84 protein-coding genes and 1 tRNA gene are annotated in these 108,100 nt (G+C 44.6%); 8 read left to right on the top strand and 77 right to left on the bottom strand.

Going from position 1 to position 108,100, the window contains the following annotated elements; translation table 11 throughout:
* Positions 1-236: 236 nt before the first annotated feature.
* From GPK60_RS00440 to GPK60_RS00410, 7 genes are all read right to left on the bottom strand, one after another.
* A complete protein-coding gene (locus tag GPK60_RS00440) occupies positions 237-1,064 on the bottom strand; it encodes a MerR family transcriptional regulator (protein ID WP_173899049.1) in 828 nt (275 codons plus the stop codon).
* 35 nt (positions 1,065-1,099) lie between these two features.
* On the bottom strand, positions 1,100-2,494 hold the full coding sequence (locus GPK60_RS00435) for an MATE family efflux transporter (protein ID WP_215658631.1): 1,395 nt from the start codon (positions 2,492-2,494) through the stop codon (positions 1,100-1,102).
* 160 nt (positions 2,495-2,654) lie between these two features.
* The gene (locus GPK60_RS00430; protein WP_215658630.1) at positions 2,655-4,079 is read right to left on the bottom strand and encodes a right-handed parallel beta-helix repeat-containing protein; all 1,425 of its coding nucleotides are present in this window, start codon (positions 4,077-4,079) and stop codon (positions 2,655-2,657) included.
* 101 nt (positions 4,080-4,180) lie between these two features.
* Complete coding sequence (gene fliB, locus GPK60_RS00425) at positions 4,181-5,329, bottom strand: flagellin lysine-N-methylase (RefSeq protein WP_252191244.1); 1,149 nt, start codon at positions 5,327-5,329, stop codon at positions 4,181-4,183.
* A gap of 99 nt (positions 5,330-5,428) precedes the next feature.
* On the bottom strand, positions 5,429-6,343 hold the full coding sequence (locus GPK60_RS00420; protein ID WP_022118487.1) for an alpha/beta hydrolase: 915 nt from the start codon (positions 6,341-6,343) through the stop codon (positions 5,429-5,431).
* A gap of 99 nt (positions 6,344-6,442) precedes the next feature.
* A complete protein-coding gene (locus tag GPK60_RS00415) occupies positions 6,443-7,423 on the bottom strand; it encodes a LacI family DNA-binding transcriptional regulator (RefSeq protein WP_215658629.1) in 981 nt (326 codons plus the stop codon).
* A 51-nt stretch (positions 7,424-7,474) separates the two neighbouring features.
* Positions 7,475-8,194 (bottom strand): YoaK family protein, encoded by a 720-nt coding sequence (locus tag GPK60_RS00410; protein WP_022118489.1) that lies wholly within the window; start codon positions 8,192-8,194, stop codon positions 7,475-7,477.
* Positions 8,195-8,423: 229 nt separating this feature from the next.
* Between GPK60_RS00410 and GPK60_RS00405 the strand changes: the two genes are divergently transcribed.
* Positions 8,424-9,134, top strand: coding sequence for a phosphatase (locus GPK60_RS00405; RefSeq protein ID WP_022118490.1), 711 nt, complete (start codon positions 8,424-8,426; stop codon positions 9,132-9,134).
* Between the two features lie 46 nt (positions 9,135-9,180).
* Here GPK60_RS00405 and GPK60_RS00400 read toward each other — a convergent pair whose 3' ends face one another.
* Both GPK60_RS00400 and GPK60_RS00395 read right to left on the bottom strand, forming a co-directional pair.
* Entirely contained in the window at positions 9,181-10,431 is a 1,251-nt protein-coding gene (locus GPK60_RS00400; protein ID WP_215658628.1) for an Ig-like domain-containing protein, read from the bottom strand.
* A 202-nt stretch (positions 10,432-10,633) separates the two neighbouring features.
* On the bottom strand, positions 10,634-11,734 hold the full coding sequence (locus GPK60_RS00395) for a glycerol dehydrogenase (RefSeq protein WP_022118492.1): 1,101 nt from the start codon (positions 11,732-11,734) through the stop codon (positions 10,634-10,636).
* A gap of 312 nt (positions 11,735-12,046) precedes the next feature.
* On the opposite strand from GPK60_RS00395, the gene GPK60_RS00390 reads away from it, so the two are divergent.
* Entirely contained in the window at positions 12,047-13,432 is a 1,386-nt protein-coding gene (locus tag GPK60_RS00390) for a sodium:alanine symporter family protein (RefSeq protein WP_022118493.1), read from the top strand.
* An 81-nt stretch (positions 13,433-13,513) separates the two neighbouring features.
* Here GPK60_RS00390 and GPK60_RS00385 read toward each other — a convergent pair whose 3' ends face one another.
* The 4 genes from GPK60_RS00385 to GPK60_RS00370 form a co-directional block, all read right to left on the bottom strand.
* Positions 13,514-13,789, bottom strand: coding sequence for a hypothetical protein (locus tag GPK60_RS00385; RefSeq protein ID WP_215658634.1), 276 nt, complete (start codon positions 13,787-13,789; stop codon positions 13,514-13,516).
* An 83-nt stretch (positions 13,790-13,872) separates the two neighbouring features.
* The gene (gene rlmD, locus GPK60_RS00380; RefSeq protein WP_173866142.1) at positions 13,873-15,261 is read right to left on the bottom strand and encodes a 23S rRNA (uracil(1939)-C(5))-methyltransferase RlmD; all 1,389 of its coding nucleotides are present in this window, start codon (positions 15,259-15,261) and stop codon (positions 13,873-13,875) included.
* A 62-nt stretch (positions 15,262-15,323) separates the two neighbouring features.
* The gene (locus GPK60_RS00375) at positions 15,324-16,268 is read right to left on the bottom strand and encodes an HD domain-containing protein (RefSeq protein ID WP_022119188.1); all 945 of its coding nucleotides are present in this window, start codon (positions 16,266-16,268) and stop codon (positions 15,324-15,326) included.
* Positions 16,269-16,357: 89 nt separating this feature from the next.
* Positions 16,358-17,644, bottom strand: a complete 1,287-nt coding sequence (locus tag GPK60_RS00370; protein ID WP_215658627.1) for a S1C family serine protease — start codon at positions 17,642-17,644, stop codon at positions 16,358-16,360.
* Between the two features lie 302 nt (positions 17,645-17,946).
* Here GPK60_RS00370 and GPK60_RS00365 point away from each other — a divergent pair, with 302 nt between their 5' ends.
* From GPK60_RS00365 to GPK60_RS00355, 3 genes are all read left to right on the top strand, one after another.
* A complete protein-coding gene (locus tag GPK60_RS00365; protein ID WP_215658626.1) occupies positions 17,947-20,331 on the top strand; it encodes an endonuclease MutS2 in 2,385 nt (794 codons plus the stop codon).
* Between the two features lie 219 nt (positions 20,332-20,550).
* Positions 20,551-21,255: a response regulator transcription factor gene (locus tag GPK60_RS00360; protein ID WP_022119185.1), complete on the top strand. Its 705-nt coding sequence runs from the start codon at positions 20,551-20,553 to the stop codon at positions 21,253-21,255.
* Positions 21,252-22,670, top strand: a complete 1,419-nt coding sequence (locus tag GPK60_RS00355; RefSeq protein WP_147632849.1) for a HAMP domain-containing sensor histidine kinase — start codon at positions 21,252-21,254, stop codon at positions 22,668-22,670. Before GPK60_RS00360 ends, GPK60_RS00355 begins: the two co-directional genes overlap by 4 nt.
* 201 nt (positions 22,671-22,871) lie before the next feature.
* On the opposite strand, the gene GPK60_RS00350 is transcribed toward GPK60_RS00355, so the two are convergent.
* From GPK60_RS00350 to GPK60_RS00320, 7 genes are all read right to left on the bottom strand, one after another.
* On the bottom strand, positions 22,872-23,375 hold the full coding sequence (locus GPK60_RS00350; protein WP_022119183.1) for a tRNA (cytidine(34)-2'-O)-methyltransferase: 504 nt from the start codon (positions 23,373-23,375) through the stop codon (positions 22,872-22,874).
* Entirely contained in the window at positions 23,375-24,547 is a 1,173-nt protein-coding gene (locus GPK60_RS00345) for an aminotransferase class I/II-fold pyridoxal phosphate-dependent enzyme (protein WP_215658625.1), read from the bottom strand. Before GPK60_RS00345 ends, GPK60_RS00350 begins: the two co-directional genes overlap by 1 nt.
* Positions 24,544-25,026: an Lrp/AsnC family transcriptional regulator gene (locus GPK60_RS00340; protein WP_022119181.1), complete on the bottom strand. Its 483-nt coding sequence runs from the start codon at positions 25,024-25,026 to the stop codon at positions 24,544-24,546. The genes GPK60_RS00345 and GPK60_RS00340 overlap by 4 nt, the downstream gene beginning before the upstream one ends.
* 14 nt (positions 25,027-25,040) lie before the next feature.
* Positions 25,041-25,565 (bottom strand): AIR synthase-related protein, encoded by a 525-nt coding sequence (locus GPK60_RS00335; RefSeq protein ID WP_173895463.1) that lies wholly within the window; start codon positions 25,563-25,565, stop codon positions 25,041-25,043.
* A gap of 24 nt (positions 25,566-25,589) precedes the next feature.
* Complete coding sequence (locus tag GPK60_RS00330; protein ID WP_215658624.1) at positions 25,590-27,233, bottom strand: VanW family protein; 1,644 nt, start codon at positions 27,231-27,233, stop codon at positions 25,590-25,592.
* Between the two features lie 151 nt (positions 27,234-27,384).
* Positions 27,385-28,104, bottom strand: a complete 720-nt coding sequence (locus GPK60_RS00325; protein WP_215658623.1) for a 3'-5' exonuclease — start codon at positions 28,102-28,104, stop codon at positions 27,385-27,387.
* Positions 28,101-29,843 (bottom strand): B12-binding domain-containing radical SAM protein, encoded by a 1,743-nt coding sequence (locus GPK60_RS00320; RefSeq protein ID WP_215658622.1) that lies wholly within the window; start codon positions 29,841-29,843, stop codon positions 28,101-28,103. Before GPK60_RS00320 ends, GPK60_RS00325 begins: the two co-directional genes overlap by 4 nt.
* Before the next feature lie 346 nt (positions 29,844-30,189).
* Between GPK60_RS00320 and GPK60_RS00315 the strand changes: the two genes are divergently transcribed.
* Positions 30,190-30,262, top strand: a tRNA-Gly gene (locus GPK60_RS00315).
* 212 nt (positions 30,263-30,474) lie between these two features.
* On the opposite strand, the gene GPK60_RS00310 is transcribed toward GPK60_RS00315, so the two are convergent.
* From GPK60_RS00310 to GPK60_RS00240, 15 genes are all read right to left on the bottom strand, one after another.
* Complete coding sequence (locus GPK60_RS00310) at positions 30,475-32,577, bottom strand: glycoside hydrolase family 13 protein (RefSeq protein ID WP_215658621.1); 2,103 nt, start codon at positions 32,575-32,577, stop codon at positions 30,475-30,477.
* A 339-nt stretch (positions 32,578-32,916) separates the two neighbouring features.
* Entirely contained in the window at positions 32,917-34,728 is a 1,812-nt protein-coding gene (gene ftsH, locus GPK60_RS00305) for an ATP-dependent zinc metalloprotease FtsH (RefSeq protein WP_215658620.1), read from the bottom strand.
* Between the two features lie 15 nt (positions 34,729-34,743).
* Positions 34,744-35,265 (bottom strand): hypoxanthine phosphoribosyltransferase, encoded by a 522-nt coding sequence (gene hpt / locus GPK60_RS00300; protein ID WP_173897590.1) that lies wholly within the window; start codon positions 35,263-35,265, stop codon positions 34,744-34,746.
* Between the two features lies 1 nt (position 35,266).
* Entirely contained in the window at positions 35,267-36,670 is a 1,404-nt protein-coding gene (gene tilS, locus GPK60_RS00295; protein ID WP_215658619.1) for a tRNA lysidine(34) synthetase TilS, read from the bottom strand.
* Between the two features lie 9 nt (positions 36,671-36,679).
* On the bottom strand, positions 36,680-38,164 hold the full coding sequence (locus GPK60_RS00290) for a SpoIIE family protein phosphatase (protein ID WP_022118006.1): 1,485 nt from the start codon (positions 38,162-38,164) through the stop codon (positions 36,680-36,682).
* A gap of 151 nt (positions 38,165-38,315) precedes the next feature.
* Entirely contained in the window at positions 38,316-38,630 is a 315-nt protein-coding gene (locus GPK60_RS00285; protein ID WP_022118005.1) for a septum formation initiator family protein, read from the bottom strand.
* Positions 38,631-38,652: 22 nt separating this feature from the next.
* Complete coding sequence (yabQ, locus tag GPK60_RS00280) at positions 38,653-39,099, bottom strand: spore cortex biosynthesis protein YabQ (protein ID WP_022118004.1); 447 nt, start codon at positions 39,097-39,099, stop codon at positions 38,653-38,655.
* On the bottom strand, positions 39,099-39,386 hold the full coding sequence (yabP, locus tag GPK60_RS00275; RefSeq protein WP_022118003.1) for a sporulation protein YabP: 288 nt from the start codon (positions 39,384-39,386) through the stop codon (positions 39,099-39,101). The genes yabQ and yabP overlap by 1 nt, the downstream gene beginning before the upstream one ends.
* A gap of 82 nt (positions 39,387-39,468) precedes the next feature.
* Positions 39,469-39,708 (bottom strand): RNA-binding S4 domain-containing protein, encoded by a 240-nt coding sequence (locus tag GPK60_RS00270; RefSeq protein ID WP_022118002.1) that lies wholly within the window; start codon positions 39,706-39,708, stop codon positions 39,469-39,471.
* Between the two features lie 79 nt (positions 39,709-39,787).
* Positions 39,788-40,117 (bottom strand): HU family DNA-binding protein, encoded by a 330-nt coding sequence (locus GPK60_RS00265; protein ID WP_173866135.1) that lies wholly within the window; start codon positions 40,115-40,117, stop codon positions 39,788-39,790.
* Between the two features lie 47 nt (positions 40,118-40,164).
* On the bottom strand, positions 40,165-40,674 hold the full coding sequence (locus GPK60_RS00260; protein ID WP_022118000.1) for a MazG nucleotide pyrophosphohydrolase domain-containing protein: 510 nt from the start codon (positions 40,672-40,674) through the stop codon (positions 40,165-40,167).
* Between the two features lies 1 nt (position 40,675).
* Positions 40,676-42,409: a phospho-sugar mutase gene (locus GPK60_RS00255; protein ID WP_022117999.1), complete on the bottom strand. Its 1,734-nt coding sequence runs from the start codon at positions 42,407-42,409 to the stop codon at positions 40,676-40,678.
* Positions 42,410-42,478: 69 nt separating this feature from the next.
* Positions 42,479-43,519: a phosphotransferase gene (locus tag GPK60_RS00250; RefSeq protein WP_022117998.1), complete on the bottom strand. Its 1,041-nt coding sequence runs from the start codon at positions 43,517-43,519 to the stop codon at positions 42,479-42,481.
* Positions 43,520-43,665: 146 nt separating this feature from the next.
* Entirely contained in the window at positions 43,666-45,006 is a 1,341-nt protein-coding gene (locus tag GPK60_RS00245) for a CCA tRNA nucleotidyltransferase (RefSeq protein ID WP_215658618.1), read from the bottom strand.
* 119 nt (positions 45,007-45,125) lie between these two features.
* Positions 45,126-45,947 (bottom strand): undecaprenyl-diphosphate phosphatase, encoded by an 822-nt coding sequence (locus GPK60_RS00240; RefSeq protein ID WP_022117996.1) that lies wholly within the window; start codon positions 45,945-45,947, stop codon positions 45,126-45,128.
* Between the two features lie 301 nt (positions 45,948-46,248).
* On the opposite strand from GPK60_RS00240, the gene GPK60_RS00235 reads away from it, so the two are divergent.
* Entirely contained in the window at positions 46,249-46,449 is a 201-nt protein-coding gene (locus tag GPK60_RS00235; RefSeq protein WP_022117995.1) for a cold-shock protein, read from the top strand.
* A 196-nt stretch (positions 46,450-46,645) separates the two neighbouring features.
* Here the strand turns inward: GPK60_RS00235 and GPK60_RS00230 are convergent, their stop codons facing one another.
* The 8 genes from GPK60_RS00230 to GPK60_RS00195 all read right to left on the bottom strand — a co-directional run bounded on the left by GPK60_RS00230 (position 46,646) and on the right by GPK60_RS00195 (position 56,553).
* Positions 46,646-49,021, bottom strand: coding sequence for a ribonucleoside triphosphate reductase (locus GPK60_RS00230; RefSeq protein ID WP_215658617.1), 2,376 nt, complete (start codon positions 49,019-49,021; stop codon positions 46,646-46,648).
* A gap of 181 nt (positions 49,022-49,202) precedes the next feature.
* A complete protein-coding gene (gene hflX / locus GPK60_RS00225; protein WP_147632836.1) occupies positions 49,203-50,450 on the bottom strand; it encodes a GTPase HflX in 1,248 nt (415 codons plus the stop codon).
* A 22-nt stretch (positions 50,451-50,472) separates the two neighbouring features.
* A complete protein-coding gene (locus GPK60_RS00220; protein ID WP_215658616.1) occupies positions 50,473-51,516 on the bottom strand; it encodes a tetratricopeptide repeat protein in 1,044 nt (347 codons plus the stop codon).
* A gap of 154 nt (positions 51,517-51,670) precedes the next feature.
* Positions 51,671-53,140 carry a trypsin-like peptidase domain-containing protein gene (locus GPK60_RS00215; RefSeq protein ID WP_215658615.1) on the bottom strand — a complete coding sequence of 490 codons (1,470 nt, stop codon included), beginning with the start codon at positions 53,138-53,140 and terminating at the stop codon, positions 51,671-51,673.
* Between the two features lie 298 nt (positions 53,141-53,438).
* The gene (locus GPK60_RS00210) at positions 53,439-53,942 is read right to left on the bottom strand and encodes a PTS glucose transporter subunit IIA (RefSeq protein WP_022117990.1); all 504 of its coding nucleotides are present in this window, start codon (positions 53,940-53,942) and stop codon (positions 53,439-53,441) included.
* A gap of 86 nt (positions 53,943-54,028) precedes the next feature.
* Positions 54,029-54,631, bottom strand: coding sequence for a cytidylate kinase-like family protein (locus tag GPK60_RS00205; RefSeq protein WP_215658614.1), 603 nt, complete (start codon positions 54,629-54,631; stop codon positions 54,029-54,031).
* Between the two features lie 64 nt (positions 54,632-54,695).
* The gene (locus tag GPK60_RS00200) at positions 54,696-56,054 is read right to left on the bottom strand and encodes an SLC13 family permease (protein WP_022117988.1); all 1,359 of its coding nucleotides are present in this window, start codon (positions 56,052-56,054) and stop codon (positions 54,696-54,698) included.
* A gap of 70 nt (positions 56,055-56,124) precedes the next feature.
* Positions 56,125-56,553 carry a hypothetical protein gene (locus GPK60_RS00195; RefSeq protein ID WP_173866127.1) on the bottom strand — a complete coding sequence of 143 codons (429 nt, stop codon included), beginning with the start codon at positions 56,551-56,553 and terminating at the stop codon, positions 56,125-56,127.
* A 489-nt stretch (positions 56,554-57,042) separates the two neighbouring features.
* Here GPK60_RS00195 and GPK60_RS00190 point away from each other — a divergent pair, with 489 nt between their 5' ends.
* A complete protein-coding gene (locus GPK60_RS00190) occupies positions 57,043-58,029 on the top strand; it encodes a DNA cytosine methyltransferase (protein ID WP_173895479.1) in 987 nt (328 codons plus the stop codon).
* A gap of 7 nt (positions 58,030-58,036) precedes the next feature.
* Here GPK60_RS00190 and GPK60_RS00185 read toward each other — a convergent pair whose 3' ends face one another.
* The 34 genes from GPK60_RS00185 to GPK60_RS00020 all read right to left on the bottom strand — a co-directional run bounded on the left by GPK60_RS00185 (position 58,037) and on the right by GPK60_RS00020 (position 107,654).
* Positions 58,037-58,828 carry a hypothetical protein gene (locus tag GPK60_RS00185; RefSeq protein WP_173895480.1) on the bottom strand — a complete coding sequence of 264 codons (792 nt, stop codon included), beginning with the start codon at positions 58,826-58,828 and terminating at the stop codon, positions 58,037-58,039.
* Positions 58,821-60,086 (bottom strand): TIGR02679 family protein, encoded by a 1,266-nt coding sequence (locus tag GPK60_RS00180; RefSeq protein ID WP_215658613.1) that lies wholly within the window; start codon positions 60,084-60,086, stop codon positions 58,821-58,823. The genes GPK60_RS00185 and GPK60_RS00180 overlap by 8 nt, the downstream gene beginning before the upstream one ends.
* Before the next feature lie 136 nt (positions 60,087-60,222).
* Positions 60,223-60,927 carry a hypothetical protein gene (locus GPK60_RS00175; protein WP_215658612.1) on the bottom strand — a complete coding sequence of 235 codons (705 nt, stop codon included), beginning with the start codon at positions 60,925-60,927 and terminating at the stop codon, positions 60,223-60,225.
* Positions 60,928-61,101: 174 nt separating this feature from the next.
* Positions 61,102-65,199, bottom strand: coding sequence for a TIGR02680 family protein (locus tag GPK60_RS00170; protein WP_215658611.1), 4,098 nt, complete (start codon positions 65,197-65,199; stop codon positions 61,102-61,104).
* Positions 65,189-66,328 carry a TIGR02678 family protein gene (locus GPK60_RS00165; protein ID WP_173866623.1) on the bottom strand — a complete coding sequence of 380 codons (1,140 nt, stop codon included), beginning with the start codon at positions 66,326-66,328 and terminating at the stop codon, positions 65,189-65,191. Before GPK60_RS00165 ends, GPK60_RS00170 begins: the two co-directional genes overlap by 11 nt.
* Entirely contained in the window at positions 66,325-67,809 is a 1,485-nt protein-coding gene (locus GPK60_RS00160) for a TIGR02677 family protein (protein WP_215658610.1), read from the bottom strand. The genes GPK60_RS00165 and GPK60_RS00160 overlap by 4 nt, the downstream gene beginning before the upstream one ends.
* A 132-nt stretch (positions 67,810-67,941) precedes the next feature.
* On the bottom strand, positions 67,942-69,279 hold the full coding sequence (locus tag GPK60_RS00155) for a Na+/H+ antiporter NhaC family protein (RefSeq protein ID WP_215658609.1): 1,338 nt from the start codon (positions 69,277-69,279) through the stop codon (positions 67,942-67,944).
* A 15-nt stretch (positions 69,280-69,294) separates the two neighbouring features.
* Positions 69,295-74,661 carry a DUF4011 domain-containing protein gene (locus GPK60_RS00150; protein ID WP_252191245.1) on the bottom strand — a complete coding sequence of 1,789 codons (5,367 nt, stop codon included), beginning with the start codon at positions 74,659-74,661 and terminating at the stop codon, positions 69,295-69,297.
* Between the two features lie 321 nt (positions 74,662-74,982).
* Positions 74,983-76,545 carry a TIGR02452 family protein gene (locus GPK60_RS00145; RefSeq protein ID WP_215658607.1) on the bottom strand — a complete coding sequence of 521 codons (1,563 nt, stop codon included), beginning with the start codon at positions 76,543-76,545 and terminating at the stop codon, positions 74,983-74,985.
* Positions 76,546-76,565: 20 nt separating this feature from the next.
* The gene (locus tag GPK60_RS00140; RefSeq protein ID WP_215658606.1) at positions 76,566-77,918 is read right to left on the bottom strand and encodes a hypothetical protein; all 1,353 of its coding nucleotides are present in this window, start codon (positions 77,916-77,918) and stop codon (positions 76,566-76,568) included.
* A complete protein-coding gene (locus GPK60_RS00135; RefSeq protein ID WP_215658605.1) occupies positions 77,918-79,831 on the bottom strand; it encodes a serine/threonine-protein kinase in 1,914 nt (637 codons plus the stop codon). Before GPK60_RS00135 ends, GPK60_RS00140 begins: the two co-directional genes overlap by 1 nt.
* Positions 79,832-79,856: 25 nt before the next feature.
* Positions 79,857-80,390: a hypothetical protein gene (locus GPK60_RS00130; RefSeq protein ID WP_215658604.1), complete on the bottom strand. Its 534-nt coding sequence runs from the start codon at positions 80,388-80,390 to the stop codon at positions 79,857-79,859.
* On the bottom strand, positions 80,368-80,649 hold the full coding sequence (locus GPK60_RS00125) for a DUF4176 domain-containing protein (protein ID WP_215658603.1): 282 nt from the start codon (positions 80,647-80,649) through the stop codon (positions 80,368-80,370). The genes GPK60_RS00130 and GPK60_RS00125 overlap by 23 nt, the downstream gene beginning before the upstream one ends.
* 62 nt (positions 80,650-80,711) lie before the next feature.
* A complete protein-coding gene (locus tag GPK60_RS00120; RefSeq protein WP_215658602.1) occupies positions 80,712-81,785 on the bottom strand; it encodes a hypothetical protein in 1,074 nt (357 codons plus the stop codon).
* 91 nt (positions 81,786-81,876) lie between these two features.
* The gene (locus GPK60_RS00115) at positions 81,877-82,191 is read right to left on the bottom strand and encodes a WXG100 family type VII secretion target (RefSeq protein WP_215658601.1); all 315 of its coding nucleotides are present in this window, start codon (positions 82,189-82,191) and stop codon (positions 81,877-81,879) included.
* 70 nt (positions 82,192-82,261) lie between these two features.
* Complete coding sequence (locus GPK60_RS00110; protein ID WP_215658600.1) at positions 82,262-82,561, bottom strand: WXG100 family type VII secretion target; 300 nt, start codon at positions 82,559-82,561, stop codon at positions 82,262-82,264.
* A 149-nt stretch (positions 82,562-82,710) separates the two neighbouring features.
* Positions 82,711-83,022 carry a WXG100 family type VII secretion target gene (locus tag GPK60_RS00105; protein WP_215658599.1) on the bottom strand — a complete coding sequence of 104 codons (312 nt, stop codon included), beginning with the start codon at positions 83,020-83,022 and terminating at the stop codon, positions 82,711-82,713.
* A gap of 12 nt (positions 83,023-83,034) precedes the next feature.
* Entirely contained in the window at positions 83,035-83,355 is a 321-nt protein-coding gene (locus tag GPK60_RS00100; RefSeq protein WP_215658598.1) for a WXG100 family type VII secretion target, read from the bottom strand.
* A gap of 19 nt (positions 83,356-83,374) precedes the next feature.
* Entirely contained in the window at positions 83,375-83,671 is a 297-nt protein-coding gene (locus GPK60_RS00095; RefSeq protein ID WP_215658597.1) for a WXG100 family type VII secretion target, read from the bottom strand.
* A gap of 25 nt (positions 83,672-83,696) precedes the next feature.
* Entirely contained in the window at positions 83,697-84,143 is a 447-nt protein-coding gene (locus GPK60_RS00090; RefSeq protein ID WP_215658596.1) for a hypothetical protein, read from the bottom strand.
* Between the two features lie 122 nt (positions 84,144-84,265).
* Entirely contained in the window at positions 84,266-84,514 is a 249-nt protein-coding gene (locus tag GPK60_RS00085) for an EsaB/YukD family protein (RefSeq protein WP_215658595.1), read from the bottom strand.
* Positions 84,511-85,128, bottom strand: coding sequence for a hypothetical protein (locus tag GPK60_RS00080; RefSeq protein ID WP_215658594.1), 618 nt, complete (start codon positions 85,126-85,128; stop codon positions 84,511-84,513). Before GPK60_RS00080 ends, GPK60_RS00085 begins: the two co-directional genes overlap by 4 nt.
* Positions 85,106-85,789 (bottom strand): LytTR family DNA-binding domain-containing protein, encoded by a 684-nt coding sequence (locus tag GPK60_RS00075; RefSeq protein ID WP_215658593.1) that lies wholly within the window; start codon positions 85,787-85,789, stop codon positions 85,106-85,108. The genes GPK60_RS00080 and GPK60_RS00075 overlap by 23 nt, the downstream gene beginning before the upstream one ends.
* A gap of 32 nt (positions 85,790-85,821) precedes the next feature.
* Complete coding sequence (essC, locus tag GPK60_RS00070; protein WP_215658592.1) at positions 85,822-90,783, bottom strand: type VII secretion protein EssC; 4,962 nt, start codon at positions 90,781-90,783, stop codon at positions 85,822-85,824.
* Positions 90,784-90,796: 13 nt separating this feature from the next.
* Positions 90,797-91,657: an FHA domain-containing protein gene (locus GPK60_RS00065; protein ID WP_215658591.1), complete on the bottom strand. Its 861-nt coding sequence runs from the start codon at positions 91,655-91,657 to the stop codon at positions 90,797-90,799.
* 26 nt (positions 91,658-91,683) lie between these two features.
* Positions 91,684-92,730: a hypothetical protein gene (locus GPK60_RS00060; protein ID WP_215658590.1), complete on the bottom strand. Its 1,047-nt coding sequence runs from the start codon at positions 92,728-92,730 to the stop codon at positions 91,684-91,686.
* 12 nt (positions 92,731-92,742) lie between these two features.
* Positions 92,743-94,281: an FHA domain-containing protein gene (locus GPK60_RS00055; protein WP_215658589.1), complete on the bottom strand. Its 1,539-nt coding sequence runs from the start codon at positions 94,279-94,281 to the stop codon at positions 92,743-92,745.
* Positions 94,282-94,427: 146 nt separating this feature from the next.
* Positions 94,428-100,943, bottom strand: coding sequence for a hypothetical protein (locus tag GPK60_RS15180; protein ID WP_252191243.1), 6,516 nt, complete (start codon positions 100,941-100,943; stop codon positions 94,428-94,430).
* Complete coding sequence (locus GPK60_RS00045) at positions 100,927-101,466, bottom strand: hypothetical protein (protein WP_215658588.1); 540 nt, start codon at positions 101,464-101,466, stop codon at positions 100,927-100,929. The genes GPK60_RS15180 and GPK60_RS00045 overlap by 17 nt, the downstream gene beginning before the upstream one ends.
* Positions 101,463-102,197 carry a hypothetical protein gene (locus GPK60_RS00040; protein ID WP_215658587.1) on the bottom strand — a complete coding sequence of 245 codons (735 nt, stop codon included), beginning with the start codon at positions 102,195-102,197 and terminating at the stop codon, positions 101,463-101,465. Before GPK60_RS00040 ends, GPK60_RS00045 begins: the two co-directional genes overlap by 4 nt.
* Positions 102,197-104,047 (bottom strand): serine/threonine-protein kinase, encoded by a 1,851-nt coding sequence (locus tag GPK60_RS00035; RefSeq protein ID WP_215658586.1) that lies wholly within the window; start codon positions 104,045-104,047, stop codon positions 102,197-102,199. Before GPK60_RS00035 ends, GPK60_RS00040 begins: the two co-directional genes overlap by 1 nt.
* Before the next feature lie 2 nt (positions 104,048-104,049).
* Positions 104,050-104,829: a protein phosphatase 2C domain-containing protein gene (locus tag GPK60_RS00030; RefSeq protein WP_215658585.1), complete on the bottom strand. Its 780-nt coding sequence runs from the start codon at positions 104,827-104,829 to the stop codon at positions 104,050-104,052.
* 30 nt (positions 104,830-104,859) lie between these two features.
* On the bottom strand, positions 104,860-106,584 hold the full coding sequence (locus GPK60_RS00025) for a trypsin-like peptidase domain-containing protein (protein ID WP_215658584.1): 1,725 nt from the start codon (positions 106,582-106,584) through the stop codon (positions 104,860-104,862).
* 50 nt (positions 106,585-106,634) lie between these two features.
* Positions 106,635-107,654, bottom strand: a complete 1,020-nt coding sequence (locus GPK60_RS00020) for a tyrosine-type recombinase/integrase (protein ID WP_276572153.1) — start codon at positions 107,652-107,654, stop codon at positions 106,635-106,637.
* Positions 107,655-108,100: the final 446 nt, after the last annotated feature.

The raw sequence follows: 108,100 nt of genomic DNA, 5'->3' as shown, positions 1-108,100 counted from the left end.
CATAATAATACCTCCATAGGTATATTTAAACACATTTAACCATATTAAGCAATATATTTAGTTACTTATAAATTCCTCCTTTCCAGCTATTTAGAAAATTTTCTAATTACTTTATATATATCACTCTGTTTTCCCGTTGTCAATCACTATTTAGATTTTTTTCTAAATAGTTTTTTAGGAACAAGCCATAAACCATGCTGCACGTTCACAGGCGTAATTTTGCGGCTTGATTTTTTCTAATTTTCACATACCGGAATCAGAATTTCGGTCACAAATTTTCCGGTGTCATTTGTGATCCCATAGTCGATGAGGGTGATCTCTCTGGAGAATCCTGCGATTTTGAGCTGATGTTCTTTGATATAGGAGAGAAGTTTCCGATAATATTTTTCTGCCTCCTGATGTCCGCCGCAGAAGCGGATCGATACGCTCAGGGTATCCGGCAGCTGCTCGACTTCACCCTGATAGTTTTCTTCGTCATCCAGCACCAGAAATACCCGGTCATAAGCATCCAGTTGACCGTTTTCCAGCTTTTCTTCGGATATGCCAACACCCACTTTTCCAAGGAAGGTCAGAGAATCCGGCTGGTCTTTTTCCAGACGGCGGATCGCATATTCCAGATCCAGATGCGAATGGATCTTCAGGCTGTCCCGGATCCAGACGATCCGGCAGGCTTTGGTCTGCTGCATGCGGATCTCATCCAGCTTCGATGAGGCCGCATCCTGGATCTGATGGATTCTGTGGTCGATTTTCCGTTCTATGACCTCCAGCTGACGCTTCTTTTCCCGAATCATCTCTTTTTGATTTTGCAGTTTTTCTTCGATCACCTGAATGTCGCGGTTGGCGAGGAAATCTGCAATCTGCTCCAGCGGCATATCGAGCACCCGCAGATAGCGGATCGTATTGAGCACCTCAAACTGGCGGATACCATAGTAACGGTAACTGCTTTTTTCCTCGATAAACTCCGGGACGACAATCCCAATCCGCTCATAATGACGAAGCGTCCCGGTGCTGATATGGAACATTTTTGCCACATCTCCAATGCGAAATAATTTTTCTTCTTCCATGCTTATCCTGCTTTCTGCCATTCATAAACAACGTGTTATCTTACATCTGATCTATGCTTTTTTGAAACTCTCACTGTGCTATCTGCTGTCTGCACATTCTGCAATCTTTTATGCTGTTTTAGCCAGACGAATGCCGCCACGCAGATCAGTGCTGAGAGCAAAGAACCGCAGGCAGTCGCGATCCCCATCGGGAAAAGGGTCTGTGGGAACCATTTTGAGGTCAGGTAAGCTCCCGGGATTCGCACGCACAGGATCGCAACGATGTTGTGGAAAAAGGAAATCCCGGACTTTCCGTAAGCACAGAAGTAACCGCTGAAGCAGAAATGGATCCCGGCAAAAAAGCAGTCAAAAATATAACCGCATATGTACTGGCTTCCAAATGCGATCACAGTCTGATCGGATGTAAACACTCCAACGACCGGTGATGCGATAAACTGGATCAGGATTGCGATAAAAATGCCGAATCCGCCGGCGATCAGCAGAGCGTAGTGAAGCGTCTCTCTGGCACGGTCGTGCTTTCCGGCACCGATATTCTGTGCCGACAGTGCTGACACGGAAGAAAGCATCGAGGATGGCACAAGAAACAGAAAACTGATGATCTTTTCCACAATACCGACGGCTGCCGCCTGGTTTAATCCTCGACGGTTGGCGATGATCGTAATAACAAGAAATGCGACCTGGATAAACCCATCCTGAAGTGCCACCGGCACGCCGATGTGCAAAATCTGTCCCATAACTTGCTTTTTCGGTCGAAAATCCGGCTTTTTCAGAGCAATCCCCATTTTCTGTCTGCGAATCATAAAGAGCGAGATCACAACACTTACCACCTGGGAAAGTGTTGTTCCAAGTGCTGCTCCGGCTGCTCCCATATGAAAAGCTCCCATAAACAGATAATCAAGTACAATATTGATCACGCAGGCGATGGCGATAAAGTACATCGGACTTTTTGAATCACCGAGCCCGCGAAAAATCGAACTGATCACATTGTAAGCGATGATAAACGGAATGCCGACAAAACAGATCGTAAGGTAGATCCTGGTACCTGCCACGGCTTCCTGTGGCGTGGACATAACCTGAAGGATCGGATTGACCAGAAGCAGAAGGATGGCAAGCATGCCTGCCGCCACCATAGCAAACAGTGTGACCGTATTTCCGATGGCATTTGCCGCCCTCCTCTTGTCGTTTGCTCCGATCGCCTGACCGATGCTGACGGTCGTTCCCATCGCAAGTCCCACGATCATAACCGTGAGCATGTGCATGACCTGGCTGCCGATCGAGACAGCGGTCGTGCCCGCCACCCCTTCAAACTGACCGATGATAAAAAGATCCGCCATTCCGTAAAGTGTCTGTAAAAAGTACGATAATAAATAAGGCAGTGAAAAGTACACGATGTTCTTTAAGACACTGCCCGAGGTAAGATTTTTTTCCATAAGGCTATCTAAAGCTCCTTCCCATTTGATGCTTTATGATAAAAAGACAGAGCCGCCGTGACAATGATAACGTCACATGCTCTGTCTTTCTTCTTTCAGCACTTTAGAAAAGTGCTGTCATTTTCTTTCTGTATGCCTGCCAAAAACCTTATTCGCTTTCTCAGGATTTTCTCTTGATTGTCTGCTGTTTCTTGGCAAATCCTTTAAATTTATTTCCAGATGCACTTCCTGCTTTCTTTCCGATCAGTTCGATTCCACGATACAGTTTCTTATTCTTGTTTTTGGAAGTGTTGATGATCGTATTTCCATTGATCCTGCTGCCCTTGCTGGAAATAACGCGGACTGCTGTTCCGCCTGATTTACCGCTTGCTTTTTTCGGCACCTGCATATTGATCACGTTATTGTTTACGCGGATTTTTCCGGTTCCATTTAACCAGATGCCGTAGGAAGCATTCTTCAGTGTGATCTCATTGCCATAAACCTGCACACCGTATACACGGTAATCACCTTTCGGAATCTTGCCTTTTTTCTTTGAACGATACTCACCAAGAAGCTGGATGCCGTAGTTTACGTTTTTATATTTCTTGTCTGTGATCTCGATCTTGTTATTTGCAATCACGGATTTGCTGGAAATCTTCGGTGTCTTACTCTTGTTTCCTTTTTCTGACGGATACAGTGTGATCGCCATGTCACGGAAAATAATACCGGAAGCACAGTCTGTGATTTCGTTATTTTTGATGCTGCTGTTGATATAGTTTGTCGCAATGATCGCATAACCCGGAATGTTGATAAATTTATTATTTTCGATCCTGATGTTGCTGTGATAACATCCTACGATCGCCGCATGGGTTCCGACGCCACGCTGTACGTTTTTAAATGTACAGTTCGTGATCGTGATATTGCGGTTTGGTGTCTCATCGTATTTGCCGTAGGATGCAAAATGGTCTCTCTGCAGTGTCTCAACCTGGATCGCTTCGTTGTTGCTGTCTGCTTTTCCATGATAATCGGAGAATACGCAGTTGTTGATCGTTACATTCTGAGCTGCCGCAAACTCGATGCTGTGAGAACTGTAGGTATTTGTCAGTGTCATGTTTTCGATCGTCACATCGCTTGCATGTGCAAATCGCAGAATAGTGGATTTATAACTGTGCTGTGCACCCTGACCATCGATAGTACCGCCATGGAAAGTGATGTTTTTAAAGCCGGTATAACCGGAAATATTTTTTACATCTTCACCACGTCCCAAACGGAACATTGCAGAATTCGAAGTACGCACCAGCGTTACGCCTTCCATATCGATGTAGGTGTTGCTGTATACATTAAAGCAGCTTCCGGCTTTGTAAGTACCTGCCGGGATTTTGATACGGTAGATCGTGTTTTTGTCTTCACTGTCGCGAGCTACATCCAGTGCCTTCTGAAATGCTTTTTCAAAGTCATATTTGCTGTCCAGTTCTACATCCTGATAGGATGCCGCATGAACTTCCAGTGCCGGAAAGAGCGGCATCTGTGGCTGTGCACCCACAAAGGTAAGAGATGCTGCAAATGCAGCTCCAAAAAGCATTGCCTTTAAATTACGTGATTTCATTTTTTCAATTCCTCCTCTGTATTTCTGCACAAAAATTCATCGATATTTCTGTACTTTTTATGTGTTTTAAATTATAAATCTTCTTGATAAAGAAATCAACCTTATTTGCCGACAATTAATGATAAATATCCCCACTCCCATACCAGTTCATCAAAACTGTTTTCCAGATATTCATAAATATCGTCTTCTTCGTATCCTGTCATTCGTGTGATCAGCACCAGATAATCCCGCAGTGTTTCGTATGCAAGATCCCGGCATCCGTCCTGCATCCATTTCAGGAAAAGACTGTGCCGGATCATAGTATATTCCATTGCGATCCACTGCATCTGAATGACCATGCTCTCCAAATCACCGTCCGGCATCAGAAGATCCGAAAACAGTTCATTTTCCATAAAAACAGCCAGGAGTTTTCGGTATTTTTCCCATTGCTTTGCAAAGTCCTGTCCTTTCTGCTCCATTTCATCGGCATCATACGTTTCGGAAAGCTGCTCTGCCAGAGGCAGGATCTGCGTCAGATAATCCTGATACAGACCTTCTTTCTGATAATTGACAGCCAGATCCTGCAAAAGCTCATTGCATTCATCCATGGTATCCAGAAACGGCAGATCAATCGCAAGGATCGCCGTTTTCAGTTCTTTCACGGCTTCTCTGGAGAAATAGTTCTCGATCCTTTCTTCTGACAGCGTATCTTCCTGCTCTGCCTGATATAATTCCAGCAGAATATAAAAATTCTCCAGCAGCGTTTCTTCGATGCTCTGTTCTTTGTTTCGGAACATTTCCATCATCTTTTCACGGATCATCGTCCGCAGATTTCTGCCGTTTTCCGGCACCTCCGGAAAAACCACGTTCTCTTCCTCTGCCCAGAGATCGATCACCGCCGGGCAGCATGGCATCAGAACTTCTTCTTCATGCGTTTCAAATCTGTGCACTTCTCTTGGGAAAACGGTACAAGTTTCCGACAGAACCGAATCCCCATAAGCCGATACCAGTCTGCAGAGTCGGTTTTCAGAAAGAAACGGACATTTATGCTCTTCATCCAGTCGGATCACTCTGCCTCCGTCCTTTTTGGTTGTATAGGCACTGAGATTTTTCCGCTGCACCTTCACTTCCTGCGGCGGATATTTCTTTTTCCATTTTCGGTTGGTCTCGTTGTCCACTGCAATCTTCCACTCCTGACAGCAGGTGAAAGTACACTTGTCTGCAATGCAGGTGAATCTATCATAATAATTCGGTTTTATGCGTTCCATCATTTCTCGCTTTCTATTATTCCACTTGGCGATTGAATCCGCCACTGATACAAGCTTGTTGCTCGCCGCCTGCAAAAGCAGGCGTCATCTCACATCTGATATTTAAATATGTTTCAAAATCCAGTTTTTTACATCCAGGTAAACATTCTCTCTGTCCAGTTCATTGAGGATCTCGTGCCGGTCATCCTCATATAACTTCAGTTCCAGATCACGGATTCCACATTTTCGGTATTCTTCAAATACTTTTTCCACACCTTTTCCGTAATTGCCCACCGGATCTTCCTCGCCGGCAATCATATAGACTGGCAGATTTTTCGGTATTTTCTCGATATTTTCCTTCTTCTGGATAAATCCAAGGACATCAAACAGCGTCTGATAGCCATTGACCGTAAACAGAAATGTGCAGTATTTATCCCGGTTATAGGCATCCACCATTTCCGTATTTTTTGTCAGCCAGTCGTTTGCTGTCCGCTTATCTGCGATGCGTTTGTTGTAACTGCCAAAGGCCAGCTTCTGCAAAAACTTCGAGCGGTGACGTTCTCCTTTTACTTTACTGATCACACCCGCACAGAGTTTTCCGGCCGTCAAAACTGCCCCCGGCGTGTAACCGGTCCCGCAGATAATTGCCCCGGTCAGTTCCTCGCCATAGGTCATCAGATAGCGTCTCGCCATAAACGATCCCATGCTGTGCCCAAACAGAAAATACGGCACATCCGCTCCATACTGTTCCTTCGCATAACGTGTGACTTCGTGAAGATCTTCGATCACCGCCGCACTTTTTTCTTCACCGAAATATCCGAGATCCTCATCCTTTTCTGCTGTCAGCCCGTGTCCCTTGTGGTCATTCCCGATCACCAGGATTCCTGCCTGATTGAGGTAATTCGCAAAATGACTGTACCTTTTGATATATTCGATCATGCCATGCGAAATCTGCATGATCGCTTTTCTCTCTCCTGATGGTTCCCAGACTGCAATGTGCAGTCTGCTGCTGCCTGATGAAATATATCGTTCCTGCATGAGATTCCTCGCTTTCCTTTTTCGTTTATTATACTGTATTTTGCCTTCTGCAAATCAAAAAAGAACGCTGCGACTGTTTTTGTCTGCTGCGTTCTTTTTTTACCGAAGCGATTCTTTTTTCACAATCTGATAACCCATTTTCAGATGTTTTTTGAGATCATCGCCGGATTCTAAAATTTCAACCAGCATCCTGGCTGCTTCCTGCCCCATCGTTTTGTGGTAGAAATGCACACTGCTGATCGCCGGTGACACCGCACTTCCTATCTCGGTGTCTCCAAACGCCACGATCTGAACCTGCTGCGGAACCTGGATATCATGCTCATGAAAATACCTCAGTGCTCCGACGGCGAGGCTGTCCGTTGCACAGAACAGAGAGTCCACTTCCAGATGTGTTTTCCATATTTTTGCAGCTTTCTCGTAACCGCCCTGCATGCACAATTCCGTTTCATACATACAGGATCTGTCCATCCTGATGCCGGCATCTGCCATTGCATCCAGAAATCCGCTCTTTCGTGCTTTTCCTGCCGCTTTGTCTTTTGCCGGCTCTCCGATATAGGCGATGTGTCTGCCTTTTTTCGTCAGCATTTTTGCAGCATCATATGCCGCATGATAATCATCTTGAAAAACGCAGGAATATTGCCGGATCTCCTGTGCCGTCACCACGATCGGCACTTCGACTTCTTCCATCAGGTACAGATGTTCTCTGGAAAGCATCGTTCCCATGAAAATGATGCCGTCAACCTGATTTTTTTCGAAAATACGGAGGTATTTCAGCTCCGCCCTGGTGTTATTCCGCGTATCTGCCAGCAAAAGCTGATAACCTTTTACCGAAAGAACCTCACTGATCCCTGACACCATTTGGCTCACCGACCCGGACTCAATCTCCGGAATGATCACACCGACCAGCTTTGTCACTTTGCTTCTTAAATTTCTCGCCTGCTGTGACGGGCGATAGCCGGTGTCTTCTATCACTTTCCGGATTGCTGCCCTTTTTTCTTCGCTTACATATCCATCATTCAGATAGCGGGATACCGTCGCCCTGGAAACACCGGCCAGTTCTGCAATTTCATTGATATTCATAATGCCTCTGCCTCACGTGCGTTCAACCTGAACCTGTCTTACGCCTTTTTCTTAATGTCCATGTGGTTTCTGTCTCATTTTCTCTTCTTCTGCATGCAGATCCTCATTCAGGAAATCAATCAGAACGATCAGAAACGGCAGCAGAGTGATCCAGATTGCCTTCCCGGAATAAATATTGCAGGCAACCGTTCCAAACACCACACCTAATAAGAAATATACCACCATCATGCAATGTTTGCCCCATTTTTCTCGATGTTTTTTATCTTTTTTCCGAAAATGCTGGATTTCTTTTGCCAGTCCCACACCGACCTGGCGGATATGGTTTGTCGCAAAAGTTGTCGCCATCGGCGTTCCCTCTGCCTGACGAAACGTATTGTACTGCATAGAAGCAATAAAGTTGACCGCAACCTGTGAAATCTGCACCGGTGCGGATTCCGGTACAAGTCCAAGCACCAGAACGGTTGCCATTTCAACTGCAATCAGAAGGGTGTCCCAGCGGATTTTCAGATGATACTTGACTGGGTTCGGCAGCAGTTCTGAGATAAATGCACCTGCCATATACGCAGAAATCGGGAACAGGTAGTAGGCTGCCGTTTCCCATTCTGCCTGACCGATCGCCAGTCCAAGCAGCACCAGATTCCCTGTCTGAGCATTACAGAATACTTTCCCGCGTAACAAAAAGGTATACGCGCCAAAAAATCCTGCGATCGCAATCAGGGTATAATACACTCGGTTTCTTTCACATTCCAGATAATTTTCTGTGTTTTCCAATGTTGCTCCTCCTTTGGGGAAGTGTTATAATAAGACGAATAGTTACATTCTATCTTATAAATCGTTTTCTTTCAACCGGAAACTGCGTTATTCTTGATTTTCACATGGTAAGCGTTATAATATCAGATGTCGGAATTGTGCAAAGTACTTCGCAGGCATCCTTTTCAGGAAGCAAAATTCTGAAATCAAAAATCTGAAACAATCTCTGTACAGAAGGGAGTCTTTCTTTATGAAAAAACTAATTGCAGATATGCACATGCACACCCTTGTCAGCGGACATGCATACGGAACAATACGCGAAATGGCTGCCACTGCAGGTGAAAAAAATCTGAAACTGATCGGGATCACAGAACACGCACCCGGCATTCCGGGAACGGTCGATCCTTTTTATTATCTGAATCTCACAGTCATCCCTCGCGTGCTTTCGAATGTACAGATCCTGCACGGATGTGAGATCAATGTTTTAAATGGCGGAAAACTGTCTCTGGAACAGAAATATATTGATTTTCTGGATTATGCAATCGTCGGAATCCACAAAGAGTGTTATACTGATGAAGGAAAAGAAAAGAACACCGACAACTTGATCGCATGTATGAAAAATGAGAAAGTACATTTTGTCTCTCACCCGGATGATGATCATACACCACTTGACTATGAACGTCTCGTTTCAGCTGCCAAACAGTACCGGGTCGCTCTGGAAGTCAACAACAGTTCGCTGGTCAAAAAAGACCGCCGTCTGAATTGCTATGAAAATTATCGGAAGATGCTGAAACTCTGTGAGCAGCAGCAAGTTCCGATTATTATAAGCTCTGATGCCCATGATCCGAGCTGGGTAGGACGTTTTGATCTCGCCGTCAAACTTCTGGAAGAACTGCAGTTTGATGAGTCTTTGATCTTAACAAATGATATAGAAAAACTGAGAGCATTTATCGGCGTATAAGCTCTGATTATTTTTTGCCCGCAACAGCGGGCATTTTTTAAGAATGTTACTTTACGGTAATTTTACACGTTTTTTTCAGGCTGCCGGCTTTTATCGTAATCGTCGCTTTTCCCTTTTTCTTTGCTTTTACAACACCTTTTCCATTTACGGATGCAACCTTTTTATCAGAGGATTTATATGTAAGTTTTGCCACATTCTTTGGCGTTGCCTTTGCTTTGATGCTCCATTTTTTGCCTTTTTTCAGGGTTTTCTTTTTCGGTACACCCTTAATCTTTTTTACCTGGACTTTGGCATCCCCGGTCACCCGGATTGTTCTGGACTCTTCGAAAACACCGCATTTTGCTGTAATTTTGGCTGTTCCTGCACTCACACCGGTAACTACACCTTTTTCATCTACAGCTGCCACTTTCGGATTGGAAGAACTCCACTCTACTGTGTCCTCAAAAGAGAGTTTGTGTGTGCGTGACTGATAGAACCCCGAGCCTCTGTAATTTGCATAAAATTTCGCCTGCACCGTTTTGGAAGAGGCCAGTTTCTCTTTAAAAGGCTCCATGTATGCCTTTACATCCTGGTTCTGAACCTGGATTTTCTGCACTTTATTCTTTACTGCTTTTGCCTGTCCTTCATCCAGTCCTGTTTCAAAACTGAACTCCCCGGATGTCGTATTTTTGAAATCTGCATCCGGGCAAATGAAGGTTGCAAGTCCAACATAAAGATTGTTCGGATTGATCATCGATGTATAATGGCCTGTCACCCCACCGGTCTGTTTTACCCAGTCCTGCTTTTCACCGTACCACTGATCGATTCCGGTGATCATATCATTGCTGTTATTCCATGCCAGAACTTCTCCCCAGCTCTCCACTCCATTTGGTGATGCCTGTGAAAAACACATCGTTCCATTTGGTCTTTGATGATCCATATACACAGATGCTTCTGCTGCCCGGACTCTTGCGATATATTCCAGATCAGAAGACCATTTGACCGGTACATAATCTGACATCGTAAGCTTTCGGTTGGGATCACGCGGATCCTGAATGCCCTGTTTACACGCCTCTTTTCGGATCTCATTGATCCGTTTCAATGCCGCATCTGCACTTGCCAGATAGCTGCCTTTCAGTCCAACCAGAACACAGTTCTCCTCCACGGAATCCGTCTCTGCAAGCGTATGATCCTGAAGTGTTTCCACTGCCGGCATCTCCGAGATCTCCTGCTGCATCTCCGAAGCAAATGCAGGAACAGCTGCCGTTCCTGCCAGTACCGACACACTGAGTACTAATGCGATCCATTTCCTTTTCATCTCTTTCGTACCTCCTTGAGCTTTTTTGTTAAATATCTTTGTGAAACAGTGTACTGAAAGCATTTGTTCTTTTTGCAATACCTGATATCTTTATTCGTTCCACAGAAAACAGAAAATTTTGTAAGAAGACCGGTAGGAACATTTTTCATATCCTGCCGGTCTTCTTGTAATATCATATTCGACTATGTGATGATCTTATATCTTATTCTTCACCCAGATAATATTTTCCATAAGCATCTGCTGCTTTAATTGCTGCAAATACAGTTTCCGGTGTCACTTCAAAAGGCATATTGTGAAGTGTATCATTTTCCGCACAGGCGGTCTTTGCAACTTCCATCAGCTGCTCATCTGTCACATTGCCGGCACCAAGTTCTGCCAGGGTAACAGGCAGTCCGACTTCGATGCACCACAAAATGATATCTTCCAGTTCTTCTTCCGGAACGTTTTCCAGTACCAGCTGAGTAAGTGTTCCAAATGCAACTTTTTCTCCATGATACATATGGTGGCATTCTTCCAGTACTGTAAATCCATTGTGGATCGCATGTGCTCCCGCAAGTCCGGCACTTTCAAATCCGATACCGGAAAGGAGCGTGTTCGCTTCGATCACTTTTTCGACTGCCGGTGTACATACACCTGCTTCCAGTGCAATTTTGGCTTTTACGCCTTCTTCCATCAGCGTATCAAAGCAAAGTTTTGCAAGTGCCATCGCTGCTTCCGTTGTCTTTCCGCCTGCACAGGAAGTTGCACCGCTGCGTTTGCATGCTCTCGCCTCGAAGTAAGTTGCAAGTGCATCTCCCATACCGGCTACTGTAAGACGTACCGGTGATTTTGTGATAATATCGGTGTCCATCAGAACCAGATTCGGATTGGCCGGAAGGAACAGATATTTTTCAAAGATACCTTCTTCTGTATAAACAACGGACAGTGCACTGCACGGTGCATCAGTTGATGCGATCGTCGGGCAGATAAATACCGGTGTGCCTGCATAATATGCAACTGCTTTCGCTGTATCAAAGATCTTGCCTCCGCCGATACCGATCACAAGATCACACTGATTTTCTTTTACAATATTTACCAGACGGTCGATTTCACTGTTGCAACATTCTCCGTTAAAATAATCAAAAACCACTTCACATGTACTTTCTGCAAAGCTGTCTTCGATCATTTTTCCGATTCTCTTATAACCGCCTTTGCTGATCAGAACCAGTGCTTTTTTTCCGCAGTTGGACGCATAAGTTCCGATTTTTTTCATTTCCCCTGCACCCTGTAAATATTTAGACGGGCTGATTAAAATTTTTGCCATTTTTAACACTCCTTTTCTTTTTGTCCTCAAAAGTCGTTATCCGCATCTGGCTTTTGCGTTTGGATTCTTTTGTAATGGAATCTGTCTCTATTATAATAATTGCATTGTACATTTTCAAGCCCAAACTTACTTGAACGCATCTGCCAGATTGCCGTCAATATATCTGCTGAATTTTTATGCTTTTTTTCAAAAAAACAGAAAAATATTTTGGAATTCTTGTTTTTAAGGCTGGTATACGAATTTTTTTCTGTACATATATTCGTAAAAGTGTTAGATTTATAATTATACATTATCTAAGAAAGGATTACTATCATGCTTCAGACAATCGAATCCATCAACAATGCCGTTAATAACTTCATCTGGGGTGTCCCGGCGATGATCTGCATTATCGGTGTCGGGCTTTATCTAAGCCTGCGGACCGGATTTATCCAGATTCGCAAATTCCCTTATGCACTGAAAACCACGCTCGGAAGAATTTTCAAAAAGAAGGAAGCTTCTGACGGCTCCATGACTCCTTTCCAGGCTGTCTGTACGGCCCTCGCCGGAACGGTCGGTACCGGAAATATCGCCGGTGTCGCCGGTGCGATCGCGATCGGCGGTCCGGGTGCCGTGTTCTGGATGTGGATCTCCGCAATCCTTGGAATGTGCACGAAATTCACTGAGGTCACACTTGCCGTTCATTTCCGCGAACGAAATAAAAAGGGTGATTATGTCGGCGGTCCGATGTACTACATCAAAAACGGACTGAGCAAGAAATGGCAGATCCTTGCAATTCTTTATTCCGCCTTCGGTGTACTGACCGTTTTCGGTACCGGAAATGCCACACAGGTAAATACAATCACTACTGCGATCGACACTGCTCTGATCAATTTCAACATCATTCCGGAATCTGCATCTAAAACGCTGAATCTGGTTCTTGGTATTGTAATCATGCTTCTTGTCGGTATGGTTCTGCTTGGCGGTATCAAACGAATCGGAAGTGTCTCCGAAAAACTGGTTCCGTTCATGGCACTGTTGTACATCGTTCTTGCGATCGGTGTGGTTGTACTGAATTTTGAGAGAGTTCCTGCTGTATTCCATGATATCGTTTACGGAGCTTTTAACCCGGCTGCCGTCACCGGCGGTGTGATCGGAAGTTTCTTCCTCAGCCTGAAAAAAGGTGTATCCCGCGGTATCTTTTCCAATGAAGCAGGTCTTGGTACCGGTTCTATCGCCCATGCCTGTGCTGATACCAGCAAACCGGTAAAACAGGGTATGTTCGGTATTTTCGAAGTATTTGCCGACACGATCGTTATCTGTACTCTGACTGCCCTTGTCATTCTGGTAAGCGGTGTTCCGGTCAACTACGGAGCTGCCGCAGGTGCCGAGCTGACAATCTCCGGATTCACTTCTACCTACGGAAACTGGATATCTGTTTTTACCGCAGTTGCCATGTGCTGTTTTGCTTTCTCCACGATCATCGGCTGGGGACTTTACGGTGCACGCTGTATTGAGTTCCTGTTTTCCGAGAAAGTAGTAAAACCGTTTATGATCGCCTATTCACTGGTAGCTATCATCGGAGCAACGGTCGATCTCGGACTTCTCTGGAGCATCGCCGAGACCTTCAACGGACTTATGGCGATCCCGAACCTGATCGGTATCTTCCTTCTTTCCGGAACTGCCATCGCTCTGACAAAAGAATATTTTGCGAAAAAATAATTTCATAAAAAAAGATCTCATGCAATCCTTATTCAAAAGAATTGTATGCGGTCTTTTTTATATGGTTCTTCTTACAGTCGCCTACAATCCTGCAAAAAACAGCTCGTAAAGGTCATCTTCCCCTTCCAGCATCGGAGAATTCTCGCCGCCCCCGTTTGTGCTTCGCCGCATGGCTGCATAAGCCTCTTCCCCTGCCGTGATCAGATCCATATCATAAATCTCATATCCTAGTTCCCTGCATTTGCTGCAAAATGCCGCAAATGGCTGTGATGCTTTCTTCGTTGCCAGAAGCTCTGCTCTCAGCTTCGGATCATGTAAAGCTTTCGTTCCTCGTTTCAGTCGTTCATCATCTATCACCCAGCCTTTGATGGTGTAGTCCTTGGTATCGCGTGTGACCTGACGAGAACCTTCGGTTTGAACAATCCGGAAATTCCGGATTGTTATTTCACCCTTGTTTCTATTCGTTGGTTTTCCCTCACAAGTTTTACTGCACTTTCTACGTGCACCGTCATCGGGAACATATCGACCGTTGCCAGGCGTTCTGCTTTGTATCCGTTCGCGGTCAGATACTTCAGATCTCTTGCCAGTGTCGCGGAATCGCAGCTGACGTAGACGACTCTTTCCGGCTGCATTTTGACAATGGTCTCAAGCAGGGCTTCATCGCAGCCTTTTCTTGGCGGATCGACTACGATCACATCGGCTTTGACGTTTTCGGTTTCGTATTTGTGAGGCAGGATTTCTTCTGCTTTGCCAACATAAAACTCTGCATTTTGGATGCCGTTTCGTCTGGCATTGTCTTTCGCATCTGCGATGGCAGGCGGCACAATCTCTACGCCGTAAACCTGTTTTGCTTTCTGTGCAAGGAACAGGGAGATGGTTCCGATGCCGCAGTAGAGATCCCATACCGTCTCTTTTCCGGTCAGTCCTGCGTATTCCAGTGCTTTTCCGTAAAGCTTTTCGGTCTGTACCGGGTTGACCTGATAGAAAGACAGCGGGGAAATGCGGTATTTGACGTTTCCGATATAATCTTCGATATAATCCTGACCCCAAATCGGCTGGATTTCTTTTCCGAGGATCACATTTGTCTGCTCAGTGTTGACATTTGCCATGATTGCGGTCATGCCCTCGATCTTCTGAAGCCTGTCCACCAGTTTTTCAACCTGTGGAATCTTTCTGCCATTGATCACGAGGCAGACCATCAGTTCTTTTGTGGTAAATCCCTTGCGGATCAGTACGTGACGCACCAGCCCTTTTCCGGTCTTTTCATCATATGGCTCTACTTTACAGACTTCCATCCACGAAATGACTTCGTTTAAGATTGCTTCATTTTCTTCTGCTCCGAGCAGACAGTCGGTGTTTGCTATGATGCTGTGCGTGCGGCCTGCATAAAATCCGGCAATGATTTTTCCGTTTTTATCGCGGCCGATCGGAAACTGTGCTTTGTTGCGGTAGTGAAATGGCTCTTCCATGCCGCAGATCGGCTCTACTTCCATCGCAGAAAGATCCAGACCGCCGAGGCGTCTTAAATTGTTGCAGACTTTGTTTTCTTTAAAGGTAAGCTGACGTTCATAAGACATCTGCTGGATCTGACATCCGCCGCACTGTCTGGCAACCGGACACGGTGCCTGGATGCGGTCCGGTGACGGCACAAGAATTTCCATCAGCCTTGCATAGCCATAACGTTTTTTCATTTTCATGATTTTGACTTTCACCTGATCGCCCGGGATCGTGTCTTTGACAAAAAGTGCAAATCCATCTGCTTTTCCCACGCCGGAACCGTCTGAGCTGATATCCTCTATGGTAATTTCCAGCATATCGTCTTTTTTCATAAATTTAATTCCTCCATGAACAGAAACTTTTCCGGCTTCTTTAACTGTTTCACATTGTCTGATCAGATACTTGTCTTGCGGATATTTGACTCAAACAGGCGGTTATAACCAAGCCAGTCATTGTTATCGTTATTGCTCTTTAATGCTTCTTTAAATGTCTCGAGTTTTGCATCGGTATTGTCTGCAAAATTCAGTGCCAGTGCTTCTGCCAGTGCCGGCTTTTTCGGGGAACCGTATTCCAGTTCTCCGTGATGTGCCAGAATGCAGTGTTTCAGTTCACTTGCCAGTTTTTTCGGAAAATTCGGAATGCGGCGGATACTTGCTCCGACCAGTTCCACGCCCATCACGATATGGCCGAGAAGCTGTCCGTCATCCGTGTAATCGTTTTCCGGAAATCTGGAGATTTCTTTCATTTTTCCCACATCGTGGAACAGTGCCGCACATAACAGAAGGTCTTTATTTAAAAACGGATACTGTTTTACATAGTAATAGCAGAGTTTTGTCACATTTAAGGTATGCTCCAGAAGTCCGCCCACAAATCCGTGATGCACGCTCTTTGCCGCAGAATGTCCTTTGAACGCTTTGATAAAAGCTTCATTTTCCACAAAATAGCTGTCTGTAAGCTGCTTCAGATACGGATTCTCGATTTTATGCACATACGTGAGCAGCTCTTCGTACATCTCATCAATGTTTCGCTCACTGACCGGCAGATAATCTTCTTCGATATATTCGCCTTCTCTTGCTTTTCGTACTCTTTTGATGGAAACCTGTAATGCTCCCTGAAAACTTGTGACATCTCCAACCACATCGATATAGTCCAGCATATCGAAATCCTCAATTCCCTGAGAGTTCGGATCCCAGATTTTGGCATCGATCACTCCTGTTTTGTCCTGAAGGATCACATTCTCATATGATTTGCCGTTTTTTGTCATCGCAGACTGTCTGTATTTGCAAAGATAAATTCCTGAAAGTCTCTCGCCTTCGTGCAATGTTTCAATATATTTCATTGTTTTGACCTTTCTCTTATTAAATAAACATGAATGGTTCCGTGCAGGACAGATCACTTGCTGCCGGTACCATGATCTTATCTGTTTCGTTATCTGGCTCCCATGACCAGTTTCATTTCTACATCGGCATAACCGCCGATACTTTTTCTGCGGACCTTGATTTTTAAGGTATCACCTTCCTGATATTTCCGCAGAATGTCTTCGTACTCGGACATCGAGCCAACGCTTTCCCCGTTGATCTCTGTGATCACATCGGCTGCCTGTATCCCGGCATACATGGCCGGTGAATCTGTGTTCACTTTCTTGACATAAATACCGTAAGGAACGCTGAAATGCTCTGCCACATCGGCACTGACGCTCTTTCCGACCACACCGGTATAAGGAAGCGACCTGCCTGCTGCCAGCATTTCCAGCAGATAGCTGATATCAGAAATGCCAAGTGCAGTCAACGTATCTGCCGCACCAGTCTGTTTGAATTTCTGTGCCACAATGCCGACCATATTTCCATCCAGATTCAGCAGAAATCCATAGCTCATATCGCTGGCCGCCATGTCCGTTGCGATCACCCTATACTCTCCGTCCACATCTTCACACTCCGTAATCGAAGTGATCATGCCATAATTAATCGAATCTGTATACCCCATTGGACTTCCGACTGCGATCACCGATTCCCCTTTTTCTACGCTGGAAATTCCTTTGATCGAAATTGCGGAAATGCTCTGGATCGTGGATTCCTTTATACTTTTGAGCGGAATCTCCAGAATCGCAAGCTCTGTCACCGTATCCTGCCGTCTGACAGCTGCATCTGCGACCTCTCCGCCCGGGAAGGTTACTGTAATCTGCTGTGCACTCTTGATAAAACGACTGGAAGTCAGGATGTAAAGCCAGTTGCTGTCCACGCGGAACACCAGTCCGGAAGTCTCCGTCACATTCTCATAGCTTTCACTGAACCAGTCCATTTTTGCCACATAGCTTTTAATCTTTACCAGAGAATTTTCTGCAGAATCTACCACATTTTTCATCTGATCATAGTGCATGCGGTATTCTTCGATTGCATCTGTTTCTTTGCTGTTCTTTTTCCTGCCTTTTGCCGTCTCCTTTTCGTCATCCGCTTTCTGCTCTGTCTGTCCGGTTTCTGTCTCCTGAGTATGTGTCTCTTCCTGAACCATCACGATCTGTGTCGGCTCATCCGGCTTTCCAAACTGATTGCTCGCCCACGGCTGTACGATCGCGAACATCACACCCGCCGCCACCCCGAAAATAAGTGCCAGGGCAATCGCCGCTGCCCCCTGCGTAAACCACTTACGTCGGTAGAACGGCTTTTTCTTGATCTGTTCATTGATAAAATGAAACTCTTTCTTCTCGTTCTCACCCATATACCTGATCCCTTCTGCTATTATAGGCTTTTCGCTCAAAATACCTTTTGACCATACCCACATTATAGGGTACAATAGAAAAATAGTAAAGTTATAATTATAGGATGCCAGGGGCAAAAGCCTGAAACTACGATGTGCTTGCACAGGAGTGGTTTTATGGCTTAATGCCCCGCCCGACGTGAGCATAAAAGTGAAGCGGAAGCTTCACGATATGCGAATGGCGGACAGAATTGTGGGAGTACGAAGTACGGAACAATTCGTATGGCATCTTTTGTTACACATCACTACAAGAGGTATGCTATATGAACCCAAAGGCTTTAAAAACTTTAGAATATAATAAAATCATTGACAAACTCACAGAATTTGCCGGTTCGGCACTTGCAAAAGAGACGTGCCGCAATCTGCAGCCATCCACGGATCTGTACGAGATTCAGGCTCTCCAGAAGGAGACAAGCGATGCCCTTTCCCGTATTTATCAGAAAGGTGCGGTATCGTTCCGCGGCGTCCGCGACATCCGCGGCTCCATCAAGCGTCTGGAGATCGGTGCGATCATCGGTATCAATGAACTGCTTTCGATCTGCAGTCTTCTTGAGGTCTGCAGCAAGGTAAAGGCTTATTCCAGAAATGACCGTGATCCTGATTTTGAGGATTCTCTGGAAGCTATGTTTCAGGCACTGCAGCCTCTGACACCGGTTTCTTCCGAGATCCGCAGATGTATCGCCTCGGAGGAGGAATTAAATGACGATGCCAGTCCTGCACTGTTCAAGATCCGCCGCTCCATGCGTCAGATCAACGACAAGGTCCACGCTCAGCTCCAGACGATGGTAAATGGCTCCGCCCGCACCTACTTGCAGGATGCGGTTGTCACCATGCGAAACGGACGCTACTGTATCCCGGTCAAAGCAGAGCACCGCGGACAGATTCCGGGCATGATCCATGATCAGTCCTCCACCGGTTCTACCCTGTTTGTGGAGCCGATGGCTGTCATCAAACTGAACAATGACCTGCGTGAACTGGAATTAAAAGAAGAAAAAGAAATCGAGATGATCCTTGCCACCTTAAGTGCCAGATGTGGTGAAGAAACCGAAGCTCTGCGTGATGACCTGGATCTTCTGACAAAACTGGATTTTATTTTTGCCAGAGCACAGCTCTCCCGCTCAATGAACGGCACACAGCCGGATTTCAACGAGGAAGGCCGTATCCTCATCAAAAAAGGAAGACATCCGCTTCTCGATAAAAAGAAAGTCGTTCCGATCGACATTCAGCTCGGTAAGGATTTTGAACTGCTGATCATCACCGGTCCGAATACCGGCGGTAAAACCGTTTCCCTGAAAACAGTCGGACTTTTTACCCTGATGGGACAGGCCGGACTGCATATCCCGGCATTTGACCACTCAGAGCTTTCCGTATTTCACGAAGTTTTTGCGGATATCGGCGATGAGCAGAGCATTGAGCAGAGTCTCAGTACTTTTTCCGCCCATATGACAAATACGGTATCGATCTTAAAAGAAGCGGATGACCGTTCGCTCGTGTTGTTCGATGAGCTTGGTGCCGGAACCGATCCGACCGAAGGTGCAGCCCTTGCAATCGCGATCCTTTCCAACCTGCATCGCCGCGGTTCCCGCGTTATGGCAACCACGCACTACAGCGAATTAAAGGTGTTTGCACTTTCCACACCGGGCGTGGAAAACGGCTGCTGCGAGTTTGATGTGGAAACTCTGCGTCCGACTTACCGGCTGCTGATCGGTGTTCCGGGTAAAAGTAATGCTTTTGCGATTTCTCAGAAACTTGGTCTGTCACAGGACATTATCGAGGAAGCAAAAACACATTTGACCAAACAGGATGAAGATTTTGAAGATTTACTTGCTGATCTGGAGCAAAAACGTGTTACAATAGAACAGGAACGTGACCAGATCAATTCCTATAAAGAAGAGATCCGCGAATTAAAGCAGCGTCTTGAATCCAAACAGGAAAAACTGGACTTAAGCCGCGACAAGATTCTCCGTGAAGCAAATGAGCAGGCACGCAATATTTTGCAGGAAGCCAAAGATTATGCCGATACTACGATCCGCAATTTCCAGAAATATGGAAAGGCTGCCGGCGTGTCTGCCAAAGACATGGAAAAGGAACGCGGCAAACTGCGTGAGAAAATGTCCACAGTTGACAAAAAGCTTTCTGCGAAGAATGCGGCTCCGAAAAAATCGCATAAACAGCTTACCGCCAAAGATCTGCACATCGGCGACAGCATAAAGGTACTGAGCCTGAACCTCAAAGGTACGGTCAGCACGCTGCCGGATGCAAAAGGCAACCTGTTTGTTCAGATGGGAATCCTGCGTTCTCAGGTAAACATCCGGGATCTGGAAAAACTGGATGATACCGTGATCACCGGAGGCAATTTCAGCAAGACCGGTTCCGGCAAGATCAAAATGTCCAAATCGGCATCTGTCAGCACAGAGATCAATCTGCTCGGAAAGACCGTCGACGAGGCGATCATGGAGCTGGATAAATATCTTGACGATGCTTACATTGCCCACCTTCCTTCCGTCCGTATCGTACACGGAAAAGGTACCGGTGCACTTCGAAAAGGTGTTCACAATTATCTCCGCCGCCAGAAGCATGTCAAGAGCTATCGCCTTGGCGAATTCGGCGAGGGTGATGCCGGAGTTACGATCGTGGAGTTCAAATAAAACTGTTAAAATCAATAATGCCTTAAGAATTGTTCCGTACTTCGTACTCTCACAATTCTATCCGACATTCGCATATCGTGAAGCTTACGCTCCACTTTTATGCTCATATCGGTGCAGGTCATTAAGCCATAAAACCACTCCTGTGCAAGCACATCGTGGTTTCAGGCTTTTGACCTTAGCATTATTAAATATTATTTAAAAACATGAGGAGTATATATTATGGTAAACAGACAAAAGATTATGATTGTTGATGATGATGAGAACATTGCAGAGCTGATCTCTTTGTATCTCACCAAAGAGTGTTTTAACACGCGAATTGTTCACGACGGCGAAAGTGCCATGCGTGAATTTGATACTTACGGACCGAATCTGGTCCTGCTGGATCTGATGCTTCCGGGCATGGACGGCTATCAGGTATGCCGCGAACTGCGTCAGCGTTCTTCCGTGCCGATCATCATTCTGTCTGCAAAGGGTGAGGTGTTTGACAAGGTACTCGGTCTGGAACTTGGTGCAGATGATTACATGATCAAACCGTTTGATTCCAAAGAGCTGGTTGCCAGAGTCAAAGCAGTTCTCCGCCGTTTCCAGCCAGAGAAATCTTCCAGTTCACAGAATTCCGGCAAGATCGTGGAATACCCGGATCTGATCGTAAATCAGACCAACTATTCTGTTATCTATAAAGGATCTACCGTTGACATGCCGCCAAAAGAACTGGAACTGCTCTATTTCCTGGCTTCTTCACCAAACCAGGTTTTCACAAGAGAACAGCTGCTGGATCACATCTGGGGCTATGAATACATCGGCGATACCCGTACGGTTGACGTACATATCAAACGTCTCCGGGAAAAGATCAAAGGAAATGATTCCTGGGCACTGACCACCGTATGGGGTATCGGCTATAAATTTGAGGTTAAAAACATATGAAACGCAGACTTTACCAAAAACTCATTCTGGCATGGATCTGTTTCGCCGTACTGAGTTTTGTATCCGTAGCTGGTATCACTTCTTCGCTTGTGGAAAAGCATCTGATCAAAAACAGGACAGAAGGCATGTACCGCGAAGCAAATGTGATCGCTGCCGGAAGGCTCGCACAGAATTACACCGAGCGGGCTTCTTTGCAGGACACCTACACGAACCTGCTGGCCGTCGCCTCTTACCAGTCCATGCGGCTCTGGCTGATGGACAGTAATGGCAAGATCCTGATCGATACGGCTGTCGGCTATGATCAGTCAAAGATCACGCAGCTGGATTCTTTTGATCCGGCATCCCTGTCCGGCAATTATTATCAAACCGGTCGCTTTTTTGACTATTTTGATGAAGATATGCTCAGTGTGGTCGCACCGATCACATCCAACTACATCACGAAAGGCTACATTGCAGTCCATTATGAAAAGAACAAACTGGAAACGGAGAAAAATTCCATTCTCAACTGTTCCTACATCACACTGGCTATGATCCTGGCTCTTTCTCTGATCGTATTGATTACATTTACATTTGTAGTATATTTTCCGATCCGCCGCATCATACACGGAGCAGATGAATATGCCGCCGGCAACCTGAACTACAAGATCCCGGTCGAATCCAACGATGAAATCGGTTACCTTGCCGCTTCTATGAATTATATGGCAGGCGAGCTGAACAACTCCGGCGAAAGCCAGCGAAAATTTATTTCCAACATTTCGCATGATTTCCGTTCTCCGCTTACTTCCATCAAAGGGTACGTAGAAGCCATGCTGGACGGCACGATCCCACCGGAAATGCAGGAGCGATACCTCAATGTCGTTCTCTCAGAAACAAACCGTCTGACCAAGCTCACAAAAGGACTGCTGACTCTCAACAACTTCGATGATAAGGGAACGTACCTGGAACTTGCAGATTTCGACATCAATGCGATCATCCGCCAGACTGTGGAAACCTTCCGCAGCCTGTGCTGGGACAAACACATTTCTTTCCAGCTTACGTTCGAAGAAGAGTCACTGTACGTCAATGCCGATGTTGGAAAGATCCAGCAGGTTCTCTATAATCTGATCGACAACGCCGTAAAATTCAGTCATCCAGATTCTCTGATCTACATCTCTTCTCTGGAAAAGCACGGAAAAGTCTTTGTATCTGTAAAAGACACCGGCGAAGGCATCGCAAAGGACAGCTTAAATAAAATATGGGAGCGTTTCTATAAGAGCGATCCATCCAGAGGAAAAGATAAAAAAGGCACCGGACTTGGTCTTTCGATCGTCAAAGAGATCATCCAGGCCCACGGTGAAAATATCAACGTTGTCAGCACGCAGGGCGTAGGAACCGAGTTTACATTTACACTGCCATGCAGCAAGAACAAAAAATGACGGAGATTTTGTAAATGTGCAAATGAACGTTGCAAAAATAGTTTTGTAAAAAATAGTACGCCATGATGATTCGAAAACAATCTCACGACGGAAGCCTCGCTACCGTCAGAGCGATTTGTTTTCGAATTCATCATGGCTGTCTTATTTTACGCACTATGTTTTTCAATGCATTTCGTTTGCACATTAAGAAAACCTCCGCAGCTATCCCTTCCAGTGCAGCCGGTGCAGGTCGCCTTCCAGCTGCATATGATCGAAGTGATTCTGGCGAAGTGCCTCATAAAGCACGATTGCCACAGAATTGCCAAGATTCAGGGAGCGGATATCATTGATCATCGGGATACGGATCGCCGTCTCCTGATTCTCTACCAGAATTTCTTCCGGGATCCCGGCACTTTCTTTTCCGAACATAATGTAACAATCCGGCTCATAGGCCACTTCCGTGTAGGTTTTTTTTGCCTTGGTTGTCGCCATATAGATCTTGGCTCCCGGATTCTTCTCCAGAAAGTCCGCATAATCAATGTAAGTAGTCACATCGAGATCTTTCCAGTAATCCATCCCGGCTCTCTTTAATGCCTTTTCGTTTAAGCGGAAGCCAAGCGGCTCGATCAGATGCAGTCTTGTCCCGGTTGCCACACAGGTTCTGCCTATATTTCCGGTGTTTGCCGGAATCTCCGGCTCAAAGAGCACGATATTCAGCTTTGCCATTATCTGCTGCCCTCTTCTTTCAGTCTCTTCACGAAATCTGCCATGCGGTCCAGTGCTTTCTTAAGATCTTCCAGTGAATAAGCATAGGAAATTCGCATGTACCCTTCGCCACACTCACCAAATGCACTTCCCGGAACGACAGCGACCTTCTCCTCTTTCAGCAGTCTGGATGCAAACTCATCCGAAGTCATGCCAAACTCTTTAATGCATGGGAATGCATAGAAAGCTCCAAGCGGCTCAAAGCACGGCAGTCCCATCTCTGCAAATGCATGCAGCAGATAACGTCTTCTGCCATTGTAGGATTCACGCATTTTGATCACATCATCATCGCCGTTTCTCAGTGCTTCTACGGCTGCATACTGGCTGTTGGTCGGAGCACACATGATCGCAAACTGATGTACCTTTGTCATCTGCTTGATGATCTCCTTTGGTCCGCACGCATAGCCAAGTCTCCATCCTGTCATTGCGTAAGCCTTAGAAAATCCGTTCATGGTGATCGTGCGTTCTTTCATGCCCGGCAGACTTGCGATCGATACATGATCTCCTGCGTAGGTCAACTCAGAATAAATCTCATCAGAAAGCACGTAAATATCGTGGCGGATGATCACTTCTGCGATCGCTTCGAGATCTTCTCTTGTCATAACCGCACCGGTCGGATTGTTCGGGAACGGCAGTACCAGAAGTTTTGTCTTATCGGTGATCGCATCCTCCAGCTCCTGTGCCGTTAAACGAAACTCATTCTCTGCTTTCAGGTTGATGACAACCGGAACACCGTCCGCTAAAACAGCACACGGCAGATAAGATACAAAACTTGGCTGTGGGATCAGCACTTCATCGCCCGGATTTAACAGTACACGCATCGCAAGGTCGATCGCCTCACTTCCACCTACGGTGATCAGCGTCTCGTCGATCGTATAGTCAACTTTGCATCTGCGACTTAAATATCTGCAGATCTCCTCACGCAGCTCTTTTAAACCTGCATTGGATGTGTAGAAAGTCCTTCCTCTCTCCAGACTGTAGATACCCTCATCACGGATATGCCACGGCGTATCAAAATCCGGTTCTCCCACACCAAGCGAAATGACATCGTCCATCTCGCTTACAATATCAAAAAATTTTCTGATTCCGGAAGGCTGAAGCCCCAGAACTTTATCGGAAATTACATTTTTCATGGTGTCACCAGCATCCTTTCATCTTTGCTTTTCTTTGTAAAAATCGTTCCGTGATCTTTATATTTTTTCAGGATGAAATGAGTGGCTGTACTTAAAACAGAATCCAGTGTGGAAAGCTTGTCAGAAACAAAACCTGATACCTGTTTCAGAGTCTTTCCTTCCAGAATGACCATCAGATCATAGGCACCGGAGATCAGATATACGCTTCTTACCTCCGGATAATTATAAATACGCTCTGCGATGGAATCAAATCCCTGTCCACGCATCGGAGTGACACGCACTTCGATCAGAGCGGTTACTTTCTCATCGGAAACCTTTTCCCAGTCGATCAGTGTGTGATAACCGCAGATGACCTTTTCCTCTTCCATCTTTGCGATCTCATTCATGATCGTTACTTCATCGCTGCCAAGTAAAACAGCCAGTTCTTTCGGATCAATACGGCTGTTTTTTTCTAAAAATGTCAATATCTGTTCTCTCATTTTTAAGCCTCCTTCTAATCGAACACCTTTTCCAGTTCCTCTTTCTGAGGACGGTCCAGGTATCTCTTTTTTCCCTGATTATAAATGATACGGTCATTGCCATCGTTCGTTCTTCCGATCACGGCTGCGTGAATCCCTTCACGTTCCAGCACGGAAACCAGCCCAAATCCGTCTTCCACTGCCACAAGAAGTGCCCCAGTGGAATCGGTATAGTAGGGATTCAGGTCAAAAAACTCGCAAATCTCCACAGTCTCCTGGCGGATCGGTATTTTCCGAAGATCAATTTCCATACCTGCATTTATCTGCTCCAGCATATTCCAGAGCCCGCCTAATACCCCGCCTTTTCCAAGCGGGTAAATGGCGGCAGCACCATACCCTCCTGAGATCTGGTACTCTCGCTCTGTGGACAGATAGCAGGTAAAACCTGCCGCATCACGTATCATCACGGACGGAAAACGGCTGGACAGCTCTTCTGCCCTGCACGAAGCAAGGACGGAAGTGCCTTTTAATGCTATCCATTTTGTCAAAACAAGATCCATAGTTTATATCCTTCTATCAATTTTTTACTCAATAACAGCTCCGTTTGTCGGGTCATCCGGCAGTGCCACATCCGGTGTGGAACTTCCATCTCCACCCTGCGTATTGTCTGCTGCGGAATCGCTCTGTGCCTGTGATTCGCTCTGCTGCTGATCCTGTGCCTGTGATTCACTCTGTGTCTGATCCTGTGCCTGTGACTCACTCTGTGCCTGATTCGCTGTCGCTGTACTTGTCTGTCCGTAATTTCCGCTTATGATCGCCTGAACCTGATCCAGGTCATTGTTTGCGATCGCAGACTGTATCGCCGCTGCCACAGTCGGGTTATCCGTATTTACTCCGACATCATAGCAGACCGGCGTTGCCTGATACGTACTGGAGTTCACCTGTTCTTTTGTCGTCTCACCATTTTCGGTAACATATTTCCACAGAACCGCGGTAAGCCCCTGCAGTGCTCCCTGTGTCTGGCTTAAGTAGCCGACCGGCTGATCCGTGGCATAGAGTGCTACACCATCCGCAGTCGTTGTTCCGGTTGTCTCGCTGACGTATTCTACCGTACGATTTGGATCTCTTGTCTCATGGCCATAGATCGTGAACGTCAGCTCGCCGCCGTAAGCATAGCCGGAAATATAAATCGGGTAGTCCGTATTATTCGCAAAACGAAGATCCATCAGTCCCTCTGCGATCGCCGCATCTTTGGAAGGATCCACATAAGTAACGATCATGGTATGATTGTGGCGTTCCAGCACTTCCAGTTCTGCATTTAAAACTGCATTGTAAAGTGTTGTGGAAACCTGGCAGATACCGCCGCCGTAACTGTCTACGACTTTTCCACTCTCATAGGAAGGAGCCAGCTCGTAGCCGTTCTCTTCAGTAAACGGAACGACTGCATCCGTTACGGAGAACTCTTCTCCCGGCATCAGGATATGTCCGTTTAACTTCTCTGCACCTGTCTCTACATTTTTGTTTCTGCCTGTGGTCGATCCGTAGTATGTAGTGGCTGTTCCGAGTACATCAGTGATGCTCGCCAGATCCTCCGTTGTACACTCCGGCTCTTTGATATCGGCCGCCAGCTCGATCGTAGTATTTTTGCCGTCCCAGTCAGTTTTGAGAGATTTCAAAATCTTTTTGACCGATTTCTCCACATTCAGCTCAATTCCATTTTCGCCCTGAACGACTTCAAAAGCACCATTTTCCGTAGAAAGCTGTGCATCGGTCGGTTCCCGGTTGAAGACATCTTCTTTTTCCTCCAGAACTTTCTGGATGCTGCTTCTGTCTACAGAATAATCTATGTCATATTTTCTGGATTCATTCTCCAGATCCTTTTTGTCTTTGTAACGTTTGATGATGTTGCCGGATTTGCCAAGCTCCGCCGCCTCCTGCACAACCTCTTCATTTGCCCAGGAAAGTCCGAGATCTCCCGCACTTACCACGGTCTCCTGATCATCTACTTTTAAGGTAATGTTCGCCGCTTTCGCTTCGCTCATACCATCTTCCACTGCTTTTTTCGCTTCTTCCTGCGTCATCCCGGAGACATCCACGTCTCCGATATATACGCCCTGGCTGATCGTCTGATCAGAATCTTCGGCAGCCATAACCCCTTTCGGCAAAAAAGCAACTGCACCTGTAACAGCCAGTGCTGCCATCAGTCCTAAAACTCCGATTTTTTTCATAATAATCATTTACCTCCATATCACCTGTGTGATACTTTAAAACATTCCAATAACAGCTGCCAGCGTAGGAAGTACCATCGCGATCACGATCAGTACCACGAGAATCCCGGAAAGAATCCGTTTTGTTTTTTTGTCACGAAAATGCATCATATCAATCACCCCTTATCATTTTCCCATACTGTAATATGATTCTGTCTGTAAGCCTGGAAGCCTGACTTCTCGTCAGCAGATCCAGGGCAACATTCGTTTCTATTTTATGATATTTCATCAAATCATTCAAGTAGACTTTTTGTATTTTCGTTGCCGGTACATCTTTTCTTACCTTATAAGTAAGTTTTTTCGGCTCAAAGTAAGTTTCGTTTTCCTCAGAAAATGCTTCTGTCAGTTTCTGATACAGCCGGCTCGCCGCATCCGCATCGTCGCACGCACGGTGCCATCTCTCCTCCCGGATCTGATAATAATCACACAGATCACCTAACTTCCGGCTCGGCAGTTCCGGCAGAAATTTGCGTGCGATCGCAAGGGTATCGATCGCCATATCCGGGAAGGTTTTCCCCATGTTTGCCGCGTTTTGCTGAAGAAATCCAAAATCAAAGCCTATGTTATGCCCAAGGATCACGGATTGTCCACAGAATTCCAGAAATTCCGGCAATACTGTGTGGATTTCCCTGCCCTGCTGTGCCATTTCGGTCGTGATCCCGGTCAGCTCTGTGACATGCTCCGGAACCGGAAATCCTGGATTTACCATGGCAGTGTAGGTCTCCGTCACTTCCATATCCCGGACTTTCACCGCACCGATCTCCAGGATCGCATCTTTTCTCGGGCTCAGTCCCGTCATTTCCAGGTCAAGTGCCACATAATCTCTTATCATACCCTTTCCTCTTCCTTCCGTTCCAGAATCCGATACGTTTTTGCATCTTTTGTGAGCGGATCTCGCCTTTTATAATCAAACAGCGTCCATTTTCCCTTCGAATCGACCTCAACGTGCGTCATATTCAGGATCTGTTTCCAGCTGTAGCCTTCGTAGTCTTTCAGATAACGCTTTTCCTCCGCTTCTTTTCTGAAAAATTCCTGGATCTCGCTCTTATATCCTGAAAGATCCGCAGCCCAGGACGGACGGCTCTTGCTCTTTTCCCTCAAGTAAAGATCCATCAGAAGATCATCCTCATATTTCGGTGCATGTTCTTTCTTCACATAGGAAAGAATAAAATCGTGCAGAATATCAAAGCGTCTCATGCGTGAATGTTTCAGTCCGTTCAGCCCGTTTTCTTCATAATATTCTGCCAGTGCCTCGTACATGGCAAACGGTGTGTCAAACTCCGCCTCCAGTGCCAGCATTGTACAGCGGAACTGACAGCTGTTATAGTAAACCTCAACCATCTCTTCTATGCCTTTTAAATAGATGACTTCATCGTAAGTCAGCCAGTTTGTCGATAAAACCTCGTACATAGGGCGTGTATGGTAAACGATCCCATATTCTCCTGCTTTCTCATGCATTTTTGAGCCTTTTAAGACTTTCAGAAAACCAAGCTGGAACTGCTGCGGCCGCAGGCGGTAGACATCGTTGAAGGATTTTTTGAAGCTCTCCAGATTCTCATACGGCAGCCCGGCGATCAGATCCAGATGCTGATGGATATTTTCGGCACTTGCCACCCGCTGCACTTTCTGTGTAACCATATCAAAATCCATTACACGGTCGATCTCATGGATGGTCTGTATGTTTGTGGACTGCACACCAATCTCGAGCTGGGCAAGTCCCGGCCGGAATGTGGCAAGCAGACCCATTTCTTCTTCATTTAAAATATCTGCCGCAATCTCAAAATGGAAGTTTGTGATGCCATTGTCATGCTCTTTGATGTAACGCCAGATTGCCATGCTGTGTCTGTGATTGCAGTTAAACGTCCGGTCCACAAACTTGACCTGCGGCACTTTATGATCCAGGAAAAACTGCAATTCCTTCTCTACCAGCTCCATGCTTCGAAGCCGCACCCGCTTATCGATCGAAGAAAGGCAATAACTGCACGAAAACGGGCAGCCTCTGCTCGTCTCATAATAGAGAATACGATTCTCAAACGGCATCATATTTTCATATTCTTCATATATAAAAGGAATTTCATCCAGACTGATCGGTGCCTGCGGCAGTCCCTGACTGATCTCCCCTTTCGGGTCCCGCCATACAATACCATGGCACTCGTCCAGTTTGTTCACCGCCTCTTTGCCATATATCTGGTAAAGTCCGGCAAGTTCACAAAAAGTCCGCTCACCCTCGCCTTTCATAATGCCGCGAAATTCCGGATGCTTCGCCAGAAATTTCTCTGCATCATAGGAAACCTCCGGTCCGCCTCCCCAGATTTCCAGATCCGGCAGAACCTTATACAGATCTGCTGCAATATCCTGAACAAATTCCAGATTCCAGATATAGCAGGAAAATGCCACCACATCCGGCTTTCTCTGATAAATATCCATCAGAATATCGTCTCGTCGGTGATTGATCGTATATTCCGTAAGTTCCACCTCAATTCCTCTCTTTGCCGCATAACTCTTCAGGCAGTACACCGCAAGATTGGAATGTATATATTTCGCATTGATTGCGACCAGCAATATTTTCATGCCATCCTCCTGATACAGGCAACTCCCCGCACTTCAAACCGAACGCCGGACATTACCTGATTTGATTAAACTTCCTGTTCATCCGCTCTCTTCCCCCGGATGTTTTTCAACTAAGTATCACGCAAAGAAATACATCTGTCAAGCGGATTCCGTTTTGCCGTGTCTTCCGGCATCCATGTACCCGGATGCTCATCCTCAAAATCCCCCTTTTGCATTGAATCGTCGCAAAAATTTAAACTTTTTATTTTTTTTGAATTTTTTTAAAATTTCCTGTTGACAAATGCATATTTCTATTGTATTATATGACCTGTGAGTTGCGGAACACAACTTACAAACACAAAGAAATGCGCGAGTGGCTCAGTTGGTGGAGCGCGACCTTGCCAAGGTCGAGGCCGCGGGTTCGAGTCCCGTCTCGCGCTTTTATTTTTTATTCTTTTACTTTATTGCTTTAATTCATTAAATCACTCATAATACCTGTCATACCTAATCTGAAATCCGCCAGCTTTCCCAAAACCGTATTTTCCGTCTTATCCCGCATTCTTCTCTGACAGCAGAAAACCCCGGGAACCTTTTATCTTAATCAAAAGAAAGGCTTCCGGGTTTTTTATCTTATCAACTGTTTTTATTTTTCTTATTTCCCGTGTCGGAGCACAATCCCGGACAGCGGCGGCAATGTCAACTCAATTTTTCCGCCATGCACTTCTGTAAAGTACTGCTCGGTCGTATAGCCCTGTGCATGCGTCAGCATCAGGCGTTCCATTTTACAGTTATGCTGCGGCACATTTACCTGCCATACAGACAGGGTGATCGTCTGCTCATTCAGATCGTTGTTAAATGCCACAACCATCTGCTCGTCCTGCGAGAATCTTCCATAAGAAAGTACGTTATGTCTCTGCTCCAGGAATTTCAGGGAGCCATGTGTCAGCACAGGACATGCTTTGTGGATACGGATCATTTCTTTGTGGAATGTGATCAGGTCGTGATTTTCCTCGCCCCACGGATAGGTCCTGCGGTTGTCCGGATCGGTAAATCCACAGACTCCGGCCTCATCGCCGTAATAGATCGTCGGTGCTCCCGGCCAGGTCATCTGCATCACAACGGCCTCACGCATGACCGCCACGTTGATATCCTGGGAGGCTGCCTCATATCCCAAGTTCGCCACACGCCCTACTTTGTGGTTCGTTCTGGTCAGGAAACGAGAATGGTCATGGTTGGAAAGCTCGTTCATCGCCACCTGAAGCGACGGTGCCAGAAAGCTTGCCATATGATGACGCATTGCTCCGGTAAATGCTGCTTCATTGCCGAGCAGGTCGCCGCGGAACTCATCGCTGTGCTTTTCCATTCCGGTAAAGAACCAGGTCAGTGGCTCCATAAAGGCATCATAATTCATAACGGTATCCCATTCATCACCGCGAAGCCAAGACTTGGCATCGCCGTAATGTTCTGCCAGAATGATCGCATTCGGATTGGCCTCTTTTACGACTTTGCGGAATTCTTTCCAGAACTGATGGTTATATTCATTGGAAAATCCAAGGTCAGCAGCCACATCCAGTCTCCAGCCATCGACATTGAACGGCGGGGAAACCCATTTCTTTCCGATCTCCAGAATATAATCGTGCAGCTTCGGTGACTGCTCATAGCAAAGCTTCGGCAGGGTATCATGTCCCCACCAGCCATCGTAATTCGGGTTGTACGGCCATGCCTGGTCGTTATTGAATTTGAAAAAACTGCGATAAGGACTGTCTGCGGAAACATAAGCTCCCGGTTCATACCCTTCCTGATTCTCATAAATCTGCTCACGGTCCATCCATTTATTAAAGGAACCGCAGTGGTTGAACACACCGTCCAGGATCACTTTCATGCCCCTGCGGTGAATTTCTTCGACCAGCTGAACAAAAAAAGTGTTGCTGGACTCCAGGTTTGCTTTGTCGGTTACTCGTTTGATGTATTTAGAAGCATGGGCATTGATCGTATCCCCGTCCTTCAGAGTCTCGCCACCGTCGCTTACGATCTTTCCATAGTGCGGATCAATGTAATCATAATCCTGGATATCGTATTTATGGTTGGACGGTGAGACAAAGATCGGGTTGAAATAAATAACATCCACGCCAAGATCCTGCAGATAATCCAGCTTGTTCATCACGCCTTGAAGGTCACCGCCGTAAAATTCACGCACGCCCATAAAGGATGGGTTCTTCCGCCAGTCAGTCACCTTCCGGGAGTAGTCGCCGATGTAATAGTACTCGCAGTCTTCGACGGTATTGTTCGTGTCCCCGCTTGAAAAACGATCCACAAAGATCTGGTACATAACAGCACCTTTTGCCCATTCCGGCGTGTGGAAACCCGGTGCGATTGTAAAATCATAGACATCGAGGCGATCCCTGGATACACCGATCTTGTTGTAGAAACATCGGATCTTGCCAGCATGTATCTCAAAAAAATAGTGGACGGATTCTTCCTGCATGACCAGACGGATTTTGAAATAATCAAAATCTCCTTCTGATTTTTCGTATTCCATAGCAAGATGCCTGTCATTGCTTACCAGATATACTTTATCAACATTATCTTTCCAGGTTCGGAAACGTATCGTAACAATGTCGCCCGGATCAGGTTCCATCGGTGTTACATAATTTGCCGTCTCATCGCTGAAAAGTGCATTCGGTTTAAACACAGGACGCATCTGTAGCACATACTGACGAAGCTTATCCTGATATTCTATATTTGCTAAGTTCATATTTTCCTCCTAAGAAGACCAAGAGCGTCTTCACACACCCGGATCACGTTCTTACGGCTCTTTTGCGGTCATTTTAAAGGAAACGCCTGCGAGACGTTCATAACCTGCATTCAAACTGTAGAATTATTACTATCTTACACCATATTTTTCAAATTCACAACGAAATAATCCAGAAAAGGGAAAAAGACAGTTCATATGAACTGTCTTTCTTTGGAGAAGGTATTTCTTCTTATGGGGTGTAGCAAAAACTATATAATGTATTGGGGGTTTTACAAGTAATAATATACCACAGGTACAAATTTAAGTGTGCATAATCTTCACAAAATCTAAAATTATTTTTTATGCATTTTCACCAAAAAGGCTTTCAAACTCTTCCCTGCCAATTTTTTCTTTTTCAATCAGAAGCTGTGCACAGCGATGTAAAACATTCATATGCTCCTGAAGAAGTTCTTTGGCTTTTGCATAAGACTCATCAATGATGTTTTTTACTTCACCGTCGATCAGTGCAGCTGTCTGGTCTGCGTAACCCTTTGTATGTGCCAGGTCGCGTCCGATAAAGACTTCATCGTCATCGCTTCCATAATGGATCAGACCGACTTTGTCCGACATACCGTACTGTGTGACCATGGCTCTTGCCATCTGCGTTGCCTGTTTGATATCCTGGGATGCTCCGGTCGTCACATCGCCAAAGATCAGCTCTTCTGCAACGCGTCCCCCAAAGTCCACGATGATATTCTGCAGCATTTTCTTTTTGCTGTTGAACATCTCATCTTCACCCGGAAGCGGCATCGTATAACCGGCTGCCCCCATTCCGGTCGGGATCACGGAGATCGTATGGACCGGTCCCATATCCGGCAGCACATGGAACAGGATCGCATGACCTGCCTCGTGGTAAGCGGTGATCTTCTTTTCTTTCTCGCTGATGATCCGACTCTTTTTCTCCTCGCCGATGCCGACTTTGATGAAGGCACGGCGGATATCTTCCTGCATGATATAGGCACGTTTTGCCTTTGCCGCATAAATTGCCGCCTCATTCATCAGGTTTTCCAGATCTGCCCCGGTAAATCCTGCGGATGTTCTGGCAATCTCTTTGAGATCTACGTCCTCTCCAAGCGGCTTGTTTTTGATATGGACTGCCAGGATCTCTTCTCTTCCGCGTACATCCGGTCGTCCGACGCCGATCTTGCGGTCGAAACGTCCCGGTCTTAAGATCGCCGGATCGAGGATGTCCACACGGTTTGTCGCCGCCATCACGATGATGCCTTCGTTGTATCCGAAACCATCCATCTCAACGAGCATCTGGTTCAGCGTCTGCTCACGTTCATCGTGACCGCCGCCTACGCCGGCTCCTCGTCTTCTGGCAACTGCATCGATCTCATCGATAAAGATGATACACGGTGCATGAAGTTTCGCCTCGGTAAACATATCACGCACACGGGATGCACCGACACCGACAAACATTTCCACGAAATCGGAACCGGAAATGCTGAAGAACGGAACACCCGCTTCTCCTGCCACGGCTTTCGCCAGCAGGGTCTTACCGGTTCCCGGAGGGCCGACAAGCAGCACACCTTTCGGGATACGTGCTCCGACCTGGAGATATTTTTTCGGTTCTTTCAGGAAATCGACAATCTCCTGCAGATCTTCTTTTTCTTCCTGAAGACCGGCAACATCTTTAAACGTAACTTTGCTGTTGTCCGGCATGGTCAGGGTTGCACGGCTTTTGCCAAAATTCATCATCCGGGCATTGCCTCCCGTCGCCTGACGGCTGCCCATCGTAAAAAATACCATAAAGATCACGCAGATCAGAAGCATCGGCAGTACCGTCGTCATAAAAATGCTCTCTTTTTCAACTGTGACCCTGTATGGAATCTGCTTCTGATCCAGAAGCTCTTCTGCCTTTGTCACATCAGAAACATCAAGTGTCAGATTTTCGCCTTGTTTCATGTGAATAGTAAGTTCTCCTGTCACTCCCTGAGAATTCTGTCTGATCTCTACGCCGCTGACCTTATTCTGTGCGACATATTTCTGGAACTGTGAATAGGTGACTCCTGTATTCTCTACGAGGTTGCCCCGGATATAATTGATCCCCAGAACCACAATGATCGCAATAATAACATAGAAGATACTCCCTTTTAGAACATTCTTCAATTCGGGTTCCCCTTTCTACTGCTCTACCACTCCGATGAACGGAAGGTTGCGGTATTTCTGGGCATAATCCAGACCATATCCTACAACAAATTCATCCGGAATGTTGAAAGCAACATAATCTACCTTTACATCCGTCACTCTGCGTTCCGGTTTGTCCAGAAGCGTGCACAGACGGATGCTTGCCGGGTTTCTTTTCTTCAGGATCTCGATCAGATAACTTAAGGTACGTCCGGAATCAATGATATCTTCTACGATCAGGACCTCTTTTCCTTCCAGCGGCTCATCCAGGTCTTTGATGATCTTTACGATACCACTTGATTTTGTCTCCGAACCGTAGCTGCTCACGGACATAAAATCGAGAGATACCGGAACGGTGATTCTCTTTGCCAGTTCACAGGTGAAAAATACGCCGCCTTTGAGCACGCAGATCATATGAACGGACTTGCCGGCATAATCTTTGCTGATCTGCTCACCGATTTTTTTGATTTTTTCATTTACTTCTTCTTCTGTCAACAGTACACGAATCTTATCTTCCATTTTAGTTCTCCTTATCTATTTGTATTTGCAGAATCTTTTTTGTACGTTCTGTTACCTTGTATGCCTCACTGATCCGGTATCCGACCACCCAAAGAATATGGGAGCCGTCCGCAATGAGCGGTATCTCATCCCGTCTCTCTCGCAGGATCTTCTCATCGATCATATACCTTTTCAGAGGCTTTGTCCCGCCTTCTGCATGCACACTGAGAGTATCGCCCGCCTGACGCGTACGAATCTCCAGTCTATGGTTTATGGTATCATAATCAAACCATTTTGTACACTTCTTTTGCGGAATTATTTGCTTTTCATAAGAAAAAACATCGGCTGTAATACGAAGATCTCTCCACCCTGTCACACCCGGGATCTGCAAATTTTCTCCCCTGCACTTTGCAGCTTCATTTCCCTTTTTTCTTATTGATCTGTTTTTCTCAAAAACAAGAAATTCATTTTTATTTACGGCACGTATGCCGCCCGGAAGATTTAATGATTTTCCATTCTGACCGGCTATAAGCTCCAGAAGTGCCCCGATATGCCGGCGGCTGACATCTTTCTGACCGGCGATCATTTTTTCCAGGCAAAATCTTATCAGATATTCCTGCATCAGATGCTCCTGACGGCAGAATCCTTCCCGCTCAAGAAATACTTCCGGCCCCGCTTTTTCCTCATAATGTACGTAACGCTCTGCAAGTTTCTGTACCTGGCTCTGGATATAATCCTCTGCCTCCTGAAGCCGCAGCCCTGCCTGTGCGATATGGCTCGCTGCCTGTCCGTTCACGCCCTGTGCAAGCAGCGGCAGGATCTCCAGGCGGATCCTGTTTCTCGTGTACTCGGTCTGATGGTTCGTCTCATCCGTCCGCCATGTGATCTGACGCCCCCGAAGTGCCGCCTCGATCTCGCTTCTTCTGGTATTTAAAAGCGGGCGGATAATGTTTTCACGCACCGGACGGATCCCGCCAAGTCCTCGAAGACCGCTTCCCCTTGCGAGATTCATCAGAATCGTCTCTGCCTGGTCATCCAGATTATGGGCAACGGCAATCTTGCAGTTTGACCTGCCGCTCTTTTTTGCCGCCTGCTCAAAGGCCTGATAGCGGGCTTTCCGCCCTGCCTCCTCGACCGTCAGGCTGCTTTCCTGTGCCATCTTTTTAATATCACAGGAAACCAGGTGAAACGGTACACCATATTCTTTGCAGAGGTTTTCCACATAGTTCGCATCTGCAAGGCTGTCCTGTCCACGGATCCCATGTTCGATGTGCACAACTTCCATGGAAAACGGGATCTCTTTCTGATATGCAAGCAGTTCAAAGAAAAGGCAGACAGAATCTGCTCCTCCCGAAACTCCGGCAATGACAAAATCTCCCGGCATGATCATCTTCTGTTCTCTGATAAAATTCTGTACCTGTCTCATATGTTCTCTCTATCTTCTTCTCATACCGCCCACCAGAACGGTCATATCATCTCTTGCCTGCTGCCTGTCCGACTGCAATACATAGTTCAGCAGGGATCTGGCAAGTTCTTTTGCATTTTCCGTTTCACTTTGCAGAAGATAATCTTTGATCATCTCCTCCGCATCCATCTGCGGCAGGGCATCCATCACGCCATCGGACACCATGACGATATAATCGCCCTCTTCGAGCCGCTTTCTGGTGCACTCATAATCCACATCCTGAAGGATCCCCATCGGCATGCTGGTCGACGTGATCGTCTCAACCCAGTGTTTTCGCTTCAGAAAGGTCGTTGAAGCACCGATTTTTAAGAATTCACAGTCTCCGGTGTAAAGATCTGCCATGCACAGATCCACCGTCGCCGAACTCTGCCCTTCTGTCTGCAAAAGCATCGAACTGTGGATCAGGCGAATCGCCGTCTCTTTGTCAAAACCGCTGCCAAGAAACTGCTCCAGCAGATCGATCACTGCCTCGCTTTCTTTGTATGCCGCAAGACCGGAACCCATCCCGTCTGAAATGCTGAGGATCATCTGACCGTCCGCCGCTGGAAACAGGGAAAAATTGTCACCGGAGATCACTTCTCCGTCCCTGGCGATCCTCGCCACACCGCCGGTCATGTAATACTGTGGTTCCGTATAAAATAAAATGGTACTGTACTCATAATTTACTACGGTTTTCCCCTGTTCATCCGGCATCAGCCTCGTCCCGAACGCTGCAGACAGAAGTCCTGCCACTTCTTTTGTGCGGATGCATCTGCCCTTCTTTGCCGTGCGGAGTGTCACATAGAGCTGTATATTTCTTGGCTGCCGGATACACCAGATATCCTTGAGGATCATCCCGTGCATCCGCAGGCGGATGTCTGCCTGCTGGCGGATGCTCCCGTCTACGCGTCTGACATCGCAGATATGCCCCGCCGCCTTCCGTATGATGCACGCCGTCTCATGGAGCTGGTCCGCCGCCGCACTTCTGCTCTCCATCAGGCGATTGTGCCACAGCATATCCATTCTCGCTTTTTCAATCTGATCTGCCACCGCTTCAAAAAAGAAGTCTCCGTGCAGACATTGTTTCTGAAGTGCCTCTTTTCTGCCATTGTTCAGCTCTTTCCCCTGGATAATGCTCTCTGCGATCCGGTTGAATCTGCAGATCCCCGTTTCACTTCCATAGTCCCAGCACTGTGCTGCGGCCGAACAGCTGCGGCAGACGCTCGTCTGCACCCGAAAGAGCACCTCATCCATATCCTGCCCGGAAAGTTCCTCCTTTTTGGTAACCATGCCCTGAAACATCCCGGAAAGCTGTTCGAAAGAATCTGCACAACGTAGCAGCTCGCTTCTCCCAAGCTCGCCCGCCGGCAATGTGATCTCATCCCGGTTCAGCCACTCCATACTGACCACACGGATGATCTCCCACAAAAGCCAGAAGCTGCTGACCATCAGTGTAATAATGATAAAATCCCCCATACTGCCTCCTCACACAGCCTTTTCCACGCTGCTTTAACGGATTCAGTATAGCGAATGGCTCCGGAAAATTTTGTCAAAGGCGGTACGCCTCCAAAAAAAGTTTTCGACAAAAAAGAAAGGAAGCTTATCACGCTGCCTTTCTCCTTTTTCTTTAGTTCTCTTCTGGTTTAAAAATAATCTCATCTTCATAGACCAGACCAAGCTTGTCCTTGGCAACCTGCTCCGCATACTCATCTGTCTGCATATAAGCTTCCAGATCAGCAATGTCCTGCGTGCGGGCTTCTTCTGCATCGATCTTGTTCTGCAGCTGTGCCAGCTCTTCGACATATGCCGCATTTCTCTGATCCATTGTATGGCCTCTCAGCAAAAATACTGCAATCAGCACAACAATCACAGTAGAGATGCCAAGCTTTCCTCTTCTCTGTGCCGCATCTCTCCTTCTGCGTGTCTGTTTTCTTTTTTTCATATACCCTTCCCGACTTTCTGACTTACTTTTTGACTATGACCATTCTAACCTGTTTTATCTTCTTTTTCAATGCTTTCCTGACCATTTTTCTCAATTTTTTGACCGATTTTCCGGCAGGCATCAAAATCAGCCGGAAAAGACCGGCAATCATGCGGGAAAGAAAGCCGAAAAAAGTCGAAAATACGAGAAGGATCCTCCGACTGAACAGCAAAATATAAAAAAGCATCCCCAGAATCAGTGCCGCCAGCACATACCCCCGGATCTGCCCATAATTCCGATCACGGAACATCAAAAACACAAAAATCCAGGCGAACACCCAGTAAAAAAAGTCTTCTGCTGCGACAAGCCGGCCCCCGTGCGGAAATCCTCTGCGAAACGCACGCAGGATATCGTAGCCCAGCATGATACCTGCTCCTTTTGCAAAGGCCAGCACAAAAAAGAGGGCCTCTGCTGCGATCACCGTGTGCATTACCGGAACAGCCGTCCAAGAAAGGAGGTATCTTTTCCGTTCTCGCCTTTCTGTTCGGAATAAACAAAGCTGTCAATCTTTCCCTCGATATCCACTTCGCCTTTTTCCAGTGTCAGCCGGTTCATATGAAGCTCCTGTCCGCGTATCATCAGCATCCCCTGTGTCGTCTGGAGTACGATCTCATTTAAATCAAAAGAAAGCACATCCGATACCCCGCTGATGGTGCCGCTGTGCCTTCCCTGGATCATTACCCTGTGTGCTGTTCCCTGAGCCTGTTTTTCGTCCATGCCATTCTCCATACACTCTTTGCAAAAGTATATGAAGCTCTGCTTTTGTTTATGCCAGCGTAAAAAAGCTCACATCCGGAAGCTACAGGTATTTATAGAGTTCTGCCGCATTGTCCTTTTTGACTGTCTCCTGCACATCCAGGACTTCTACTTTTACGGCTTTTGTTCCAAACTGGATCTCGATCACATCGCCTGCCTTGACTGCCGCAGATGCTTTTGCCGTTCTTCCGTTGATCAGAACTCTTCCGGCATCACAGGCTTCATTCGCAACGGTACGTCTTTTGATCAGTCTGGAAACCTTTAAAAATTTATCCAGTCTCATAGTCATTTCTCCTTTTGCTGATAAGAAAAAAACTGCCGCAGAAATGTTCCGCGACAGCTGATGATTCCAAATACAGGAATTAGTTGTTGATCATATCTTTCAGTGCTTTGCCTGCTTTGAATTTCGGAGCTTTGGAAGCTGCGATCGTCATCGGTTCGCCGCTCTGAGGATTTCTTCCTTCTCTTGCTGCTCTTTCGGATACTTCAAAAGTACCAAAGCCTACCAGCTGTACTTTTTCACCTTTTTTCAGTTCATCTGCAACGATATCTGTGAAAGCTTTCAGTGCCTTTTCTGCATCTTTTTTGGATAATTCTGTCTGTTCAGCGATAGCTGCTACTAATTCTGTCTTATTCATGGACCTTTCCTCCTGTAATTGCTGTTTTGATTCCTGAGAACAAGGCTGCGGCATCCCGTCCGCTCATCGCTTCCGGAACACAACAGCCTTGTTGGCTATGTTTATTTATAATCGTTATCCCCATATTTGTCAAGGGATTTCTGTAAATGTTCTATGATCTGCTGTGTTGCCAGATAAACTGCTCTTTCCTGAGCTTTTTTCTGATCTTCTGCCATACCTGCCTTCTCGATCTGCTTGATCTCCTTCCAGCTGTCAGCATGTCCGCCTAAAAGCTCATAGCTCTCCTCTCCGAAAACATGCGGATGACGGCGGATCATTTTTTCGCTGATGCTCTGCACGACATCATTGATCGTAAAAAGACCTTCTTCTGCTGCGATCTGGCTCTGTATCACAACCTGAAAGAGCATATCTCCAAGCTCCTCGCAGAGATTGGACGCATCTTTTGTCTGCTCATAAAGATCGATCGCCGCCACTGCCTCAGCTGTCTCTGATAGCATATAGGGCTTCAGGCTTTGATGCGTCTGGGAAAGATCCCACGGGCAGCCGCCCTCTTTCTTTCGCAGCATTTCCGTGATCTGACAGAAATCATCAAAATCATATGTTTTTGCCATTTTACAGCATTTCCTGGATCATAGCTACAACCTGTTTACCAAGAGCTGCGGATTTTGCATCTGCATCTTCCAGGGATGTGCCCTTTACGCCATAGTAGAATTTTACTTTCGGCTCAGTTCCGGACGGTCTCACGCACAACCATGCTTCATCACTCAGATCATAATACAGAACATTTGAGGACGGAAGACCGGTCTTTGTCATTTCGCCGCTTTCCATGTTTTTGATGGTATCTTTCTTGTAATCTCTTGCAGAAAGCACTTTGTAGCCTGCGATCTCGGACGGTGTCTCATTTCTGAGGGTCTCCATGATCTCCTGGATCTTCTGAAGTCCTTCGATACCTTTCAGTGTGATCGCCTGGATGTCATCTTTGTAGTAGCCGTATTTCTCGTACATATCGATCATGGCATCCCACAGTGTCTTACCTTGTGTCTTATAGTAAGCTGCTGCTTCACACAGAGCCATCGTTGCAACGATCGCATCTTTGTCTCTTGCATGTGTTCCGATCAGGCAGCCATAGCTCTCCTCGAATCCGAAGAGGTAGGTTCCTTTTCCACTCTGTTCAAAACCAAGGATCTGCTGTCCGATGTATTTGAATCCGGTCAGGACTTCGATGAAACGCAGTCCGTAGGATCTGGCGATCGTTCCTGCCATGTTTGTAGTAACGATCGTGCTGACTACTGCTCCGTCTTCCGGAAGGCTACCGTTTGCTGCCTTTCTCTGGCTCAGCTCGTATTCTTCAAGCAGGCATCCGGACATATTTCCGGTCAGAGTATGGTATACACCATCTTTGTCTTTGACATGCACACCGAGACGGTCTGCGTCCGGATCGGTTGCCAGAACTAGGTCTGCATCGACTTCTTTTGCAAGTTTCAGTCCCAGTTCGAAAGCTTCTTCTGCTTCCGGGTTCGGATAACTTACTGTCGGGAAATCGCCGTCCGGCAGTTCCTGCTCTTTTACTACATATACATGCTCAAAGCCAAGCTCTTTTAAGACGCGTCTTGCCGGGATATTGCCGGTACCGTGCAGCGGTGTGTAAACGATCTTGAGATCTTTGCTGACTTCACGGATGGAATCCCAGTGGATCACCTGGCTCTTCAGTGCTTCAATATACGGATCATCAATGTTCGCACCGATCACTTCGTAAAGTCCTGCTGTGACTGCTGCATCTTTGTCCATTGTTTTTACGTTTGCATAGTCGGTAACTGCTTTTACTTCAGCCATGATACCGGTGTCGTGAGGCGGTGTGATCTGTGCTCCGTCCTCCCAGTAAACTTTATAGCCATTGTATTCCGGCGGATTATGACTTGCTGTGACATTGATACCTGCCGTACATTTCAGTGTACGCACAGCAAAGGACAGCTCCGGAGTCGGTCTCAGTGACTCAAACACATAAGCCTTGATGCCGTTTGCAGCCAGGCACAGTGCTGCTTCATCTGCAAATTCCGGTGACATATGTCTGGAATCGTAAGCGATCGCTACGCCTTTTTCCTGTGCTCCTACTGACTTGATATAGTTTGCAAGTCCCTGTGTAGCCTTACGCACAGTGTAAACGTTCATACGGTTTGTACCTGCCCCGATGATACCTCTTAAACCGGCAGTACCAAACTCCAGATCCGCATAAAAGCGTTCTTTGATTTCTTTTTCGTCTCCCTCAATTGCTCGCAGTTCTTCCTTTGTAGCTTCGTCAAAGTATGGATTTGCGAGCCACTCTTCATAGACCTTTTTATAATCCATTGTGCTACCTCCATTAAAATATTCAATAGGTGGCTATATTATATAATAAAAAGGTCTAAAAAGAAACCTCTAATGCAGAAACTTTACAAATTCTCGCCGTTTTTTTTCCTGCATATCGAGAATTTCCAGCTTCTGAAGGCTTTTTTCCGGTATCCAGGTTTTGCGGCTGTTGAAATAATGGTTGGCAAGCTTCCAGAATTTTTCCGGATAGGCGAGTCTTATACAAAAATTTTCAAATTCTGCATCGCCAAGCGGACGCACTTCCTGATATGCATGGATCATCTCCATGCCAAGCTTCTGATTCCAGCCCTGCTTTTCCATGATCTTGCGGAAAAACTGATAAAAATCGGAGATCTGTACATCAAAACAGCATCTCGCAAAATTGACTGCCACCGCTCCTTCCCGGTCAAAAAACAGGTTATGCTGACTGTAATCCCCATGGCAGACCCGCCGCTCCCGTATGCACTGCCGGTGCAGAGCATGTGAACTGCTGACACATACCCGTCTGGTTACTTCTTCTGCCTGAGCCATAAATTCCGGATACAGTTCCAGGAAACGGCTCTCAAAAGCGGTCTTTTTCTTTCGTGTCCGCATGAAATTCCGCACCTTTTTCAGCTCTTTTGTGTGCCGCTCGATCTCCTCGTCAAGCGGCTCTGCTATATACTCTAAATTTTTTCTGATTTTTTTCTCTTCTGCCGGATCTGCCTCATCCGTCTGTGCCGCCGCCATCTGAAATTCCTGTATTTCCGGCAGACGCAGGACATTGTGCAGCCTTGCAAGATAATGCACCGCCCCTACAATATCTTCCCGGCTTTTCGTATCACACTCCCGCCCGGAAAACCATTTTTTGACCACGTACCCGTTGCCGTAGCGGTCAGAAGTAACCAGATTTCCTTCGGTATTTTCCAGGAGCAGATCGCAGCGTATCCCTCTTTCTGTCAGAAAAAAAAGCACTCTGTTCTGAAAAAACAGCCGCTCCTGCGAACCGGAAAATTCAGTCACCTGAACAAGCCCTCTGTCCGTATCACAAAGAAAGGAGCCACGCCCCCGCCTTGTGCTTTGCACATGCAGGTCGTACTGCTCCAAAATCACCAGATCTTTTTCATTCACTTTTGATCCCCCCACAATTCCTCTCAATAAAATCAGCTATTAAGATCAAAAATGCCACACGAATTGTTCCTTACTTCGTACTCTCACAATTCTGGCACCTAAAGCTACTCTATCTTATGAAATGCAGGGGGCAAATATACGGGAAGTTATCCTTCGGTATTTCGCAGTTCTCTGCTTTTTCCGATCAGCCATTCCCGCTCATTTCGCTGCGGCTCCTCTAATACCAGCTCCAGCAGCTTTGCAAGGATCTCGCCCATCTCTTTGCCCGGCTTCATGCCGTCTTCGATCAGATCTTTTCCGCTGATCTTCAGATCTTTGATGCAAAGGCACTGCTGTTTCTCTAAAATGGTGTGATACAGGGCTGTCAGCTCTTTTAAATAAGCTTTCTTCTCCGGCTGCCACTTCGGGGACTGAGCCAGGGTATCTGCCATTTTCAGTTTCAGAACCTCTGCAAAAGCGTCTGCCCCGACTTTGCTCACTGCTCTTCGCACCGATTTTTCGGTCAGTTCCGGTCGCAGATCGTGGTATCGCACATAAACTTTGACTTTATTTAAAGTGTCGTTGTCGAATTTAAGACGATGCATGATATTATTTGCAAGCTCGGCACTGATCTTTGCATGCCCGTGAAAATGGTCGATCCCGTCTGCGTCCGTGGTATGTGTCTGCGGCTTGCCGAAATCGTGAAACAATGCCGCCAGACGCAGCGTTTTGTCTGCCTCTATGTTCCTTAAGGCTTCCAGCGTATGTTCTCCGACGTTATAGCAGTGATGCGGGTTATTCTGCGGTGTCTCCATCGTGCGGTCAAACTCCGGCAGAACAACTGCCGTGATGCCGTACTCCCAGGCATACCTCAGATAATCCGGATGTGGGGAAACCAGCAGTTTGACCAGCTCCGTCTGGATACGCTCGGCACTAATCTTTGAGAGCGTCCCCGCCAGCTTTTTCGCCGCTTCTGCCGTGTCCGGATCGACCGTAAATCCGAGCTGTGCCGAAAAACGGACAGCACGCATGATACGCAGTGCATCTTCCCCGAAACGTTCTTCGGCATTGCCGACGCAACGGATCACTTTCTGCTCAATGTCCGCTCTTCCGCCGAACACGTCCACAAGACCCTCGCTGTCATTATACGCCATGGCGTTGATCGTAAAATCACGGCGACGCAGGTCTTCTTCCAGATTTGCCGTAAAAGTCACTTCTTTTGGATGTCTTGCATCCTCATATTCTCCATCCACACGATAGGTCGTCACTTCATAACCTTCTTTTCCCATCAGAACGGTTACCGTTCCGTGCTGGATCCCGGTATCGACCGTGCGTAGGAACAGTTTCTTGACCTGCTGCGGTGTCGCAGAAGTCGTGATATCCCAGTCATTTGGTATCCGTCCAAGAATCGAATCACGCACGCAGCCGCCGACCGCATAGCCTTCATATCCATGTTGTTCCAGTGTTTCGATGATCCGTTTCACATCATCCGGAAGTGTGATCTTCATTCTCTTATTTCTCCTTTCTGTTATTCTGTCTGTAATTTTTCCAGGTACTTTCACAGTCTGGACGTAAAATCCACGGAACTGTTTTCTGCAATTCCACCTGTCTCTGTCTCAGAGCAGAATTACCGGAATGTAAAAAACAAAATCACCAGGATACCAAGTACGATACGGTACCAGCCGAAAATCTTGAAATCGTGCTTTCTTATGTAATTCATCAGAAATTTGATCACCAGAACCGATACAACAAATGACACTGCCATACCGACCAGCAGGATCATCATTTCTGCCCCTGAGAAAGCCAGACCAAATTTCAGGATCTTTAAAAGACTGGCTCCTGCCATGACCGGAACGGCCAGGAAAAAGGTAAACTCTGCTGCGGTTGTTCTGGAAAGTCCGATCAGGATACCGCCAAGAATGGTCGCACCGGATCTGGAAGTTCCCGGAAAAATGGCCGCGATCAGCTGGAAAAGTCCGACCAGCATCGCATCCCGGTATGTGATCTGGGCAATACTGGTGATGCGTGCTTTTTTCGTCTGATTTTTATTTTCGATTACAATAAATAAAATACCAAACACGATCAGTGCCGTTGCTACCGTCTGGTAATTGTAAAAAAGCTCGTTGATCTGGTCGTCAAACAAAATACCGACCACCGCCGCCGGAATGCAGGCTGCGATTACTTTGAACCACATAGAAAATACGTCTTTGCGAATCGTGTCTTCGCCCTTTTTAAAGGAGAACGGAAACAGCTGATTCCAGTAGAGCATTACGACCGCAAGGATTGCTCCAAGCTGGATCACTACCAGAAATACTTCCAGAAACTCTTTTGACACGTTCAGTTTGATCAGTTCATCGAGAATGATCATATGACCGGTGCTGCTGACCGGAAGCCATTCTGTGATTCCTTCCACGATTCCGAACAGGATCGCTTTTATGATTTCTGACATCTCATCTTCCTTTCTTTTTGCTGTTTTGTGGCTTCCTGACAAAGGATTTCCTACCTTTTTTATCAGGATTCATGCCCGGAAACAGTATCAGTATAACCGATATACAGGTGCAAAACAATACACAATTCTCTTGACATTTGCGGTGGTTAAATCTATAATATCCGTTGAGGGATTTATTGGATGAAAGTAATTCACTAGTTATTAGAGATTATACTCACCCCTATATAATCTGTAATAACTGGTGGATTTTTTTAACTCAAAAGTCCACAATAAAATTTTATTATCTAATGGAGGTACCATCATGAACAAAGGTACAGTAAAATGGTTCAACGCTGAAAAAGGTTACGGATTTATCACAGGTGAAGACGGAAACGATGTATTTGTACATTTCTCCGCTATCCAGGGTGAAGGCTTCAAATCTCTTGACGAAGGTCAGGCAGTAACTTATGATTTAACAGAAGGTGCTCGCGGAATGCAGGCAGCTAACGTTGTTAAATGCTAATTGATCGGATGAACTGAAGATTCTCCAAAAAATACCGCTTCTCATTCATAAACAAATGAGGAGCGGTATTTTTCATTATGTTTTATGCCAAACATCAGGGAAGTCCTTTAAAATCCGGGCTTCCCTTTTTTTCTGATTTTCAAGAATGCCTCTGGCATTCTTGCTGCGAGTCCTGAAATTAAGAATCACTTCACAATCAGACAGTCTGTTTTACATCTGCCACATATTTCTTGATGTTTGACGCATTCACGTATTTCTTTGCTTTTGTGCCGTCTGTCACCACCAGTGTCGGTGCCTGCATGATGCCGTATTTTCTTACAAGATCCTGATTTTCCTCTGCATCGATGATCTGATAATCTTCTCCTTTGAGAATCTCTTTTGCGATCTTGCAGTTCGGACAGGTCTTTGTCGTGAACAGGTATTTCACGCTCTCCGCCGGCTTGATCTCAACATCTTCTTTGCGTACAGTCACAAGGCTGGTCTTGACTTTTTTCATACAGGAATGCTCTACATCATAAAGTTTACGGTTTTTGTACTCCTGTGTCTTGCCGTCATTCCAGTTCTGAACCGGACGGTAGTAACCGGTGATTCTGCTGTAAACTTCGGATTTCTTACCGCAGATCGGGCAGGTGAAATGCTCGCCTGCAAGGTAGCCGTGTTCTTTACAGACAGAGTAGGTCGGTGATAGTGTGTAGTACGGCAGGCTGTAATTCTCTGCGATCTTGCGTACCAGTGCTGCGGCGGCTTTCCAGTTCGGCAGCTTCTCACCTAAGAATGCATGGAATACCGTTCCGGAGGTATAAAGAGTCTGAAGTCCGTCCTGAATATCCAGTGCATCGAAAATGTCCGCCGTATAGCCAACCGGAAGATGGGAGCTGTTTGTGTAGTACGGTGTATCACCCGGCTCGCCGGCTGTGATGATATCCGGATACTGCTCTTTGTCGTGTTTTGCCAGACGGTAGGTCGTGGACTCTGCCGGTGTTGCCTCCAGGTTGTAGAGATCTCCGTACTCTTCCTGGTACATCACCAGTCTGTCACGCATATGGTTCAGCACTTCTTTTGCAAAATCCTGCGTCTCCACATGAGTAAGGTCTTTGCGAAGCCATTTTGCATTGAGTCCGACTTCGTTCATACCGATCATACCGATCGTGGAAAAATGATTTGCAAAAGTTCCGAGGTAACGTTTTGTATAAGGATACAGTCCTTCGTCCAGCAGTTTGGAGATCACATCTCGTTTGATTTTCAGGGAACGGGCGGAAATATCCATCATACGATCCAGTCTCTTATAGAAATCCTCTTTTGTCTCGGACAGGTAAGCGATTCTCGGAAGGTTGATCGTCACAACGCCCACACTTCCGGTACTCTCTCCGGAACCGAAAAATCCGCCGCTCTTCTTACGCAATTCACGCAGATCCAGACGCAGACGACAGCACATACTTCGTACATCGCTCGGCTCCATATCGCTGTTGATATAGTTTGAAAAATACGGTGTACCGTATTTGGATGTCATCTCAAATAACAGGCGGTTGTTCTGTGTATCGGACCAGTCGAAATCCTTTGTGATCGAGTAAGTCGGGATCGGATACTGGAAACCGCGTCCGTTTGCATCGCCCTCGATCATCGTCTCAATAAAGGCACGGTTGATCATATCCATCTCTTTTTTGCAGTCTTTATAGCAGAAATCCTGCGGCTTGCCGCCCACGATCGCCGGAAGCTCGGCAAGATCAGCCGGAACCGTCCAGTCCAGTGTGATGTTGGAGAATGGTGCCTGCGTACCCCAGCGGCTCGGTGTATTTACGCCGTATACAAAAGATTCGATGCATTTCTTGACTTCCGGATAGTCCAGATTGTCCACTTTGACAAACGGTGCCAGATACGTGTCAAAAGAAGAAAATGCCTGTGCTCCTGCCCATTCATTCTGCATGATGCCGAGGAAATTGACCATCTGATTGCAAAGTACGGACAGATGTTTGGCCGGTGCCGATGTGATCTTGCCCTCAATGCCGCCAAGTCCCTCTGTGATCAGCTGTTTCAAAGACCAGCCTGCACAGTATCCGGTCAGCATCGACAGATCATGGATATGGATATCGGCATTCCGGTGTGCATGAGCGACCTCATCATCGTAAATCTCAGACAGCCAGTAGTTTGCCGTAACCGCTCCCGAGTTGCTCAGGATCAGACCGCCTACGGAATAAGTAACCGTAGAATTTTCTTTTACACGCCAGTCTTCTACTTTCACATAACTGTCCACGATCTCTTTGTAGTCCAGGATCGTAGATTTCATATTGCGGATTTTTTCTCTCTGCTTACGGTACAGAATGTACGCCTTTGCCACATCTGCATAGCCGGCCTGAACCAGTACATTCTCCACGCTGTCCTGAATGCTCTCCACATCGATCTTGTCGTCTTTGATCTTTTTCTGGAAATCAGCAGTCACTCGCAAATTCAGCAGATCTACCATGTCTTTGTTATACTGCATCTGTGTCGCATCAAATGCTTTCTCAATAGCGCACCCGATTTTCTGAAGGTCAAAGTCTGCGACTTCGCCGTCCCTTTTTACTACCTTAAACATATATATTATCTGCTCCTTCCGCATGATTATCGTCTTTTTCATCCGCCTCCCGGCAGATGCTGTCAGGAACTTATTCTAGCAGATTATCGTTTGCGAGTCAATGCAAAAAATACTATATCTTGGATTGTATTTTAAAAATACATACAAGATATAGTATTTTGTTTGTGTGATTTCTGACTTTTTAATATGCAACTTTGCCGTAAATCTCCGCCGGAACAAAGGCTTTTACATAGATTCCGTCGCCCCTGTACTCCTCTTCCAGAAGCTGTCCTTTTGCCCGCACAATCTGGATCAGACCGGCCTTTTCATACGGAAAAACACGCTCTAAAAGGATACTTCTGGCACGCAATATCTTCTCCAGCTCGTCCTTCAGATCATCAAGCCCCTGCCCTGTTTTTGCGGAAATTTTTAAAGTTTTGTCCGCTTTCATGTCTTTTAAAATTTCCGGGTTTTCAATACGGTCCTGCTTGTTGAACAGCGTCAGGATCGGCTGATCCTTCACACCGAGATCTTTTAATGTCTCATAAACAACATGCATCTGTTTTTCCTTCTGCGGATTGGACGCATCCACCACATGGATGATGATGTCCGCATACTTTGCCTCTTCCAGCGTGCTCTTAAAGGCCTCGATCAGATGATGCGGAAGTTTGCGGATAAACCCGACCGTATCCGTCAGAAGAATATTCTGACCGCCCGGCAGTTCCAGAAGGCGTGTCGTCGGATCAAGGGTTGCAAAGAGCTTATCTTCCTCCAGAACACCGGCATCTGTCAGTGTGTTGAGCAACGTGGACTTGCCAGCATTGGTATAACCGACGATCGCCGCAACCACCATCTGGTCTTTTTTTCGTTTGCTCCTTATCAGCTCACGGTGCTTCTGCACCTGTGCAAGCTCTGCCTTGAGCTGCGAAATGCGGGCATGGATCAGTCGTCTGTCCATCTCCAGCTTTTTCTCACCCGGTCCTCTCGTACCGATACCGCCTCCGAGTCTGGAGAGCGAATTGCGAAGTCCGACCAGCCTTGCCGCACGGTAACGCAGCTGTGCAAGCTCAACCTGGATATTTCCCTCGCTTGTGTTGGCTCTCGCCGCAAAAATATCCAGAATGATCAGCGTACGGTCCATGACTTTGCAGTCCAGCTCTTTCTCCAGATTATTAAGCTGTGCCGGAGAAAGCTCGTCATCGCAGACAATGCCGGTCGCTCCCAGTTCCTCCATCAGAAGGGCAATCTCCTCGATCTTTCCTTTTCCGACATAGGTGCCCGGGTGGATCTTTTCACGATTCTGGATCACCCTTCCGACCACCAGTGCCCCGGCTGTCTCACAAAGCTCTGCAAGTTCATCCAGAGATTCTTCCACATCTTCCGAAAAACTCTCCTGAACGCCGACCAGGATCACCCTCTCTTCCAGTTCTTTCATGTCATATGGCTGCATAAATGATCCTCCTTCTGCATAATTATCTGGTCTTCAGGAAATTATTTTCCCGGATACCCGCCTCGTCCGCAGGATAATTTTTCACATATTTTGCTGCTTTTTCTTTTGCGGTCGCAAAATCCAGCTTCCTTTCATAGACAACAATCTCGTTAAAATACAGATCCTGTTTTCCTTTGTCGTTTGAAAGTGCCAGGCCTTTTGTGATGTTTTCCAGGGCACTGTCATAATTTTCATCCGCAATATCACACAGTACCATGCCATTGTATGCCTCCGGTGTCTCACCGTATTTGTCCATGTACTGCTGATAAAGCTGCCTTGCGTGTGCGGTGTCATCCTGCTTCATATAAGTTCTGCACAGAAGCATGGTCGAACGCTCATCCATGCTGTCTGCCATTTTATTCAGCTCTGTCTTTGCATCGTCATAATCGCCAAGAAAATAATAAATTCTCGCTTTCTGGTAGATATCTTCAGAATCGTCGCTGTTGATCGCCAGAGCCTGCTGAAGATAAGCATCCCCCTCTGCGGAAAGATTCTTGTCATCATAACATTCATAAATATTCAGAAGCAGATCGTAGTCCTGCGGAGATAATTTGACCGCAGTCGTAAAGTCCACACCTGCTTTATCCTTCTCATCCAGCTCCATATAGCACAGTCCCTGAAGATAATAAGCATCTGCACTGTCCCCGAAAGTCTGGATCGTATCGCAGACTTTGGCCGCCCCCTCGTAATCGCCGGACTGATACAGTGCCGTTGCCTTGTACATCAGAATATCTTTCCTCACATCTTTCTGCTTCTCTTTTGTCAGATCCACTGCACGGTCAAACGCCTCTACCGCCTTGTCGTATTCTCCAAGTGCCATATACGCCATGCCGCTGCCGCGGTAACTCTCCACGAGATGCTTCCCTTCCTGCTCTGCGGAAGAAAAGCTGGTCAGTGCTTCCTCATAATTGCCGCTGTTTATCTGTTCCATTCCCTGATCTATATAGTAAGTATCCTGCCCAAGCAGACTGCATCCGGTCATGGAAAGAGCTGCCGCTGTCAGAATGATCGCAAATCTTTTCTTCATAAGTATACTCCTCATCTATGTTTCTTTTCGTCAAAAAACCCTCTACAGTATAGCATTTGAAAAGCCGTACTGTAAAGGGTCGTTGTAAAATGTCAGGGGCAAACTTTGTATCTGTAGTTTGGCTGTATGAAAATTTTTAAGATATTTTTTCTGTTCAAAAGCTTTTCTGGCTGTTTGAGAAACGGAAATAGTTTCCGGAATTGTCATCGGAACCGCCGTAATTATACGGATCCTGTCCCTGGTTCTGATCCTGACTTTCGTCACTGCCGGACTGCGGGCTGCTTCCGCTTGTGCTGCTGTCCGCTTTTCCGAGGGTGACGGTAATGTTTTTTTCCGTATAACCATTGCCATCCGGTACCTGTAAGGTTACTTCTACTTCTTCGCCTGCTTTATAGTATTCCAGACGACTTTTCAGTTCGCTGATATCGCTGACGGATTTGCCGTCAAATGCAGTAATGATCGAGTTTGCTGTGATACCTGCCTGCTCTGCTGCCCCGCCTTCGGTTACCTGTGACACAAAGACACCGGACGGAATGCCATAAGCTTCTGCTGCCTCATCACTTACACCGGTACCGGAGATACCAAGGCTTGCTTTCTCATCATCGGAGACTTTTGTTCTTGTCGTCTCATTCATCAGCTCTTCAATCGTATCATATGCATCGTTCATAGAAATTGCATAACCCATACCTTCTACTTCTGTGGAAGCCAGTTTGGCGGAGTTGATACCGATAACTTCGCCGTTCATGTTCAGCAGAGCACCACCGCTGTTGCCAGGGTTGATGGCTGCATCGGTCTGGATCAGGCTGATACCGTCATAGCTTGCTTCACTGCTGTCTTCCGAATCCAGTGTACGATTTGTAGCACTTACAATACCGGTTGTCACAGACTGACCATATCCAAGTGCATTACCGATGGCTACAACCTGTTCGCCAACTTCCAGTTTGGAAGAATCACCGATCGTTGCCACAGAAATCTTCGACATCGTATCGCTTGAAATGCTGGAAAGCGGAACGGCTACAACTGCAAGGTCTTTATCAGAATCGGTTCCTTTGATCGTTGCCTCATAAGTTTCATTATCTACAAAGGATACCGAAACCGTCTCTGCACCATCAATGACATGATTGTTGGTGGCGATCAGCAGTTCGCTGTCATTCTTTCCGATGATGATACCGGAACCGGCACTTTCGACTTCCTGCTGCTGAATGGAATTACGTCCGCCGAACATTCCGAAATAATTTTCCACTTCCTGAACTGATTTGCTTGTGATAGAAACGATAGAAGGCATTGCGGATTTTACAATGTCAGTCACATCCATCGTACCCTTTGAAGTTGTGCTGGAAGTTGTTTTCAGAAGACTGCTCTTTGTTGATGTCGTTGCCTGTGCCTCTGTCTGTGTGGAAGTTCCGAACAGAGCATTTACTCCCTGATAAGATCCTGCTGCAACGCCTCCGAAGAGAACGGCACTTAATGCAATGGCTCCGACTTTCTTTGCAAATTTTACCATCTTTGCATTTGGTTTTTTGTGGTTCGGTGTGTTGTTGTTTTCATCAAATTCATAGTGATTGAATCCATCGTGATTCTCGTTGTTGTAATTGTTGTTATCGAAGTTATACATATCTGACATAATGACTACCTCCTGTATTTGCTCATCCGGTTTTCCTTTTCAGAAACCTGATGTTTATTATTCTTTGTTGTTCTTGTTCTTTATGTCTAACAGTATATCCGCGATTTGTGTTTGAAATGTTGTAAATATGTGATGAGTCTGGGGTGATTTTGTGAAGAAAGTGTGCCCTGGCGAAGACATCACTAATAGTAAAACAGTCACCGTTCTGGAGACTAAAAAAACTTCAGACAGAGTGAAGTTTCACTCTGTCTGAAGTTTTTTATAAGAAATATTATGTTTTTGTATAATACTGTCCGGATTACATCTCTGCTACTACGGTCTCGCCTGCAACTGCATCCATACCGGACATCAGTTTTACCGGTGGGCACTCATCGCCGTTGGTAACAATCAGCATTGTCACGTCACGCAGACCATGTGCTGCGATTGCAGATTTGCTGAAACCGATCAGGTTGTCACCTGTTTTTACTTTATCACCCACGGTTACATATGGTTTGAAGCCTTCTCCGTTCATGCCTACCGTATCTACACCGATGTGAAGCAGTAGTTCTACTCCATTGTCCAGTCTCATACCTACTGCATGGAAAGATCCGTCCATAACAACGGTGATTTCACCGTCAGCCGGAGCAGTCAGAACTTCGTTTTCCGGGATGATCGCAATACCGTCACCCATGATCTTTGCTGAGAAAACACCATCGTTTACTTCCTCAATCGGAATTACTTTTCCGGTCAGGTATGCTTTCATAGTTTTGCCATTTGCAGCTTCTTCTGATTTTGCAGCTTTTTTCTTGAAAAATGATAACATAATTTCCCTCCTGTTGTTTCATTAATTTTCACACTACTAGAGTAAATCATATCATAGATTGCAGAGAAGTTGCAAGGCTCAATCCATTATTTGTGATATTTTCTTACTAAGTCGATGTAATGTTTTGCCTGTTCCACGCATCCGTCCACACCGACACGACTGCTGTTTACCACCAGATCATAGTTTCTGGAATCTCCCCAGGCGATCGGGCAGTAACGATTGTGATACTGTTTTCTTCTTTTATCTTTTTCTTTCATGAAGCCCAGAGCATCTTTTTCGTTCATATTATAATATTTCATAATACGCTCTGCCTTCTGTGGCTTGTCACCACGGATAAAAATGGATACCATGCTTTCGTACTCACGAAGGATTGTCTCGGAACAACGTCCGACTACCACAAAAGACTCTCCTGATTTTGCTTTTTCTTTCAGGAAATCAAACTGCAGGTTTGCAACGTTCTGCTCCGGTGAACTGTTCAGTCCGCGAACAGTACGATACAGAAAGCGGTTCCATTTCAGTTCATCATATGCTTCGAGATCTTCACTTTTTAAATTTTTCTTTGTTGCGATCTCTTTTAACAGGTCATGGTCATACAGTGCAATGCCATAATCATCAGCAAGTTTCTGTGCGACTTCATGACCGCCACTTCCGAACTCACGTCCTACCGAAATAATTAATTGTTTTTCCATTTTGCTCAGCCCCCTTTTATAGGTATAATGTTAAAGCCAAATGATGTCATACGTGACCCTGGCATCATAAATATCTGACGTAGATCATCGCCAGAGATATTGCTACTACTATTATAGTAGCAGGAGCCATATATTTGCAATACTTTCCCCATTTAATAATATGACCTTCTCTTGCTGCGGTTGCGATACCTACAACGTTCGCCGATGCACCGATCGGTGTTGCACTTCCTCCGATATCGGTACCGATCGCCAGTGCCCATGCAAGAACAGTCAGGTTGACACCGGCTACATCGGATGCCAGATCCGTGATAACCGGGATCATGGTCGCTGCGAATGGAATGTTATCGATAAAGGCACTTGCCACTGCAGATACGATAATGATAATAGCAATCATAACAGCAATATTTCCGCCACTGACAGATCCGATAAAGCCTGCCAGAATTTCCAGAACACCGGTTTCCTCCAGACCACTTACGACAACAAACAGTCCGACAAAGAACAGCAGTGTTTTGTAATCTACTTTTTTCAGAAGTTCCAGTGCATCTTTTCCTGCCACGATCAAGGTTACGATTGCAATAGCAACACCGATCGTCGATACAGTCAGCCCCGTCTGTGCATGTGATACCAGAAGCACGACAGCACACAGGAAAATAATACAGCTTGCGATAAATCCACGTTTGTCTGTGATTGCTTCCTTCGGATCTGGATAAGAAGCATGATCTTTTTTATTTGCCCCGTTCTTTTTCAGTTCTTTTCTAAATGCAAAGTAAAAATAGATAACGACAAATACCAGGGATACGACTGCCATCAGACCAGTATTGGTAATGAAGTCGGTGAAAGAATATCCCAGGGATGTACCGATGATAATGTTTGGCGGATCTCCGCACATCGTTGCCGATCCTCCGAGATTGGCACAGAAGATTTCCGATAAGATCATCGGAACCGGATCAAACTCCAGAAGCTGTGACAGTTCGATCGTAACTGCTGCCAGAAACAGGATAACGGTGATACTGTCGATGAACATAGCCAGTACGAAAGACAGCAGCATAAACGTCATAAAGATCGGAATAACCTGATATTTTACCATCTTTGCGATTTCCATGCAGAGCCAGCGGAAGAAACCGACTTTTGCCATACCTTCTACCATGATCATCATGCCGGCGATAAAAATGATCGTCTGCCAGTTGATACCGGAAGAAGCCTCGCTGGATTCACCTGCTGCATACCAGAATCCGGTTGTAAAGAAACTCTGTAAATTCAGGGTACGCATGATCGCCCCCATGCTGTGCATACCAAGCCCAAAGACCAGAAGCAGGGTCAGAAGACCGCACGCCAGCGTGATCCACTGCCTTTCCCAGATCTCCAGAATGATCAGCAGGAACATGGCAAGGAAAATGATGATTGCTAATACTTGTGCTAACATTTGTGTTCTCCTTTTTTCACATAATCGATATCCGCACCAAAAGCTTTGCAGATATCATCTTTCGTTTGTATCAGATGCTAAAAGCCAGTCTCCTGTGCTTTTGCCCATCCTGACTGTGAATATAGGAAATCACGAGATTTCGCTTTCTGGAACAGTGCTCATGTATGCTTCTTACATTTCGTTCAAAAAAGCAGAAGCAGCCGCACCAGATCGCTGACAGGAAAAACAGCATATGCAGACGCATATTGCCATCCCGAAACTCTCTGCTCCGCTCCAGAAAAATAAGGCGACTGATCCGCCTTGTATGTACTTCGTCTATTTCTGCAGACTCCTGTGCTCTTACAAGAGACATCTTCATAAGACATGTGGCTGTCTGGACAGATACCCTCTGCTGCTGAATCAACTCTGTTTTCATATGTGCCAGCCCGATCGTCGAAAAAATCAAAACTGCTACAACCACAAAAACCGGTATCACTCTTTTGCCAACTGACAGCCTCATGTCCTCACCTCCTGTAGTATGTCCGCTGTTTATCCGAAAATTCATCGTCAGTAAAGCGGACATTCACAATCCGCTTCTCTGCGTTCAAATTCCGTCATATTTTTCATAATATTTGACCGTTTTTGATGTTATTTTATTCCAGCAACAACTTTACAACTTTTTGAGGTATTTGACAATAGATTTTTTTAAGAAAATGGTTTATTTTTTTCATATACATTTTCCATTATCAAAATCTGTTTTAATATATTACACGCTCTTAATCATCTCTTTAATTTCAAAAAGAATCGATCATTATTCAATATGCAATGTTTTAGTAACATAACATTTGACATTCTCTCTCCCTGTGTTATAATCGTTACACATCTACAGCCCCTCAAAAGCTATATTAGACAGGATATTGAATCTCGTCACTGATACAGCTTTTTTGCTTATACAGGCAGAAGTTACATCACATCTGATATAGAGTAACAACATTTCAGGAGACATTTTATGATCACGATCACAGAAAAAACTTTGACAGGAATGACTTTCATCGACCTCTTTGCCGGCCTTGGCGGCTTCCGGCTCGCCCTGGAATCTCTTGGGGCAACGTGCGTATATTCCAATGAGTGGGACAAACCGGTACAGAATGTCTATAAAGAAAATTTTGGTGACCTCCCGGAAGGGGACATCACCAAAGTGGATGAACATACGATTCCTGACCACGACATCCTCTGTGCCGGGTTTCCGTGCCAGGCTTTCTCTATCAGTGGCAAGCAGCGTGGATTTGAGGACAGCCGCGGAACTCTTTTTTTTGATGTTGCCCGGATTATACGGCAGAAACATCCAAAAATCGTATTTATGGAAAATGTAAAGAATTTTGCTTCGCATGATAACGGACATACACTGGAAGTCGTAAAAGGCACTCTTGAGGAACTTGGATACACCTTTTTTAAAGATGTCCTGAATGCAGTTGATTACGGAATTCCTCAAAACCGGGAACGTATCTATATGGTCTGTTTTCGAAATGATCTGAAGATAAAGGATTTCTCGTTTCCAAAGGCTTTTCCACTCAAAAAACATGTTGAGGATTTTCTTCTGGAAGATGAAAGCCTGGTAGAAAATTTGTACATCAGTCGACCGGATACTTATTTTAACGGCGTTGCCGATACCAGTTACAGCAACAAACCGATAAGGCTCGGCATCGTGAACAAAGGTGGTCAGGGCGAACGTATCTACAGTACAAAAGGCATTGCCATCACCCTATCTGCCTATGGAGGCGGTATTTTTGCCAAGACAGGCGGATACCTGATTCATGACAGAACACGCAAACTCCATCCCCGGGAATGTGCCAGAATCATGGGATTTCCGGATTCTTACAAGCTCTGCCCAAGTTCCAGCCAGGCATACAAACAATTCGGAAATTCTGTTGTGATCGATGTGCTACAGCTGATCGGCATTGAGATTGGAAAGGTTCTGCCAGACTCCGAATCCTGACTTCTGATCATATCAATGCCGTAATAAATTCCTGATCTGTAAGACCCGAAGCATATTCATTTAACTTAACAGAAAAAATTACGTTTGCATTATATGTATTGGAAAGCTTTCTGATCTCATACCGCTCACCCCGTTGGGAAAACATGTATTCATATTCATTTAAAATAAATCTTTGATCATGATATGGCAGATTTGAAGTTATAAACAGTTTGTTTCCTTCTGTCTGTACATTACGGATTTCATAATCCTGTTTGAAAAGAAAATCTTTTACAACAGAAATCTGTTTTTTTCCAACGCCACTTGAGCCACTTCTTTTCACACGATAAGTGGCACTGATTTCAAAACACTCCCGAAATCGCCTGATCGGAATAATTTTAAATCCATTGGTGATAAAAAATCGGACATCTTTTTTTCGATAATGTTCTGCAATCCAGTCTGCAAAAATCTCCTGACCGCCCGGCATCATAATTTCTTTTCCTGCTGTCCCTGCATTTCTGTAGTCATCGAATTTCTGATTCATATATTCTATAATCATCTGTGCTGACGAATTAATACTATCTGTATTCTGCTTGCTATACTGAAATGTCTGTGTCATAATATCCGGTAATAAAACAAACTGACCGCACTGTGCCGGGGAATGTTTCGCCTCTATATAAAAGCAAAAACCTTGCCGTGTCTCCACCAAAATATCCGGAACGGTAGAATCTGCTCCGCCTTTGTGCGTAAATCTGGCATACATGCCATATGTTTTGTTCAAAAATTCCACACAATCCTGTTCAAACTTTTCCCATTTATTCATACTCTTCCACCATCGCCTCCTGATACGCAGCATATTTTTCTCTTTGCATCGCTTCTTTGATTTCCTGCAGTTCCGGCAGGTCGATCTTATCCAGTTTTCGGATTCGTTTCTCATCCAGCTGCACTTCGGATTTATATTTCTGATAATATTCTGCCTTGTATTTCCAGAAAATAAAATGTTCCGGATAGCGTTTTTTGAGGTTTTGTGCGATCTGCAGCCCCTCCGGGTCAAAATCGCCCGCATAATATATGGTACTGTTTTCTGTCAGTTTATCCAAAAGCACAAACACCGAAAACTTCGGCTGCCCGTTTCCACACAGAATAGTTCGATCCGGATACTTTTCCACAAGTCTTGAGAAAACCGCCGGATTTTCAACCATATAGATTTTCTGTTCTCCTGTGATTTTTCCAAGTCCGCCCAGTGTTTTTAAGGTCAGTTTCAATGGTTCTTTGCATCTGAAGAATCCTTCGATTCCGGGGTGGGGTTCTCCGTTTTCCTTCCATGCATGAAGTCCATACGTTAAAACATCGTTGGAAAGTTCATCTTTTAAAATCCCGGCTTCAAAATAAATTCTGTTTTTGTATTCGGCATTGGAAAGTCCGTTGCTTCGCTCTTTTTTCAGTTTCCATTTCAGATAGGATGACAGACATTTTTCTGCCGTTTCTCCTTCATCAAAATAGTGTGGATTTCCTGTGACTTTCGCAGCAAAAACAGCAAGCAATTCTCTTTTTTCGGACGCTGCCAGCGTTTCTGCTGCCCGGTCTGTCTTTTGCAGAAGATCTTCCAGTTCTTTTTTGTTTTCTTTATACTGCTGCAAAAGAAAAAGATAACTTTCTTTTCTGTTTTGCAGCACTTCAGAAATCCAGTTTCGAAAATCCGGATTTTTTAATTGAAGCTGAATATTTTGAAACCAGGATTCTCTTTGCTGTTCTTCTTTTTGTTTTTCTTCTTTCTTTACAAGCAGTGCTCTTCCTGTATAAAGCTCCAGGATTTCTTCCCAGGTGAAATTGCAGAAGCGGCTGCTTTGCAGTGCCTTTTCCATTTGTTTTGCCGTGACCCGCACATTTTTCTGCCCGGAAAAATCTTTCTGAAGAAAACCGCCAAGCTGCTCTTTTTCTTCTTTTGTGAGGTCATCCAGAAGAAAGGTTCCGCCGAAATGTCCGATCCCGGCATATTTTTCCTGTATTTTTGCAAACAGTTTTTTGTATACAGAACGTTCCAGGAAATAAGCCCTGCACTCTTTTTTATCGTTTTCCATATATCTTTTACTCTCTTTTTACACTTCCTGACTTTAGATCTGTCATGAAGTATTGTTTTATCTTAGTCGGAAAAGACTCCCACTTTTATAAGGACGAGCAACAATCATCTTCAGGTTTTACAGGTTCTTTTTGTGCTTACCTTTTGTTAACAATAGCATTGTATTTCTCCTGGTATTTATCTTCCATATCTTTCGGAATCTGGGCACCATAACATCCCCGATACCCCATCAGACAGTGAATATCCACTTCTATAAGTTTCAAAATTTCTTCCGACTTATACACATTAAATACCAGGTCTGCAAGTTTCGCTATCTGATCATTGAGAATCATATTTTCAAACTCTTTCCCAATGCCATCACAACATCTAGAAACTTCTTCATATTCCTTTTTAATCTCATTTTTATATGATGATAAAACTGACTTAGCTTCATCATCTGCAAGATTCATCAATATTTGGATATCCTGTTCGGCACAGGCCAAAGTGCACCTCACCTGATTTATATCCTGCCCAAATTTTGTCCATGCCTTCATCAATTGATCGTGGGACATATCAACAAATGAGATATCTGGACCTAGGAGCTCTTCCGATATAACATCTTCAAATATGTCATCTTTATATGCGTCATAGACCAATACGTCCGGTACACCCTCAAAATCACAAATATATTCTATTCGGTCTTTCTCTTCTTCATAGCTTTCTACAAGCCGTCTCATACTGTCCATTTCAGACTTCTTATCCTGCTCAGGATCATAAACCTTGACCGTTTCTTCCGGCAGACTATCATTGTAGGCATCTGCCATATCTGCACCTTCTGCGTCTAATATTTCTTCCCAACCCATAATAAATTTCTCCTTTTCTTAAGTACTTTTCATTTGTTGATTTTATTTTATCATATCATAATACCTGTCTGTAATCCACGTGGAATTAAATGTCATTCCCTTCTTTCCTTTATTTATACTCCTCCACCATCGCCTCCTGATACGTGGCATACTCTACCATACTCCTTCCGAAACTTACTCTGTCTGATTCACATCTTTTTTCGTTGTCATTTGCCTGACCGTTCCATTCCATGTATAACGGATGACAGTCACAAATTTTGCATTTTCCGGACGTACCAGCTGATAAATGGCAAGTGCCGGAATCGTCTCGTAGTCTCCCCACAGGATCTGAGAATTGATCATAAAATTAAAATCAAATTCTACCATAAGGCGGAACATATCACGGATGTTCATCTCATCCACCCCGGCAAATGCCTCATCCAGGGAGATCAGCCTTGGGGCATCCCCTCTTGCACCTGCATATTTTGCGACAACGGCTGAAAACAACGGCACATACATCGCCATTGCTTTTTCACCGCCGCTGAACGTGAAGAATACACGGTCTGTCAGTTCCCGCTTTTTCTCGCCGGTCTTCTGGCATTCCAGTTGGAATTCAAACCACTTGCGGTAATCCAGAACTTCCCGCATGATTGCATGGAAGGACTGCATATTCGCTGTCTCATCGGCTTCCTTTCTTGCCTCGGCAATCTTGGAGCGGAAATGTCTGGATAACTGTTCGACTTCTTCCGGACGCATGATCTCGGCATCTTTCTGAAGCAGATCCACCAGTGTTTTTGTATCCATCTGTTCTTCTTTGTCTGCCCGCTTGTTTTTCCAGCGAAGGCTCAGTTTCAAACCGCTGGAAGTTTTCATAGACTCCATCAGATCGTTCATTTTTTCCACCCAGCGTTTGCTCGCCTGGATTCTGGCACGGATCTTTTTGCTGATCGTATTGGCAAGGATATCTTCAAAAAGTTCTTTATCTTTATCGTTGAGCAGCTGACTCTGTACTCTTTCATTTTCTTCCAGAATAGAGAGCAGTTCTTTAAATTTCACAACGGTTCCATGGTACTTTGCAGAAACATCGATACGTTTCATACTCATCTCCAGGAAGGAAGTCTGTTCATCCAGATCCTGGAACAGTGTCTTTAATGTCATCTGATATTCCAGCAGATAACCTCTGTTTTTATGATACTCTGCCTGAAGCTTTCCAAGAAGGTCACTCTGCCTGTCGTTTCCGAATTTTCCGGCAAGCTGGCTGCATACTTTTGCCGCTTCTTTTTCTGTCACTTTTTCTGTTGCCGAAAGCTCCATCACATAGCCAAGCTGATATTCCTGTTCAAATACCTTTTTCAGCCAGATTTTTTTGTCCTGCAGTTTTTCGGTGATTTTCTGATTTTCTCTCTGTTTTTCTTCCAGAATTTTTCTCCCGCTCTCCAGCTCACCTCTTTTTCTTGCGGAAGCTTCTTTTTCCTGCGGAATCACGCTTAAACGTTCCATGCAATAATCCAGCCTGCTCTTAATTTTTTCGTAGTCGGTAAGCTTTAACTGTTCCTGTACTGCCAGAAGTTCTGCTTCTTTTTGTTTTTGCTGTGTGAGATTTCTGCCAAGTTCGTACCGGATATCATCCAGATCCTTCTCGATATCTTCCAGATAAAATTCCTGGCTTCTTATGTAATGCAGCGTATTGATATAGTCTTTATGGCAGATCTGCAGCTGGTTCAGGCACTCCGTATATTCTTTCAGTGCTTCCTGAACTTCTTCAAACAGATCCAGTCTCGCTTTCAAGTAACATTTCTGGCAGGCTTCCTGCACCCGCAGGCGTACTTCATCCAGCTTCTTTCGCTCTGTCTCGACACGCTGTTTCTGCTGCTGTATCTTTTCATTCAGATCCTTTAATTTTTCTTCCTGCTTTTCACACTCTTTTGCGGCAATCTTCAGGTCATGGTCTTTTGGGAAAGTGTTCCATTCTTCCGACAGTTTTTTCAGACGACTCTGGATTTTTTCGATTTCCTGTTCTTCTGTTTCGATTTCTTTTTGCTTCTCGTCCAGGAGCTGCTGCAGTTCTGCGATCTTATCCAGGCGATACTGTTCTCTTGCTGTAGAACCGATAAAACAAGGTGTGTACTGTTTTGTTACTGTGCCTTCGAGAACTCCGATCTTATAATTTCCGTCCTCATCAATCCAGGTCGCTGCCTGATCGGATCTTCCTGATGTGATTGCTGACAAAACACCCGATACATTCTGATATAAGAACATATCATGATCCGGATTGTCGATATCCAGCCAATCCATAAGGTTGTTCCTGACATACTCTGCATCCGTAAATAAATAGCGGTCGCAGCATCCTTCTTCGCTCTGAAGAACCTGCTCCCGGTACTGCGGTGCAATGATCAGTGCATCTAGGATTCCCATGTACAGAAGTGCTTCTTCCAGTCTGGCTGCTTTTTCTTTCCCAAGCTTCTGATCAAAATCAACCATCTTATAAAACGGCAGATATGGGATGTTCCTTTCATCCAGACGTTTTCTGTTTTCAAGAACTGCCGCATCCCTTTCCGGCTCCGGTTCTTTCTGGTTTTGCCACTGTCTCAGTTCCGTGCTGATCGCATCGTATTCTTTTTTAAGTTCTGAAAGCTGCCAGCTTCTCTGGGTTTTCTCTGCTGATAAAGCCTCGTTTTTCTGATCATACGCTTTTTTGCTTAAATTTCGAATCGCCCAGTAGTCACTGTCCGACTGATAGTTTTCAATCTGCCTTGCCATCTCCTGCAGAACTTCCGCCTCCGGATGCAGTTCTTCATTTTGCTGATTCCATTTATAAATCTGCTCGATCAGTTCCTGACGGATCTCATGAAGCTGATTTTCGTACTGTAAAAGTTCTCTCTCTGCTTTGTTTCTCTCATCCTGATACTGATCCAGATCCTGAAGGAACGTGCTGTAACGCTCCTGCACCGCTTTTTCTTCCAGAAGCAGCTGCTTTCCCTGCTCTACTTTTTTCGTGTAATCTTTCAGCAGTTTCCGATGTGCATCAAAAGAATATTCCTCTTCTTTCTTTTCGCAAAGCTCTTCCTGCATAAAAGAAAAATCATCAAATGGAACGCCATCCATATCGGATTCCATTTCCTCCAGATATTCTTCGATTTCAGACCATTTTTCTTCTTTCTTTTCTTCCTGTTTTTTCAGGATTTCTTCTGTATCGATCCGCTTTTCGTTTTTCGTCTGCTCCTGCTGTTTTTTATCGGCAACAATTTTCTGTAACTCTCTGATCTCCTGGCTTATTTTAATCTCGCGGTCTTTTAATTTGGCTGCATCATTATCCGCCAGGGAGTCCTTCTCTTCCTGAAGCAGCTTTTCTTCTCCTGCAAGTTCTTCATAATGTTCTTTTTCTGCCTGATAAGATGCCGTATTTTCCAGAATTGCTTTTTCAGTCTGAACTGTTTTTTCTTCCGCCTGGCGGCACTCTTTTATGGCTTTTGTATAGAGAAGTGCTTTGTCATACAGTACGATCTCATTATACTGATCGTACACTTTTTCAATCTGTTTCGCTGCAGAAATACTTTCTTTTAAGGTATCCAGATTTGTTTTCATGCCATCCATATTTTCGATCGCTTCCGACATCGGACGAAGATCATCTTCGGATAAGGTCTGAAGCGAACTGCTCAGGATATCATTGATCACGGTAGGCTTGAAATCCTTTGACAGTTTCGGCGTTCGCAGCTGGATCAGAAGGTTCAGCAGTTCCCTGTATTCTTCCTGTGTCTCAAAACCAAACAGCAGTCTGTTGACACACTGTGCATACTCGCTCTGTGTTTCCATCATTTTTCCGCCTTCTCCGATGCGGTTTTTCAGTTCACGCATAGTGCAGGTGATCTTGCTTTTTTCTTCTTTATAGAGATAAAGATCTTTGCCGATGCGTCTGCCGTCTGTAACGCAGAAATACCAGGAGTCCATTTTTTTATTTTTCCGGGCACGCATACCGATGCCAAGTGTCAGAAATTCATCGCTTTCTTTGCGTTTGAGCTCCATATAAAGGTATCCGGTCCGCTCATCCCGTCCATCCCCTTCTTCGAGAAGATAATTTTCCATTTTTCTTGCTTTTGACCCAAATGGATCCAGACGCTCCGGACGCATATTTCCATCCAGGAGCAGCGGGATAAAACTCTGCATCGTTACAGATTTTCCGGAACCATTGGCTCCGCGAAGCAGCATCCTGCCATCCAGAAAGTAAAACTCTTCTTCGTCGTAGTACCAGAAATCAATCAGCCCTACCCTGTATATCTGCCATTTACTGTTCATCACTGCCTCCATTTTTCATAAATTCTTCCGGATACTTTCCGATCACTTTTCCGACTGCCGGACTGAGCCAGATATCTTTCTCTTCCCGGATCAGTCCCAGTTCCAGCATATAATTCTTTACATTTTCACAAAATTCTCCTGTTGTCATCTCACGGTATGTTTTGATAAATCCCCTTCCATAAAGCTCTTTGCATGACTCCAGGATGCCTGTAAACATCTCTCTTGGAATAAAGATACGTTCATCTGCCGCAGGCACGATCTCTCCTTCTTCTATCTTTTCACAGATCATGCCGTTCACAAGCAGGATCACATCCGATATCGTGTTTTCTTCCGGAAAACACCGCCCCATGCGGCAATCCTGTGAAAGAATGAGAAATGCACTTGTGCGGTGCACGTGCAGTTCACAGTCCAGATATTCTTCAAAATCACTCTGTACCAGATTCCTCTGATTGCGGATATAGGCGAAATCTTCTTCATTCTGCTCATTTTTATACATCCCCATCGTCATCAGAAGCTGGCGGTAAACTCGCTGTCTTCGCACAATTCCGCGGTCTTCATCGACATCGATCCACTCTTCTTTCTGAAAATCCTCCGGCTTTGTATATCCCATGATATCCTGCGTAAAATTCCGCATAAAGTAGCGGGACGCCCCGGTATTTTCATAGAGCACTTCATTGCTCCCGTCTTTCGCAAAATTCTCTTCACTTCCGTCATCCACATCAAGAATGCCGCTGTTCACACAATATTTCAGCACTTTGATCAGGTGTCTGCGGTACTGGTAGACCGTCCAGTCAATCTGCTCTTCCTGATACTGCCCCTGTATGTATTCCGTCAGTTCTGATAATACAAACTGTTCCATCGCTTCTTTTTCTTCTAGGAACATCAGGATCATACAGAAAAATACATACTCTATCTTGTCGTTAAATTCCAGAATCCCCATCCAGTTCTCCGGCTTTGCCGGCATTTTCTCTATTTTTATCAGATATGGATTAACGATCATCTGATACCCAAGCTTCTCCGTCAGAAATTTCTTAATAGCCGGTGCTTCATCTTTCATCCGGTAATACAATTCCCTGTCTCTGCTTTTTAAAATCCATCTTCTCCCCAGTAATATTTCTAACGCATTCATTTTTTCTCCTCAAACCGGATTGTGTACGCCGGCATCTGTAAAATCCCGTCTTTTGCATGCAGCATACAGGTTTCTTTCGTATCTGCATTTTCGATATAATAAATTTCGCCGCTCTCTGTCTTCCCGCGAAAATGCTTATTCTCCAGTGCTTTTGACAGCCACAGCAGAAAAACATCTCTTACATGCGGCTCAATCTCCGGCAGTTCTGCAAACGAAATTTTTCCATCTTTAATATAGCTGCGAAGCAGTTTCTGTTCTTCCTCCAGCCTGCGGATCGTCTCCAGACGCACTGCCTCTTTTTCTTTGCTGCGGTCTGCAATGCCGCTTCGTTTTGCCTTTTCCTTGTAGGTCCGTACACGTGGAAGCACTGTTACCACATGCGGATCTTCTTCAAAAACACCGCTGTTGATGCTCTCCGTCTTTCGCCCGGAAAGCCCCTTTAAATGCAGCGGTTTTTCGATCCCGAAAACAGAAGCCGCCAGCCTGTGTGCCTCATAGATATCCTCGCATTTTGAGAACATCACTGCCAGTTTATGGTATTCTTCTCTTCGATTGGAACCGCTGTTGCTCAGTTCGCTGATCCTTGCTGCATATCTTGTGATTTTTCTTATGATTTCGTTTGTCGTATCAAACACACGCACCACTTCCGACTGCTGATCCTCCGTCGCCATGAACCACTCTTTCAGGCTCTGCCAGCGTCCGGTGACTTTATCAAGGATCCTTTCTTTTGTCAGCTCTACATCAATCTGAGGAATCGAGACTTCATATTCTGCTTCTTTCTCCAGTATAGCAATTATCTGATGTTCTTCTGTATTCTTCAGGTACTGCTCGATCGCCGACGCATTGATCTGCAGGCTTTTTACGAAACTTCGCAGATATTCGATCAGCCGGTCCTTGAAGATCAGAAATTCCTGCGTTTTCATCATCTGCTCCGCTTTCACACTGTTCAGCTCACGCATATAATCCTGATAATTCTGATTGAGACGGATGAAATCGCTGCCCAGATCATTCCACCAGCTGTAGATTTTTTCCGGTTCTTCGTTCTGCATTTGCGGGATTTTTTCCAGATTCATGCGGATCCGCTCCAGAAGTGTCGGCTCCAGGGAAGAACTTTCGATAAACAGATTTTCTACCCGGATCACCATTCGCTCAATTTCTACTGTCGCTTTTGACAGCTGATAGCGAAATTTTTTATTTTTAAATTCTTCAATCGTGGTCACTCTCCTGGTATCCTGCGTGGTGATCAGATTCCCCCAGGCAGTCAGTGCCGTAAGATCCTGCTGACACTGTTCCGGTGTATACTCCTGAAAATACGGATCTTCTTTTAATTCCTCATAAACTTCTTCCTGATAGATCCAGTATTTCAGCTTTTCATAATTTAAATAAAAAAGCCGGATGATCGGGCGATATCTGTCTGTATTGTCTACATTCAGGTATTTCGCCTCCAACATCGGCTTTTTCAAAGTCTCATTTATTCTCATAATGTCTGCTGTCCTCTTTTATCCGATTTATTTCGTCCATGTAAAGCGGACGTTCAAAATTTATATCTTCGGCATACTTTCATTTAACTACAGGTATCGTATCATAAGACAATTTACATCACAAGATAATTTTTACTTTTCGTTTCTGTTCCATAAAATTGCAATCACGGAACTGACAAGCAGCAGCATCGGATAGAAGAGTCTCGGCATGATCTGGAATGCCGAAAGTTCTCCGCCAAGTTCATTTACGGCAGAAATCGCCACCAGCATCTGGGCACCGTATGGGATGATACCCTGGAAAATACAGGAAAAGGTATCCAGGATCGAGGCTGCTTTTCTCGGCGTGATGCCGTACTCCTGTGCCATTTCTTTTGCGATCGGATTTGCCATGACGATCGCCACTGTATTGTTTGCCGTAGCAATGTCCATCGCACCGACCAACAGTCCCATGCCAAGCTGACCGCCACGTTTGCCGCGGAAAATCCGGTGGATCCAGGCAAGCAGAGCATCAAATCCGCCATATTCACGGATCAGGGCACACATTGCCGCAACCAGAATCGCAACCATGCAGGTTTCAAACATTCCGGAAACGCCATTCCCCATGTTTGCAAGAAGATCGACCGGTGCGATATGCCCTCCGGCCAGCATGATAAACGCCCCGGAAACAATCCCGACCAGAAGCACCACAAAGACATTGATGCCGATAATGCCTCCGATCAGCACCAGCACATACGGGATCACCTGCACCAGATGATACGACTGGCTGACCTGCCCCTGCACTTCTGTCTGAAAGGACAGAATCAGGATTAAAATCAGCGTTGCGGCTGCTGCCGGAAATGCAATCCAGAAATTCTCCCGGAACTTGTCTTTCATCTCACAGCCCTGCCCGTTGCAGGCGGCAATCGTCGTATCCGAAATAAAGGAAAGATTATCGCCGAACATTGCTCCGCCCATAACGGATGCCACACAGAATGCAAGTTCAAATCCGGACGCAGCAGAAACAGCCGATGCGATCGGCACCAGAAGCGTGATCGTTCCGACCGATGTTCCCATCGCCACGGAGACAAAACAGGCCACCACAAACAATACTGCCACTGCATATCTCGCTGGGATCAGGGAGAGCATACAATACGCCACACTCTCTGCACTTCCCCTGCCCACAACTCCGACAAACGAACCCGCCGCCAGAAAGATCAGCAGCATCGTGATGATGTTTTTATCACCCACGCCGCCAGACATGATCTCCAGTTTCTGTTCAAAATTTACCGCCCGGTTCTGCAGACAGGCAACCAGGATCGCTGCCAGAAAAGCAACCACGATCGGCACATTATAAAATCCCATCGGAATTTTCATCACGTATTCAAATAAAATACCAAGTCCGAGATACAGCACAAGAAATACGCCGATCGGCAACAGAGCGATCGCATTTCCTTTTGTTTTTCCATTTCTGTTTTCCTTTTCTTTTCCCATTTTGCTTCCTTTCTGTTACTGTTCTTCCTTCTTTCTCATTTTAAGCACTCCGAAAAGTTTTGTGATCTCCTTTTGCGGATCATCCCACCAGTCCATCGTCCAGATGCGATACAGTTTCCATCCAAGTCCTTTCAGCACTTCAAACTGTGCCACTTCACGGTCTTTCGTATTTGTCGACTGACAGTAAGAATCTCCGTCCGTCATAATTCCGAGCAGATATTCTTCCGGATGATCCGGATTGATCACTGCGATATCCACTTTGAATTTTGAATGGCCGACATTTAACTGATACTCGTATCCAGCATCTGCAAGTGCCCGGCAGATTTTTGCTTTGATCCCCTGATTTTTGACTGCTTCATTCTGTCTGTAGTCTCCCCGCAATTTTCCATTCTGAGCAAATTCCATGAAATATTTCAGAGATTCTACGCCTTTTGCTTTTGTTCGTCTCAAATTGATCTGATCGGCTGTCATAACAGAAAACACCACCATTTCACACCGGGCACGGGACACCGCAACATTCAGTCGTTTCCAGCCTCCATCCCGGTTCAGCGGTCCGAAATTCATGGACAGCTTTCCTTCCGCATCCGGTCCGAATGCCACGGAAAACAGGATCACATCTCGCTCATCTCCCTGGACATTCTCCAGATTTTTGACAAACAGCGGCTCTTCTCCCATATTTGCCCATTTATCAAAATTTAAATCTTTCTGATATTCTTCCTGGAGCAGATCCTCAATCAGAGTCTGCTGATTAACATTAAAAGTAACCACACCGATCGTCTGCTTTTTCTGCTCTGGATCGGCATATCTTTTCTTGATCTCCGCAACGATCGCCTGTGCTTCTCCTTCGTTCACACGGCTCTTGCCGCGGTCAAAAAATCCTTCCACTTTTACCATGCTGACGCGTCTTTGCCGGTCATTTACCGATGGGAACGTAAGCATAGAATTTTCATAAAATTCCCGGTTACAAAAAGCGATCAGGCTCTCATGGCGGCTTCGGTAATGCCAGTGCAGATGTGCGGACGGCATGCCAAGTGCCAGACAGTCATCGAGAATACTGTCCAGATCTTCGATATCCAGATTGTCCTCATCCACCGAATTTCCCGCAAAAAAGCTGGTCGGAGGCATCTGATTCGGATCCCCTACAATCACTGCATTTTTGCCTCTTGCAAGGGCACCGACTGCTTTACAGGTCGGAAGCTGCGATGCTTCGTCAAATACCACAATATCAAACAGATCATTTTCTGCCTTTAAATACTGAGCCGCCGAAATCGGACTCATCAGCATACACGGACAGAGTCTCTGCAAAATATGCGGGATCTGTTCAAACAGTAGACGGATGGAAATACCTCTGCCGTTGCTGCTGATCGCCCTTCTTAAATAATTCAGTTCTCTGCTGACTTCCACCGAATCACCGACAGACGGAAGCTGCGATGACAGCCGGTAAAACATTTCTTCTTTTGTCAGCTGCATACATTCCTGATCCAGCTTTTTAAACTGCCCGATCTGAACCTGAAAACCGGTTCCGGTAAATCCGTTCAGCACCGGTTCGGATTCGATCACGCCAAGAATGATCGCCCGGTAAATGGAACGCAGATATACATTCAATACCACTTCATGCGGAAGGCCTTTTTCATAGGCATCACAGATCGGAGCAAGCCCGTTTTTCCGGCACAGATCTACATTCTGCTGATAAACAATCCAGTCTTTTAATGCGCCTGCATTTTCCAGAATACAGCCACAAAGTGCCTTTCTGTTCTCAATCCAGTCTGCTTTCTCATCGCAAAATTTCAGCTCCAGCAGCTCTGCAACCTTTCGCTCTGCAGCATCCATGCTATTCCAGATAGAAAAGAGTGCTTTTCCCTTCCGGACAAGTGTACTTAAAATGCCCCTCGCCTCGATTTCCTGAAGTACTCCGGCAAAACGTACCATATTCTTTCTCTGATTTTGGATCTGTACTTTATAAGACTGCATTTCTTCATTTGTCAGATGTTCTTTCAAGATCTGTTTCCAGTCATAAGACAGTTCTGCTTCTGCCGCTTCCATTTTCTGCTCTTCCTGCTGATAAGCAGTGATCTCCGTCAGATACAGCGGAATCTGCTCGACCTCCACCGGAAATGCGGCAAACAGCTGCATTTCTGCCACAAGTGCCGCCTGTGCTTTTCCTTTTAAGAAAAATACCTTTTTGTTTGCTTCTTCGTACTTCGCATGATAAGAACTCATGTCCTGACTTAAGAAATTCTCGTTCCATTTTGAAAGCATTTCTGCCTTTTTCTGTTCAAATTTCTCCTGTTTTTCCAGATATTCTTCCGGAACGGAAAATTCACGTTCAACAGAATCTGTTGTCCTCAAAAAGGCAGGCATTTTTTCCGTACTTTCCATACACCGGATCAGTTCGGATACCTGATTCCATTCTGCCTTTGTGACCGGGTTTTTGATTCCGGCAGAGGCGGCAAAATCCGCCATCTGAGCCTGGATGCTATCAAGTACAGACAGATAGTTTTGCATCGCCGGCTCCAGTTCCGTTTTCAGATGCTGACTGTACTGTGCCCTTTTCACTGCCGCAAGCGGATGCTGATACGGATGACCGATGGATCTTCCGGCTGAGATCAGACGTTCCAGATGATTTTTCTGACTGCTCAGATCACCTTCTGTTATATTTTTGATATCCGATACCGGAAATTTTACCTGTTCTTTTGTTTCCGGAATACTTTCGTAAAGATCGATCAGCTGACGCAGACTCTTTCCGAAATTTCTTTTTTTATGTAGTGCTTTTGCGTAAGCATCCAGTTCGGTACGCATCGCATGGATGTCCGCAATTCTCTGCTCATAATCTGTTTTTGTGCCTTCCATGTCAATCTCAAGACCACGCCGCAGCTGATTTAAAACTGCCTTTTTCGTAGCTTTGTTCGAATGTAATTTCAGGCAGAAATCATCGATTCCAAGTGCCGCCAGACGTTTCTGTACCACTTCCAGTGCAGCTCTTTTTTCTGCCACAAAAAGAACTGTCTTTCCTTTTGTCAGTGCATTTGCAATCAATGCTGTAATGGTCTGCGATTTACCGGTTCCCGGCGGTCCGTGCAGTACAAAACTCACCCCTGCGGCAGCCATATTGATGGCATGCAGCTGAGAAGCATCCGCCGTTACCGGTAAATAAGCCTCCTCCTGATCCACTTCTTCCGGAATCGTGCAGTCCCAGTCCACAGCTCCTTCGATCAGACTGTGGACGATCTTGTTTCCCTCCAGGAAATCACGGTTGTTATGAATATCATTCCACATCACAAACTGCGAAAAAGAAAAGTTTCCGATCACGGCAACTTCCAGCACATCCCACATTTCCATGCTCATCACCGCTTTTCGGATCATTGCAAAAATCTTCGGCATATCCATTCCATGCTCATCCTGCGGCGGCGGATTCATGCCAGGAATCGTGATCTCATAATTCTGCTTCAGAAACTCCAGAAGCGTAATGTTGATCTGTGAATCCTCATCCCGCATCTGCATCGCATAGCCTCTGCCCGCAGACTTTCGCACAATGTCGATCGGTACCAGAACGATCGGTGCGTATCTTGCCTGTGCGTTCTTTTTCTGTTCAAACCAACGAAGCATACCAAGTGCCAGATATAACGTGCTCGCTCCATTTTCTTCCAAAGATGCTTTTGCAGAACGGTACATTTTCGTCAGAGAAGTGCTTAAATCTTTCTCGCTGTAAATGGAATGCAGTCTTTTGTGTTTGCTTTCAAAAGAAATAAATTCTGATAATTCTCCCAGTTTGTTGAGAAGTTCGATCTGACTTTCTGCTGCCGGATTCACACCTACATCAGCCGGCCGTGGCATCACCTGAAACGCTTCCCCGTCAAACAGTGCATCCTCAAGACTTCCGATATCCGCGGACAAAACCGGCACAACACTCTTTGTGACACGCATATTGATCAGCATATTCCGAAGGCTCAGATCCAGAAGTTTGCGCTCCCACTGCGTCAGTTTTGTGACCTGTGCTTTTTCCGTACAGTCCGAAAAATCAAAGACCTCGATTTTGCTGTCTGATCCACCTGTGACCTCTTTTTCTTTTCGCTCCTCGTGCAGAACCTCAAACCCGTTTGCCGTCTGAACCCGGATTGGAAGTGGACGGATTCCCCTGCTTCTGGCACGCTTCACATCGATTGCAAAATAAAACTTCCCATAATTGGAAACACGCCGTTTTGCCATGGCTGCTGCTTCGTCAAAACTTACATTCTGCCCGGAACACATCGCCGTACATTCCACGACCGTAAGCTCCTGAATGCCTTTTGCCATACGTTTCTCAAGCTGTGACGGATCATCCACCAGAATATCTGCAAACGCTCCGTCCACCAGCCAGACACCGGCAAAAATATGACCTTCCACAACCACCATGAAGGGATTTAAATCCATCGCTTCCAGACATGCCGCATAGAGCAGCGTCAGATCCATGCAGTTTCCAAAATGCTGCTCCAGCACCGCATCCGCCAGGCGGACTCTCTGCCCGCATGCCTCAAAGCTCGCTGTCGATGCATATGTAATATTTTTCTGCTGGATCGCCGCATAAGCTGCTGCCGCCATGTTTTTGACACGCTCCTGATCACCGGACTGATAACCGTCCAAAGAAGGATCGCCCGTCCATTTCTCCAGATATTTCGATGCCAGCTGGATCAGACTGACCACTGCCGGATGATTCGGCATTGCAAAAGATGTCAGAAGCTCCGGCGTATACTGAAATCCCGGGAACTCATCAAACGCCATAACCGTGATATTGATCTTTTCCGATGCCAGCACAGTTTCCCCATCCAGAACCGTAACCGTCAGCTGACCGGAAAACTTCTCCGTGATCGATGCCAGATATCCGACATGGAATGTCAGAGCCAGATTTCGAAAATGCAGCTCCTCACCTGTCTGCAGTGCCTCGATCCCGCACACAAAATCCTCCATCAGCTCACCGTCCGAAGCGATTTTTAAAAGCAGAGCATTCCGTTCCGTTTCGGATGTGTTTTTGATGCAGATATCACGCACGACAGAAGCACCATTGTGAACCAGTGCATAGTTGATCACCTCATCGATCTCACATGCTAAGACAATGCTGTTTTCTGGTTTATTCGCTTCCTCTGCTATTTCAGGCTGCTTCGTTTGCAGATGTTCTGTGGCTGCTGTATTTACTGCATTTTCTATATTTTTGTTTGCTGCGTTTACAGCTTCTGCTATATTTTCATTTACTGTTTTTTCTGCCTCTGTTATATCTGCTGTTTTTGTTTCCCTCTGCTGCCCCGCCAGCATCCGCTGTGTGGCTGCCTCACGCTCCGGTATGATCAGCTTCTCCCTGGATATCCGAACCATCTGACGATCCGGCCGAATAAACTTCTGACGATCCATCTTTATCAACTTGTAGTCCCCCAGTCTTGTTTGTTGATTTTCCTGCTCATTCAAGTTCAAGTCGAACGCACGTGAGACTTGGCACGCGATTCTGGTCAGCTTTGCTGACATTTACCTAACAGAATCGCTGTGCATCCTCGCGGAGCGTTTATCTTAGTCGGAGATTGAACTCCCACTAAGACAAATTTGTTGCTCGCCACTTTATAGAAGTGGGAGTCTTCTTCGACTAAGATAAAACAAATAAAAATGCCCCAAACACCAGGAAAATACTTTGTAGATATACTACCATTTATCTCCCTTTGGTTCAAGGCATTCACACACTTATCCGAAAATAAGAATCAATAATAAAACTAATAATACAATTACCAGAAAAATCAACACCACGATCAGCTTGTTTTCCAGATTTCCCTGTTTTTTCTCCACACTCACACTATTTGTCAACAATCCCTGTATCCAGCCGACTGCCAGCTGATACATTCCCTGAACGTTTGGATGACAGCCATCCATCGTCTCATACATCACATTCATTTTCCGCAGATCAATTAGTCTGCATCCATACGCCGCCGCACATTTTCGAATCGCAACATTATAACTTTCCAGTGAATTTCCCTTCACTCTTTTCGGAAATGCCCGCCGTCCATTGACCGCTGCCGGACAGATGGTTGCACAGTAAATCTCTGCATCCGGATAACGGCATCGTAAGAGCCACAGCATTTTTTCATATGCCGTCTGGAAATAACCTTTTCCGACCGGAATGCCGTTTCCAAAATCGTTCATTCCAAGAGAAACTAAAATTGCATCCGGTATTTCTCCGTTTTGATGAAGACACTTGGTACGCCACTCACTGCTGCCGGAAGAATCGATGTTTCCATAAACTTTACTTCCGCTCCAGGAATGATTCGTCAGAAGTCTGGCTCCAAGCTGGTTTAGCACGATCATCCACCACGTTGAATCCACGGAAAAAATCCCATTTCTTTCTGCATATTTCGGTGTGTAATACACCTTGCACTCCGGCGGATTATATCCGTAATATGTACTGAGCGAATCACCGTAGATAGAAACTTTCTTTCCCCACAGTGGATTCGGTATTTCTCCGTTAAATTTTCTGGTAAAAATCTCAAAATTTTCTTTATCTCCCAGATTATCAACCTTGATCGCAAAAATAACCTCACGAAAAGCCGACTGGAACTCTCCTTCTACCAGAAGTTTCTCAAAAATATCAGCTACCAGTTCCGGTGAATTTCGAAAACCTCCGCAGCCAAAAGCTCCTAAAACCAGTGCCTGCACACCGTGGATCTGAGCGGAAAGCAGAATATTTCGAATTCGCTCGGTCAAAATTTTTTCCAGTTTCTTTCGCTTTATCCGTCTGTCCCGGACTCTCAGATTCGGTGCCGAACAGGTAATGACATCAATCGGAAACCAGTCATACTGTCTTTTTACATAGCCATTCTCTTCTTTAAAAACAGTAATGTTTTCAGAATAAATAATGCGGTTGCTGTAATACGGCGATCTCTCATTGTTGTACTGATAAAAGTGGACAATATTATCCGCTTTTGACAGACATGGAAACAGGTTGCTGCATCTGCACAGACTGGATTCCTGGGACATTTCTCCATAAGAGCTTCCTCCTCCCGGAGTCACCGCATTGGCAAAATTCAGAACCGCCACTTTGGGATAAATCCTGGACAGCCTCTCCGCTTCATTTAAGACGGTATTATTTGTGACCTGAATATTTGTATAATAATTTCCAAAAACTCTGGTATCGGTAATGTTCTCTGCATACAGAAGTGTACACATAACTGCTCTCGAAGTTAAATCATACAGTCTCCGATCTTCCAGTAACCTTTTTTGTGTATCTTCAAAAACATATGCCAAAGATTCCATATGCTCTCCCTTCTGCCTTCTTAGTCATCCAACAGCACTTCTTCATAATCATAAAAGCACGTACAATTCGGATGCCGTCTCTTATATTCTTTTACCTGCTCCAGATCAATGCCATCGGAACATGGATTCATCAATTCAAGATCCAGATCGTAAATAGGACTGATATCACTGACTCCTGATTCGTGGAATTGCAGATATTTCAGATTTTTCAGTCCTGCCACCGGACTTATATCAGAAAATGGATTATCATCCAGACACAATTCTTCCAGACTTTCGCATCCACGCAACGGTGTAATATCATCAATATCACAGTTGATCAAAATCAGGCTTCTAAGTTGTTTACACTGTTCAAGCGGTGACAGATCATCTATCATTACATTTGCCAGATAAATTTCTTTTTCATCATAGCTGAAAGTCTCTCCACCAAGAACAAAGGTATTTTCATCCTCCGTCTCCGTTTCACCCTCCGTCTCCTCTTCCAGTTCCACATAAGAAACATCCTGTGGTGCCAGTATGATGGTCGGTGAACTTCCGCTCATATTTCCTTCACTGTCCGTTTCAATTTTCACATCACAGGAATTTACAGAAAATTCAATCCAGTATTTTCCTTCGCCATCTTTTACCGGTTCTGCATCCATGCCAAAAATACTTTTCAGTCTCTCGTAACTGATAAAATCGCTATAACCTACAAACAGCATACCAGGAGAGGAAAGCTCGATCCGATACGGTTTCGCACAGCGATTGACCTGTCTTGTGACTGTATCGATCGCCTCTGGCTGTTCCCCTGCATTTTTATAATAAGCAATACCGCTAAAACCGGCAAAATGTGCCGCATAATCACCGTCCTTGCCGGATGAGACATCACAGTTTCCATAAGCATCCACATAATTCTGATAGCCGAAACTTGCGATATTATCCAGCAGAAGAAAACGAACTGCCACATTTTCTTCTTCCGACTCTGCCACATCCAGAACCTGCTGTCTGATCAAACTGTCATCTTTGCCTTCTTCCTGCTTCTGCTTTTTAATCCTCTCAAGCACGGTTTCCAGAAAAGTATCTTTTGTTTTCTCGTATCCTTGACTTGCTATATCATAGGCACTGTCATAGTCCTCCTCTTTGATGTACATGCTGACCAGTTCCTGATATGCTTCTGCTTTCTCCGGACAGATCTTGATCATCTGCAGATATTCTTTCTCTGCCTCCGCATAATCCTCTTTTACCAGATACTGATTGGCTGATTTCAGATGGACACCGTATTTTTGAGATTTGCTCTGCCCAAGCCCTGTGATGACCGCAACACTGATCACAATGACTGTGCCTGCTGCAGCAACACCCGTAATGATTTTAAATTTTATATTCTTTTTCTTATGCATTATTCCGCTCTCCATCCCAATTCTTCCAGCTGTGAGATAATTTTTTTCAGCTGTACCATATCTGCATCTTTTTCTTCATCGATCCCGGACTGCTCCATGATTTCTTTTGCTTTTTCATACCACAAAAAGACCTGCTTATAGGTACGGTCAGCCGGTCGTCTGTCATTATTCCACTGATAATTTACATAAGCAAGTCGAATACATGCCCTGTATTCTGTCTTATATTCTTCTGTGATTTTTTCCAGTATCTTGATACTCTTATCCCAGTTCTGCTGTTCTTCATAGACTGCATCTAGATTGTAGCGATCTTCCAGTAATACCAGACCCGTTTCTGCAATCTTCTCCAGACATTCGCCTGCAACCTCTGTCTCATTCATCTGCAAAGCCATCCTCGCCGCACTTCTCAGCCAGAAAACCTGACTGCTGACCGGCATGCTTTCTGCTTTTTGCTGCAAAAAAGAAATCCCTTCTTCCATATGTCCGGATTCCTGTGCCGCCTGTAAAAATACATGAACAGCATGAAACATCAGATCATCAGAGGTATTCTCCAGAACTTTTTCTGCCATAAAATAAGCGGTCTGGACATCTCCCTGCAGCAGATCGATCTCCGCCCGGATCATGCTGACATCTTCTTCTTTCAGATTTCGCTTTTTTGCTTCGCGTAAATAATTCTCTGCCTGTTCATAATCACCAAGCGATGCCTCGGTGATTGCCAGATCACGATATAATTCTGCATTTTCTTCATCACAATTTACTGCTGCCTGAAGCAAATCCTCTGCCTGATCAAAATATTCCAGAAAGAGTGCCGTTTTTGCCGCAGCATACAGAACTTCTTCCTTTCGCTGCGAATCACGTTTCAAATATTTCTGATATTTTTTTGTATTCAGGATCGCAATCCCATCATCGTATAAGATCTCAATTTCTGATGTTTCGCTGTTTTTGTAATCACAGTCCGCTTCTTTTTCCACATAAATATCTGCCACATCTGCAAAATCACGGTACTTTCTCTCATCCACGCTGCGATAAAAAAGTGTTCCGCCAAACACGCTGACGGTAACTGCCGCTATCGCAGTAGCTTTGAGTACTTTCTTTTTGAACAGCCTGGAAGAAGACCACTGTTCCAGATGCTCCAGTGCTTTCTGCATCTCTTTTGCATTTTTAAATCGTTTATGGATATCCGGCTGCATCGCCTTTGTCACAATGTTCTCCAGCTCGTTGCTGTAGCCGTGATCCAGGTATTTCAGCTCGATCAGATCTTTTCTTTTCGCATCCGGATAGATTCCGGTCATCAGAAAATAAAATACCGCTCCCAGACTGTACAGATCACTTCGCCCGTCCAGATGAATCCGATTCCCATCTTTTCCTGCCAGGATCATCTCCGCTTTTTTTGCCTGTTCCGGCGAAGCGAACTGGCTGCTGAGCCCGATCAGTTCTTTATTGCTCTCACCGTCAATCGAAATATTAAAGTCGATCAGACAGATATCTCCATCTTCCTGTATCATAATGTTTGCCGGTTTGATGTCGCAGTGCAGGATTGGCGGTTTTCTCGTATGAAGATAATCCAGAACTTCCAGAAGCTGCTGCATCCAGAACAGAAGCTGTTCTTCCGAAAAATGCATCTGCCGGTTACAGTAGTACTCCAGATCATGCTCCGGAATATAATCCATGACCGTATAAATCCCGCCATTTATCTGGATAAAATCATAAACCTGCGGCAGATACCGATGATGCAGATTTTTCAGGATATCAACTTCAATACGGCTGTCCATGATGTCCACACAGTGATCCTTTACCTTTTTGACGATCACCTGCTTTTGCAGATTTTCATGGTATGCCAGATAAATCTCTCCAATACCTCCCTTACCAAGATGCCGTATGATCGTATAGGGAGGGGGAAGTCTGAAATTTGCCATTGTTCATTCACCTGTATGTTTTTGTTTATACGGTTTTCCTTCTTCCTTCTTCTGTCAACATATAGGATGTGAATGCATAGGAGAAGCCGCCTTTCATCTGATCGGCTCCAACATATACAAGAAGAAGCCGGGTTCCGTTCTCTAATCTTCTGCTGTTTACAATATATGTTTTATCAAGCTTTTCTCCATATTGAGAGACAAACTTTACAAGTTCTGTGCCCGGTGTCTCATGTACCGCTCTTTCACAGACACTTCCGTCCAATACACCGTAATTTTTTCTTTGAAATACCCTTATTTTTTCCTGATAACTTTTTTTCTGCCAGATGGTCCAGAACGTCACACCGAACAACAGTAAACCTATGATGATCGCCAGAATCCCCATGGATGCATACGATGCCATGAAAACAACACCTGCCACACTGGCTACAGAACTCAGCCTTTTGCACCATTTTATGGAACGCTGAAAATATGCGGTAAAAAATTCTGTAATTGCATTACTTTCTTTCTCTGTTGGTCTCCTAAACCCTTTTAAATCTTCAATTTTCTTTATTGTTGTCATATATCTCCTGAATTCTGTTTATAAATTCTTCCCTTTCTTCATCTTCATAACCACGATAACAAATTTCTGCAATGTCACCGTGATTGAATAAAAACTGTGTTCCTTCTCCCATATTTCCTTCCGGATACATGACTCCGATATAATCATAGTCGATATTGTCGGTTTCATTTGTTTGACCGACGCCAAAAATCATTAATTTTTTCTGAGCATCTTTTAAAAGTACAACGGTACCAATCGGTAATAATTCTGAAAATTTCATGTTTTTCTACACCTTTCTGTTTTTATTTTCGTATGCTTTATCTTATCATATCGCAGGCTCTTTTACCAGCTTCCACCACCGCCGCCTGCATAGGCAGTTCTCCATCCCGGGGAAGTGATATCTTTCCACCATCCTCCGATTGCTTTGCCTGCTTTTTTCACTTTCGAACCAACCGTATCCAACACCGCATCTGACACAAATTCTGCAAAATCCTTTTCTTCGCCCATAAAAGTTTTGGTCAGATATTTGGTTGCATAATCAATTCCCCAGGTAGCCCCAACTATCAGAGCACCCGTTAGAACGGCCGGAGCTCCCAGCGTTCCTGCCACAGCAGCCAGAACTATGCCCTCTCCGATTTTGACCCCGGTCTCTCCGATTGTTTCTGCTAACTTTCTTCCAAAAGTGGTATTGCTTTCATCGGTAAAATTATCATATCCTGTAGTTAGAAGCGTCAATCCATATCCTGCCCATTTTGCACCTACAGCAATTTTATCGCCTACTTTGTCTGCTTTTGACCATTTCAGTTTATCTACCTGTTTCTGCAGATTTTCTATGAAAGTTCCTCCTGCTTTTTTATCTACATTAAGACCCAGCAATGTTTTCAGATCAAAAGAACTGGTCGTTGCCTTTCCTGCCGCACCTGCAGATTTTACTATCTTTTTTAAAATACCTCCCCAGTCTTTTGTTGTTTTTGGTACTCCTCCTGTGGCAAGTCCCCCGAAAATGGCAATCAACGGACCGACAACTCCACCCTCGGCAACAGCATCCCAGATTTTCTCCCAGAACCCGTTATCCTTTTTATCCTTTTCCGGCTCCGTATTCTTCTTTCCGTTGTCCTCGCTGTTTTCCTTTCCTTTTACCGTGACTGCACCAAGTTTTTTTTCGGTACTCTGATATTGTGTGGAAGCTTCTTTTAAAACGCCGGAAAAACTTTTACTTTTTCGCTCCAGATTATTTATGTAACTGGAATAATTGTTTAATGAATGTTTAATCTGTGCCCTGGATGATATTTTCCAGCTCAGGTTACGGTTTACATAAGAAACATCGGATGACACAGAACTCAACATTCTCGCTATCTGTTCCATCTGCTGTGCCTGCTGATCCAACGCATTTGTATTCACTCGTATTTTACTCACATTTCTCTCCTCTCTTCCTTTTTCTTTCTGTAACAAAGATAGCCAGAATGAGTCTCTTTGAACTCTTTCTGGCTATCTGCTCACTTATGTTTTAATCTAATGTACTTGCCGGGAGTTCACTTGCTGCACTCTTTGCTGCATTCTCTGCTGTCTCGTACTGCTCTGCCATGGTATTAAGATCATTGACATGCTCCATGATCATACGGTTTACCTTGTCCATGCTTGCCTGAAGAGAAGTAAATTTTGATTTATATGCTTCTGAAGCTTCTCCTGTCCAGCTTCCTGATAAAGCATTGACTTTTGAAATCATCTCATCATGCAATGTTTTTACTTCTGCTGCTTTTCCCTGAAATGTGCTGGCTGTATTTTTAAGTTCCGCAGGTGTTACTAATAATGTTCCATCCATAATCTTGATCTCCTTTTACTGTTTTTATCGTTTATTCTGTCTTTGATTTACTGTTTGCTGTTCTTAATCTTTAGTAGCTTCTTGTCGTTGCTGTTGAAGTGTTGGTAACTTCTGCTTTTTCATAAGTTGTCAGAATGGTCTGGAGTGCCAGAATATATTGCTCGATCAGAAGTGAAAAGGTTGTCCATTTTTCTTTGTCCTTCTCAAATGCATTGTTGAAAGCTGTATTTGCATCGCCCTGCCACTGTGCTCTTAATGCCTGCTGTGCCTGCTCCAGTTCACTTACTTTGTTTTTAAATGCTTTGTTTTTCTCAGTCAGATCCGTGATCGCTGCCTTTAACTCTGATGCTGTTACCTGAAATTTTGCCATGATGTTCATTTCCTTTCTTTATGTAGATTTTTTTGTGTTCCTGTTCTTGATGATGCTATCTTACCTTACATCCATCTTTTTATGTCTGATTTCCGATGATTGGTCATCAAAATGCGATATCCTGCATTTGGTATCGGATCATCGTCTTATCATCCTTTTCCCTTTGTTGCAATTGCCTGAAGTGCCTTAATCTCCGCATCGCGATAGGATTTTGCAGATTTGCGGATAACGGCTGCGATCTGTACCAGATCACCTGCTGTCTTCTCCAGTTTTTGTTTTAATGCATCACATTTCTGTAAGTACAGGGATGCACTCTCACCCTCCCATTCGCTTCGCAGGGATTCTTTTACTGTGTCCAGCTGCCTGCTTGCATTTCGCATCTGCTCTGCACTGTTCTCCAGTTTCTGTGCCTGTGCAAGTGCATTTCCAAAGGCAATTGAAATAGACTTATAGGTTGCCATACTTTCTCTCCTTTAATCCAATGTACTTGCCGGAAGGGAATTTGCCGCATTGGCTGCTGCCGCCTCGGCTGCCTCATAAACTCCTGCCATCTCTTCCAGATCTTTTACCTGTTCCTGATACTTTTTAAACATTTCCTCAATTCTGGTGATTCTTGAGGTATATTGTTTTCGGTGAGCATTCCCTGCTTCCCCGATCCAGTAATTTGCAGAGCCGTTAATCAATCCTTTCAGTTTGTCAAACTGGGACTGCATCGTTCTAAGGTCTGTCCTTACCGTTGATGCCTGCGTACGAAGCTGCTCTGTCGTTACGATAATCTGCCCTGTTAAAGCCATAATCTGTCCCCCTTAAACTTTAAATCTGAATGGCAGCAATCTCTGATTTTACATTCTGTTCGCACGTATCATACTCTACACGTGCCTTTGAAATATTTTCAGCCACTCTCTGCAGTTCTATGAGCAGCTGCTGCATTTCCTGATTATCTGACTGATACTGTGCTGTAAATGCATCGTGTGCACTGCCCTGCCACATTCCATTTAAAGATTCCAGAGCCTGGTACATTTTCTCCCGGTTCTGAGAAATCTGATTTAATGTCTCCTGATAGGACTGCACCATAGTATTTACCTGCCCTGTCTCTACATCAAATTTCATTCTCTGCCTCCTCTCTTTCCTGTAACTATTCACTGAAATGGATCATACGATCGATCTGCCTTTCCAGTTCCCCGGTATCGATCTGCCCGAAAACATTCGCTCCAAGCCATCCGCTGATCCACCGATTTCTCATCTGGTTCTGCTTATCCGGCTGTCTTAGACGAAACGCCTCTTTTAAACCTGTATTTGTCCCAATGCCGTCATCCTGCGTTGACAGTTTCTGTTCTGTCTTTGCATAAAGACTGCTGACATCTTCCAGTACTTTTGCCATTTTCCGAACAAAACCTTCTTCTTTTTCCAGATTCTGCTCCTGCCTGCGAAGTACGGAAATTTCTTTTTCAAATACATTGTTCTGAGATGCAAGCAAATGCTCTGCAGTCCTGATTTCTTCCAAAGTATCTGACAGCAGATGACTTATCTGGCGTAATGTGGACGCATGATCATCCAGAACTGTTGTATTGACTTTGAGCAAATTGCTTCCCTCCTTATCTCCTGTCTGTATTGTTCCATTCGATAAATCAACTTTAACACAAAAAATTTTTTTCATTTAAAAATCCGATAAGCGGTAAGCTAATTGCGATAAACGGTATTTCTCTATACAAGAAACAGGGTATCTCCATAAGAAACCTGATTATCAGCCAGCGTACTTTCCGGCAGAAAAACGCTCTGTCTGTTCTGCTGACACAAAAGGAACATTCCCGGATCTTTGCTGAGATTCAGATGTTCTTTTTCTGCGATCATCTCTGCCATTTCTGTTACTACCTGTTTTACTTTCTGTGTTTCATCTACTTTAAAATCATAGGCATGATTCATTTCTGCAAATATAACTTTCACAATCATCATATGCACTCTTCCTCCAATACCCGTAAAACGTTTTCCCGGCTAAATACTTCTGCCTTTGCCTGATCCCATAACATTTTTCTGCCGTCCGCTGCATTCCAGATGAATAAAAACTTCCAGTCATTTTCTTTTTTAAAGGCCAGGATTTCTTCTGCCTGTTCAAACTTGTCAGACCGTGCTTTTTTTTCAAATTCATCCACCAGCTGTCCGCCCGGAACCTTACATATATAATCCAGAAGTGCATGCTCTGATAAGTAAGAAATCCGGACACTTTCCTGCTGAACGGACATCTGCTCCACTGCTGTAAATATCCTGTCTTTTTTATAGAACACGATCGGCATACTTTCTTTTTTCAGCACTCTCAGTTTCAGATCTGAATTTATAATTCCTGAAAAACTCTCTTTTAACTTTTCTGTCGGCTGATATCCGTTTTCTTCCAGATACAGAAAGCCCATCTGATTCAGTTTCACGACTGACGATGCGATTCTTTCGCTTAAGGAGCTTTCCCTTTGCATGACTGGGAAATCCATTTCGCCTTTATACCCCAGAGTCTGCATACAGATCTTCAGATCCAGATTTGACAAAATCCATATATTATCTGCCATCTTTTGCATCATAAACCTCCCGAAGTTTACTCTGACAGTTTCTGGAGATCGGCAACACGATTTCTGATCCAAGCTGCACCAGATGATTTGCCCAGTCAATCGCCAGAATCTTGCTCTTATTTACCAGATAGCCTTTATGACACCGTACAAAGGAATCTTTCAGCTGTTTCTGCAGCTGCATCAAAGTTCCTCCAAAACCAATCTCCTGGTATTCCGTTCTTGCATACAGTTTTTTATCTCTTGCCTCTATATAATAAATTTTATCATATGGTATATACTGAGCTTTCTGTCTTGTACGGATACGCAATACTTTTTCCTCTTCTGTAAATTCCGACATGGAGAGCAGAATCTGAAGCATGGCTTTTTTATTCTGCTCTGTTTCCATCGGTCTCCACAAAAGAGTACATGGAAAAATATCCGGTCTGACATACACTGATGGCAGAATACTGTCATCTGCAATCGGAATGATCTTGGCTTCTCTGTAGCTTTTTCTTGCTTTTACAAGCGTTTCAACTGCCATTTTGTCAGACACATCGCACACCAGAAGATCCAGAAGTTCTGCCTTTTCAATCGCCGCTGCCCATTCTTCCAGTACAACAAAAGTATCCAGCTGATAATCTGCCAGATTTTGCTGAATGGAAATCTCCGTCAGCAGCTTTCTTAAAATTTTCATTTCTTCCGGTTTTCCATATCCCAGAATACGGATCATGACTGCGTCAGCCCCTTGTTCTGCGGGATAACGATCATATCCATCAGCTGATTATCTTCCGCATTTGTAGCATAGGCAATTCCAGGTTTCAGACGCTTGATCTGCTCACTGTAGCTGATATTTGTGTAAGACAGTACATTCTGTTTGCTGAGTTCTCCTCCAAGAACAATACCGTTCTTTTCGCTGTTGAAATTCAGGTAGGCAATCTTATCCATCATAGTCACACTCTGAGATACGTTATATGCTCCGAAAATAAATACATTTAGCAGTCGGCCTTTGGCAAAAATATTTTCAATCCACGGACTTAATTTACCGATACCTTCCATTTCGGTATATACGTTTTGCAGGAAGCACTGCAGATCTGCAATACATACAAAGACTGCCGGGAATTCCTGCTGCATCTGGCGGAATACTTCTTCATCTTCCAGACCTTTTTTCTGAAGTTCTTTTCTTCTAGGTGCACGTTCATTCGTAACGTTGATCATTTCTTTGATATTGTCGAAATACTGCTGCGGTGTGTAAGCATACTCTGCCCCGGTCAGTTCTGCTGTTGCCTTGTCCGATTCTTTCTCATTATCAAAGAATAAGATCCTTCCGCCCATGTCTCTTGCCGCACAGGCAATGTTACGAAGCAATATCGACTTTCCGGTACGCTCTCTTCCAAGCAGTGTATAGCAGAAGGTCTTTGCCAGATCCACGCCGAAAACAGAAGCATCTTCCTGCAAGTATGCGATCGGCAGGATTTCTTTTTTCTGGATTTCTTTTCGGTAACTTTCCAGCCCGGTAAAAGTCTTCCATGTCGGTTTTTCCGGGATTTCCGGGATCTGCATTGCCCGGTGTCCACGCCAGGTTTCGGACATCTTCCGGCAGGTTTCTCTGATCATTTCCGAACGTGCATAATCATTTTCTGCCACGCAGGAAATGGCTGTCTGATATTCCAGAACATTTCCGTCATAAATTACAAGTCCGCGGCCTTTTACATTGCTTTCCGGCAGTACATCAAAATGCGATGTGCGGAGAGCTTCGGTATAGCGATACTTATCGCCAAGTTCCAGACAGATGCTCTGACGCATATTGTCCGCAATCTTATTCTGCAGTTCGGATGCACCGTATCCTGCGGAAGAGATGACAAGGAAAATTCCGTAGCCTTCGGCAGATCTTGACAGTTCCAGCAGAATATCTTCAAAACGATTGTCTGTCTTTTCACGGAAGTTTGCATAGCCATCGATCACCAGAACGATTGCCGGCATTTCATGACCGTGCAGACGGATATACTGTCCAAAACTTCCACCTTTGATCATGCTCTTACGCTCTGCAAGAATACCTGTGATCATGCCGAACAGTTTATTCAGTCGGTCATTCTCACCTTCCAGAACGATTCCGCCGACATGGATATCGTCCTCAAATGCACAGAGCATCTGACTGCTGAAGTCCACTGCATAAACGTTGACTTCTTCCGGTGAATAGCTTGTCAGAAGACCGTACACAAGGGTCTGTAAGAACGTACTCTTTCCGCTTGTCACGCCGCCGACAACGGAGAGATGTCCTTTTGTCGCAAGATCGATCATCAGCGGATACTGCATCTGATTTTCCGGATCGTCCACAAGTCCGATATAACTGGAGAGAACAAATTCTTTTTCGTGTTCCATCCATCTTCCGTTCTGATAAGCATTTTCTTCATAGCCACGCAGTTCTGTGATCGCAAGCTGTTTTGGAAGCTCCGGCATCCACAATTTCTGTTTGTTGATGTAATGATTTTTCTCTGCCAATTCGCCAAGATAACGTACCACGGCATCCAGCTGCGTGATCTCTTTTTGTTCCGGAAGTTTTTTATTATTTTCCTGGAATACTTCGATCAGATAATCTGCTGCTTCTTCCGGTCCGTCTGCTTCCTGCGGTAGATAGTGTATGATTTCTTCCATAATATGCAGATTCGATGCATTTTCCGGAAAACGCTCTTCTTTGCAGTTCAGTTCACCGATCACCTGTTTTGCAAGAGCCCTTCGCTCTTCTCTTGTACAGTCAGAAAGAGCACTGATCTGCATTTTTTCACAGAAATCTGCAATCACGGTGACAATCTCTGTCATCCATTTCTGCATTGCTTTTTTCTTTTTCTCGCCTTTGGAACGTCTTCCGGATACCATCTCACGCCCCTGCAGATCCAGAAGCATTGCTCCGTTTTTGCTGCTTCCGCCTTCTGCATCGTAGACGGCTCCGCTCCATCCGGACTGGAACTGTTCATAAACTTCATCGTTTCCAACCTGAAGATAGCCTCGTCCTGTCTGTGTCAGATAAGCGGCATCCGGTTTGTGAAGCATATCATTACTGTCATGTTTGTCTGCAACTCGCAGACAGAGCTTGAATTTCGTGTTACTCCAGATATTATCATCTACGGTACCGCTCGGTTTCTGAGTTGCCAGGATCAGATGTACGCCAAGGCTTCGTCCTACCTGTGCTACAGAGATCAGCTCACGCATGAATTCCGGTTCTTCTCTTTTCAGCTCGGCAAACTCATCGATGATGATCAGCAGATGCGGAATCGGTTCGGATGCCTCACGATTTTTGACAAGTTTCGTATATTCATCAATGTTTTTTACACCATATTCTCCGAAAATACGCTCACGCCTGCGGTTCTCACTCTTGATGGATACCATGGCTCTGCGAACCCGGTTTCCGGAAAGGTTGGAGATCTGTCCGATCGTATGTGGCAAATTGGAAAACAGATTCGCCATACCGCCACCCTTAAAGTCAATGATCAAAAAGCCGACATCCAATGGGCTGAAATTTACGGCAAGTGAAAGAATATACGTCTGCAGTGTCTCACTCTTACCGGAACCAGTCGTTCCTGCCACCAGACCATGCGGTCCGTGGTATTTTTCATTGATATCGAGGTAACATTCTTTATTTCCGGCTTTCTGACCGATCAGTGCACGCATAGATTCATAGGTACGGTTTTTACGCCAGTGTTCCAGAACATTCATTTCTTCCAGACGATGTACACCCATCATCTCAAAGAACGTGATGGAATTCGGAATATCACTGCTTGCTTCCATCTGATTTGCACGCAGACAGCTCATACGTTTTGCCATCTGCTCAATGCTGTTCGCATCCAGATAGTCAAAGAGAACACTTCGTCTCTCATCACCACCTTCACGAACACCGTAAATACCCTGAAATTCCTGATTATCCTGAATAATAAAGCTACACTCACTTGGAAGCTGTTCATACATGCCGGAAAAAATCACAGTTGTAACGCCAAGGGTGGTTCCGCTTTCATACAAATATTTTGATACCATCTGAGAATCCAGAAGTTCCGGGGATTCCACAAACACCACATAATGCGGGTAAAATTTCGCTGTATTTCCGTAGCTGGACTGTATATTTTCGGAACGATTTCGCAAAACCTGTGCAAGAGCATACAAAACATCGTTGATCTCATTTTCATTTGATGCCACATAACGCATACTGTGTTCTTCATTCCATACATGTGGAAGCCAGCGCACATAAGACCATTCTTCGGCATGTTCTGAATTTTCATCATATAAAACAACCAGTTTTACATCCGCCGGACTGTGTGTGGATGCAATCTGCGAGATCAGCACACGCGACAGGTTCATGGCTGCAATTTTGTCACTGTCCGTCAGGATTCCAACTACCGAATGTTCTTCTAAAGACACGCCAAGCGGCACATCTCGCATCGTCTCAAAATTCTTTGCCAGTTTCTCCGGACGCTCCGACAGTTCATCATCAATCATAGTAAATCCCTGTTTTGGAACCGTGATTTTCACCTGAAACGGCATTTCTCCAAGTCCGAGTCTCACAAACAGAAAATCCGAATACTGCTTGGATCTGGCCCAGATCTCTACCGAATCTGCCGTGTAATGGCTGGATGTATTTGCATCCGGATACATATTCAGCATAGCCTGTCTGTTAAATTCGAACTTGCTGCGAATACGGTCTGCACACTGAACCAGATATTCTTCGTAACGGTTCAGACGCATCTGCTCTCTTTCGCGATTGTCTTTCTTTGTATATCTCAGATTAATGATTGCCCATGTGGTACCGACAATCGCCGAACCTGCCGTGATAAAAATGCCCATTCCCATGTTTCCGGAATTCATAAGCGTATAGCCCAGAAGCATCGGAAGCATCATCGTAAACGAAGGAAGAATACTCATCCATGCCGGTTTGCGGTCTTCTTCCTGTTTCTGCGGCACATTATCAATCTGTTCTTCCCCGTCAAATAATTTTGGAATCACTCGCGGTGAAATATGAACGGTCGTTTCGCCTTTTTCTTCGATTTCCGCTCCAGTGTCACCTGCTCCCTTCGGGAATGTCAGTACTTCCAGTTTATCCGGATTGATATAAACCTGACCTTCCAGACAGCTTACCGAGATAATGTCTCCCAGATAAATGATCGAAAGTCCATACAGGTTGATCAGATCACCGAATTTCAGTGTGCAGGAACCATTTAACCTCTGATGTCCTACATACGTTCCATTGGTACTGGTATCCCGGATCATACAACTTCCATTCTGAAACTGAAGTTCTGCATGATGCTGCGAAATGATCGACTGCGACGGAAAACAAATATCACAGTCATCCGCTTTTCCGATCGTAATACTTCTTCCGAGAACTTTAAATTTATTGTATGCTGCAAGTTCCGTCGGTGATGCGAGCACCAGCATGGCAAGGTTATCACCCTGCTTCGTCTCAATCTGCAGAATCTGTCCTGCTTCCAGAATCCCTGTAAAACGCCCTCTCGCCCAGGTTACGATATAATCTGCCGAGTCTTTAAAACGCCACTGCTGATCCTGTACATCCATAAAAAGATGTAAATCTTTGCGGATACTGTATTCTTTCGCCCTTAGCCATACATCGTAATCTGCATTATCCGTGGAAGGCAAATGCACTTCCTGATAAGCATTATTCGTATAGATTGCCAGTATCAATCCCATTTTCCCACACTCCTTATCCTTCTGTTGTAAATTTAAATTCCTGTGTTCCTATTTTTATAAAACTTCCTTCCTGTATCAGAAACTCCTGATTTGGCAAAAGCACCTTTCCGTTAACATACGTACCGTTTGCAGTTCCCAGATCTTTGATATAAACCGTATCTCCACCGCCGCTCAACACAAAATGTTTTCGACTTACAAGCCGGTCATTCACCGTCAGCTCACAGGCTCCCGGCTGTCTTCCCACAAGAAACGGAAAACCCGGTATCGCAACAGCTCTTCCGGAAGAAAGATGCCGCAGAAAATACTGCTTTCGACTTAAACGTTTTGTGCCTTCACAGGAAGTAAAACTCTTTTCCCATTCCAGCAAATCCATTTTTTCCCGTCTGTTGATCAGATTTACCAGCACCGCAAATGCATCTCGCTCACCCTTCCGGTAAGAGTACGCATTTGTCAGCCTTACAAACATTTCTTTTATATTCGGATATTCTTTTACGGAATTGATCGGCCAGTACAGCATCACAACTTTTTTATTCTCGTAATTAAAATAAATATACTCCGGGCGCAGTTCCAGATTGCTGATACTGATGCCATGCGACTCGCATTTTCGAATAATGTGTATGATATCTACCATACAATTGCAAAATTTTTCAAGATTTATGCCGCTTGCAATATACTCACAGACCGGCATACAATTGTAAAGTTCAAACTGGATTTTCGTACCCAAAATCCCTGTATTTATCACAGGCGGAAACAATTCCGGGATCTCCCCTGATTCGATCAGCGAATTTTCCAGATATGCAATCTGCTCTTTTGATGTCAGCTTGTGTTTTACGCTGATCTTCTGTGCTTTCTTCTTTACTTTCACTGGTATCATAACTCACTCCTGAATATCTGCTCTCCCTATCGCAGAATCTCTGCTGTCAGGAAAAAGCAGTCGTTTTCTGTCAGACTCTCCACCGATGGATTCTCTACTTCCGGAACGTATTCTGTGATGTCCATATCCTCAAGATTATTTTTATCCTCCTCACGAAAGCGATTGCAGATATATAAATATTTCTCCGGATCTGTGATTTCTGATTTTTTTGCCAGACGAAGTTTAAATGCTGCCTCCTCGTTCTGATTTCCAAAAACCAGCACCTTATCTGCAAGATCTGCCAGTATTTTTGCATCCTGATCCAGCCTGTATGGAATCTCCGCCATAATGATTTCGTATTCTTCCTGTTCCAGAAGTTTCTGAATGTATTCGGTAAATGTCTTTAAAAAATCCTGATTTTGAATCCTGTGATGCTCAAGCGGTCTGATATAGAAAAATCCCTCTTCTCCCACAGCAGACTGCAGATCATTCAGATCTGCTTTCTGACTGCACACGGCATCCGCAAAATCTGCAGATGCAGCCTTTCTGTTCTTCAAAAAGAATGCAAAATCCTGATTCGGCTCCAGATTCAGATAAAGAACCCGTTTTCCCTGCAGTGCAAAATGTCTGCAAAGAGCCAGCGTACCAAGCGTTTTACCGCAGCCTCCGACCGGACTGTACGAAAGATACAGTCTGGACCCGATATTTTCTTCCGGTATATCGTCCATCTCAAAATCAAACGACCGGGATTCATCTTGCATATCGTCCTCTGACATACCGCGTACGGTCAGTTTTGTAACCATTTCCTGATAAAGTTCCTCTGCAGTCAGACCTTTTCTCAGATACATGATATCCGGATTCTTTTCTGTTCTGTCCCCGATCACAAATGCCTCGCCTGTGACCGGCCAAATACCTTCTGCACAGCTTTCGTCTGCGATCAGCCAGTCTATGTCCTGCTTATTTTCAAGGAATGCCGGATCTGATATCAGTTCCAGTTCTTCCGGCTCTGCCCCGTGTTTTAAAAATACACAGGCAAGACCAAGCAGCATTTCTTCCTCTTTTATCCCTAAAACAATTCGTCTGTTTTTCCTCATTTTTCACCTGCATCATCTATATAAAATAGCAAATCTCTCTTTTGCCAGCCGGATGTTGTCTTTTGGCGTAATCCTTACACGCTCATACGGTGTCAACTCCCGGTCATTTACAAAAGTATGATTAGAACTTCCAAGATCCTCCAGATAAACCTCGCTTCCCTCCAGCTGGATCGCACAGTGTGCTCTGCTGATCGTCGGCGTGTAACTGATCACTCCGTCCACCTGCGATGCCATCTTTCCAATCACAAAGTAAGATTTATTTATCAGAAAATCAACTCTTCCTGTACCGTCAAAGGAAACAAAATGAAGCTCGTTTCCCATTTTTTCCCTTTGAAGTCCCTGACTGTTTCCCGTACTGCCATTTTGTCCGCCGAGCTTTACCGGTGCCACGCTTGCAAATCCACCGCTTCCCGGTGCCCCACTGATCGAATTCCAGATATTCTGACGCAGTACCTGTGTATCCTGTTTTCGACTTCTGGCATTCTGCAGAATCTGTACCTGATCCTGCTGCATCGTATTTGGATTTGAATTTGCACTCGTATTTGAATTTATATTCGTATTTGGATTTTCCGTCACCGATTTCTGCGGCTGCACTTCCTGAATCTTCGGCGGCTCACTGACAGGTTTTTCCTCTTTCTCCTTTTTCTTCCGGAAGAAAATACCACTCTGCTTCTTTTCTTTTTTCTTTTCGACTGTTGCAGCTGTCTGATCAGAGAGCAGCTTCTGATGAAAACGTTCTGTGTGCTGAGAGACTTCCTGTTCCTGGATTTGCTCTGGTTTTATCTCAGATTTTGTTTCTTCTCTTACTTCTGGTCTTAACTCTGGCTTTCTGTCTGATTCTGAATCTGCTTTTCTATTCGTTTCCTGCTGTAAGCTATTTTTCTGTGACTTCTGACTTTCCGTTTTCTCCGTTATACTCCACAGTTCTTCAAATGCTTCACGAATCTGCGGATTTTCATATGGCTGAATCCTTCTCTGTCGTGCTCTTTTCTGGTATGTAAAACCATAAATTCGTTTCTGTGCTATGATATGAAGGTTTCGCCCCAAATTCTCCGGTGCTGCGATCTTTCCTCTCAGCAGAATCTGCATCGACTGTGCAAAATCCATCCCGGAAATGCTATTTTTCCCAAGCAGATCTTGAAATAAAGTTTTCAGTCTGCTCTCCCAGCCAATATGACTCTGCATCGGTTCCGGTATCGGAAGCTGTATCAGATAAATCTGATCGGTATATGGATCCATATAGATGTATTTCGGATCAAGTACGATCTTTTCCAGATTTCGGACATCCTGTGCCCTGACTTCCTGCAGGACTTCCAGGACAGAAAGCAGTACCTGGACAAATCTTTTCTGGTTCAGATCTCCGATGCATTCTGATAATTCCACCAGTCCCTGATGCTCCCATAAGAACAGTTCTATGCCATCTTTTTCCACAGAATGTACCGGTAGTATCCCTGCTGTTTTCTGCATATTATGAATCTCGATATGTTCGGATACCACAAGCGTATCCTGATCCGGTTCATATAAAAGATATCCTTCCTGTTCTTTCCACATATGTCTCTTTCCTCTCTTTTTTCTGTACTCTCAACATATAACTGCAAATTCCATGCGGTTATGCGTTGACAAAACAGAACGGGCCGCTGCTCTATAGCAGCAGCCCTCTTTTGTTGTGTTCTGTCTGTTAAATCTTATTACAAGATTTATTTTCTCTGTTCTTTTCTGTTTGTTGTCATCTTCAGGCTTCCGTTGCGGTTGACACGCATTACAATAATAACGCCTCCAGCTACGATCAGAAGAATCAGTATGATTGTTCCAAAGAACAGTGGTTTGTTGTTGTAGAACTGTACCCATCCACTTGCAGATACCAGGACGTTCATCGTTACGATTGTCGGCTCATTGTCAGCCTTGTCGTAAGCTTTTACACTTACTTCCTGGAATTTCGCAGCAGATCCGACTTTCAGTTTCAAAGCTCCATTCTGTTCAATAACAGCTTTCTCGTCAAAGCTTTCTTTCAGCTCACCGTCTACATAATATTCCACTTTATCCAGTGCCATATTATCGTCTACGTTTGCTGTGAATTCCTGTTCATCGGTCTTGTAGTGTCCGCCCTCCTGCAGGTTTGCTACGGAGATTACCGGCGAAGTCTTATCCACGATAAATTCTACCTGTTTTGCTTTTGATGTATTGGTTGTCTTGTTCTTTGCTTTATCCTCAGAATAAATAGAAATAGTGTAATCACCCTCATCTTCAAAGTTTGCCGCATGAATGGTGTATACATATTCTTTCCAGCTTACATCGCCGCCGGATTTCTGTACATCGTAGTCCTGTCCTTCTTTCAGAGTGAGTACGGTTCCATTCTTAGACAGGGTCAGCTCACTGAGTGTCAGGGAGTCTACGTTGATCTCAGATACCACGATATCCTTCGGATTGTTTGTATAGCCTTTCTTCAGGAGTTCCTCTGTATAATCGTTGTACTGGTAAGTAGAACCGTCACGGTTTACAGAGAATACGATTTCTGTACTGTAAGCATTGCCGGCCTTATCGGTTGTCTCTGCTTTCAGTGTGTAAATGTCATCCATGTTTTTGCCGAAGTTTGCAAATGTGATAACCTGACCTTTTCCGGTATCTGCCGTCATGTACATATTTGCTGTATTTACAACACCTTTGTGTACGCCTGTCAGCTGAATGTTCACATTGCTTCGGTCAAAGTTCGTATCGTTCAGTGTTACAACCGGTGCTACCGTTCCCTTGTTTGCAGAATGATCTTCGATGTTGCTGATCTCGATCGTCGGTTTTGTCAGGTCAACGGTAAAGCTGTCTGTTGCATATGGATCAGATACATTGCTTGCCATATCGGTGATGCTGATCGTAAAGGTGTAATCACCATCCGTCGGATAACTGATTGTAGCGGTATGTGTATCACCGGAACTTGACCAGCCGCTTGCCTGAGGAACTGCAACCGAACCACCGTCCAGATTTGCTGTTGTTGTAACTGTCACACCAGAAGCATTAAAGTTATGCTCTGTGATCGTGATCGTTGCGGTACGTCCTTCCTGATAGTAGTTGCCATTCTTTGCATTGTTGTTGTCATAAGAAACTGCAACGGTCGGTTTTGTCTTATCGATCGTGATCTCATCCAGTTTCTCAGTGTTGGATTTATTTCCTGCCTTGTCGTAGCAGAAATAGCTTACCGTGTAGTCTGCATCACCGGTGAATGTGATCGTACCGGTATGTTTCTCACCATTGCCGGACCATCCGCTGAAGCTCCATCCCTGATTTGTGCTGGAAGTAACTTCCGGTTTGTAAGAATCATCAAAGTTTCTCTCGTCTACGGTGATCGTCAGTGTCTTGTCCTTGTTGTAGTACTTGCCGCTAACCGCATCCGACTTGTCAAAGGTGAAGGAAACCTTCGGTGCCTGATTGTCGATCTTAATCTCCTCAGTCTGTTTACTTGCTCCGTTTGTAGAGTAGTCAACTGCCTCTACCGTTACCTGTACATTGTTGCTGTAGAAACGAGACGGATCAATGTTTACATGTCCGGTATAAGACTGTCTGTGATCCTTTGCAGTGAACGTTACGGTGTTGCTCTCCTTGTATCCGTTTGCTCCGCCGGAAATGGTGTAGGTCACGGATTTCAGACCTGCATAAGAATCATTCTCAATCGGATCTGTAACCAGAATATCAAATCCAGGATTATCGGATGCACTGTAAACGCCCTTGCCCCATCCCGGTGCAGATGGTGTGATCGTTACTTCCGGTTTCGGACTGTTGCCGTCAACAACAACACGGTCTGTACCGAAGTAGTCTGTATTGCCTGCCTTATCTATAACCTTTTCGTAAACAATATAATTTCTGTTTTTGTTAAGCTTCAGTACATTTCCTTTTTTGTAATCTTTCCATTTGGTTTCTGCTTCCAGCTCACTTCTCTTTTTCAGCGTATCTGTCACAATATACTGTGTGGACTTAAGACCTGCTGTCGCATCCGCACTGGTCATGCTGACCTTGACAGAATTCTTACCGAAAAGTCCGAAGCTCAGTTTTGATACCAGCTTATTCCAGGAAATCTCACCTTTGGTACCACCACTCACCAGGTTAGCAACAGTCAGTGTACCAGTCGGTCTGACTTTATCCAGAGTGATCTTTGCACCGTTTACGGTAGTTTTATTGCCTGCAAGGTCGGTGACTGTAAAAATGCCGAAAGTATAATTCGCATCTTTGTCATATGTATGATTAACTCTATGCGTAGTATCATCTGGTTCTGAAGTCCACTTACCATTATCATAACTCGAAAGCTTATTCGCTCTTGCCTCCAATTTATCTTTATCTATCCGTTTACCAGACGAATCAGTGGCTTGAATTCCGTATGTAGTAAGAATGGAATCGCCCTTTTTAAAATTCTTTTCTGTTACCATTATTTCGACTGCAAAATTCTGGTAATCTTCGCCAAGATAAATGATTCCTGAACCTGGACTCAATGCCGCTTCCTGCTGATTGTCTTTATTAGTAGGTGTGTAGGTAATCTTTACATCCGGTTTTTTCTGGTCGAGACGGAAGTTTATAGTTTTCTCTTCATTATAGTCATTCCAGTTACCAGAATAATCCTCTGCACTTGCACTATAAGAATACTTATGTTCTTCTCCGTCTGTAGGATAAATCGTAAGTTCAATCTTTGTTGTTGCTTTGTTAGGGTCAGGGTCAGAATCAGCATTTCTCGTAATATGGATATCCACTTCATTACTATTCGCTGCATATTTTTCCCAGTCAGCTAACGTATTGGCTGTATAAAACCTATCATCCTTTTCCAGTTTCAGATGAATCAAAGAAGCATCCGTAAAACGTTCCGTTACCTTGGTAGTAATTGTTACTGCCTGATTACTGTAATAAACTCCCTGATCCTGATGATCCTCTCCAATTTTCGTTTCGTCTGCATATTTAATATCGCTTTCGACTACAGGTTTTAAAGTGTCCAGAACAAATTCTTTTGTCTCATTACCAATTTCATTATCAGCTAAATCCCTTGCACTGACTGTGATACTATATTTATAAGTCCCATCATCCAACTGTTTTGAGATTGATCCAGATCTACTACTATATTTCTTTAATTCATCGAGAGTATAGCCTTTGCTATCCTTAGATGCTGGAATGGTAAACACTGGTATTTGCTTAATTTTTTCTTCAGAGTCTTCTGGTAAATCTTCATTTACTATTGTTGCAGTAATTGTTTTAACAGCAGAATCCACATCTGTTGCAGTAACCTTAAAATCTGCCTTTTTCTGATAATAATAGACTGGATCATTGTTTCTCTTTATATAGTTTCCTTCACAATTCAATTCCAATGTGTCTCTGGCAGGATTATCTATAATCAAACCATTCGATCCATAAAGCCTGCTATTTCCCACATTATCTTCCACATATACAAAAACTATAAATTTCCCCGATTCCTTACCATTTCCCAGTAAAATCTCTTTTTTATTGTCACTCTCTTTTACTTCTGTAAATCTATTAACATCAAGATCTTCTGCCTTATATTGATCATTATACTTTCCTTCCTTTTCTTCGATTTCTAACTTTTTATAAGACCATTTTTTAATACCTGAACCGTTGTCGTCACTAACCGTCATTGTTGCCTCATATGCTTGATTTGTAAAATGTCCGAATGTGACTTTTTGTCCAAACTCATACATTGTATCAGTTGGATTTATATTCACAGATGCTGTCGGTTCACTATTATCTTTCTCCAGTTTTAAAGAGAATTCTCCTGATTCTCCACCGCTAGCCGTTGCTAACTTAATATATAAGGTATTTGTACCTTCATTTTGGTTGTCACCAAATACCTTATCATTTAATGTATATAAATTTTTTTCACAGTCATTCCAACCTCTTGAAGGATTGGTAGGTGCATCTGTTGTGATAAAAATTTTGGAATACGAATTATACTTATCTGTAATATGCCATTTAATAACAGGGTACTCTGTTTTTTCCCCTTTTTTATATCTATAGTAAATTAATCCATTTGCTACCTCTTGGTATACATTTGTACTATCTCCGTTTTCAACCTGGACTGCTCTGCCATCAATTGATGCCTTAGATGCTGTAATATACAATCCCAATCCTTTTGCATTGGCAGTGTCAAATTCATAATTGCCCGTAGCATTTGCTTTCGAAATATCCGAAACATCCGGTATAAAATAATCATCAACATATGTTTCCGGTGCATCTGTTGATTTCTTATCCACATCTTCTTTTACTGTTGGATTTATATAACCTTCAGGAATTTTATCATCAATAAATCCTTTTACCTGTACAGATAAATCCTTTGTTTTATTGTCATCATCAAATGCCCGCTCAATATATGTTTTCCCTTTGTTTATGACTGTCGGAATCTTCTTATCCGCAATGACTACTTCCATGGTCAAGGTTTTCTTTGCAATATCAACCTCAGTTTCCAGATCTTTCATTCCTGTCAGTTCATAATTATTCGCAATGTGGTTCGGCAAATCGCCTACTAATTTTATCTCGCTTACTTTTTTGCCATCGCCTGCATTGGCATCTTCCGTCTGACCTTCTAACGTCAACACAGTATCTTTGTAGCTATTTTGATCATTTACCACCAGATCATCTGCCTTGAATTTTGCTGTAATACCATTAATTACATTTGTACCATCATAAACACGATTTTCTGGAATGATGCTGCTGTTATCAATATGAAGCTTTTTTTTCTTAACTTTAATCTTAAAGGTCATACTGACAGAATTATACTTATTGTCTTTTGTTCTGGTTACGGTTATATTAAAGTCTCCTGCCTGTTTTGCAGTAAAATATAATTTACCGGCATCAACCTTTAAGCTATTGTTCCCATTGTTTGCAAAGCTATAGTTAGAAGCTTCCCATGTATCTTCTGTTCCTCCAAAAATTGTACCAATTTCCAGCTCAGCTCCATACGTTGGATATACTGATTCTTTGAGTTCATATTGATACTGTGTAATGTTGCCATCTTTGTCTTTTACTTCCGTTGTTTTATCAGGATCAATATTATCTCCCTTTAACTGGAATGGATCCTGTTTTTCAAGAGTTGACTTATATTCTGTTGCTTCCGCAGTTGTTTTAGGAGCATAGGTTTCATTTCCTGCAAAACTTGCCGTAAAAGAATACTCTGCAGCTGCCTTATCCAGCTCCCATCCTGCAATTCTTCCTGTTCCATCCTGACCAATTGTGACATCTTTGGTTTCTTTTGAACCGTCTTTTACTTTTGTTATTTTGACTGTTTGTCCTGCCAGTTCAGGATCTGTTGTTACGGTAACATTAACCGGAGTTTTCCATCCTTGCTTTCCATTTTCACTTGGAGTAACCGCCAATGTCAGATTACTTACTTCTTTTTTCTTTATCGTGATATCTGTGCTTTTACTAACCGTTCCGACTTTGGCAGTTAAAGTTGTTGCTGTTGAATCGCCACCGGCAAATCCTTTCGCTTTCACATTAACTTCATTTCCTGTAGTTTTATCCAAAGTTGCGGCATTTTTGTCAGAAAGCTCCCATGTTACTGCATCTTTCCATACTTCATCAGACAATGTCACCGCATATTTTTCGGTATTTCCCACTGTAATACTTGCGGCACCCGTCATCGTAATTGAAACATTCGGTGTTGCTGTTGCTATTTTAATGGTCGTACCTTCTACACTTACATCGCTCAGGTTATAATTATTGTTTTTTACTGCTGTAATATCCGCTGTTTCCAATTTTGCCGGCAGTGTAACTTTATTATCAGCAGATACCGTATAATCCTGATCTTTTACTGTCAGTGTTACTGTTCCAAAATCTACACCGCCAACCTTACCTGGCAGGTTTACAGTATATTTATATTCCTGCGTAGTCGGCTGTGCTGGAGTCTCTCTTGTGCTTCCTCCGTTATCACTGTTTCCACCATTACTGTTGTTTCCATTGCTACTGCTGTTTCCGCTGCCAGTTGTGTCGCCATCATCTTTTTCTGTATCATCTGATATCTTGTTATCATTCTGGACGACTTTGGTTTCTGTCTCGGCTCTTGTTTCAAGTGCTTCATGCAGGTCTGCGGCAGATCTGCTTCTTCCGGTTTCGCTCTCGGTACTTGCTTCGGTAGCGTATACAGTCATGCTGTCACCAAAGGCTACTGCGATCGGCGAGAATGCCAGAACAACGGCGAGAAACAATGCCAGTACTTTGTTAATTCCCTGTTTCATCTGTTTTTTCTCCTTTCTTTTCCTTTTGATTCCGGCGGGATGTTGTGCTTTTTGATGTTTTCCTGCCGGAGGTTCTTTCCTTTCCCATATGTAAAAATTTATAAACTCTGCCATTGAGAACAAAGTGACCATATAAGGTAACTAATGCGATCCACATACTGACCAGCATGACCGGTGACGGGATCAGCATGACAAATGTTCCCAGAATGGAAATCACAAAGGTCGGTACAAACAGAATATCTACGATCATTCCTTCCCTTGTGCTTCCCGGTGCAAGTGCACCGATTCGATTTCTTTTTGCAAGTGTCTGATACTCCTGCACATCTTTGATATTTTTATAACTAAGGTAATAGCATACAATTCCAAGAATCAATCCTGCCCAGAAGATCACTCCGGATGCGATGGACAATGCCGAATTTGTTTCACTGTCGGCAAACGGAAGCATCAGAATGATCAGCGAGGACAGCAGGAAGAAAAGAATCGATGCCTTGTTTAATTTTGCTGCAACTTCTTTTTTTCTCATTCGATCACCTTATCCGTATGGATCAGCACAATGCTTCGTTCTATCTCAAACACGCCTTTGTTCTGTTTCAGCATTGAAGCATCCAGAACCATCGTCCCCTGTTCTTTTACTTTGATTTTTTCGGTTGGTTTTTCTTCGGTCAGTACTTCGGTTGCATTTTCGTCTGCCTCTTCTGAAGCTTCCGGCTGCAAAAGTTCCGCTACATTCTGATCCAATATTTCGGTTTCTGTGCCTCCCAGTACCTCAGTCGGTTTTTCATCGAGTACTTCTGTTGCACTTCCTCCCAGAAGTTCTGTTGGCTTCTCGCCCAGCACTTCTGTTGCCTGTTCATCCAGAAGCTCGGTTCCTTCTTCCGCCTGGCTCTGAAAGGCTGCCTCCTGCGGTTTTGTCTCTGCAAATGGCTGCTGTCCGGATGCCAGCTGCACCGGCGTAGATTCAAATTCCTGATGCAACTCTTCCGTATAATATCGCTTGCTTGGATCGTTCTTTTTTGCTTTGAAGTTCCTGCTGCTGTGTGTAACCAGGCCGCCGGACTCGGATGAGTTTGCAGCCATCTGTTCCATCTCTTTTTTTGCACTTTTGCCACGGTATTCGTTAAATACTTCCGGTATCTTCAGATATATGAACAGAACTACCGCCAGTATCAGGAAGAAAATGCCCGCTGCCATGAATCCGATGTGGAGTGTTGACAATAACTGTATCTGCTTTTCAATATTCTGTGCCTGTCCCATCACTGCTCACCTCCACTCTTCAATACCTTAGAGTTTTCAGCATACAGGGAATCGACCTGTCTTTCTGCATTTTCGATAGTTGTCAGTGTATTCTCCTGAATTCGTTTTGCAGTCTGATTGGAACCTGTATTTGCATTTGATACTCGTTGTTTGATCGCTGCCAGTTCCTTCTGAAAAGTTGCTTTGTCCACGCCTCCGTCTGAAGCAAACTGTGCTGCATAGCTGTACATCTGATAAGCAATATCATCCAAAAGTCTGAGCTGCGTCAGTCTTGTGTTACTCTCGTTACTGATCTCAGACGGCTGCTGGTCAACCAGACTCGCCAGCTCATTCCAGAAATCTTTGTAAGAATATTTAATCTCTCCGGTTACGCTGTCTTCCTGTCCGACTTTCCCATAATAATTGCAAATACTGAGAAAGGTTTCCACAAGATTTGCATTGATGTCGTACTCCTGGATCTTGGCCTGGGAAAGTTTTCTTCCCGCTTCAAGACCTAATTTGCCAAGTTCTGTATCATCCAGTACAGACTGTGCGACAATGGAAAGCCAGGTGCTTGCAAGTGATTTGTCACCGGACGGTTTTCCGCCCCCTCCTGCGAAATAGTAGGCAGTTCCGAGCTGATATGCAAGATTGACATAACCATCGTTATTCTGCTCCAGAATTTCTTCATACGTTTTTCTTCCGGACATTTTCTGCAATTCTGCCTTAAAATCCTGGCTGTCCTGACCGGAAAATTTGCCATCGTCATCCCGGAGAGCTTCCAGATACAACAGATAACCCTGTTCGTTGGAAGGATCGATATCGATTGCTTTCTTTGCATAATCCGTCTTGGTTATGCCGTCACTCTTTTTCGCCTGATCGATATAGTAACTGTATCCGCTCTTTTCTGTTTTCTGTTCTGCGAAGAAGCATCCAAGTGATACTGCACCGCAGAGAACAGCCGCCACTGCACTGACAGTGAACCCGACCAGTTTTCGTTTTAGCTTTTTACGGTAAGGAACACTGAGTTCTTCGATGTGTTCCAGATCATATAACATTTCCAGGCAGGATTCGTAACGGTCTTCCGGTTCGTACTGCGTACATTTGTCAATGATCATTTCCAGACCCAGAAGTTTGTTGAGGTCTTCTCTTGGATTTTCATCGATAAGACTCGGTCTGCACTGCGTGATCTTCGGGAAACTGAATGGTGTAGCAGAAGGATTTCGTCCGGTAATCAGATGATGAAGTGTCGCTCCCAGACAGTAAATATCGCTTCGCGGTGTAGACTGTCCGTTTCCCCCATACTGTTCCGGAGACGCATAACCTGGTGTACCAAGGCAGGTCGTGTCCTCCTGATTTCCCTGTTTAAAGGTTCGTGCTGTTCCGAAGTCGATCAGCGAAATCTCGCCGTCCGGTTTCAACATGACATTGCCAGGTTTCATATCACGGTAAATAATAGGATTCGGTCTTGTGTGCAGATAATAAAAAACTTCACACAGCTGCTTGCCCCATGAGATCACATCATCCAGTGCGATCGGCAGTCCATCTTTTTCCATGCTTGTCTTTAAAATCTTATCCAACGATTTACCCTGAATATAATCCATGACAATCAGAAAAGAATCGCCGTCATCAATAACGTCAATGATACTCGGAAGGTATTTGTGATTCAGACTTTTTAAAATATTTGTCTCTGCGATCAGACCTTGTTTGACGGTGGTAAAATCCTGCACTCCGTCTTTGCGAACCTCTTTGATTGCCCAGGTCTTATTCGCTTTTTCATTCAATGCCAGATAAACGACACTCATGCCGCCCTGGCCTATTTTGTTCAGTACTTTATATTTCCCATCTACATAGGAACCAATCTGCAGCATTTTTATCCCTCCCGACATGTCCGGATAACAGCCACTGATATGTTATCCACTTCTTTTCTGGTTTTATTCAGTTCAATAAGTGAAATTGCATTTTGAAGCATCGTATCTTCATTATCTAAAATTTCCGGTTTTAATTTTTCATATATTTCATCCGGGGAAATCAGATGTCGGAATCCATCTGAACATAACAGAAATGTTGTGTCCGGATTTGCCTGTCCTATAAAATAATCCGGATTGATCTGCTCGGAAGCACCAATACACTGAAGAAGTACATTTCTCTGTGGATGTACCTGTGCCTCTTCCCAGGTCATGCGTCCGGCATCCATCTCAAACTGTACATAAGTCTGATCTTTTGTCAGCTGATAGATCGCATCTGTGATCATGTAGGCTCTGGAATCACCAATGTTCATAATATAATAATTCTCACCTACGATTAAAAATGCGACAACAGTCGTACCCATACGTGTACCTGTGCTGGATGCATAATCTGCCAGTTTTTTATTCTGATCCAAAACAAGATTATCCCACTGCAGCCGAAGCTCCTCAACCGGGAACACCGGCATTTCCAGCATAGCCGGAAGGTCTTTCCGGAACCATTTGTCAAATTCCCGGATCACGGTAGCACTTGCCAGTTCTCCGTTTGCCAGACCTCCCATGCCATCACATACAACGCACAGACAAACCCTGCCATGGTTTGTCTGTGCTACCTTCATGAGTACTGAGTCCTGATTTGTCTTTTTTACGATACCTATATCGCTATAGGCTGCAATTTTATAAATCATACAAGTACCTCACTCATCCCTCACACTACATTAACATCTGAAAATGAATTCCTCATCTGCCAGACGGATTGTCTCGTTTCCTGCCAATGCTTTTTCTGTATTTGCTGCAAGGCTGCTGCCATTTACACTGGTTCCGTTTGTCGCATTGTTATCTACGATATAGAAAGAACCATTTCTGTAGATAATGGTCGCATGCAGACGGCTGATGCTTGTGTTATCAGAAATACAGTAATCCACTTTACGTCTCTCTTTACCAATCTTGAATTCTGCTTTATTAACTGTAATTCTTTCGTTTGTTTTCTTTCTGATCAGTGTAGCATTCGGCATGTTTGCATTGCTCAGTACCGTTGTTGCACTGCTTCCTTCATTCAGGACGCCTGTCGGAGTAGAACCGTCATCTCCGCCGTAAGAAGAAGTATCTCTCGGTGTAAATCCTGCGTTCTGCTGGAAACCGCCTGCTCCGCCGGCGATCTTACGTGCCTGGCTTTCTTTTCTTGCCGCTTCTTCTTTTTTCTTGTTGTTATTCATCACTACAACAATGATAATAATAAGTGCAACTACAACCACTGCAACGATAAGGATAATAACCCCCATCGGAAGGCTGGAACCTGTCTGCTCTTCCAGTCCCATTTTTGCATCTGCAAGAGCATCAATCGCTTTCTGCAGTTCTTCTTCCGTTGCCATATTGCCAAGTTTCTGTGTATCCTCTGCTGCTGTGATCGCATCGGTCAGAGCCTGTGCAGAATCTTTTGTATAGGAAGCAGTATCTACTGCTTTTGCTTCGCTGATACTTGTTCCAAGTTTGTCCAACAGTTCATCGACTGCGGAAGCAGATTCTGTAACAACTGTTGTTTCTGTTTCACTGTCACTTGCTGCATCTGTATTGTCACCATCTGCTGCTGCGACAGAATCTCCTGATTTCATGTAATCAATGCCCATCGCATCCAGAAGATCGGTTACTTCTTTGATCTGGATAGAATAGTAATAAGATGTGTCACCGGTTGTACTTCCCCATTCATTGACACCGATAACCTCGCCTTCTTCGTTCAGCAGAGGACCGCCGGAATTGCCTTCTGAAATAGCTGCGGAATGATTGATGTAAGTAATCGGGCTTCCGGTAGGAACAGAACTTGCTGCTACTTTGGAAACACTTCCGTCTGTTACGGTAACATCATCACTTGTATAGATTTTGTCATCCTGGTATGCCTGTACCAGTCCCGGGAATCCCAGAGCGTATACTTTTTCTGTACTCTGCGGTTCTGTTGTTGCATTTAATACGATCGGTGCACGGTTGTAGATCGGCTGTTCCAGTTTCAGGATTGCCAGGTCTGCATCCGAGCTGCTCTGTACGATAGATGCATCAATATAAGAATCTCGTTTCAGGACTACTCGCACTTTCGTTTTAATCTTGGTATACTCTGTCTGCTGACTGATGGTCTGCATACCCTTTGCCATATCATCGTTCAGCCACTCGGTGCTTGTAGCATGTGCAACGTGGTCATTCGTAATAACATACTGTGCGTTTGCTTCTGTTCCAACTAAAAATCCGGTACCTGCAACCAGATTTGTCCAGTTGCCGTATGGATCTTTTACACAAACCATAACCTGCACAACTGCATTTTTGGCATTCTGAATCTGCTCATTGACATTTGCTGCGTTTGTCTTTTCTGCCGGGATGACTGCCATGCCAAGCACAAGCATCATTACCATGCAAAACGAAAAGACTTTGTTCATTGCCTGCTTTACTCTTTTCATCTTTTTTCCTCCTGTACTATCATTTAGATGATTGATTTTCGCAGAGTACCTTACTCCACGAAATCGGAGGGGAAAGGGCAGGAAAGTCGCTGCATATTCTGACGTTTCAGTTCCATTGTCGGGTGAACATAGCGGTTCATGGTGATATTGACATTGGAATGACCAAGAATCTCACTTAAACTTTTAATATCAAACCCGGCTTCTACGCATCTTGTCGCAAAAGTATGGCGTAAAGTATGAAAGTTTGTTGTTTCTACCTGTGCGGCAGTCAGTACATATTTAAAATGGTTTTGCATCGTTCGGGGTTCTACATAAGAATCTGAGCCAGTCAGCAGATAACCTTCTTTTTTGGGAAAAGAAGTATTCAAAATGGTGACAATATCATCCGGAAGAGGAATGGTTCGGATAGAACAGCTGCTTTTGGGAGTTGATAAGATAAGAGACGTTCTTTTGCCGCTGTTATTTTCATTCTGCAGGCGCTGCAAAGTCTGGTGAACATACAGCGTATTTTCCTGTAATGAAATGTCATTCCAGCGAAGGGCACATATTTCTCCGATACGAAGTCCTGTGTAGAGGCATATAAGAATTCCCATGTTTTTATAGGACATATGTTTGCATAAATATGTACATAATTGTTTTTGCTCATTTATGCTGAACACACGGAATTCACGGGAAGATTTCTTGATTATGATTTCTTTCCCGGTGCATGGAAGTACGATTCCTTTGGTATTCGCATAGCGGAAGATACTGCGTAGAAGTGACAGTACATCCGACACGGTTTTGGTGGAAAGTCCCTGCTTTTTTACCCCGCCACTGCATAATAATTCTCTGCAGAAGGTGTTCAGACAGTCAACAGTCAGTTCCTCTGTTGTATAATCTTCAAGATATGGGAGAATGTACGAACAGATCATGTTTCGATATTTAATATATGTAGATGCTTTCAATAAGGGTTTGCTGTTTTCCATCCATTCTTCAATGATATTTTTGAAAAGAACAGGTGTGCGGACCGCAGAAAAAGATTCGAGTATTTTTTTGTACAAAACCTTTTGTTGTTCTTCATTTTGTGGCATATAAATATTTTCTTCTATTGGAAACATAAGCAGAATTCTCCTCTCATGATTTACATAATGTATCTGGTTTTTCTATATTATTGGTAAATGTTTGTTATATGCAATTTTGCTATTTAATATTTACAAGAAATCTTCTCTCATATGTTGACAAGTTATGTGATATTTTGTAAAATTAAGTAAATATTTGGTATATATTTCCATATACTGAATCGTGGAGTAAGGTACTCTACGAAATCGGATATTATCTTTGTGTAAAGCAGATATACTATATAAGGTTGTTCTTTTTATAGTATATAATATATTTTACCAAATACCAAATGCAATTTTGTTCTGTATGAAAAGAAAAAGCTGATATAGTACTTCAAAAATCGAGTAGGAGGCGGTGACTAACCGCCGTCCTCTCACACCACCGTGCGTACCGTTCGGTACACGGCGGTTTCAATAGT

The organism is Ruminococcus sp. MCC718, from assembly GCF_018783905.1.
GTDB classification, from domain to species: Bacteria; Bacillota; Clostridia; order Lachnospirales; family Lachnospiraceae; genus Hominisplanchenecus; species Hominisplanchenecus faecis.
Note: the sequence above shows the minus strand (reverse complement) of the source record. Positions and strands in the feature narration are given on the sequence as shown.

Bases quoted from the DNA above. Each gene is read 5' to 3' on its own strand.
- GPK60_RS00375 (WP_022119188.1), bottom strand. From the start codon at position 16,268: ATGAAATATATTGAAACATTGCACGAAGGCGAGAGACTTTCAGGAATT.
- GPK60_RS00195 (WP_173866127.1), bottom strand. From the start codon at position 56,553: ATGAGGCTGTCAGTTGGCAAAAGAGTGATACCGGTTTTTGTGGTTGTA.
- GPK60_RS00420 (WP_022118487.1), bottom strand. From the start codon at position 6,343: ATGCAGGAACGATATATTTCATCAGGCAGCAGCAGACTGCACATTGCA.
- GPK60_RS00435 (WP_215658631.1), bottom strand. From the start codon at position 2,494: ATGGAAAAAAATCTTACCTCGGGCAGTGTCTTAAAGAACATCGTGTAC.
- GPK60_RS00035 (WP_215658586.1), bottom strand. From the start codon at position 104,047: ATGCTGCAGATTGGTTCCTATGTAGATGGGAAATATAAAGTACTGAAC.
- GPK60_RS00240 (WP_022117996.1), bottom strand. From the start codon at position 45,947: ATGTCAGAAATCATAAAAGCGATCCTGTTCGGAATCGTGGAAGGAATC.
- GPK60_RS00230 (WP_215658617.1), bottom strand. From the start codon at position 49,021: ATGTTTAAGGTAGTAAAAAGGGACGGCGAAGTCGCAGACTTTGACCTT.
- GPK60_RS00370 (WP_215658627.1), bottom strand. From the start codon at position 17,644: ATGGGTGAGAACGAGAAGAAAGAGTTTCATTTTATCAATGAACAGATC.
- GPK60_RS00025 (WP_215658584.1), bottom strand. From the start codon at position 106,584: ATGAAAAGAGTAAAGCAGGCAATGAACAAAGTCTTTTCGTTTTGCATG.
- GPK60_RS00405 (WP_022118490.1), top strand. From the start codon at position 8,424: ATGAAAAAACTAATTGCAGATATGCACATGCACACCCTTGTCAGCGGA.
- GPK60_RS00215 (WP_215658615.1), bottom strand. From the start codon at position 53,140: ATGTCAGATATGTATAACTTCGATAACAACAATTACAACAACGAGAAT.
- GPK60_RS00065 (WP_215658591.1), bottom strand. From the start codon at position 91,657: ATGATACCAGTGAAAGTAAAGAAGAAAGCACAGAAGATCAGCGTAAAA.
- GPK60_RS00155 (WP_215658609.1), bottom strand. From the start codon at position 69,279: ATGGGAAAAGAAAAGGAAAACAGAAATGGAAAAACAAAAGGAAATGCG.
- GPK60_RS00100 (WP_215658598.1), bottom strand. From the start codon at position 83,355: ATGGCTTTAACAGGGCAGATTATCGTAACGACAGAGCAGCTTCGTACG.
- GPK60_RS00355 (WP_147632849.1), top strand. From the start codon at position 21,252: ATGAAACGCAGACTTTACCAAAAACTCATTCTGGCATGGATCTGTTTC.
- GPK60_RS00045 (WP_215658588.1), bottom strand. From the start codon at position 101,466: ATGAGAAAAAAAGAAGTTGCAGCAAAATTAAACAAGGCATCGATTCTT.
- GPK60_RS00270 (WP_022118002.1), bottom strand. From the start codon at position 39,708: ATGAGACTGGATAAATTTTTAAAGGTTTCCAGACTGATCAAAAGACGT.
- GPK60_RS00415 (WP_215658629.1), bottom strand. From the start codon at position 7,423: ATGAATATCAATGAAATTGCAGAACTGGCCGGTGTTTCCAGGGCGACG.
- GPK60_RS00430 (WP_215658630.1), bottom strand. From the start codon at position 4,079: ATGAAATCACGTAATTTAAAGGCAATGCTTTTTGGAGCTGCATTTGCA.
- GPK60_RS00145 (WP_215658607.1), bottom strand. From the start codon at position 76,545: ATGGAATCTTTGGCATATGTTTTTGAAGATACACAAAAAAGGTTACTG.
- GPK60_RS00115 (WP_215658601.1), bottom strand. From the start codon at position 82,191: ATGGATGGAACATTATTAGTAACACCTGCGGAACTTAAAAATACAGCC.
- GPK60_RS00220 (WP_215658616.1), bottom strand. From the start codon at position 51,516: ATGAAGAAAAGATTTGCGATCATTCTGACAGCGGCAGCTCTTTCCATG.
- GPK60_RS00345 (WP_215658625.1), bottom strand. From the start codon at position 24,547: ATGAAAAATGTAATTTCCGATAAAGTTCTGGGGCTTCAGCCTTCCGGA.
- GPK60_RS00105 (WP_215658599.1), bottom strand. From the start codon at position 83,022: ATGGCAACCTATAAGTCTATTTCAATTGCCTTTGGAAATGCACTTGCA.
- GPK60_RS00175 (WP_215658612.1), bottom strand. From the start codon at position 60,927: ATGGGTTGGGAAGAAATATTAGACGCAGAAGGTGCAGATATGGCAGAT.
- GPK60_RS00350 (WP_022119183.1), bottom strand. From the start codon at position 23,375: ATGGCAAAGCTGAATATCGTGCTCTTTGAGCCGGAGATTCCGGCAAAC.
- GPK60_RS00320 (WP_215658622.1), bottom strand. From the start codon at position 29,843: ATGAAAATATTGCTGGTCGCAATCAATGCGAAATATATACATTCCAAT.
- essC (WP_215658592.1), bottom strand. From the start codon at position 90,783: ATGGGATTGATACTGGCAATCTATACGAATAATGCTTATCAGGAAGTG.
- GPK60_RS00400 (WP_215658628.1), bottom strand. From the start codon at position 10,431: ATGAAAAGGAAATGGATCGCATTAGTACTCAGTGTGTCGGTACTGGCA.
- GPK60_RS00030 (WP_215658585.1), bottom strand. From the start codon at position 104,829: ATGATTTATAAAATTGCAGCCTATAGCGATATAGGTATCGTAAAAAAG.
- GPK60_RS00325 (WP_215658623.1), bottom strand. From the start codon at position 28,104: ATGATAAGAGATTATGTGGCACTTGACCTGGAAATGACGGGACTGAGC.
- fliB (WP_252191244.1), bottom strand. From the start codon at position 5,329: ATGATGGAACGCATAAAACCGAATTATTATGATAGATTCACCTGCATT.
- tilS (WP_215658619.1), bottom strand. From the start codon at position 36,670: ATGAGACAGGTACAGAATTTTATCAGAGAACAGAAGATGATCATGCCG.
- GPK60_RS00140 (WP_215658606.1), bottom strand. From the start codon at position 77,918: ATGCATAAGAAAAAGAATATAAAATTTAAAATCATTACGGGTGTTGCT.
- GPK60_RS00135 (WP_215658605.1), bottom strand. From the start codon at position 79,831: ATGGCAAATTTCAGACTTCCCCCTCCCTATACGATCATACGGCATCTT.
- GPK60_RS00095 (WP_215658597.1), bottom strand. From the start codon at position 83,671: ATGAAATTTGATGTAGAGACAGGGCAGGTAAATACTATGGTGCAGTCC.
- GPK60_RS00040 (WP_215658587.1), bottom strand. From the start codon at position 102,197: ATGGGACAGGCACAGAATATTGAAAAGCAGATACAGTTATTGTCAACA.
- yabQ (WP_022118004.1), bottom strand. From the start codon at position 39,099: ATGCACACGGTGATCGCAGCAGAGGCCCTCTTTTTTGTGCTGGCCTTT.
- GPK60_RS00395 (WP_022118492.1), bottom strand. From the start codon at position 11,734: ATGGCAAAAATTTTAATCAGCCCGTCTAAATATTTACAGGGTGCAGGG.
- GPK60_RS15180 (WP_252191243.1), bottom strand. From the start codon at position 100,943: ATGAAACAGGGAATTAACAAAGTACTGGCATTGTTTCTCGCCGTTGTT.
- GPK60_RS00130 (WP_215658604.1), bottom strand. From the start codon at position 80,390: ATGACAACAATAAAGAAAATTGAAGATTTAAAAGGGTTTAGGAGACCA.
- GPK60_RS00330 (WP_215658624.1), bottom strand. From the start codon at position 27,233: ATGAAAAAAATCGGAGTTTTAGGACTGATGGCAGCACTGGCTGTTACA.
- GPK60_RS00255 (WP_022117999.1), bottom strand. From the start codon at position 42,409: ATGGATTATAAAAAGGTCTATGAAGAGTGGCTCGCAAATCCATACTTT.
- GPK60_RS00290 (WP_022118006.1), bottom strand. From the start codon at position 38,164: ATGGGGGATTTTATCATTATTACACTGATGGTCAGCAGCTTCTGGCTT.
- GPK60_RS00125 (WP_215658603.1), bottom strand. From the start codon at position 80,649: ATGAAATTTTCAGAATTATTACCGATTGGTACCGTTGTACTTTTAAAA.
- GPK60_RS00260 (WP_022118000.1), bottom strand. From the start codon at position 40,674: ATGGCAAAAACATATGATTTTGATGATTTCTGTCAGATCACGGAAATG.
- GPK60_RS00340 (WP_022119181.1), bottom strand. From the start codon at position 25,026: ATGAGAGAACAGATATTGACATTTTTAGAAAAAAACAGCCGTATTGAT.
- GPK60_RS00245 (WP_215658618.1), bottom strand. From the start codon at position 45,006: ATGAAGATCACACTTCCGGATGATGTGAAACGGATCATCGAAACACTG.
- GPK60_RS00310 (WP_215658621.1), bottom strand. From the start codon at position 32,577: ATGAACTTAGCAAATATAGAATATCAGGATAAGCTTCGTCAGTATGTG.
- GPK60_RS00110 (WP_215658600.1), bottom strand. From the start codon at position 82,561: ATGGCAAAATTTCAGGTAACAGCATCAGAGTTAAAGGCAGCGATCACG.
- GPK60_RS00205 (WP_215658614.1), bottom strand. From the start codon at position 54,631: ATGGAAAAACAATTAATTATTTCGGTAGGACGTGAGTTCGGAAGTGGC.
- GPK60_RS00235 (WP_022117995.1), top strand. From the start codon at position 46,249: ATGAACAAAGGTACAGTAAAATGGTTCAACGCTGAAAAAGGTTACGGA.
- GPK60_RS00265 (WP_173866135.1), bottom strand. From the start codon at position 40,117: ATGCCGCAGCCTTGTTCTCAGGAATCAAAACAGCAATTACAGGAGGAA.
- GPK60_RS00150 (WP_252191245.1), bottom strand. From the start codon at position 74,661: ATGGATCGTCAGAAGTTTATTCGGCCGGATCGTCAGATGGTTCGGATA.
- GPK60_RS00055 (WP_215658589.1), bottom strand. From the start codon at position 94,281: ATGTGGAAAGAACAGGAAGGATATCTTTTATATGAACCGGATCAGGAT.
- GPK60_RS00335 (WP_173895463.1), bottom strand. From the start codon at position 25,565: ATGGATCTTGTTTTGACAAAATGGATAGCATTAAAAGGCACTTCCGTC.
- GPK60_RS00060 (WP_215658590.1), bottom strand. From the start codon at position 92,730: ATGAGGAAAAACAGACGAATTGTTTTAGGGATAAAAGAGGAAGAAATG.
- GPK60_RS00020 (WP_276572153.1), bottom strand. From the start codon at position 107,654: ATGCCACAAAATGAAGAACAACAAAAGGTTTTGTACAAAAAAATACTC.
- GPK60_RS00160 (WP_215658610.1), bottom strand. From the start codon at position 67,809: ATGAGAATAAATGAGACTTTGAAAAAGCCGATGTTGGAGGCGAAATAC.
- GPK60_RS00360 (WP_022119185.1), top strand. From the start codon at position 20,551: ATGGTAAACAGACAAAAGATTATGATTGTTGATGATGATGAGAACATT.
- GPK60_RS00075 (WP_215658593.1), bottom strand. From the start codon at position 85,789: ATGAAAATTTTAAGAAAGCTGCTGACGGAGATTTCCATTCAGCAAAAT.
- hflX (WP_147632836.1), bottom strand. From the start codon at position 50,450: ATGCAGCCATATGACATGAAAGAACTGGAAGAGAGGGTGATCCTGGTC.
- GPK60_RS00390 (WP_022118493.1), top strand. From the start codon at position 12,047: ATGCTTCAGACAATCGAATCCATCAACAATGCCGTTAATAACTTCATC.
- GPK60_RS00285 (WP_022118005.1), bottom strand. From the start codon at position 38,630: ATGAAAAAAAGAAAACAGACACGCAGAAGGAGAGATGCGGCACAGAGA.
- GPK60_RS00170 (WP_215658611.1), bottom strand. From the start codon at position 65,199: ATGAACAGTAAATGGCAGATATACAGGGTAGGGCTGATTGATTTCTGG.
- GPK60_RS00200 (WP_022117988.1), bottom strand. From the start codon at position 56,054: ATGTTAGCACAAGTATTAGCAATCATCATTTTCCTTGCCATGTTCCTG.
- hpt (WP_173897590.1), bottom strand. From the start codon at position 35,265: ATGGAAGATAAGATTCGTGTACTGTTGACAGAAGAAGAAGTAAATGAA.
- GPK60_RS00440 (WP_173899049.1), bottom strand. From the start codon at position 1,064: ATGGAAGAAGAAAAATTATTTCGCATTGGAGATGTGGCAAAAATGTTC.
- yabP (WP_022118003.1), bottom strand. From the start codon at position 39,386: ATGGACGAAAAACAGGCTCAGGGAACAGCACACAGGGTAATGATCCAG.
- GPK60_RS00190 (WP_173895479.1), top strand. From the start codon at position 57,043: ATGATCACGATCACAGAAAAAACTTTGACAGGAATGACTTTCATCGAC.
- GPK60_RS00185 (WP_173895480.1), bottom strand. From the start codon at position 58,828: ATGAATAAATGGGAAAAGTTTGAACAGGATTGTGTGGAATTTTTGAAC.
- rlmD (WP_173866142.1), bottom strand. From the start codon at position 15,261: ATGAAAAAAGACGATATGCTGGAAATTACCATAGAGGATATCAGCTCA.
- GPK60_RS00210 (WP_022117990.1), bottom strand. From the start codon at position 53,942: ATGTTATCATTTTTCAAGAAAAAAGCTGCAAAATCAGAAGAAGCTGCA.
- GPK60_RS00180 (WP_215658613.1), bottom strand. From the start codon at position 60,086: ATGGAAAACGATAAAAAAGAGTGCAGGGCTTATTTCCTGGAACGTTCT.
- GPK60_RS00085 (WP_215658595.1), bottom strand. From the start codon at position 84,514: ATGATGATTGTGAAAGTTATATTTGCAGAAATGAATCATGCCTATGAT.
- GPK60_RS00365 (WP_215658626.1), top strand. From the start codon at position 17,947: ATGAACCCAAAGGCTTTAAAAACTTTAGAATATAATAAAATCATTGAC.
- GPK60_RS00165 (WP_173866623.1), bottom strand. From the start codon at position 66,328: ATGAATGCGTTAGAAATATTACTGGGGAGAAGATGGATTTTAAAAAGC.
- GPK60_RS00080 (WP_215658594.1), bottom strand. From the start codon at position 85,128: ATGATGCAAAAGATGGCAGATAATATATGGATTTTGTCAAATCTGGAT.